General features: G+C 58.6%; 99 protein-coding genes, 4 tRNA genes and 1 pseudogene. 70 read left to right on the top strand and 34 right to left on the bottom strand.

From position 1 onward, the window contains the following. Window positions 1-157 precede the first annotated feature (157 nt). The 49 genes from birA (at window position 158) to bfr (ending at window position 35,581) form a co-directional block, all read left to right on the top strand. Window positions 158-1,117 (top strand): bifunctional biotin--[acetyl-CoA-carboxylase] ligase/biotin operon repressor BirA, encoded by a 960-nt coding sequence (birA, locus tag E4O98_RS24405; protein ID WP_032879211.1) that lies wholly within the window; start codon window positions 158-160, stop codon window positions 1,115-1,117. Further along, window positions 1,107-1,856, top strand: coding sequence for a pantothenate kinase (locus E4O98_RS24410; protein WP_032879212.1), 750 nt, complete (start codon window positions 1,107-1,109; stop codon window positions 1,854-1,856). Before birA ends, E4O98_RS24410 begins: the two co-directional genes overlap by 11 nt. A 7-nt stretch (window positions 1,857-1,863) precedes the next feature. Continuing rightward, window positions 1,864-2,310, top strand: coding sequence for a hypothetical protein (locus E4O98_RS24415; RefSeq protein WP_248136496.1), 447 nt, complete (start codon window positions 1,864-1,866; stop codon window positions 2,308-2,310). 142 nt (window positions 2,311-2,452) lie between these two features. After that, window positions 2,453-2,537: transfer RNA gene (locus E4O98_RS24420), tRNA-Tyr, on the top strand. A gap of 24 nt (window positions 2,538-2,561) precedes the next feature. Then, window positions 2,562-2,635, top strand: a tRNA-Gly gene (locus E4O98_RS24425). A gap of 26 nt (window positions 2,636-2,661) precedes the next feature. Beyond that, a tRNA-Thr gene (locus tag E4O98_RS24430) sits at window positions 2,662-2,737 on the top strand. A gap of 163 nt (window positions 2,738-2,900) precedes the next feature. Further along, window positions 2,901-2,976: transfer RNA gene (locus tag E4O98_RS24435), tRNA-Trp, on the top strand. A gap of 45 nt (window positions 2,977-3,021) precedes the next feature. Then, window positions 3,022-3,390 carry a preprotein translocase subunit SecE gene (secE, locus tag E4O98_RS24440; RefSeq protein ID WP_005791990.1) on the top strand — a complete coding sequence of 123 codons (369 nt, stop codon included), beginning with the start codon at window positions 3,022-3,024 and terminating at the stop codon, window positions 3,388-3,390. Window positions 3,391-3,399: 9 nt separating this feature from the next. Continuing rightward, a complete protein-coding gene (gene nusG / locus E4O98_RS24445; protein ID WP_003176436.1) occupies window positions 3,400-3,933 on the top strand; it encodes a transcription termination/antitermination protein NusG in 534 nt (177 codons plus the stop codon). Window positions 3,934-4,050: 117 nt separating this feature from the next. Continuing rightward, window positions 4,051-4,482, top strand: coding sequence for a 50S ribosomal protein L11 (rplK, locus tag E4O98_RS24450; protein WP_003176435.1), 432 nt, complete (start codon window positions 4,051-4,053; stop codon window positions 4,480-4,482). Further along, the gene (rplA, locus tag E4O98_RS24455) at window positions 4,482-5,177 is read left to right on the top strand and encodes a 50S ribosomal protein L1 (RefSeq protein WP_003176434.1); all 696 of its coding nucleotides are present in this window, start codon (window positions 4,482-4,484) and stop codon (window positions 5,175-5,177) included. Before rplK ends, rplA begins: the two co-directional genes overlap by 1 nt. Window positions 5,178-5,376: 199 nt before the next feature. Continuing rightward, window positions 5,377-5,877, top strand: a complete 501-nt coding sequence (gene rplJ, locus E4O98_RS24460) for a 50S ribosomal protein L10 (RefSeq protein WP_003232405.1) — start codon at window positions 5,377-5,379, stop codon at window positions 5,875-5,877. Window positions 5,878-5,955: 78 nt separating this feature from the next. Continuing rightward, the gene (rplL, locus tag E4O98_RS24465; protein ID WP_005791984.1) at window positions 5,956-6,321 is read left to right on the top strand and encodes a 50S ribosomal protein L7/L12; all 366 of its coding nucleotides are present in this window, start codon (window positions 5,956-5,958) and stop codon (window positions 6,319-6,321) included. 219 nt (window positions 6,322-6,540) lie between these two features. Then, on the top strand, window positions 6,541-10,614 hold the full coding sequence (gene rpoB / locus E4O98_RS24470; protein ID WP_019819139.1) for a DNA-directed RNA polymerase subunit beta: 4,074 nt from the start codon (window positions 6,541-6,543) through the stop codon (window positions 10,612-10,614). Window positions 10,615-10,678: 64 nt separating this feature from the next. Beyond that, window positions 10,679-14,878, top strand: coding sequence for a DNA-directed RNA polymerase subunit beta' (gene rpoC, locus E4O98_RS24475; protein ID WP_005791982.1), 4,200 nt, complete (start codon window positions 10,679-10,681; stop codon window positions 14,876-14,878). Window positions 14,879-15,094: 216 nt separating this feature from the next. Continuing rightward, window positions 15,095-15,466: a 30S ribosomal protein S12 gene (gene rpsL, locus E4O98_RS24480; protein ID WP_002555494.1), complete on the top strand. Its 372-nt coding sequence runs from the start codon at window positions 15,095-15,097 to the stop codon at window positions 15,464-15,466. Between the two features lie 118 nt (window positions 15,467-15,584). Further along, a complete protein-coding gene (gene rpsG / locus E4O98_RS24485; RefSeq protein WP_002555493.1) occupies window positions 15,585-16,055 on the top strand; it encodes a 30S ribosomal protein S7 in 471 nt (156 codons plus the stop codon). 30 nt (window positions 16,056-16,085) lie between these two features. Continuing rightward, a complete protein-coding gene (fusA, locus tag E4O98_RS24490; RefSeq protein ID WP_005791981.1) occupies window positions 16,086-18,191 on the top strand; it encodes an elongation factor G in 2,106 nt (701 codons plus the stop codon). A 30-nt stretch (window positions 18,192-18,221) separates the two neighbouring features. Continuing rightward, window positions 18,222-19,415, top strand: coding sequence for an elongation factor Tu (gene tuf / locus E4O98_RS24495; RefSeq protein ID WP_005791980.1), 1,194 nt, complete (start codon window positions 18,222-18,224; stop codon window positions 19,413-19,415). A gap of 157 nt (window positions 19,416-19,572) precedes the next feature. Then, window positions 19,573-19,884, top strand: a complete 312-nt coding sequence (gene rpsJ / locus E4O98_RS24500; RefSeq protein WP_003186070.1) for a 30S ribosomal protein S10 — start codon at window positions 19,573-19,575, stop codon at window positions 19,882-19,884. Window positions 19,885-19,965: 81 nt separating this feature from the next. After that, complete coding sequence (gene rplC, locus E4O98_RS24505; RefSeq protein ID WP_003194649.1) at window positions 19,966-20,601, top strand: 50S ribosomal protein L3; 636 nt, start codon at window positions 19,966-19,968, stop codon at window positions 20,599-20,601. A 12-nt stretch (window positions 20,602-20,613) separates the two neighbouring features. Next, on the top strand, window positions 20,614-21,216 hold the full coding sequence (gene rplD, locus E4O98_RS24510) for a 50S ribosomal protein L4 (RefSeq protein WP_003176424.1): 603 nt from the start codon (window positions 20,614-20,616) through the stop codon (window positions 21,214-21,216). Then, entirely contained in the window at window positions 21,213-21,512 is a 300-nt protein-coding gene (gene rplW / locus E4O98_RS24515; protein WP_002555488.1) for a 50S ribosomal protein L23, read from the top strand. Before rplD ends, rplW begins: the two co-directional genes overlap by 4 nt. Window positions 21,513-21,526: 14 nt before the next feature. Further along, on the top strand, window positions 21,527-22,351 hold the full coding sequence (gene rplB / locus E4O98_RS24520) for a 50S ribosomal protein L2 (protein WP_003186055.1): 825 nt from the start codon (window positions 21,527-21,529) through the stop codon (window positions 22,349-22,351). 16 nt (window positions 22,352-22,367) lie between these two features. Then, entirely contained in the window at window positions 22,368-22,643 is a 276-nt protein-coding gene (rpsS, locus tag E4O98_RS24525; RefSeq protein WP_002555486.1) for a 30S ribosomal protein S19, read from the top strand. Window positions 22,644-22,654: 11 nt separating this feature from the next. After that, window positions 22,655-22,987, top strand: a complete 333-nt coding sequence (gene rplV, locus E4O98_RS24530) for a 50S ribosomal protein L22 (protein ID WP_003103908.1) — start codon at window positions 22,655-22,657, stop codon at window positions 22,985-22,987. A 13-nt stretch (window positions 22,988-23,000) separates the two neighbouring features. Beyond that, on the top strand, window positions 23,001-23,687 hold the full coding sequence (gene rpsC, locus E4O98_RS24535; protein ID WP_003176422.1) for a 30S ribosomal protein S3: 687 nt from the start codon (window positions 23,001-23,003) through the stop codon (window positions 23,685-23,687). Between the two features lie 12 nt (window positions 23,688-23,699). Next, window positions 23,700-24,113, top strand: coding sequence for a 50S ribosomal protein L16 (gene rplP, locus E4O98_RS24540; protein WP_003176421.1), 414 nt, complete (start codon window positions 23,700-23,702; stop codon window positions 24,111-24,113). Further along, a complete protein-coding gene (gene rpmC, locus E4O98_RS24545; protein ID WP_002555481.1) occupies window positions 24,113-24,304 on the top strand; it encodes a 50S ribosomal protein L29 in 192 nt (63 codons plus the stop codon). Before rplP ends, rpmC begins: the two co-directional genes overlap by 1 nt. Before the next feature lie 2 nt (window positions 24,305-24,306). Further along, window positions 24,307-24,573: a 30S ribosomal protein S17 gene (gene rpsQ, locus E4O98_RS24550; RefSeq protein ID WP_003176419.1), complete on the top strand. Its 267-nt coding sequence runs from the start codon at window positions 24,307-24,309 to the stop codon at window positions 24,571-24,573. A gap of 23 nt (window positions 24,574-24,596) precedes the next feature. Then, entirely contained in the window at window positions 24,597-24,965 is a 369-nt protein-coding gene (rplN, locus tag E4O98_RS24555) for a 50S ribosomal protein L14 (RefSeq protein ID WP_002555479.1), read from the top strand. An 11-nt stretch (window positions 24,966-24,976) separates the two neighbouring features. Further along, the gene (gene rplX, locus E4O98_RS24560) at window positions 24,977-25,291 is read left to right on the top strand and encodes a 50S ribosomal protein L24 (protein ID WP_003176416.1); all 315 of its coding nucleotides are present in this window, start codon (window positions 24,977-24,979) and stop codon (window positions 25,289-25,291) included. A 22-nt stretch (window positions 25,292-25,313) separates the two neighbouring features. Further along, a complete protein-coding gene (gene rplE, locus E4O98_RS24565) occupies window positions 25,314-25,853 on the top strand; it encodes a 50S ribosomal protein L5 (protein WP_003194642.1) in 540 nt (179 codons plus the stop codon). A gap of 13 nt (window positions 25,854-25,866) precedes the next feature. Beyond that, complete coding sequence (gene rpsN / locus E4O98_RS24570) at window positions 25,867-26,172, top strand: 30S ribosomal protein S14 (RefSeq protein WP_003176414.1); 306 nt, start codon at window positions 25,867-25,869, stop codon at window positions 26,170-26,172. A gap of 208 nt (window positions 26,173-26,380) precedes the next feature. After that, complete coding sequence (gene rpsH, locus E4O98_RS24575; protein ID WP_003176413.1) at window positions 26,381-26,773, top strand: 30S ribosomal protein S8; 393 nt, start codon at window positions 26,381-26,383, stop codon at window positions 26,771-26,773. A 12-nt stretch (window positions 26,774-26,785) separates the two neighbouring features. Further along, window positions 26,786-27,319, top strand: a complete 534-nt coding sequence (gene rplF / locus E4O98_RS24580; protein ID WP_003194640.1) for a 50S ribosomal protein L6 — start codon at window positions 26,786-26,788, stop codon at window positions 27,317-27,319. A 10-nt stretch (window positions 27,320-27,329) separates the two neighbouring features. Then, complete coding sequence (gene rplR, locus E4O98_RS24585) at window positions 27,330-27,680, top strand: 50S ribosomal protein L18 (protein WP_003186037.1); 351 nt, start codon at window positions 27,330-27,332, stop codon at window positions 27,678-27,680. 3 nt (window positions 27,681-27,683) lie between these two features. Continuing rightward, on the top strand, window positions 27,684-28,184 hold the full coding sequence (gene rpsE, locus E4O98_RS24590) for a 30S ribosomal protein S5 (RefSeq protein WP_003176409.1): 501 nt from the start codon (window positions 27,684-27,686) through the stop codon (window positions 28,182-28,184). Window positions 28,185-28,186: 2 nt separating this feature from the next. Beyond that, window positions 28,187-28,363, top strand: a complete 177-nt coding sequence (rpmD, locus tag E4O98_RS24595; protein WP_003176408.1) for a 50S ribosomal protein L30 — start codon at window positions 28,187-28,189, stop codon at window positions 28,361-28,363. A 3-nt stretch (window positions 28,364-28,366) separates the two neighbouring features. After that, a complete protein-coding gene (gene rplO, locus E4O98_RS24600; RefSeq protein WP_003176407.1) occupies window positions 28,367-28,804 on the top strand; it encodes a 50S ribosomal protein L15 in 438 nt (145 codons plus the stop codon). Continuing rightward, entirely contained in the window at window positions 28,805-30,133 is a 1,329-nt protein-coding gene (secY, locus tag E4O98_RS24605) for a preprotein translocase subunit SecY (protein ID WP_003194637.1), read from the top strand. A 28-nt stretch (window positions 30,134-30,161) separates the two neighbouring features. Then, a complete protein-coding gene (gene rpmJ, locus E4O98_RS24610) occupies window positions 30,162-30,278 on the top strand; it encodes a 50S ribosomal protein L36 (RefSeq protein ID WP_002555468.1) in 117 nt (38 codons plus the stop codon). 129 nt (window positions 30,279-30,407) lie between these two features. Then, on the top strand, window positions 30,408-30,764 hold the full coding sequence (gene rpsM, locus E4O98_RS24615) for a 30S ribosomal protein S13 (protein ID WP_003194635.1): 357 nt from the start codon (window positions 30,408-30,410) through the stop codon (window positions 30,762-30,764). A gap of 30 nt (window positions 30,765-30,794) precedes the next feature. Then, the gene (gene rpsK / locus E4O98_RS24620) at window positions 30,795-31,184 is read left to right on the top strand and encodes a 30S ribosomal protein S11 (RefSeq protein ID WP_002555466.1); all 390 of its coding nucleotides are present in this window, start codon (window positions 30,795-30,797) and stop codon (window positions 31,182-31,184) included. A gap of 18 nt (window positions 31,185-31,202) precedes the next feature. Continuing rightward, window positions 31,203-31,823 (top strand): 30S ribosomal protein S4, encoded by a 621-nt coding sequence (gene rpsD, locus E4O98_RS24625; protein ID WP_003176404.1) that lies wholly within the window; start codon window positions 31,203-31,205, stop codon window positions 31,821-31,823. 22 nt (window positions 31,824-31,845) lie between these two features. Then, entirely contained in the window at window positions 31,846-32,847 is a 1,002-nt protein-coding gene (gene rpoA / locus E4O98_RS24630; protein WP_003176403.1) for a DNA-directed RNA polymerase subunit alpha, read from the top strand. A 41-nt stretch (window positions 32,848-32,888) separates the two neighbouring features. After that, entirely contained in the window at window positions 32,889-33,275 is a 387-nt protein-coding gene (gene rplQ / locus E4O98_RS24635; RefSeq protein ID WP_003176402.1) for a 50S ribosomal protein L17, read from the top strand. A 237-nt stretch (window positions 33,276-33,512) separates the two neighbouring features. Further along, window positions 33,513-34,961, top strand: coding sequence for a catalase (locus E4O98_RS24640; protein WP_078822462.1), 1,449 nt, complete (start codon window positions 33,513-33,515; stop codon window positions 34,959-34,961). 155 nt (window positions 34,962-35,116) lie between these two features. Next, entirely contained in the window at window positions 35,117-35,581 is a 465-nt protein-coding gene (gene bfr, locus E4O98_RS24645) for a bacterioferritin (protein WP_032879213.1), read from the top strand. Window positions 35,582-35,647: 66 nt separating this feature from the next. Here the strand turns inward: bfr and uvrA are convergent, their stop codons facing one another. Then, complete coding sequence (uvrA, locus tag E4O98_RS24650; RefSeq protein WP_032879214.1) at window positions 35,648-38,482, bottom strand: excinuclease ABC subunit UvrA; 2,835 nt, start codon at window positions 38,480-38,482, stop codon at window positions 35,648-35,650. 178 nt (window positions 38,483-38,660) lie between these two features. Here uvrA and E4O98_RS24655 point away from each other — a divergent pair, with 178 nt between their 5' ends. Further along, window positions 38,661-40,055: an MFS transporter gene (locus E4O98_RS24655; protein ID WP_005791905.1), complete on the top strand. Its 1,395-nt coding sequence runs from the start codon at window positions 38,661-38,663 to the stop codon at window positions 40,053-40,055. A 9-nt stretch (window positions 40,056-40,064) separates the two neighbouring features. Then, on the top strand, window positions 40,065-40,580 hold the full coding sequence (locus tag E4O98_RS24660; RefSeq protein ID WP_005791904.1) for a single-stranded DNA-binding protein: 516 nt from the start codon (window positions 40,065-40,067) through the stop codon (window positions 40,578-40,580). A gap of 105 nt (window positions 40,581-40,685) precedes the next feature. On the opposite strand, the gene E4O98_RS24665 is transcribed toward E4O98_RS24660, so the two are convergent. From E4O98_RS24665 to E4O98_RS24710, 10 genes are all read right to left on the bottom strand, one after another. After that, window positions 40,686-41,297 (bottom strand): LysE family translocator, encoded by a 612-nt coding sequence (locus tag E4O98_RS24665; RefSeq protein ID WP_032879215.1) that lies wholly within the window; start codon window positions 41,295-41,297, stop codon window positions 40,686-40,688. Between the two features lie 86 nt (window positions 41,298-41,383). Then, entirely contained in the window at window positions 41,384-42,013 is a 630-nt protein-coding gene (locus tag E4O98_RS24670) for a LysE family translocator (protein WP_005791901.1), read from the bottom strand. Between the two features lie 77 nt (window positions 42,014-42,090). After that, window positions 42,091-42,699 (bottom strand): formyltransferase family protein, encoded by a 609-nt coding sequence (locus tag E4O98_RS24675; protein WP_177464533.1) that lies wholly within the window; start codon window positions 42,697-42,699, stop codon window positions 42,091-42,093. Between the two features lie 60 nt (window positions 42,700-42,759). Then, window positions 42,760-44,079 (bottom strand): aspartate aminotransferase family protein, encoded by a 1,320-nt coding sequence (locus tag E4O98_RS24680; protein WP_103735409.1) that lies wholly within the window; start codon window positions 44,077-44,079, stop codon window positions 42,760-42,762. Between the two features lie 26 nt (window positions 44,080-44,105). Further along, window positions 44,106-44,249: a hypothetical protein gene (locus E4O98_RS24685; RefSeq protein WP_005791897.1), complete on the bottom strand. Its 144-nt coding sequence runs from the start codon at window positions 44,247-44,249 to the stop codon at window positions 44,106-44,108. Window positions 44,250-44,280: 31 nt separating this feature from the next. Further along, on the bottom strand, window positions 44,281-46,122 hold the full coding sequence (locus tag E4O98_RS24690; protein WP_005791895.1) for a carbamoyltransferase: 1,842 nt from the start codon (window positions 46,120-46,122) through the stop codon (window positions 44,281-44,283). A gap of 89 nt (window positions 46,123-46,211) precedes the next feature. Beyond that, the gene (locus tag E4O98_RS24695; RefSeq protein WP_032881200.1) at window positions 46,212-46,835 is read right to left on the bottom strand and encodes a LysE family translocator; all 624 of its coding nucleotides are present in this window, start codon (window positions 46,833-46,835) and stop codon (window positions 46,212-46,214) included. Window positions 46,836-46,848: 13 nt separating this feature from the next. Beyond that, window positions 46,849-47,892 carry an inosamine-phosphate amidinotransferase 1 gene (locus E4O98_RS24700; protein ID WP_248136499.1) on the bottom strand — a complete coding sequence of 348 codons (1,044 nt, stop codon included), beginning with the start codon at window positions 47,890-47,892 and terminating at the stop codon, window positions 46,849-46,851. A gap of 17 nt (window positions 47,893-47,909) precedes the next feature. After that, window positions 47,910-50,114: an iron-containing redox enzyme family protein gene (locus tag E4O98_RS24705; RefSeq protein ID WP_248136501.1), complete on the bottom strand. Its 2,205-nt coding sequence runs from the start codon at window positions 50,112-50,114 to the stop codon at window positions 47,910-47,912. A gap of 119 nt (window positions 50,115-50,233) precedes the next feature. Then, window positions 50,234-51,241: an SGNH/GDSL hydrolase family protein gene (locus E4O98_RS24710; protein ID WP_032879218.1), complete on the bottom strand. Its 1,008-nt coding sequence runs from the start codon at window positions 51,239-51,241 to the stop codon at window positions 50,234-50,236. A 315-nt stretch (window positions 51,242-51,556) separates the two neighbouring features. On the opposite strand from E4O98_RS24710, the gene E4O98_RS24715 reads away from it, so the two are divergent. Both E4O98_RS24715 and tam read left to right on the top strand, forming a co-directional pair. Continuing rightward, window positions 51,557-53,026 carry a PLP-dependent aminotransferase family protein gene (locus E4O98_RS24715; protein WP_078822458.1) on the top strand — a complete coding sequence of 490 codons (1,470 nt, stop codon included), beginning with the start codon at window positions 51,557-51,559 and terminating at the stop codon, window positions 53,024-53,026. Between the two features lie 86 nt (window positions 53,027-53,112). Beyond that, window positions 53,113-53,874: a trans-aconitate 2-methyltransferase gene (gene tam / locus E4O98_RS24720; protein ID WP_103735408.1), complete on the top strand. Its 762-nt coding sequence runs from the start codon at window positions 53,113-53,115 to the stop codon at window positions 53,872-53,874. A 21-nt stretch (window positions 53,875-53,895) separates the two neighbouring features. Here tam and E4O98_RS24725 read toward each other — a convergent pair whose 3' ends face one another. Beyond that, on the bottom strand, window positions 53,896-54,459 hold the full coding sequence (locus tag E4O98_RS24725) for a cysteine hydrolase family protein (RefSeq protein WP_248136503.1): 564 nt from the start codon (window positions 54,457-54,459) through the stop codon (window positions 53,896-53,898). A gap of 96 nt (window positions 54,460-54,555) precedes the next feature. On the opposite strand from E4O98_RS24725, the gene E4O98_RS24730 reads away from it, so the two are divergent. The 3 genes from E4O98_RS24730 (at window position 54,556) to E4O98_RS24740 (ending at window position 57,553) form a co-directional block, all read left to right on the top strand. Next, window positions 54,556-55,527: a GlxA family transcriptional regulator gene (locus E4O98_RS24730; protein ID WP_078822455.1), complete on the top strand. Its 972-nt coding sequence runs from the start codon at window positions 54,556-54,558 to the stop codon at window positions 55,525-55,527. A 171-nt stretch (window positions 55,528-55,698) separates the two neighbouring features. Further along, on the top strand, window positions 55,699-56,808 hold the full coding sequence (locus tag E4O98_RS24735) for a DUF3182 family protein (RefSeq protein WP_103735406.1): 1,110 nt from the start codon (window positions 55,699-55,701) through the stop codon (window positions 56,806-56,808). Continuing rightward, the gene (locus E4O98_RS24740) at window positions 56,798-57,553 is read left to right on the top strand and encodes an alpha/beta fold hydrolase (RefSeq protein ID WP_032879226.1); all 756 of its coding nucleotides are present in this window, start codon (window positions 56,798-56,800) and stop codon (window positions 57,551-57,553) included. The genes E4O98_RS24735 and E4O98_RS24740 overlap by 11 nt, the downstream gene beginning before the upstream one ends. A gap of 3 nt (window positions 57,554-57,556) precedes the next feature. On the opposite strand, the gene E4O98_RS24745 is transcribed toward E4O98_RS24740, so the two are convergent. Genes E4O98_RS24745 through E4O98_RS24760 form a run of 4 tightly spaced genes read right to left on the bottom strand, consistent with a single transcriptional unit; the run spans window position 57,557 to window position 61,461 of the window. Continuing rightward, complete coding sequence (locus E4O98_RS24745) at window positions 57,557-58,513, bottom strand: lysylphosphatidylglycerol synthase domain-containing protein (protein ID WP_005791882.1); 957 nt, start codon at window positions 58,511-58,513, stop codon at window positions 57,557-57,559. Next, window positions 58,503-59,765, bottom strand: coding sequence for a cardiolipin synthase ClsB (gene clsB, locus E4O98_RS24750; protein WP_248136505.1), 1,263 nt, complete (start codon window positions 59,763-59,765; stop codon window positions 58,503-58,505). Before clsB ends, E4O98_RS24745 begins: the two co-directional genes overlap by 11 nt. Further along, window positions 59,762-60,538 (bottom strand): endonuclease/exonuclease/phosphatase family protein, encoded by a 777-nt coding sequence (locus tag E4O98_RS24755; protein WP_032879229.1) that lies wholly within the window; start codon window positions 60,536-60,538, stop codon window positions 59,762-59,764. The genes clsB and E4O98_RS24755 overlap by 4 nt, the downstream gene beginning before the upstream one ends. Next, window positions 60,535-61,461: a DUF72 domain-containing protein gene (locus tag E4O98_RS24760; RefSeq protein WP_032879230.1), complete on the bottom strand. Its 927-nt coding sequence runs from the start codon at window positions 61,459-61,461 to the stop codon at window positions 60,535-60,537. Before E4O98_RS24760 ends, E4O98_RS24755 begins: the two co-directional genes overlap by 4 nt. Window positions 61,462-61,730: 269 nt before the next feature. On the opposite strand from E4O98_RS24760, the gene E4O98_RS24765 reads away from it, so the two are divergent. After that, window positions 61,731-63,809 (top strand): mechanosensitive ion channel family protein, encoded by a 2,079-nt coding sequence (locus E4O98_RS24765; RefSeq protein WP_032879232.1) that lies wholly within the window; start codon window positions 61,731-61,733, stop codon window positions 63,807-63,809. 107 nt (window positions 63,810-63,916) lie between these two features. Here the strand turns inward: E4O98_RS24765 and E4O98_RS24770 are convergent, their stop codons facing one another. After that, window positions 63,917-68,164 carry a DEAD/DEAH box helicase gene (locus E4O98_RS24770; protein ID WP_248136507.1) on the bottom strand — a complete coding sequence of 1,416 codons (4,248 nt, stop codon included), beginning with the start codon at window positions 68,162-68,164 and terminating at the stop codon, window positions 63,917-63,919. A gap of 167 nt (window positions 68,165-68,331) precedes the next feature. Here E4O98_RS24770 and E4O98_RS24775 point away from each other — a divergent pair, with 167 nt between their 5' ends. Beyond that, on the top strand, window positions 68,332-69,216 hold the full coding sequence (locus E4O98_RS24775; RefSeq protein ID WP_032879234.1) for a sugar nucleotide-binding protein: 885 nt from the start codon (window positions 68,332-68,334) through the stop codon (window positions 69,214-69,216). Between the two features lie 140 nt (window positions 69,217-69,356). Here the strand turns inward: E4O98_RS24775 and E4O98_RS24780 are convergent, their stop codons facing one another. The 5 genes from E4O98_RS24780 to E4O98_RS24800 all read right to left on the bottom strand — a co-directional run bounded on the left by E4O98_RS24780 (window position 69,357) and on the right by E4O98_RS24800 (window position 73,408). Beyond that, the gene (locus E4O98_RS24780; protein WP_005791869.1) at window positions 69,357-70,055 is read right to left on the bottom strand and encodes an OmpW family outer membrane protein; all 699 of its coding nucleotides are present in this window, start codon (window positions 70,053-70,055) and stop codon (window positions 69,357-69,359) included. Between the two features lie 94 nt (window positions 70,056-70,149). Then, entirely contained in the window at window positions 70,150-70,671 is a 522-nt protein-coding gene (locus E4O98_RS24785; RefSeq protein WP_228309030.1) for a DUF3299 domain-containing protein, read from the bottom strand. 11 nt (window positions 70,672-70,682) lie between these two features. Next, on the bottom strand, window positions 70,683-71,948 hold the full coding sequence (locus E4O98_RS24790) for an ABC transporter permease (RefSeq protein ID WP_228309029.1): 1,266 nt from the start codon (window positions 71,946-71,948) through the stop codon (window positions 70,683-70,685). A gap of 1 nt (window position 71,949) precedes the next feature. Continuing rightward, window positions 71,950-72,660, bottom strand: coding sequence for an ABC transporter ATP-binding protein (locus tag E4O98_RS24795; RefSeq protein ID WP_194439352.1), 711 nt, complete (start codon window positions 72,658-72,660; stop codon window positions 71,950-71,952). A 148-nt stretch (window positions 72,661-72,808) separates the two neighbouring features. Then, window positions 72,809-73,408, bottom strand: coding sequence for a DUF2796 domain-containing protein (locus tag E4O98_RS24800; RefSeq protein ID WP_248136510.1), 600 nt, complete (start codon window positions 73,406-73,408; stop codon window positions 72,809-72,811). A gap of 128 nt (window positions 73,409-73,536) precedes the next feature. On the opposite strand from E4O98_RS24800, the gene E4O98_RS24805 reads away from it, so the two are divergent. Continuing rightward, window positions 73,537-73,878, top strand: a complete 342-nt coding sequence (locus E4O98_RS24805) for a hypothetical protein (protein WP_228309027.1) — start codon at window positions 73,537-73,539, stop codon at window positions 73,876-73,878. Here E4O98_RS24805 and trxA read toward each other — a convergent pair. From trxA to E4O98_RS24825, 4 genes are all read right to left on the bottom strand, one after another. Continuing rightward, a complete protein-coding gene (trxA, locus tag E4O98_RS24810; RefSeq protein ID WP_248136512.1) occupies window positions 73,875-74,747 on the bottom strand; it encodes a thioredoxin in 873 nt (290 codons plus the stop codon). The genes E4O98_RS24805 and trxA overlap by 4 nt on opposite strands. Window positions 74,748-74,820: 73 nt before the next feature. After that, window positions 74,821-75,822 carry an Abi family protein gene (locus E4O98_RS24815; RefSeq protein WP_078822447.1) on the bottom strand — a complete coding sequence of 334 codons (1,002 nt, stop codon included), beginning with the start codon at window positions 75,820-75,822 and terminating at the stop codon, window positions 74,821-74,823. Between the two features lie 261 nt (window positions 75,823-76,083). Then, window positions 76,084-76,737: a 50S ribosomal protein L11 methyltransferase gene (locus E4O98_RS24820; protein WP_078822446.1), complete on the bottom strand. Its 654-nt coding sequence runs from the start codon at window positions 76,735-76,737 to the stop codon at window positions 76,084-76,086. Next, entirely contained in the window at window positions 76,734-77,189 is a 456-nt protein-coding gene (locus E4O98_RS24825) for a YbaY family lipoprotein (RefSeq protein ID WP_005791855.1), read from the bottom strand. Before E4O98_RS24825 ends, E4O98_RS24820 begins: the two co-directional genes overlap by 4 nt. A gap of 140 nt (window positions 77,190-77,329) precedes the next feature. Here E4O98_RS24825 and nrdR point away from each other — a divergent pair, with 140 nt between their 5' ends. The 11 genes from nrdR (at window position 77,330) to E4O98_RS24880 (ending at window position 85,507) form a co-directional block, all read left to right on the top strand. After that, on the top strand, window positions 77,330-77,794 hold the full coding sequence (gene nrdR, locus E4O98_RS24830) for a transcriptional regulator NrdR (protein WP_019818855.1): 465 nt from the start codon (window positions 77,330-77,332) through the stop codon (window positions 77,792-77,794). Continuing rightward, a complete protein-coding gene (gene ribD / locus E4O98_RS24835) occupies window positions 77,791-78,918 on the top strand; it encodes a bifunctional diaminohydroxyphosphoribosylaminopyrimidine deaminase/5-amino-6-(5-phosphoribosylamino)uracil reductase RibD (protein ID WP_216090370.1) in 1,128 nt (375 codons plus the stop codon). The genes nrdR and ribD overlap by 4 nt, the downstream gene beginning before the upstream one ends. Before the next feature lie 48 nt (window positions 78,919-78,966). Next, on the top strand, window positions 78,967-79,629 hold the full coding sequence (locus tag E4O98_RS24840; RefSeq protein ID WP_248136514.1) for a riboflavin synthase: 663 nt from the start codon (window positions 78,967-78,969) through the stop codon (window positions 79,627-79,629). Window positions 79,630-79,644: 15 nt separating this feature from the next. Continuing rightward, window positions 79,645-80,736, top strand: coding sequence for a bifunctional 3,4-dihydroxy-2-butanone-4-phosphate synthase/GTP cyclohydrolase II (gene ribBA / locus E4O98_RS24845; protein ID WP_003194579.1), 1,092 nt, complete (start codon window positions 79,645-79,647; stop codon window positions 80,734-80,736). Window positions 80,737-80,824: 88 nt separating this feature from the next. Next, window positions 80,825-81,301 (top strand): 6,7-dimethyl-8-ribityllumazine synthase, encoded by a 477-nt coding sequence (gene ribE / locus E4O98_RS24850; RefSeq protein WP_078822443.1) that lies wholly within the window; start codon window positions 80,825-80,827, stop codon window positions 81,299-81,301. Continuing rightward, the gene (nusB, locus tag E4O98_RS24855) at window positions 81,298-81,798 is read left to right on the top strand and encodes a transcription antitermination factor NusB (protein WP_032879249.1); all 501 of its coding nucleotides are present in this window, start codon (window positions 81,298-81,300) and stop codon (window positions 81,796-81,798) included. The genes ribE and nusB overlap by 4 nt, the downstream gene beginning before the upstream one ends. Window positions 81,799-81,816: 18 nt before the next feature. Next, the gene (gene thiL, locus E4O98_RS24860) at window positions 81,817-82,782 is read left to right on the top strand and encodes a thiamine-phosphate kinase (RefSeq protein ID WP_078822442.1); all 966 of its coding nucleotides are present in this window, start codon (window positions 81,817-81,819) and stop codon (window positions 82,780-82,782) included. A gap of 54 nt (window positions 82,783-82,836) precedes the next feature. Continuing rightward, entirely contained in the window at window positions 82,837-83,571 is a 735-nt protein-coding gene (locus E4O98_RS24865) for a transporter substrate-binding domain-containing protein (RefSeq protein WP_032879252.1), read from the top strand. Between the two features lie 120 nt (window positions 83,572-83,691). Then, on the top strand, window positions 83,692-84,309 hold the full coding sequence (gene ribA / locus E4O98_RS24870; RefSeq protein WP_005791841.1) for a GTP cyclohydrolase II: 618 nt from the start codon (window positions 83,692-83,694) through the stop codon (window positions 84,307-84,309). Continuing rightward, window positions 84,306-84,725, top strand: a complete 420-nt coding sequence (locus E4O98_RS24875; protein WP_032879254.1) for a nuclear FMR1 interacting 1 family protein — start codon at window positions 84,306-84,308, stop codon at window positions 84,723-84,725. Before ribA ends, E4O98_RS24875 begins: the two co-directional genes overlap by 4 nt. Beyond that, entirely contained in the window at window positions 84,722-85,507 is a 786-nt protein-coding gene (locus tag E4O98_RS24880) for a cobalamin-binding protein (protein WP_078822438.1), read from the top strand. The genes E4O98_RS24875 and E4O98_RS24880 overlap by 4 nt, the downstream gene beginning before the upstream one ends. 90 nt (window positions 85,508-85,597) lie before the next feature. Here E4O98_RS24880 and E4O98_RS24885 read toward each other — a convergent pair whose 3' ends face one another. The 8 genes and pseudogenes from E4O98_RS24885 to E4O98_RS24920 form a co-directional block, all read right to left on the bottom strand. Further along, on the bottom strand, window positions 85,598-87,472 hold the full coding sequence (locus E4O98_RS24885) for a TonB-dependent receptor (protein WP_248136516.1): 1,875 nt from the start codon (window positions 87,470-87,472) through the stop codon (window positions 85,598-85,600). 172 nt (window positions 87,473-87,644) lie between these two features. Beyond that, window positions 87,645-89,543: a 1-deoxy-D-xylulose-5-phosphate synthase gene (gene dxs, locus E4O98_RS24890; protein ID WP_005791833.1), complete on the bottom strand. Its 1,899-nt coding sequence runs from the start codon at window positions 89,541-89,543 to the stop codon at window positions 87,645-87,647. Window positions 89,544-89,653: 110 nt separating this feature from the next. After that, entirely contained in the window at window positions 89,654-90,541 is an 888-nt protein-coding gene (ispA, locus tag E4O98_RS24895) for a (2E,6E)-farnesyl diphosphate synthase (RefSeq protein WP_032879258.1), read from the bottom strand. After that, window positions 90,538-90,780, bottom strand: coding sequence for an exodeoxyribonuclease VII small subunit (locus E4O98_RS24900; protein ID WP_005791829.1), 243 nt, complete (start codon window positions 90,778-90,780; stop codon window positions 90,538-90,540). The genes ispA and E4O98_RS24900 overlap by 4 nt, the downstream gene beginning before the upstream one ends. A 75-nt stretch (window positions 90,781-90,855) precedes the next feature. Further along, window positions 90,856-91,306: pseudogene (locus tag E4O98_RS24905) on the bottom strand (DUF4172 domain-containing protein); the annotation flags it as partial. A 105-nt stretch (window positions 91,307-91,411) separates the two neighbouring features. Continuing rightward, a complete protein-coding gene (locus E4O98_RS24910; RefSeq protein WP_248136518.1) occupies window positions 91,412-91,717 on the bottom strand; it encodes a hypothetical protein in 306 nt (101 codons plus the stop codon). A 158-nt stretch (window positions 91,718-91,875) separates the two neighbouring features. After that, entirely contained in the window at window positions 91,876-92,286 is a 411-nt protein-coding gene (locus E4O98_RS24915) for a hypothetical protein (protein WP_032879261.1), read from the bottom strand. Further along, window positions 92,283-92,809, bottom strand: a 527-nt coding sequence (locus tag E4O98_RS24920; RefSeq protein WP_282445172.1) for an RHS repeat-associated core domain-containing protein, incomplete at its 5' end; no start/stop codon positions are given. The genes E4O98_RS24920 and E4O98_RS24915, both read right to left, overlap by 4 nt.

Raw genomic sequence — 92,809 nt, forward strand, 5'->3', positions numbered from 1 at the left:
AGAACCCCTGTTTGCTAACGCAGACAGGGGTTTTGTTTTGGGCGGTCGAAAAAACTAAAAAACCATCGCTCATGTCCTGAGTGCAAACGCCCTGCGTTTCTATGCAATGACCTTACGCATGGCTATTATGCGTGCCTCATTGTGAGGCGATATTTGCATGCTGATGTTGTTGAAACTACTGAAAGACGGTCGATTCCATTCTGGAGAAGCGCTTGGCGCCGCCCTGGGCGTCAGTCGCAGCGCTGTGTGGAAGCAGCTTCAGCATCTTGAGGCAGAGTTAGGGCTGCCCATTCATAAGGTCCGAGGTCGTGGGTATCAATTGGCTGCGCCGTTGGTGTTCTTGAGTGCAGAGCAAATTTCCCTGAATGCGGCCTCTTTAACCTGGCCAGTTCATATTTTCGATTCCATCGACTCCACTAACGCCGAAGCTTTGCGTCTCGTTGACTCAGGGTGCGCAGCCCCCTTTGTCGTACTGTCGGAGCAGCAGACGGCTGGTAGGGGAAGGCGTGGTCGAAAATGGGTCAGTCCGTTTGCGCAAAATGTCTACTACAGCCTCGTGCTGCGCATTGAAGGTGGTCTGCGACAGTTGGAGGGGTTGAGTCTCGTAGTTGGCTTAGCCGTTATGCAGGCGTTGCGTGAGACCGGTGTACAGGGCGCGGCTTTGAAATGGCCAAACGACGTCTTGGTCGGGAGCAAGAAAATTTCTGGCATCTTGCTGGAGCTGGTGGGGGATCCTGCGGATATCTGTCACGTTGTCCTAGGGATAGGCATCAATGTGAATATGCAGAAAGCCGATGATGTGGATCAGCAATGGACTTCAATTCAGCTCGAGACCGGTTCTGCTATTGATCGCAACCAATTGGTGGCGCGTCTGGGGATGCAGTTGCAAGGCTATCTGGATCGACATAAGACTGCCGGTTTTGCCGGGCTGCAAGATGAGTGGGAGCGGCATCACTTGTGGCAGGGCAAGCCTGTGTCTCTCGTTGCTGGTGTTACCCAGATTGATGGGGTGGTGTTGGGCGTGGATCATCAGGGCGCGTTGCGCTTGAATGTCGATGGCGTCGAGAAAATATACAGCGGTGGTGAGTTAAGCCTGAGGTTGCGTGATGATTCTTGAGCTCGACTGTGGGAACAGCTTCATAAAGTGGCGCGTGCTTGAGGCGAGTGATGCAAGTGTCTCCGCCGAAGGCGTGGTGGGTTCGGATGATGCGTTGATTGAGAGCCTGATAGCGCTTCCTGGCCTTCTGCTCACGCGTTGTCGGTTAGTGAGTGTTCGAGCGCTTGAGGAAACCGACAAGCTGGTAGAGGCGTTGGTGAAGGCATTTGGCGTTACCGTTTCCTGTGCGGGTTCCGCGCGACAAATGGCCGGTGTGCACAATGGCTACGAAGAGTTCGAGCGGCTTGGGCTGGATCGTTGGTTGGCGATGCTGGGTGCATATAAGTTAGCGTCCGGCGCATGCGTAGTGCTCGATTTTGGTACGGCGGCGACCGCAGACTTTATTGATGTTGATGGTGAGCACTTGGGTGGGTTTATTTGCCCGGGCTTGCCACTTATGCGCAATCAGTTGCGAACCCATACGCGCAAGATACGTTATGACGATGCCGCGGCTGAGAGAGCTCTTGAGCGTCTCTCTCCTGGGCGGACGACCGTAGAGGCTGTCGAGCGCGGTTGTACGCTTATGCTAAGAGGGTTCGTGTTGACCCAGCTTGAATTGGCGAGAAGCTATTGGGGCGAGGATTTCACTGTCTTCCTGACGGGGGGGGATGCCGACCTGGTCAGGGATGCTGCACCTCAGGCTTGTTTGGTCCCGGACCTTGTGTTTGTTGGTTTGGCAATGGCGTGTCCTTTGTCTTGAGGTGATTATGCGCTGGCTGTTTTTGCTTTTACTTGTCCTCAATGTTTTCTACTACGTCTGGCATCAGCAAGAAGCTCCATTGCGTGCCAAGGACGTCACACCATTGAGTCTCTATCGTGGAACGCAGCAAGATATTCGGCTCCTGAGTGAGTCTGCCGACACGGTGGCGCGGCGTGATCGAGCAAGGGGGGCTGATGAACAAAGCACCTGTCTGTACATTGGTGGTTTCTCGGATCGTCACCAGGCGCTCTCTCTCGAGCAGCGGCTGACAAGCTTGGACATAAGGGTCAGGCTTCAATTGTTGAGCGCGCCTGAAGCCTCGGGTTACTGGTTGCGAGTAGCCCCTGAGAGTAGGCGCTTGGCTGACGATCTGCCCTTTGAAAGCCTTGCTAATGAATTCAATGAGTTAAAACATAAAATAATGCTGTGCGAAGGCATTGCAACTCTCGAATAGTTTGCATAGAATGGCGCCCGCTTCGCAGTGAAGACCTTTAAGGGCTTCAAGGTGAAACGAAGGTCAACGCAGCTAACCTCATATTTTTAATGAGAAAATGCTTGACAGAAGGCCGGCGTGATGTAGAATGCCGGCTCGCTTAGGAGGGGTTCCCGAGCGGCCAAAGGGATCAGACTGTAAATCTGACGTCTACGACTTCGAAGGTTCGAATCCTTCCCCCTCCACCATTTTTAGCGTGAGCTGCAAGCTCCGCGGGTATAGTTTAGTGGTAGAACCTCAGCCTTCCAAGCTGATGATGCGGGTTCGATTCCCGCTACCCGCTCCAAGTTTGCAGGTTGTGCAAGGTGTTTTGCTCTTGTAGCTCAGTTGGTAGAGCGCACCCTTGGTAAGGGTGAGGTCAGCGGTTCAAATCCGCTCAAGAGCTCCATATAACAAGGCAGATATGAAAATATCTGCCTTTGTTTTAACAGCTGCCTCGGCTTGTATCGTGTTATGTCTGGCTGTGATTGTCAGGTGATTTCAAGTCTGTTGGGGTTGGTTGTTGTAAAGTCTTTTTCAGGCCTGCATAATGGTCGGCCTGATTTTGTTTTAGGTCAGTAGCTCAATTGGCAGAGCGACGGTCTCCAAAACCGTAGGTTGGGGGTTCGATTCCCTCCTGACCTGCCAGATTCACGTGGTGTGTCTGGCTTTCTTTTCACAGGATCTTCATAGATGACTCCTAAGGCTGAAGCTCAAAGCTCTCGTTTCGATCTGTTCAAGTGGCTCGCTGTAGTCGCCTTGGTGGTCGTAGGCGTTGTTGGCAATCAGTACTATTCTGCTTCGCCGATCCTGTACCGTGTCCTCGCATTGCTCGCCCTCGCTGCTGTAGCTGCCTTTGTAGGCCTGCAGACTGCTAAAGGCAAGTCTTTCGCGGTCCTGGTAAAGGAAGCTCGCACCGAAATTCGTAAAGTCGTTTGGCCGACTCGCCAAGAAACCACGCAGACCACATTGATTGTTGTGGCTGTTGTTCTGGTTATGGCGTTGCTGTTGTGGGGGCTCGATTCCCTGCTCGGCTGGCTTGTTTCCTTGATTGTTGGCTAAGGGTGTCCCGTGGCTAAGCGTTGGTACGTTGTGCATGCTTACTCGGGTTACGAGAAGCATGTTATGCGCTCTTTGCTGGAGCGCGTAAAGCTGGCAGGCATGGAAGATGGCTTCGGCGAAATTCTGGTTCCCACTGAAGAAGTGGTTGAAATGCGGAATGGCCAGAAGCGCAAGAGTGAGCGCAAGTTCTTCCCTGGCTACGTGCTGGTACAGATGGACATGAATGAAGGTACTTGGCACTTGGTCAAGGATACTCCTCGTGTCATGGGTTTCATTGGCGGTACTGCTGATAAGCCTGCTCCGATCACTGACAAGGAGGCAGAAGCAATTCTGCGTCGTGTTGCTGACGGTAGCGACAAGCCCAAGCCGAAGACATTGTTCGAGCCGGGTGAGGTTGTTCGTGTTACAGATGGTCCTTTCGCTGATTTCAATGGCACCGTCGAAGAAGTTAACTACGAAAAGAGCCGGATCCAAGTGGCAGTGCTCATTTTCGGTCGCTCTACTCCGGTAGAGTTGGAGTTCAGCCAGGTCGAGAAGGTCTAGCTGAAAAAGCATCCCAACCCCGCAGCCTTAGGCTGTGGGGTTTTGTCGTCACTGGGATAAACGCGCAAGTAACCGGGGAGCCTTTCTAGGCGTTTGAACCCGTAATTGGAGTGCCTCATGGCCAAGAAGATTACCGCTTACATCAAGCTGCAAGTGAAGGCCGCTCAGGCCAACCCTAGCCCACCCGTCGGTCCAGCTCTGGGTCAGCACGGCGTGAACATCATGGAATTCTGCAAGGCCTTCAACGCCCGTACTCAGGGTCTTGAGCCAGGTCTGCCGACTCCAGTGATCATCACTGTATACAGCGACCGTAGCTTTACTTTCGAAACCAAGTCGACCCCGGCTTCGGTTTTGTTGAAGAAAGCTGCTGGTCTGACTAGCGGTTCCGCTCGTCCGAACACCGTTAAGGTTGGCACCGTAACTCGTGCTCAGCTGGAAGAAATCGCGAAAACCAAAAACGCGGATCTGACTGCAGCTGATATGGATGCAGCCGTGCGTACCATCGCCGGTTCTGCTCGTAGCATGGGCCTTAACGTGGAGGGTGTGTAATGGCTAAGCTGACCAAGCGCCAAAAGGCTATCGCCGGCAAAATCGAAGCAGGCAAGTCCTACAACTTCGTAGACGCTGCTGCTCTGCTGACCGAGCTGTCGACTGTCAAGTTCAGCGAGTCTGTTGACGTTGCTGTGAACCTGGGTGTTGACCCGCGTAAATCCGACCAGGTCGTTCGTAGCGCTACTGTGCTGCCACACGGTACTGGCAAGACTGTACGTGTTGCTGTCTTCACTCAGGGCCCGGCGGCTGAAGCTGCTCTGGCTGCCGGCGCTGATCGCGTTGGTATGGACGATCTGGCTGCCGAAATGAAAGGCGGCGATCTGAACTATGACGTCGTTATTGCTTCCCCGGATGCAATGCGCGTTGTAGGTCAGTTGGGTCAGATCCTGGGTCCACGTGGCCTGATGCCTAACCCTAAAGTCGGCACCGTAACGCCAGACGTAGCTACCGCGGTTAAAAACGCCAAGGCTGGTCAGGTTCGTTATCGCACCGACAAAAACGGCATCATTCACACCTCCGTTGGCAAGGTCGGCTTCGACGCCGTCAAGCTGAAGGAAAACGTTGAAGCCCTGATCGCTGATCTGAAGCGTATCAAGCCAGCTTCCTCGAAAGGCATCTACGTCAAGCGCGTTACCCTGAGCACCACTATGGGCCCAGGTCTGGTCATCGACCAAGGCTCGCTGGACGTATAAGACACAAATTGGCGCAAGCGATTGCGCCAATTGAAAGATTGGGGTCCCTGCCTGGCGGGGGCTATCCAAGACCGTAGGCGACGCAAGTCTTAAACCAACAAGCCTACGCAGATGGTGCTCCCGGTTCCTTACCGAATCAGACACCAAAACGACATCCGGCCTCGGCCAGATGAAACGGTAACAAGCAGGAGTTAAACCCGTGGCAATTAATCTCGAAGACAAGAAGGCCATCGTCGCTGAAGTCAACGAGGCTGCCAAAGCTGCTCTGTCCGCTGTCGTGGCTGATGCCCGTGGTGTGACAGTAGGCGCTATGACCGGACTCCGTAAAGAGGCTCGTGAAGCTGGCGTATACGTACGTGTTGTACGTAACACCCTGCTCAAGCGCGCTGTTGCTGACACTGAATACAGTGTTCTCAACGACGTGTTCACTGGCCCGACTCTGATCGCGTTCTCCAAGGACCATCCAGGCGCTGCTGCCCGTTTGTTCAAAGAGTTCGCCAAGAGTCAGGATAAGTTCGAGATCAAGGCAGCTGCGTTCGAGGGCAAGTTCCTCGCAGCTAACCAAATCGACGTACTGGCAACACTGCCGACCCGCGACGAAGCCATTTCGCAGCTGATGAGCGTGATTCAAGGCGCTACCAGCAAGCTGGCTCGTACTCTGGCTGCAGTTCGCGAGCAAAAAGAAGCTGCCGCAGCCTAAGGCTGAGCAACTTCTCTCGCGTATTTTTGTTTATTTCGATGGCCGCGTAGGCCGTCCCCCAATTCAGGAAATACAGCAATGTCTATCTCCCAAGACGATATCCTCAACGCCGTAGCTGAAATGTCGGTTCTGCAGGTTGTTGAGCTGATCAAAGCTTTCGAAGAAAAATTCGGCGTTTCCGCTGCCGCTGCTTCCGCTGGCCCAGCTGCTGCTGCTGCCGTTGTTGAAGAGCAAACCGAATTCAACGTCATGCTGACCGAAGCTGGCGAGAAGAAAGTAAACGTGATCAAGGCAGTACGTGAACTGACCGGTCTGGGCCTGAAAGAAGCCAAGGCTGTAGTTGACGGCGCTCCTGCCATGGTTCTGGAAGCTGTTGCCAAAGACGCAGCTGACAAAGCCAAAGCTACTCTGGAAGAAGCAGGCGCTAAAGTCGAGCTGAAGTAAGCATCGACCTTGCGTCTCCAGCCCAAGCGTTAAGCTGAAGGCTGATGGCTGGTGGCTCTTGCCACCGGCCTTTTTCCGTTCTTGGCTGTCGACTCGGTCGCCGCCATTAACGCGCTGTAGCCACCCGAAGCGGTGGTGCAAACCATGGGGTTTGCAAGATTTTCTGGCTGCTCCCGTCGGAGGGGCCAAACAAGCAGGTGACCAAGCTGGGGAACGCTGATGGCTTACTCATATACTGAGAAAAAACGTATCCGCAAGGACTTTAGCAAGTTGCCGGACGTCATGGATGTCCCGTACCTTCTGGCTATCCAGCTGGATTCGTATCGTGAATTCTTGCAGGCGGGAGCGACCAAAGATCAGTTCCGCGACGTGGGCCTGCATGCGGCCTTCAAATCCGTTTTCCCGATCATCAGCTACTCCGGCAATGCTGCGCTGGAGTACGTCGGTTATCGCCTGGGCGAACCGGCATTTGATGTCAAAGAATGCGTGTTGCGTGGCGTTACGTACGCCGTACCTTTGCGGGTAAAAGTCCGTCTGATCATTTTCGACAAAGAATCGTCGAACAAAGCGATCAAGGACATCAAAGAGCAAGAAGTCTACATGGGCGAAATCCCATTGATGACTGAAAACGGTACCTTCGTTATCAACGGTACCGAGCGTGTAATCGTTTCCCAGCTGCACCGTTCCCCGGGCGTGTTCTTCGACCACGACCGCGGCAAGACGCACAGCTCCGGCAAACTCCTGTACTCCGCGCGGATCATTCCGTACCGCGGTTCGTGGTTGGACTTCGAGTTCGACCCGAAAGACTGCGTGTTCGTGCGTATCGACCGTCGTCGCAAGCTGCCGGCCTCGGTACTGCTGCGCGCGCTCGGCTATACCACTGAGCAAGTGCTGGACGCTTTCTATACCACCAACGTATTCAGCCTGAAGGATGAAACCCTCAAGCTGGAGCTGATCGCTTCGCGTCTGCGTGGTGAAATTGCTGTCCTGGACATCCAGGATGAGAAAGGCAAGGTCATCGTTGAGGCTGGCCGTCGTATCACTGCGCGCCACATCAACCAGATCGAAAAGGCTGGTATCAAAGAGCTGGAAGTGCCTCTGGACTACGTTCTGGGTCGCACGACCGCCAAGGTCATCGTTCACCCGGCTACAGGCGAAATCCTGGCTGAGTGCAATACCGAGCTGAACACCGAGATCCTGGCGAAAATCGCCAAGGCCCAGGTTGTTCGCATCGAGACCCTGTACACCAACGACATCGACTGCGGTCCGTTCATCTCCGACACTCTGAAGATCGACTCCACCAGCAACCAATTGGAAGCGCTGGTCGAGATCTATCGCATGATGCGTCCTGGTGAGCCACCAACCAAAGACGCTGCCGAAACCCTGTTCAACAACCTGTTCTTCAGCCCTGAGCGCTATGACCTGTCTGCGGTCGGCCGGATGAAGTTCAACCGTCGTATCGGTCGTACCGAGATCGAAGGTTCGGGCGTGCTGTGCAAGGAAGACATCGTCGCGGTACTGAAGACGCTGGTCGACATCCGTAACGGCAAAGGCATCGTCGATGACATCGACCACCTGGGTAACCGTCGTGTTCGCTGTGTAGGCGAAATGGCCGAGAACCAGTTCCGCGTTGGCCTGGTGCGTGTTGAGCGTGCGGTCAAAGAGCGTCTGTCGATGGCTGAAAGCGAAGGCCTGATGCCGCAAGACCTGATCAACGCCAAGCCAGTGGCTGCGGCGGTGAAAGAGTTCTTCGGTTCCAGCCAGCTTTCCCAGTTCATGGACCAGAACAACCCGCTGTCCGAGATCACCCACAAGCGCCGTGTATCCGCACTGGGCCCGGGCGGTCTGACCCGTGAGCGTGCTGGCTTCGAAGTTCGTGACGTACACCCGACGCACTACGGTCGTGTTTGCCCGATCGAAACGCCGGAAGGTCCGAACATCGGTCTGATCAACTCCCTGGCCGCTTATGCGCGTACCAACCAGTATGGCTTCCTCGAGAGCCCGTACCGTGTGGTGAAAGACGCTCTGGTCACCGACGAGATCGTGTTCCTGTCCGCCATCGAAGAAGCTGATCACGTGATCGCTCAGGCTTCGGCCACGATGAACGACAAGAAAGTCCTGATCGACGAGCTGGTAGCTGTTCGTCACTTGAACGAGTTCACCGTTAAGGCGCCGGAAGACGTCACCTTGATGGACGTTTCTCCGAAGCAGGTAGTTTCGGTTGCAGCGTCGCTGATCCCGTTCCTGGAGCACGATGACGCCAACCGTGCATTGATGGGTTCCAACATGCAGCGTCAAGCTGTACCGACCCTGCGTGCTGACAAGCCGCTGGTAGGTACCGGCATGGAGCGTAACGTAGCCCGTGACTCCGGCGTTTGCGTCGTGGCTCGTCGTGGCGGCGTTATCGACTCTGTTGATGCCAGCCGTATCGTGGTTCGTGTTGCCGATGACGAAGTAGAAACTGGCGAAGCCGGTGTCGACATCTACAACCTGACCAAATACACCCGCTCGAACCAGAACACATGCATCAACCAGCGTCCGCTGGTGAGCAAGGGTGATCGCGTTCAGCGTAGCGACATCATGGCCGATGGCCCGTCCACCGATATGGGTGAACTGGCTCTGGGTCAGAACATGCGCATCGCGTTCATGGCATGGAACGGCTTCAACTTCGAAGACTCCATCTGCCTGTCCGAGCGTGTGGTTCAAGAAGACCGCTTCACCACGATCCACATTCAGGAACTGACCTGTGTGGCACGTGACACCAAGCTTGGGCCTGAGGAAATCACTGCAGACATCCCGAACGTGGGTGAAGCTGCACTGAACAAGCTGGACGAAGCCGGTATCGTTTACGTAGGTGCTGAAGTTGGCGCAGGCGACATCCTGGTGGGTAAGGTCACTCCGAAAGGCGAGACCCAACTTACTCCGGAAGAGAAGCTGCTGCGTGCCATCTTCGGTGAAAAAGCCAGCGACGTTAAAGACACCTCCCTGCGTGTACCTACCGGTACCAAAGGTACTGTCATCGACGTACAAGTCTTCACCCGTGACGGCGTTGAGCGTGATGCTCGTGCACTGTCCATCGAGAAGACCCAGCTCGACGAGATCCGCAAGGATCTGAACGAAGAGTTCCGTATCGTTGAAGGCGCGACCTTCGAACGTCTGCGCTCCGCTCTGGTAGGCCACAAGGCCGAAGGCGGCGCAGGTCTGAAGAAAGGTCAGGACATCACCGACGAAATTCTCGACGGTCTTGAGCACGGCCAGTGGTTCAAACTGCGCATGGCTGAAGACGCTCTGAACGAGCAGCTCGAGAAGGCCCAGGCCTACATCGTTGATCGCCGCCGTCTGCTGGACGACAAGTTCGAAGACAAGAAGCGCAAACTGCAGCAGGGCGATGACCTGGCTCCAGGCGTGCTGAAAATCGTCAAGGTTTACCTGGCAATCCGTCGCCGCATCCAGCCGGGCGACAAGATGGCCGGTCGTCACGGTAACAAAGGTGTGGTCTCCGTGATCATGCCGGTTGAAGACATGCCGCACGATGCCAATGGCACCCCGGTCGACGTCGTCCTCAACCCGTTGGGCGTACCTTCGCGTATGAACGTTGGTCAGATCCTTGAAACCCACCTGGGCCTCGCGGCCAAAGGTTTGGGCGAGAAGATCAACCGTATGATCGAAGAGCAGCGCAAGGTCGCAGACCTGCGCAAGTTCCTGCACGAGATCTACAACGAGATCGGCGGTCGCAACGAAGAGCTGGATACCTTCTCCGACCAGGAAATCCTGGATCTGGCGAAGAACCTGCGCGGCGGCGTTCCAATGGCTACCCCGGTGTTCGACGGTGCCAAGGAAAGCGAAATCAAGGCCATGCTGAAACTGGCAGACCTGCCAGAAAGCGGCCAGATGCAGCTGTTCGACGGTCGTACCGGCAACAAGTTCGAGCGCCCGGTTACTGTTGGCTACATGTACATGCTGAAGCTGAACCACTTGGTAGACGACAAGATGCACGCTCGTTCTACTGGTTCGTACAGCCTGGTTACCCAGCAGCCGCTGGGTGGTAAGGCTCAGTTCGGTGGTCAGCGTTTCGGGGAGATGGAGGTCTGGGCACTGGAAGCATACGGTGCTGCATACACTCTGCAAGAAATGCTCACAGTGAAGTCGGACGATGTGAACGGTCGTACCAAGATGTACAAAAACATCGTGGACGGCGATCACCGTATGGAGCCGGGCATGCCCGAGTCCTTCAACGTGTTGATCAAAGAAATTCGTTCCCTCGGCATCGATATCGATCTGGAAACCGAATAACACGTGACGCGAATCGAGAGCGTGGCCGTTTGGTCCGCTCTCTGCTCCGCCAGGAGGAAAGGCCTTGAAAGACCTACTGAATTTGCTGAAAAACCAGGGTCAAGTCGAAGAGTTCGACGCCATCCGTATTGGATTGGCATCGCCTGAGATGATCCGTTCGTGGTCGTTCGGTGAAGTTAAAAAGCCGGAAACCATCAACTACCGTACGTTCAAACCTGAGCGTGACGGCCTGTTCTGCGCCAAGATCTTTGGCCCGGTAAAGGATTACGAGTGCCTGTGCGGTAAGTACAAGCGCTTGAAGCACCGTGGTGTGATCTGCGAGAAGTGCGGCGTTGAAGTCGCACTGGCCAAGGTTCGTCGTGAGCGTATGGCGCACATCGAACTGGCTTCGCCGGTTGCCCACATCTGGTTCCTGAAATCGCTGCCGTCCCGTATCGGCTTGCTGATGGACATGACTCTGCGTGATATCGAACGCGTTCTCTACTTCGAGAGCTATGTCGTTATCGATCCAGGCATGACCACCCTTGAAAAAGGTCAGCTGCTGAACGACGAGCAGTACTTCGAAGCGCTGGAAGAGTTCGGTGATGATTTCGATGCCCGTATGGGTGCCGAAGCTGTCCGCGAGCTGCTGCACGCTATCGACCTGGAGCACGAGATTGGCCGTCTGCGCGAAGAAATTCCGCAAACCAACTCCGAAACCAAGATCAAGAAGCTGTCCAAGCGTCTGAAGTTGATGGAAGCCTTCCAGGGTTCCGGCAACTTGCCAGAGTGGATGGTGCTGACCGTTCTGCCGGTTCTGCCGCCAGACCTGCGTCCGCTGGTACCGTTGGACGGTGGTCGTTTCGCGACGTCCGACCTCAACGACCTGTATCGCCGCGTGATCAACCGTAACAACCGCTTGAAGCGCCTGCTTGACCTGTCCGCTCCGGACATCATCGTGCGCAACGAAAAGCGTATGTTGCAGGAAGCTGTCGATGCCTTGCTCGACAACGGTCGTCGTGGCCGCGCTATCACCGGTTCTAACAAGCGTCCTCTGAAATCCTTGGCTGACATGATCAAGGGTAAGCAAGGTCGTTTCCGTCAGAACTTGCTCGGTAAGCGTGTTGACTACTCCGGTCGTTCGGTAATTACCGTAGGCCCGACCCTGCGTCTGCACCAGTGCGGTCTGCCCAAGAAGATGGCACTTGAGCTGTTCAAGCCATTCATCTTCGGCAAGCTGGAAATGCGCGGTCTCGCGACCACCATCAAAGCGGCCAAGAAAATGGTCGAGCGCGAACTGCCAGAGGTTTGGGACGTTCTCGCCGAGGTGATCCGCGAACACCCGGTTCTCCTCAACCGTGCACCGACCCTTCACCGTCTGGGTATCCAGGCGTTTGAACCAGTACTGATCGAAGGTAAGGCTATTCAGCTGCACCCTCTGGTCTGTGCCGCGTACAACGCCGACTTCGACGGCGACCAAATGGCCGTGCACGTACCGCTGACACTGGAAGCCCAGTTGGAAGCGCGCGCGTTGATGATGTCGACCAATAACATTCTGTCGCCAGCCAACGGTGAGCCAATCATCGTTCCGTCGCAGGACGTTGTATTGGGTCTGTACTACATGACCCGTGAAGCGATCAATGCCAAGGGCGAAGGTCGTGTGTTCGCTGACCTGCAGGAAGTTGACCGTGTGTTCCGTGCCGGCGAAGCCGCACTGCACGCCAAGGTCAAAGTGCGGATCAACGAAACCGTCAATGACCGTGACGGCGGCAGCGTGAGCAACACCCGTATCGTCGACACCACTGTCGGCCGTGCGCTGTTGTACCAGGTTGTGCCAAAAGGTCTGTCGTACGATGTCGTCAACCTGCCGATGAAGAAGAAGGCGATCTCCAAGCTGATCAACCAGTGCTACCGCGTGGTTGGTTTGAAAGAGACCGTTATCTTCGCTGACCAGTTGATGTACACAGGTTTCGCTTACTCCACTATCTCCGGCGTTTCCATCGGCGTTAACGACTTCGTTATCCCGGATGAAAAAGCTCGCATCATCAGTGCCGCCACTGACGAAGTGAAAGAGATCGAGAGCCAGTACGCCTCCGGCCTGGTAACCCAGGGCGAGAAGTACAACAAGGTGATCGACCTTTGGTCCAAGGCGAACGACGAAGTTTCCAAGGCGATGATGGCCAACCTCTCGAAAGAGAAAGTCATCGACCGTCACGGCGACGAAGTTGACCAGGAATCCTTCAACTCGATGTACATGATGGCCGACTCGGGCGCACGGGGTTCTGCTGCGCAGATCCGTCAGCTCGCCGGTATGCGTGGCCTGATGGCCAAGCCGGATGGCTCCATCATCGAAACGCCGATCACTGCGAACTTCCGTGAAGGTTTGAGCGTACTTCAGTACTTCATCTCCACTCACGGTGCTCGTAAGGGTCTTGCGGATACCGCGTTGAAAACCGCTAACTCCGGTTACCTGACTCGCCGTCTGGTAGACGTTGCACAAGATCTGGTTGTAACCGAGATCGATTGCGGCACCGAGCACGGCCTGCTGATGACTCCGCACATTGAAGGCGGTGACGTTGTAGAGCCGCTGGGTGAGCGCGTATTGGGTCGTGTAATTGCCCGTGACGTGTTCAAGCCAGGTACCGAGGAAGTTATCGTTCCTGCTGGCACCCTGGTTGACGAAAAGTGGGTCGAGTTCATCGAACTCAACAGCATCGACGAAGTGATCGTTCGCTCGCCGATCAGCTGCGAAACCCGCTATGGCATTTGCGCCAAGTGCTACGGCCGTGACTTGGCTCGTGGTCACCAGGTAAACATCGGTGAAGCGGTCGGCGTTATCGCTGCCCAGTCCATCGGTGAGCCGGGTACCCAGCTGACCATGCGTACGTTCCACATCGGTGGTGCGGCAAGCCGGACCTCCGCAGCCGACAGTGTTCAGGTGAAGAATGGCGGTACCGTCCGCCTGCACAACCTCAAGCACGTTGAGCGAGTGGATGGCCACCTGGTTGCTGTGTCCCGTTCCGGTGAGCTGGCAATCGCTGATGATTACGGTCGTGAGCGCGAGCGTTACAAGCTGCCGTACGGTGCTGTGATTTCGGTTAAAGAAGGTGACAAGGTCGACGCTGGCGCAATCGTGGCCAAGTGGGATCCGCACACTCACCCAATCGTTACCGAAATGAAAGGTACCGTGACCTACGTGGGCATGGAAGAAGGCATCACGATCAAGCGTCAGACTGACGAATTGACCGGTATGACCAACATTGAAGTACTCGACGCCAAAGATCGTCCAGCTGCCGGTAAAGACATCCGTCCTGCCGTGAAGATGGTTGATGACAACGGCAAGGATCTGTTGCTGCCAGGCACTGACGTAATCGCTCAGTACTTCCTGCCAGCCAACGCCCTGGTCGGTGTAGCGGATGGTGCGAAGATCGCGATCGGTGATGTTATCGCGCGTATCCCGCAAGAAACTTCGAAGACCCGTGACATCACCGGTGGTCTGCCGCGTGTTGCCGACTTGTTCGAAGCTCGTCGTCCGAAAGAAGCGTCGATTCTGGCTGAAGTCAGCGGCACCATCGCGTTCGGTAAAGAAACCAAAGGCAAGCGCCGTCTGGTCATTACTCCGAACGACGGTAGCGATCCGTATGAAGAGCTGATTCCGAAGTGGCGTCACCTGAACGTGTTCGAAGGCGAACAGGTAAACCGCGGTGAAGTTATCTCCGACGGCCCGAGCGATCCACACGACATCCTGCGTCTGCTGGGTGTGAGTGCTCTGGCCAAGTACATCGTTAACGAGATCCAGGACGTTTACCGTCTGCAAGGCGTGAAGATCAACGACAAGCACATCGAGACCATCCTGCGTCAGATGCTGCGTAAAGTTGAAATCGCTGAATCCGGCGATTCCAGTTTCATCAAGGGCGACCAGATGGAACTGACTCACGTACTGGTAGAAAACGAGCGCCTGGCGAACGAAGAGAAATTCGTTTCCAAGTTCACTCGCGTGCTGCTGGGTATCACCAAGGCGTCGTTGTCCACTGAGTCGTTCATCTCGGCGGCCTCCTTCCAGGAGACCACTCGCGTACTGACCGAAGCAGCGGTAACCGGCAAGCGCGATTACCTGCGCGGCCTGAAAGAAAACGTGGTCGTGGGTCGTCTGATCCCGGCGGGTACCGGTTTGGCTTACCACAGCGAGCGCAAGCGTCGCCGTGATGCTGACAAGCCGCTGCGCGTGAGCGCCAGTGAAGTGGAAGCTGCACTGACCGAAGCACTGAACTCAAGCGGTAACTGAGTTCTGCGATAGATGAGTCTGGGCCCTGACACTCCCGTTCGTCGGATCGAGGCATTTTTGCCCCGGTTCGGCGCGAGGGGAGGTCGGGGCCTTGCCTTGACTGGGGACAAGATCCTCTTTAGACTCTTGTACCCCTAAATTTGGCGGGAATTCGTTCCTGCCATTTTGCTTTTCTTGCAAGACAATAGCGTCGCAAGACAACAGTGGAGCTAGTAGATGGCAACTATCAACCAGCTGGTACGTCAGCCGCGTAAGCGTATCGTCGAGAAATCCGACGTACCTGCGCTGCAGAACTGCCCGCAACGTCGTGGCGTATGCACCCGTGTGTATACCACCACGCCGAAAAAACCTAACTCGGCACTGCGTAAAGTATGCCGTGTGCGTCTGACCAACGGTTTCGAGGTTTCCTCGTACATCGGCGGTGAAGGCCACAACCTGCAAGAGCACAGCGTGGTACTGATCCGCGGCGGTCGTGTAAAAGACTTGCCAGGTGTTCGTTATCACACCGTACGCGGCTCCTTGGATACTTCCGGCGTTAAAGGTCGTAACCAGGGTCGTTCGAAGTACGGTACCAAGAAGCCTAAGTAGTAGCGGCTTTTTGTAAACCTGAATCATCTTATTTTCTGAGTCGATAAGAGTAAGGTCGGAGGCGTCCCGAAAGGGCACCGATTCCGAGCGAACCTGAAGACCGTTTGAGGGCTTATCCATGCCAAGAAGACGCGTAGCAGCCAAGCGCGAAGTGCTTGACGATCCAAAATACGGAAGCCAAATTCTGGCCAAGTTCATGAACCACGTGATGGAAAGCGGCAAAAAAGCCGTTGCCGAGCGTATCGTTTATGGCGCGCTGGAAAAGGTTAAAGAACGCAAGAACAGCGACCCCCTGGAAATCTTCGAGAAAGCTCTCGACGCCATCGCTCCGCTGGTCGAAGTGAAGTCGCGCCGTGTAGGCGGTGCTACTTACCAGGTTCCGGTTGAAGTTCGCCCGTCCCGTCGTAACGCTCTGGCAATGCGCTGGTTGGTAGACTTCGCCCGTAAGCGCGGCGAGAAGTCTATGGCTCTGCGTTTGGCCGGCGAACTGTTGGACGCTGCTGAAGGTAAAGGTGCTGCTGTTAAGAAGCGTGAAGACGTGCACCGTATGGCTGAAGCTAACAAAGCTTTCTCGCACTACCGCTTCTAATTTTAGCTTCACTAATTTTGCGAGGGCTTTATGGCTCGTACTACTCCGATTAGCCGCTACCGTAACATCGGTATCGTCGCTCACGTGGATGCTGGTAAAACCACCACCACCGAGCGCGTACTGTTTTACACCGGCAAAAGTCACAAAATGGGCGAGGTGCATGACGGCGCCGCGACCACAGACTGGATGGTTCAGGAGCAGGAGCGTGGTATTACCATTACTTCTGCTGCTATTACCGCCTTCTGGAAAGGTTCCGAGAAGCAGTACAAAGACGAGCATCGCTTCAACGTAATCGATACACCGGGCCACGTAGACTTCACTATTGAAGTTGAGCGTTCCCTGCGTGTACTCGACGGCGCTGTCGTTGTGTTCTGCGGCACCTCGGGTGTTGAGCCTCAGTCGGAAACCGTATGGCGTCAAGCCAACAAGTACGGTGTTCCACGTCTTGTTTATGTAAACAAGATGGACCGTGCTGGCGCCAACTTCCTGCGCGTGATCGGTCAGATCAAGCAGCGTCTGGGTCACACTCCGGTGCCTATCCAGTTGGCGATCGGTTCTGAAGATAACTTCCAGGGTCAGATTGATCTGATCAATATGGAAGCTGTCTACTGGAACGATTCCGATAAAGGTATGGTTCCTGTTCGCAAGCCTATCCCTGAAGAGCTTCAGGAACTGGCTGACGAGTGGCGCAACAACATGGTTGAGGCTGCGGCTGAAGCCAGCGAAGAGCTGATGAACAAGTACCTCGAAGGTGAAGAACTCACCAACGTGGAAATCAAGGCCGCTCTGCGTCAGCGTACTATCGCTGGTGAGATCGTCTTGGCTGTTTGCGGTTCTTCCTTCAAGAACAAGGGTGTTCCCCTGGTTCTCGACGCCGTTATCGACTACCTGCCTGCTCCAACCGACATTCCTGCTATCAAGGGTACCAACCCTGATAACGAGGAAGAAGAGATGGAGCGTCATGCTGACGACAACGAGCCGTTCTCGGCTCTGGCGTTCAAGATCGCTACAGACCCATTCGTGGGTACTTTGACCTTCGTTCGCGTTTACTCGGGCGTGTTGGCCTCCGGCGACGGCGTGATCAACTCGGTTAAAGGCAAGAAAGAGCGCGTGGGCCGTATGGTGCAAATGCACGCAAACGCTCGCGAAGAGATCAAGGAAGTACGCGCTGGTGACATCGCGGCCCTGATCGGCATGAAGGACGTCACCACTGGTGAGACTTTGTGCGATGCTGCCAAGCCAATCATCCTGGTTCGCATGGACTTCCCGGAGCCGGTTATCTCGGTTGCCGTAGAGCCTAAGACCAAGGATGACCAGGAAAAAATGGGTATCGCTCTGGGCAAGCTTGCTCAGGAAGATCCATCTTTCCGCGTCAAGACTGATGAAGAGACTGGTCAAACGATCATCTCTGGCATGGGCGAGCTGCACCTGGACATCCTGGTTGACCGGATGCGCCGTGAGTTCAACGTCGAAGCCAACATCGGTAAGCCTCAGGTTTCCTATCGTGAGCGCATCACGAAGAACTGTGAAATCGAAGGCAAGTTCGTTCGTCAATCCGGCGGTCGTGGTCAGTTCGGTCACTGCTGGATCCGTTTTGCTCCTGCTGACGAAGGTCAGGAAGGTCTGCAATTCGTGAACGAAGTAGTAGGTGGTGTGGTTCCCAAGGAATACATCCCTGCTATCCAGAAGGGTATCGAAGAGCAGATGAAGAACGGTGTTGTTGCCGGCTATCCGCTGATCGGCCTGAAAGCAACCGTTTTTGACGGTTCTTACCACGACGTCGACTCCAACGAGATGGCGTTTAAGGTGGCTGCTTCCATGGCAACCAAGCAACTGGCCCAGAAGGGCGGTGGTGAGTTGCTTGAGCCAATCATGGCGGTAGAAGTTGTTACACCTGAAGACTATATGGGTGATGTCATGGGCGACCTTAACCGTCGTCGCGGCATGATCTTGGGTATGGAAGACACGGTTTCCGGCAAAGTGATTCGCGCCGAGGTTCCGTTGGGTGAGATGTTCGGTTATGCGACCGACGTTCGCTCCATGTCCCAGGGTCGCGCAAGCTACTCTATGGAATTCAAAAAATACAACACAGCTCCGGCGCACATCGCTGAAACTGTATCCAAAAAACAAGGCTGATTCAGTCCTTTAGGCAAGGAGTTAATTGTCGTGGCTAAAGAAAAATTTGATCGTTCCCTACCGCACGTAAACGTTGGCACCATCGGCCACGTTGACCACGGTAAAACCACTCTGACCGCTGCTCTGACTCGCGTCTGCTCCGAAGTTTTCGGTTCGGCTCGTGTTGACTTCGACAAGATCGACAGCGCACCAGAAGAAAAAGCTCGTGGTATCACCATCAACACCGCGCACGTTGAGTACAACTCGACTATTCGTCACTACGCTCACGTTGACTGCCCAGGTCACGCTGACTATGTGAAGAACATGATCACTGGTGCTGCCCAGATGGACGGCGCGATCCTGGTTTGCTCGGCCGCTGATGGTCCGATGCCACAAACCCGTGAGCACATCCTGCTGTCCCGCCAGGTTGGCGTTCCGTACATCGTGGTTTTCCTGAACAAGGCTGACCTGGTAGACGACGCTGAGCTGCTGGAACTGGTTGAGATGGAAGTGCGCGATCTGCTGAGCACTTACGACTTCCCAGGTGACGACACTCCGATCATCATCGGTTCTGCTCGTATGGCTCTGGAAGGCAACGACGAAAACGAAATGGGCACCACTGCCGTTCGTAAACTGGTTGAAACTCTGGACAGCTACATCCCAGAACCAGTTCGTCTGACCGACAAGCCGTTCCTGATGCCAATCGAAGACGTATTCTCGATCTCCGGTCGCGGTACTGTTGTGACTGGTCGTATCGAGCGCGGTATCGTTCGCGTTCAGGATCCACTGGAAATCGTTGGTCTGCGTGATACTACCGTCACCACCTGCACCGGTGTTGAAATGTTCCGCAAGCTGCTCGACGAAGGTCGTGCTGGCGAGAACTGCGGCGTTCTGCTGCGTGGTACCAAGCGTGACGACGTTGAGCGTGGCCAGGTTCTGGTTAAGCCAGGTTCGGTCAAGCCGCACACCAAGTTCACCGCAGAAGTTTATGTTCTGAGCAAAGAAGAAGGCGGCCGTCATACTCCGTTCTTCAAAGGCTACCGTCCACAGTTCTACTTCCGTACTACTGACGTGACCGGTAACTGCGAATTGCCAGAAGGCGTTGAAATGGTAATGCCAGGTGACAACATTCAAATGACTGTTACCCTGATCAAAACCATCGCAATGGAAGACGGTCTGCGCTTCGCAATCCGTGAAGGCGGCCGTACCGTTGGTGCTGGCGTTGTAGCTAAAATCATCGAGTAATCTCTCTTTTGAGTGAGCTTTGATGTTTTGAGAAAGCCCCCGCTTAGCGGGGGCTTTTTTATTGGGTTGACACCTATCTAGGGCGTCTATAGAATTGCGCCTCCTTTTAACGGGCGTATTGCGCCCGGTGGGAATAGCAGCCGGAGTCTGAAATCCAATGCAAAATCAGCAAATCCGTATCAGGTTGAAGGCTTTTGACCATCGCCTGATCGACCAATCCACCCAGGAAATCGTGGAAACCGCGAAACGTACTGGTGCTCAAGTGCGTGGTCCAATTCCACTGCCTACCCGTAAAGAGCGGTTCACCGTTCTGGTCTCCCCGCACGTCAACAAAGACGCGCGTGACCAGTACGAGATCCGTACTCATAAGCGCGTACTGGACATCGTCCAGCCAACGGATAAAACCGTTGATGCACTTATGAAGCTCGATCTGGCGGCCGGTGTGGAAGTACAGATCAGCCTCGGCTAAGACTTGGGTCTTAGTCGTGTAACGCTCTGAAATGGGCGGCCATAGCGGGTGAAAGCCCCGTACACTCATGAGGTTTACAACATGACTATTGGTGTAGTCGGTCGTAAATGCGGTATGACCCGTATTTTCACCGAAGAAGGTGTCTCCATTCCGGTCACGGTCATTGAGATCGAACCGAATCGCGTCACCCAGTTCAAAACTGAAGAAACCGATGGCTATCGTGCAGTGCAAGTCACTGTCGGCGAGCGTCGTGCTTCGCGCGTGACTGCTGCTCAAGCAGGTCACTTCGCTAAAGCAAACGTTGCAGCTGGTCGTACTGTTATGGAGTTCCGTCTTGAAGACGGCGACTACCAGGCTGGCGATCTGATCAACGCTGAAATCTTCGCCGCTGGTCAACTGGTTGATGTAACCGGTCAGTCCAAAGGTAAAGGCTTCCAGGGTACGATCAAGCGTTGGAATTTCCGTGGTCAAGACAACACTCACGGTAACTCCGTTTCCCACCGCGTCCCGGGCTCTATTGGCCAGTGCCAGACTCCTGGTCGTGTATTCAAGGGCAAAAAAATGTCCGGTCATATGGGCGCTGAGCGCGTGACCGTGCAGTCCCTCGAAGTAGTGCGCGTCGACGCTGAACGCAATCTGTTGTTGGTCAAGGGTGCTGTTCCTGGCGCTACTGGCGGCAACCTGGTTGTACGTCCAGCGGCCAAGGCTCGCGGTTAAGGGGAAGCTGACATGCAATTAAATGTAAATGACGCTCAAGCGATCGAAGTTTCCGAACTGACATTTGGCGGCGAATTCAACGAGACGCTCGTTCACCAAGCAGTCGTGGCCTACATGGCCGGCGGCCGTCAAGGTAGCAAGCAGCAAAAGACCCGTTCCGACGTACGTGGTGGCGGTAAGCGCCCTTGGCGTCAGAAAGGCACTGGCCGTGCTCGTGCCGGTACTATCCGTAGCCCAATCTGGCGTGGCGGCGGTACCACTTTCGCAGCTCGTCCACAGGATCACTCTCAGAAGCTCAACAAGAAGATGTACCGCGCAGCTCTGCGCTCCATCCTTGCTGAGCTCGTGCGTACTGATCGTCTGGTCGTGGTTCAGGACTTCGCTGTCGAAAGTCCAAAAACCAAAGATCTGCTGGGCAAACTGAACAACATGAGCCTGACCGACGTTTTGATCGTGTCCGAAGCTGTTGATCAGAACCTGTACCTGGCTGCTCGCAACCTGCCACACGTTGATGTACGTGACGTGCAAGGTTCCGATCCAGTTAGTCTGATCGCATACGACAAGGTGTTGATCACCGTGTCGGCCGTGAAGAAATTCGAGGAGCTGCTGGGATGAACCAGGAACGCGTATTTAAAGTTCTGCTTGGCCCGCACGTTTCCGAAAAGGCTACGGTTCTGGCTGACAAGAAAGGCCAGTTCGTTTTCAAGGTTGCAACTGACGCAACCAAGCTGGAAATCAAGAAGGCCGTCGAAAGCCTGTTCAGCGTGAAAGTAGAGCGTGTTACTACCCTGAATGTTCTGGGTAAGAGCAAGCGCACTGCTCGCGGTCTGGGCAAGCGTAATGACTGGAAGAAGGCAGTTATCTCCCTTCAGCCAGGCCAAGATCTCGATTTCAGCAGCAGTGCTGAGTAAGGAAGGGGTGCATCATGGCAATCGTTAAATGCAAACCGACTTCCCCTGGCCGCCGTTTTGTGGTCAAGGTGGTCAACCAGGAGCTGCATAAAGGCGCTCCTCACGCACCGCTGCTCGAGAAAAAATCGAAGTCTGGTGGTCGTAACAACAATGGTCGCATTACCACTCGTCACATCGGTGGTGGCCATAAGCAGCATTATCGTCTGGTCGATTTCCGTCGCAACGACAAAGATGGCATCGCTGCCACTGTCGAGCGTATTGAATACGATCCAAACCGTACTGCTCACATCGCTCTGCTGCTGTACGCAGATGGCGAGCGTCGCTACATCATCGCCCCTAAAGGCGTGAGTGCTGGTGACCAGCTGATCGCAGGTGCTCTGGCGCCGATCAAGCCGGGCAACGCTCTGCAACTGCGTAACATTCCAGTTGGTAGCACCGTACACGGCATCGAATTGAAGCCAGGTAAAGGCGCGCAAATCGCTCGTTCCGCTGGTGCTTCGGCTCAGCTGATCGCTCGTGAAGGTGTCTACGTGACCCTGCGTCTGCGTTCTGGTGAGATGCGTAAAGTACTGGCTGAATGCCGTGCGACCCTGGGCGAAGTCTCGAACTCCGAGCACAGCCTGCGTTCGTTGGGTAAAGCTGGTGCCAAACGCTGGCGTGGCGTTCGCCCAACCGTTCGTGGTGTTGCCATGAACCCGGTTGACCACCCACACGGTGGTGGTGAAGGTCGTACCTCTGGTGGTCGTCATCCGGTATCGCCATGGGGCTTCCCGACTAAGGGCGCGAAGACTCGTGGTAATAAGCGTACCGACAAAATGATCGTCCGTCGTCGCAAGTAAATAGAGGGATACGACAGTGCCACGTTCTCTGAAAAAAGGTCCTTTTATTGATCTTCACCTACTGAAGAAGATCGAAGTGGCGGCGGAAAAGAACGATCGCAAACCAGTTAAGACCTGGTCGCGTCGTTCGATGATCCTGCCACAAATGGTCGGTCTGACCATCGCAGTACACAACGGTCGTCAACACGTCCCAGTTCTCGTTAACGAAGACATGGTCGGCCACAAACTGGGCGAGTTTGCCGGTACCCGCACTTATCGTGGGCACGTGGCAGACAAGAAAGCCAAGCGTTAAGGGGTTAGGAAATGGAAGTAGCCGCTAAGTTGTCGGGCGCTCGAATCTCCGCCCAGAAAGCCCGCTTGGTCGCCGACCAGATCCGCGGGAAGAAGGTGGGCGAAGCGCTCAACCTGTTGGCTTTCAGCAGTAAGAAAGCCGCCGAGATCATGAAGAAAGTGCTGGAGTCGGCCGTAGCCAACGCCGAGCATAACGAAGGCGCAGACGTTGATGACCTGAAGGTCAGCACCGTTTTCGTCAACGAAGGGCGTTCGCTGAAGCGCATCATGCCACGTGCCAAAGGCCGTGCTGATCGCATCGTCAAGCGGTCTTGCCATATCACTGTCAAGGTTGCTGACAAGTAACGGAGTCGAAGAGATGGGTCAGAAAGTACATCCCATTGGCATTCGCCTGGGAATCGTCAAGGAGCACACCTCCGTCTGGTACGCAGACGGTCGGACTTATGCGGACTATTTGTTCGCTGATCTGAAGGTGCGTGAGTATCTCCAAGACAAACTAAAAAGCGCGTCCGTAAGCCGTATCGATATCCATCGTCCGGCCCAAACTGCACGTATCACCATCCACACCGCTCGTCCAGGTATCGTTATCGGGAAGAAAGGTGAAGATGTTGAGAAACTGCGTCAGGACCTGACCAAGCAAATGGGTGTGCCTGTGCACATCAATATCGAAGAGATCCGCAAGCCGGAGCTCGACGGTATGCTGGTTGCGCAGAGCGTAGCTCAGCAGCTGGAGCGTCGCGTAATGTTCCGTCGCGCTATGAAGCGCGCCGTACAGAACGCCATGCGCATTGGTGCCAAAGGCATCAAAATCCAAGTGAGCGGTCGTCTCGGCGGTGCTGAAATCGCACGTACTGAATGGTATCGCGAAGGTCGTGTGCCACTGCACACCCTGCGTGCCGACATCGACTATGCCAACTACGAAGCTCACACCACTTACGGTGTGATCGGTGTAAAGGTTTGGATCTTCAAAGGCGAAGTAATTGGTGGTCGCCAAGAAGAACTGAAACCACAAGCACCAGCGCCTCGTAAAAAAGCTGCTAAGTAAGGGGTACGCCAAATGTTGCAACCTAAGCGTACGAAGTTCCGCAAGCAGATGACAGGCCACAACCGTGGTCTGGCTCAGCGCGGTAGCAAAGTCAGCTTCGGCGAGTTCGCGCTGAAGTCTGTAGCTCGTGGTCGTCTCACCGCTCGTCAGATCGAGTCAGCGCGTCGTGCTCTGACCCGTCACGTAAAACGTGGCGGCAAGATCTGGATCCGTGTATTCCCGGACAAGCCGATCTCCAAAAAACCTCTCGAGGTTCGGATGGGTAAAGGTAAGGGTAACGTGGAATACTGGGTTGCCCAGATTCAGCCAGGCAAAGTCCTGTATGAAATCGAGGGTGTTTCTGAAGAGCTGGCGCGTGAGGCTTTCGCCCTGGCTGCTGCAAAGCTGCCGCTCGCCACCTCCTTTGTTAAACGGACGGTGATGTGATGAAAGCGAATGAACTTCGTGAAAAATCCGCACAGCAGCTGAACGAGCAACTGCTCGGCCTGCTGCGCGACCAGTTCAATCTGCGTATGCAGAAAGCAACTGGCCAGTTGGGGCAGTCTCATCTGCTCTCGCAAGTTAAGCGTGACATCGCTCGCGTGAAGACTGTGCTCAACCAGCAGGCAGGTAAGTGATCATGGCTGAAGCCGAAAAGACTGTCCGTACGCTGACTGGCCGTGTTGTCAGCGACAAGATGGACAAAACCATCACCGTTTTGATCGAGCGTCGCGTTAAGCACCCGATCTACGGTAAATATGTTAAGCGTTCGACTAAGCTGCACGCGCACGACGAAACCAATCAGTGCCACATCGGCGACAAAGTCACTATTCGTGAAACTCGTCCGCTGGCCAAGACCAAGTCTTGGGCGCTGGTTGATGTTCTCGAACGCGCTGTGGAAGTCTAAGGACTAGGGGTCGGAGAAATTATATGATTCAGACTCAATCCATGCTCGATGTGGCCGATAACAGCGGCGCTCGCCGTGTTATGTGCATCAAGGTGCTGGGTGGCTCCCATCGTCGTTACGCTGGTATCGGTGACATCATCAAAGTTACCGTCAAGGAAGCAATTCCTCGCGGTAAGGTGAAAAAAGGCCAAGTGATGACTGCTGTTGTAGTCCGCACTCGTCACGGCGTACGTCGTGCTGATGGCTCCATTATCCGCTTTGATGGCAACGCTGCTGTTCTTCTGAACAACAAGCAAGAGCCGATCGGCACCCGTATCTTTGGGCCAGTGACCCGTGAACTTCGTACTGAGAAGTTCATGAAGATCGTCTCGCTCGCCCCAGAAGTGCTGTAAGGAGATCCGACATGCAAAAGATTCGTCGTGACGACGAGATCATCGTGATCGCCGGCAAAGACAAAGGTAAGCGCGGTAAGGTGCTTAAGGTTCTCGCTAATAACCGTCTGGTTATCGGTGGTCTGAACCTGGTCAAGCGTCATACCAAGCCTAACCCGATGTCGGGCGTGCAGGGCGGTATCGTCGAGAAAGAAGCTCCGCTGGACGCTTCTAACGTCGCCATCTTCAATGGCGAAACCAACAAGGCTGACCGCGTTGGTTTCAAAGTAGAAGACGGTAAGAAAATTCGTGTCTTCAAGTCGACCCAAAAAGCGGTTGATGCTTGAACACTGCTAGGTAGATTAGACCATGGCACGACTACAAGAGATTTACCGGAAGGAAATCGCCCCTAAGCTTAAGGAAGAACTTAAGCTCGGGAACGTGATGGAAGTTCCGCGCGTCACCAAAATCACCCTGAACATGGGTCTGGGCGAAGCGATCGGCGACAAAAAAGTCATCGAGCACGCTGTTGCCGACCTGGAAAAGATCACCGGTCAAAAAGTCGTTGTGACTTACGCTCGGAAATCCATCGCTGGCTTTAAAGTCCGTGAAGGTTGGCCGATCGGCGTCAAAGTGACTCTGCGCCGTGAGCGTATGTACGAATTCCTGGATCGTCTGCTGTCGATCTCCCTGCCTCGGGTCCGCGACTTCCGCGGCCTGAATGCCAAGTCCTTCGATGGTCGTGGTAACTACAGCATGGGCGTGAAAGAGCAGATCATCTTCCCGGAAATCGACTACGACAAGATCGATGCTCTCCGCGGTCTGGACATCACCCTGACCACCACTGCCAAGAACGATGATGAAGGTCGCGCCCTGTTGCGTGCTTTCAAATTCCCGTTCCGCAACTGATTGGAGTAGGACCATGGCCAAGATGAGCATGAAAAACCGCGAGCTGAAGCGTCAGCTCACGGTTGCCAAGTACGCCAAGAAGCGTGCAGCACTGAAAGCAATCATCGTTGATCTGAACGCAAGTCCAGAAGCGCGTTGGGAAGCTACAGTTGCTCTGCAGAAGCAGCCACGTGACGCAAGCGCTTCGCGCATGCGTAACCGCTGCCGCCTGACCGGTCGTCCACACGGCGTTTACCGCAAGTTCGGCCTCGGCCGTAACAAACTGCGTGAAGCGGCAATGCGTGGTGACGTACCAGGTCTGGTTAAAGCCAGCTGGTAAGTACTTTCAACGTCCAGGTGGTCGGAATCGTAAGATACTGACCGCCGGTGACCTTGAATCTGGATCAAGCCCCTTTTGGGGCTTGTTTCATTTCTGGAGTGTGTCTAAAATACGCGGCTCGCCTGAGCCCGTGTTTTTTGTGCTCGGAGATTCTCGGCGACATATATAGCCGCAAGGCTAATTTTTTTGTATTAGGAGCGTCTAGCCCATGAGTATGCAGGACCCGTTAGCGGACATGCTAACTCGTATCCGTAATGCCCAGATGGCTGAAAAGTCCGTCGTAAGCATGCCATCTTCCAAGTTGAAGGTAGCTGTTGCCAAAGTCCTGAAAGACGAAGGCTACATTGCGGGTTATCAGATCAGCAGCGAAATCAAACCACTGCTGTCCATCGAGCTGAAGTACTTCGAAGGCCGTTCGGTCATCGAGGAAGTGAAGCGCGTTAGCCGTCCAGGCCTGCGTCAGTACAAGTCCGCTGAAGATCTGCCGAAAGTTCGTGGCGGTCTGGGCGTGTCTATCGTCTCCACCAACAAAGGTGTGATGACGGATCGTGCTGCGCGCGCTGCCGGTGTCGGCGGCGAAGTTCTTTGCACTGTGTTCTAAGGGGGGATAAGCATGTCTCGCGTCGCTAAGAACCCCGTTAAGCTGCCAGCCGGTGTCGAAGTCAAATTCGCAGGCCAACAGCTTTCGGTGAAGGGTGCCAAGGGTACTCTTGAACTGAACATCCATTCGTCCGTTGAGATCGTTGAAGAAGCTGGTGAGCTGCGTTTCGCTGCTCGCAATGGCGATCAACAAACTCGCGCAATGGCCGGTACCACGCGTGCGTTGGTAAACAACATGGTCCAAGGCGTAAGCCAAGGCTTCGAGCGCAAGCTCCAGCTGGTCGGTGTTGGTTACAAAGCGCAAGCAAAAGGCACGGTTTTGAACCTTGCCCTTGGCTTCTCGCACCCAGTGGATTACGAACTGCCAGCGGGCATCACTGCTGAGACTCCTAGCCAGACCGATATCCTGATCAAGGGCATCGACAAGCAGCTGGTAGGTCAAGTGGCCGCTGAGATCCGCGACTTCCGTCCACCAGAGCCGTACAAAGGCAAAGGTGTGCGCTACGCGGACGAAGTCGTCCGTCGTAAAGAAGCCAAGAAGAAGTAGGGCATAGCAAATGACCGACAAAAAAGTTACTCGACTGCGTCGCGCTCGCAAAGCACGCCTGAAAATGCACGAACTCGAAGTCGTGCGTCTCTGCGTGTTCCGCTCGTCGCAGCACATCTACGCCCAGGTCATCTCGGCCGACGGCAACAAAGTCCTGGCAAGCGCCTCGACTTTGGATAAAGAACTGCGTGATGGTGCCACTGGCAACATCGACGCGGCCACAAAGGTTGGCCAGCTGGTCGCTACGCGTGCTAAGGCCGCTGGCGTCTCGCAAGTGGCTTTCGACCGCTCTGGCTTCAAGTACCACGGTCGCGTGAAAGCGCTGGCTGATGCTGCTCGTGAAGCTGGGCTGGAGTTCTAAGTTATGTCAAATAACGACCAAAAGCGCGACGAAGGCTACATTGAGAAGCTGGTTCAAGTTAACCGCGTAGCCAAAACCGTTAAAGGCGGCCGTATCTTCACTTTCACTGCGTTGACCGTGGTGGGTGATGGTAAAGGGCGTGTTGGCTTCGGCCGTGGCAAGTCACGTGAAGTGCCTGCCGCGATCCAGAAGGCAATGGAAGCTGCTCGTCGCAACATGATCCAAGTTGATCTGAACGGCACCACTCTGCAGTACGCAATGAAGTCCGCTCACGGCGCTTCGAAGGTGTACATGCAGCCTGCTTCTGAAGGTACCGGTATCATCGCTGGCGGCGCTATGCGTGCTGTCCTCGAAGTTGCTGGCGTTCAGAACGTTCTGGCCAAGTGCTACGGCTCGACTAACCCGGTAAACGTGGTTCACGCCACTTTCAAGGGTCTGAAAGCTATGCAATCTCCTGAGTCCATCGCTGCCAAGCGTGGTCTGACTGTCAAGGAGATCTTCTGATCATGGCTACCGTTAAAGTAACGCTGATCAAAAGCATGACCGGCCGCATCCCTAACCACAAACTGTGTGTTAAAGGTTTGGGTCTGCGTCGCATCGGTCACACTGTAGAAGTCCAGGATACTCCCGAGAATCGCGGGATGATCAACAAGGCTTACTACATGCTGCGTGTAGAGGGTTAATCGATGAAACTCAATGATCTGAGTCCAGCGCCGGGTTCCCGTCGCGAAAAGCATCGTCCGGGCCGTGGTATCGGTAGCGGTTTGGGTAAGACTGGTGGCCGTGGCCACAAAGGTCAAACCTCCCGCTCCGGTGGCACCATCGCTCCAGGCTTTGAAGGCGGTCAACAGCCGCTGCATCGTCGCCTGCCTAAGTTCGGTTTCGTATCCCTGAAAGCCATGGACCGCGCAGAAGTGCGTCTGTCCGAGCTGGCTAAAGTGGAAGGCGACATCGTTACTGTGCAGACCCTGAAAGATGCCAACGTGATCAACGTCAACGTACAGCGTGTGAAAATCATGCTGTCCGGTGAAGTGACTCGCGCTGTCACTATCGGCAAGGGAATCGGCGCCACCAAAGGTGCGCGTTCGGCTATCGAAGCAGCTGGCGGCAAGTTCGAGGAATAAATGGCTAAGCAAGGTGCTCTCTCAGCGCTCGGCAAAGGCGGTATGTCTGAACTTTGGGCTCGTCTGCGTTTTCTGTTCCTGGCGATTATCGTCTACCGAATAGGCGCACACATCCCGGTTCCAGGTATCAACCCGGACCGACTCGCAGACCTGTTTCGACAGAATGAGGGGACCATTCTTAGCTTGTTCAACATGTTTTCCGGCGGTGCGCTGGAGCGGATGAGCATCTTTGCACTGGGGATCATGCCGTACATTTCGGCGTCGATCATCATGCAACTGATGACAGCCGTCAGCCCGCAGCTGGAGCAGTTGAAGAAGGAAGGTGAAGCTGGCCGTCGCAAGATTAGCCAGTACACCCGCTACGGCACTGTAGTCCTCGCCCTGGTTCAAGCTATCGGCATGTCCGTTGGCCTGGCAGGGCAGGGCGTTGCGTTCACTGGTGACTTTGGCTTCCATTTCGTCGCGGTATCCACGTTTGTGGCTGGTGCGATGTTCATGATGTGGCTGGGTGAGCAGATTACTGAGCGTGGTGTTGGTAACGGTATCTCGATGTTGATTTTCGCAGGTATCGTCGCCGGTCTTCCGAGAGCAATCGGGCAGTCTTTCGAGTCTGCGCGTCAGGGTGATATCAATATCTTCGCCCTGGTTGCTATCGGTTTGCTGGCAGTAGCGATTATCGGTTTTGTGGTGTTCATTGAGCGTGGCCAGCGTCGTATTGCTGTTCACTACGCCAAGCGTCAGCAGGGCCGTAAGGTTTTTGCTGCGCAGACCAGCCACTTGCCGCTGAAAGTGAATATGGCCGGTGTTATTCCGGCAATTTTCGCGAGCAGCATCTTGCTGTTTCCGGCTTCGTTGGGTACCTGGTTTGGTCAGTCTGAAAATATGGGCTGGCTGCAGGACCTCTCTCAGTCGATCGCTCCTGGTCAGCCGTTGAATATTCTGCTGTTTAGTGCAGGGATTATTTTCTTCTGCTTCTTCTATACGGCGTTGATGTTCAATCCGAAAGACGTAGCGGAAAACCTGAAGAAGTCCGGTGCCTTTATTCCGGGTATCCGTCCAGGTGAGCAGTCGGCACGCTACATTGATGGCGTTCTGACTCGTTTGACCCTGTTCGGTGCTCTATATATGACGGCCGTGTGTCTGTTGCCCCAGTTCCTGGTGGTTGCAGCAAACGTTCCGTTCTACCTTGGCGGGACCTCGTTGCTGATCGTGGTCGTGGTTGTGATGGACTTCATGTCCCAAGTACAATCGCACCTCGTTTCGCACCAGTACGAATCCCTGATGAAGAAAGCCAACCTGAAGGGCTACGGCAGCGGCATGTTGCGCTGAGTACCCCATAAGGTTCGAGGAGTTGGTGATGAAAGTTCGTGCATCGGTGAAAAAGCTGTGCCGTAACTGCAAGATTATTCGCCGCGAAGGTGTTGTTCGAGTAATTTGCAGCGCGGAACCGCGTCACAAACAGCGCCAAGGCTGAGTGTGATCCGCTTGAAGCCCGGCAGCTAGTGCGCTGCCGGGTTGATTATTTGTTATTACAGCGATATTATCTCGCGCCCTATTTCTTGGCTTCCGGGGCGTAGGTAGCTGTCAATTGGAGTCCCACTGAATGGCCCGTATTGCAGGCGTTAACATTCCAGATAACAAGCACACTGTTATCTCGCTGACCTACATCTATGGTGTTGGTCGCACTACTGCGCAGAAAATTTGCGCAGTTGCTGGGGTAAACCCAGCCGCTAAGATCAAGGATCTGAGCGACGAGCAGATTGAACAGCTGCGTGGCGAAGTGGCGAAGTTCACCACTGAAGGTGACCTGCGTCGCGAAATCAACATGAAAATCAAGCGTTTGATGGACCTCGGTTGCTATCGCGGTCTGCGTCATCGTCGTGGTCTTCCAGTACGCGGTCAGCGTACCAAGACTAACGCGCGTACCCGTAAAGGTCCGCGTAAGCCGATCCGCAAGTAATCGCCCCAGCGAATCGACAGGAAAATTATCATGGCAAAACCTGCTGCTCGTCCTCGTAAAAAAGTTAAAAAGACAGTGGTTGATGGCATCGCCCACATCCATGCATCTTTTAACAACACAATCGTGACCATCACCGACCGTCAAGGTAACGCGCTTTCTTGGGCTACCTCCGGTGGTTCGGGTTTCCGCGGTTCCCGCAAGTCCACCCCGTTTGCCGCTCAAGTAGCTGCTGAACGTGCTGGTCAAGCTGCGCTGGAATACGGCCTGAAAAACCTCGACGTTAACGTCAAAGGTCCAGGTCCAGGTCGTGAGTCTGCTGTCCGTGCTTTGAACGGCTGTGGCTATAAGATCGCCAGCATCACCGACGTGACGCCAATCCCGCACAACGGGTGCCGTCCGCCGAAGAAGCGCCGCGTGTAATCCAGGAGATTGTAAAGAATGGCTCGTTACATTGGTCCAAAATGCAAACTCGCTCGTCGCGAAGGCACCGATCTCTTCCTGAAGAGCGGCGTGCGCGCGATCGAATCGAAGTGCAACATTGAAGCAGCACCTGGTATCCACGGCCAACGCCGCGGTCGCCAGTCCGATTACGGCACCCAACTGCGTGAAAAGCAGAAGGTCCGTCGTATTTACGGCGTTCTCGAGCGTCAGTTCAGCGGCTACTACAAAGAAGCTGCTGGCAAGAAAGGTGCAACCGGTGAAAACCTGCTGCAACTGCTCGAATGCCGTCTGGACAACGTTGTATACCGTATGGGCTTTGGTTCGACTCGTGCCGAATCCCGTCAGCTGGTATCGCACAAGTCGATCAGCGTTAACGGTCAGACCGTAAACGTTCCGTCTTACCAGGTTCGTGCTGGTGACGTGGTCGCAGTTCGCGAGAAAGCTAAAAACCAACTTCGCATTGTCCAAGCTCTCGATCTGTGTGCCCAACGTGGCCGCGTAGAATGGGTAGAAGTAGACACTGAGAAGAAGTCGGGCGTTTTCAAGAACGTTCCTGCTCGCAGTGATCTGTCCGCCGACATCAACGAAAGCCTGATTGTCGAGCTCTACTCCAAGTAAGGGCTAGAAAATAGGTGCATCCATGCAGATTTCGGTAAATGAGTTCCTGACACCCCGCCACATTGATGTGCAGGTTGTCAGTCCAACCCGCGCCAAAATTACTCTCGAGCCTCTCGAGCGTGGTTTTGGCCACACCCTGGGCAACGCGCTGCGCCGCATCCTGTTGTCCTCAATGCCCGGCTGTGCAGTAGTCGAGGCCGAGATTGACGGTGTGCTCCACGAGTACAGCGCCATCGAAGGTGTACAGGAAGACGTAATTGAAATCCTGTTGAACCTTAAAGGTCTGGCTATCAAGCTGCACGGCCGTGACGAAGTTACGCTGACCTTGTCGAAGAAGGGTTCGGGGGTGGTTACCGCTGCCGATATTCAGCTGGATCATGATGTCGAGATCGTTAACCCCGATCACGTAATCGCTAACCTGGCGTCTAACGGCGCCCTGAACATGAAGCTCACTGTAGCTCGTGGTCGTGGTTATGAACCGGCCGACTCGCGTCAGAGCGATGAAGACGAAAGCCGCAGCATTGGTCGCTTGCAGCTTGACTCTTCGTTCAGCCCGGTTCGCCGTATCGCATACGTGGTGGAAAACGCCCGTGTCGAGCAGCGTACTAACCTGGACAAGCTGGTTATTGATCTGGAAACCAACGGTACCCTGGATCCTGAAGAGGCTATCCGCCGCGCTGCAACCATTCTGCAACAGCAGTTGGCTGCGTTCGTCGACCTCAAAGGTGACAGCGAACCAGTGGTAATCGAGCAGGAAGACGAGATCGATCCGATCCTGCTTCGCCCGGTTGACGATCTGGAACTGACTGTACGTTCGGCTAACTGCCTTAAGGCGGAAAACATTTACTACATCGGCGACCTGATTCAGCGTACCGAAGTAGAACTGTTGAAGACTCCGAACCTGGGCAAGAAATCCTTGACTGAAATCAAGGACGTTCTGGCCTCCCGCGGTCTGTCCCTCGGCATGCGCCTCGACAACTGGCCGCCTGCAAGTCTTAAGAAGGACGACAAGGCGACTGCCTGATCGTCGTAATCACCGAACGTGAGTTTGGTAAGGAATGAACCATGCGTCATCGTAAAAGTGGTCGTCACCTGAGCCGTACCAGCTCGCACCGCAAGGCCATGTTCCAAAACATGGCGGTGTCGCTGTTCGAGCACGAGCTGATCAAAACTACACTGCCGAAAGCTAAAGAACTGCGTCGCGTTGCTGAGCCGCTGATCACTTTGGCCAAGACAGACAGCCTGGCTAACCGCCGTCTGGCTTTCGACCGTACTCGTTCGAAAGCTATCGTTGGTAAGCTCTTCAACGACCTGGGCAAGCGTTACGCTACCCGTGAGGGTGGCTACCTGCGCATCCTCAAGTGCGGTTTCCGCGCTGGCGACAACGCGCCTATGGCGTACGTCGAGTTGGTTGATCGTGCTACTGCCGGCGAAGCTGTAAGCGCCGAGTAAGACGACAAGCTGCAACAAAAAACCGGGCCTCGCGCCCGGTTTTTTGTGCGCGTAACAAAAGCGCAACTTATACAAGCTTCCATAGACAGTGCGCTCCACTATAGCGAGCGGAGTCTTGTTAGTTATTTTCTATCGACGCATACGATTTAATGAATTTGTAGGCGTAGTGTTGATGATCAATACTCCCTCCAAGCCGCTTAGCCGGCAGTTCAAAGTCCGACCTGAGGAAGATTGCGCATGAGCCAGAATAAAGTCCTTACCACCGCCAGCGGGGCTCCTGTTGCGGATAACCAGAACTCCCGTTCCGCAGGCCCTCGTGGCCCGTTGTTGCTCGACGATTTCCATCTGATCGAGAAGCTCGCTCACTTCAACCGTGAAAACATTCCTGAGCGGCGCGTGCATGCCAAAGGATCGGGTGCCTACGGTACGTTCACCGTTACCCAAGACATCACCCAGTACACCAGTGCCAAGCTGTTCGAATCTGTTGGCAAGCAAACGCCTACATTCCTGCGATTCTCCACTGTGGGTGGTGAGCGCGGGTCTGCTGACACTGAGCGTGATCCACGTGGTTTTGCCCTGAAGTTCTATACCGAAGAGGGCAACTGGGACATCGTGGGCAACAACACCCCTGTGTTCTTCATCCGGGATCCGCTGAAATTCCCGGACTTTATCCACACCCAGAAACGCCTGCCGCAGAGCAACCTGAAAAGCGCGCAGATGATGTGGGACTTCTGGTCGCACTCTCCAGAGGCGCTGCATCAGGTCACCATTCTGTTTTCGGACCGTGGCATTCCAGACGGCTATCGCCACATGCACGGCTTCGGCAGTCACACGTACAGTCTGATCAACGCCAAGGGCGAACGCCACTGGGTGAAGTGGCACTACAAGACCAAGCAAGGCATTAAGAACCTGGCCCCGGCCGAGGCTGCACGCCTGGCGGGTACCGACCCTGACTATGCCCAGCGTGATCTGTTTGGTGCTATCGAGCGCGGTGATTTTCCGAAATGGCGCGTCTGCATCCAGATCATGACTGAGGCTCAAGCAAACGCTCATTATGAGAACCCGTTTGACGTGACCAAGACCTGGTCGCAAAAAGAGTTCCCGCTGATCGAAGTGGGCGAGCTTGAGCTCAACCGTAATCCGCAGAACTACTTCGCTGAAGTGGAGCAGGCTGCATTTGGTCCGAGCAACATGGTTCCAGGCGTTGGCCTGTCACCCGATCGTATGTTGCAAGGTCGAGTGTTTGCCTACGCAGATGCCCACCGCTACCGTGTCGGCACTAACCACCAGCAACTGCCCGTAAACGCGCCGCGCAACCCGGTTAACAGTTACCAGCGTGACGGTTCTATGGCCTTCGGCAGTAATGGCGGTGCGGCTCCCAACTACGAGCCAAACAGCTATGCCGATGCGCCCAAGCAAGCCCCGCAGTACGCAGAGCCGGCACTGGCCCTGAGCGGCGCTGCTGATCGTTACGATCACCGCGAAGATACGGACTACTACAGCCATGCGGGCGCGCTGTTCCGCTTGATGAATGATGAGCAGAAAGCCCTGCTGACCAATAACATTGCCGGTGCGATGGCTAGCGTTTCCAGCGATGTGGTCCAGCGTCAATTGCAGCACTTCTACAAGGCCGACCCGGCTTATGGAGAAGCAATCGCAAAGGCACTGGGTGTATCGCTTAACTGACTCTAAACGATAAGCAGAACCGCCCTCATTTGGGCGGTTTTTGCGTTATTTCAGCTACTTTTCTACGGAAATCTTCACTTTTCTGCCGTTGATCCCGTGACCTTCAAGTCATCATGGTTCAAACTACAGTCTTTCAAGCAGGGAGATGTAGGGCGATGCAAGGTCACCCCGACGTAATCGATTACCTCAACACGTTGCTGACGGGCGAACTGGCAGCTCGTGACCAATATTTCATCCATTCGCGCATGTACGAAGACTGGGGCTTTACCGAGCTCTACGAGCGTATCAACCATGAGATGGAAGAAGAGGCACAGCACGCCGACGCACTGATGCGCCGTATCCTGATGCTCGAAGGCACGCCGCGTATGCGTCCTGATGATCTCGATGTGGGGACCACGGTACCGGACATGCTCGCTGCCGACCTTCGCCTCGAGTACAAAGTTCGTGCTGCGCTCTGCAAGGGCATCGAACTTTGCGAGCTGCACAACGACTACGTCACCCGGGAAATTCTGCGCGTGCAGTTGGCCGACACCGAAGAAGATCACACCTACTGGTTGGAAAAACAGTTGGGCCTGATCAAGTTGATTGGCCTGGAGAATTACCTGCAATCGCAGTTCTGATTCCCAGCTGTAAAAAAGCCCCCGTCACCGCAAAGTGACAGGGGCTTTTTATTGGGCTAGAAAAAGTCAGGCCCGGTCGCGCGCCAGCAACGGTTTCAAGTAGTAACCGGTGTGCGACTGTGGCATTTCGCAAACTTGCTCCGGCGTACCCACTGCGATGATCTGGCCACCCTTGGAACCACCTTCCGGCCCAAGGTCCACCAGCCAGTCAGCGGTCTTGATCACATCAAGGTTGTGCTCGATTACCACCACGGTATTGCCGTGGTCTCGCAGGCGGTGCAGCACGTCCAGCAATTGCTGGATATCCGCGAAGTGCAGACCGGTGGTCGGTTCATCGAGGATGTACAAGGTTTTGCCGGTATCGCGCTTGGACAGCTCGCGAGACAGCTTGACCCGTTGTGCCTCGCCACCTGACAGCGTAGTCGCCGATTGCCCCAGCTTGATGTACGACAAGCCCACATCCATCAGCGTTTGCAGCTTGCGCGCCAACGCCGGCACCGCGTCGAAGAACTCGCGAGCTTCCTCGATGGTCATCTCCAGGGTTTCATGGATGCTCTTGCCCTTGTACTTGATCTCAAGGGTTTCGCGGTTGTAGCGCTTGCTTTTGCACACGTCGCACGGCACGTAGATGTCCGGCAGAAAATGCATCTCCACCTTGATCAAGCCATCGCCCTGGCAGGCCTCACAGCGCCCGCCCTTGACGTTGAACGAGAACCGCCCAGGTCCATAGCCGCGCGAGCGGGACTCGGGTACACCCGCGAACAGCTCGCGGATCGGCGTAAACAGCCCGGTGTAGGTGGCCGGGTTGGAGCGTGGGGTACGCCCAATCGGGCTTTGGTCGATATCGACCACCTTGTCCAGGTGCTCCAGGCCCTTGATGCTGTCGTGCGCCGCCGCTTCCAGGGTGGTCGCGCCGTTCAGCGCGGTGGCACTGAGTGGGAACAGCGTGTTGTTGATCAGCGTCGACTTGCCCGAACCGGAAACACCGGTCACACAGGTCAGCAGGCCCAGCGGAATCTCCAGGTCGACATTGCGCAGGTTGTTGCCGCGCGCGCCCTTGAGATGCAGTGCCATCTTTTTGTTACGCGGCGTACGCTTGGCGGGCACTTCGATCTTCACCCGGCCAGACAGGTACTTGCCGGTCAACGAATCAGGATGCGCCATCACTTCGGCAGGCGTGCCCTCGGCAACGATATGTCCGCCATGCACACCTGCACCCGGGCCGATATCGACCACGTAGTCCGCCAGGCGGATGGCATCTTCATCGTGTTCGACCACAATCACGGTATTGCCGATGTCCCGCAGGTGTTTCAACGTGCCGAGCAGGCGATCGTTGTCCCGTTGGTGCAAGCCAATCGACGGTTCGTCGAGGATATACAGCACGCCAACAAGGCCCGCACCGATCTGGCTGGCCAGCCGGATCCGCTGTGCTTCACCGCCCGACAAGGTATCGGCGCTGCGGTCCAGTGACAGGTAGTCCAGGCCAACATTGACCAGGAACTGCAGGCGCTCGCGAATTTCCTTGAGGATCTTGTCGGCAATTTCCCCACGACGCCCGGTGAGCTTGAGGACACCAAAATATTCACACGCATCGCCGATTGGCAGGTTAGTCACTGCCGGCAACGTTTTTTCGCCCACCCACACATGCCGCGCTTCACGGCGCAGGCGTGTGCCACGGCAATCCGGGCAAGGCTGTGTGCTGAGGAACTTTGCCAGTTCTTCACGCACACTTGCCGATTCGGTCTCGCGGTAGCGACGTTCCAGGTTCGGCACGATGCCTTCGAACGGGTGGGAGCGCTTGACGATGTCGCCACGGTCGTTCAGGTACTTGAAGTCGACATTCTGCGAGCCGCTGCCATGCAGAATGACCTTCTGCTGGTCTGCCGGCAGCTGGTTGAACGGCACTTCCAGGCTGAACTTGTAGTGCGAGGCCAATGACCCGAGCATCTGGAAATAGTAGACGTTACGCCGGTCCCAGCCGCGTATCGCCCCCTCGGCCAGGGTCAGGTCGCCATTGACCAGGCGCTTGATATCGAAGAACTGCTTCACGCCCAGGCCATCGCACGTCGGGCAGGCGCCGGCTGGGTTGTTGAAGGAAAACAGCTTGGGCTCCAGTTCGCTGATGGCGTGCCCACAGATTGGGCAGGCGAAGCGCGCGGAGAAGATGATCTCTTCGCCCGGCTCGTCATCCATCGGCGCCACCAGGGCAATGCCGTCGGCCAGCTTCAGCGCGGTCTCGAACGATTCCGCCAAACGCTGCTGCAGGTCGGCGCGTACCTTGAAGCGGTCGACCACCACATCAATGGAATGCTTTTTCTGCTTGTCGAGTTTGGGCGCTTCATCCAGCTCATAGAGCTTGCCGTTGATGCGCGCACGTACAAAACCCTGGGCGCGCAGCTCTTCGAAGACCGAAAGGTGCTCGCCCTTGCGCTCGCGGATGACGGGCGCCAGCAGCATCAGCTTGGCGCCTTCCGGCTGGGCCAGTACCAGGTCGACCATCTGGCTGACGGTCTGGGCTTCCAGGGGAATATCGTGGTCCGGGCAGCGCGGAATACCCACGCGCGCATACAGCAGGCGCAGGTAGTCGTAGATTTCGGTAATGGTGCCCACGGTGGAACGCGGGTTGTGGGAGGTCGACTTCTGCTCGATGGAAATGGCCGGCGACAAGCCTTCGATGGTGTCGACGTCGGGCTTTTCCATCATCGACAGGAATTGCCGGGCATAGGCCGACAGGGATTCCACATAGCGACGCTGACCTTCGGCATATAGCGTGTCGAACGCCAGGGACGACTTGCCGGAGCCGGACAAGCCGGTGATGACGATCAGTTTGTCCCGGGGCAGGGTCAGGTCGATGTTCTTCAGGTTGTGGGTTCTAGCCCCACGAATCAGGATCTTGTCCAAGATGGCCTCGCACGGCGGGCGTAAATAATGCCGGAGTATACGGCTAAAGACTGGATGAATATACACTGTCAAAAGGCCGCTTGCAGCCTTAGATGAAAGCTGCGCGGCAAAGCGCCGCATATACCCTCTCAATCGATGGGACTGGTAGAATCGCCGCCGGTTCACACGAGGTTTTTCCATGCACGATCCCCACAGCGAACGCATGAGTAGCGGCGAGACCCGAGCGGCAAGCGGTCTGGCCCTGGTGTTCGCCTTCCGTATGCTGGGCATGTTTATGGTGTTGCCGGTGCTGGCGACCTATGGAATGGATCTCGCAGGCGCTACCCCCGCGTTGATCGGCCTGGCGATTGGCGCCTATGGCCTGACCCAGGCGATTTTTCAGATCCCGTTCGGGATTATTTCCGACCGCATTGGCCGTCGCCCGGTGATTTATCTTGGCTTGATCGTGTTCGCCCTTGGCAGTGTGCTTGCGGCCCAGTCCGATTCAATCTGGGGCGTGATTGCCGGACGCATCCTGCAAGGCGCCGGGGCGATTTCCGCCGCGGTCATGGCCTTACTGTCGGACCTGACCCGAGAACAGCACCGCACCAAGGCCATGGCCATGATCGGCATGACCATCGGTCTGTCGTTCGCCGTGGCCATGGTGGTCGGCCCGTTGCTGACGAGCGCTTTTGGTCTGCACGGGTTGTTTCTGGCCACTGGCGGCCTGGCCCTGGTCGGGATTGTGATCGTAGCCTTTATGGTGCCGCGCTCTACCGGCACGCTGCAGCACCGAGAATCGGGCGTCGCACGTCAGGCGCTGCTGCCGACGCTCAAGCACCCGGACCTGCTGCGCCTGGATTTAGGTATCTTCGTATTACACGCAATGCTGATGTGCAGCTTCGTCGCCTTGCCCCTGGCCCTGGTGGAAAAAGCCGGCCTGCCCAAGGAGCAGCATTGGTGGGTCTACCTCACCGCGCTGCTGATTTCGTTCTTCGCCATGATCCCGTTCATCATCTATGGCGAGAAGAAACGCAAAATGAAACGAGTTTTACTCGGCGCCGTCGCGACATTGATGCTCACTGAACTATTCTTCTGGCAGTTCGGCGATAGCCTGCGGGCACTGGTCATCGGTACGGTGGTGTTTTTCACCGCGTTCAACCTGCTGGAAGCTTCGCTGCCGTCGCTGATCAGTAAAGTTTCACCGGCTGGCGGCAAGGGCACGGCGATGGGGGTGTACTCCACCAGCCAGTTCCTTGGCTCGGCGTTGGGCGGCATCATGGGTGGCTGGATGTTCCAGCATGGCGGTTTGTCGGTTGTCTTCCTCGGATGCGCCGGGCTGGCTGCACTTTGGCTGGTCTTTGCTGTTACCATGCGCGAACCTCCCTACGTCACAAGTCTGCGTTTGCCGCTATCGCCCGAGGCGATCCGCGAGGCTGGTCTGGTAGAGCGCCTGAAGGCCGTCGTAGGGGTAACGGATGCAGTCGTGGTCGCTGAAGAGGCGGCCATTTACATCAAATTGGACACCGAATTATTGGATCGCGCGACGCTCGAGCAACTGGTCAACCCAGTGCCGACAGCGCGCCCAGCCTAGGAGAACGTTATGGCCCGTGGGGTTAACAAAGTCATATTGGTCGGTACTTGCGGCCAGGATCCCGAAGTTCGCTACTTGCCTAACGGTAATGCCGTGACCAACCTGAGTCTGGCGACCAGCGAACAGTGGACCGACAAGCAGACCGGCCAGAAGGTCGAGAAAACCGAATGGCACCGCGTGTCGATGTTCGGCAAGGTCGCTGAGATTGCCGGCGAATATCTGCGCAAAGGTTCGCAGGTCTACATCGAAGGCAAACTGCAAACCCGCGAGTGGGAAAAAGACGGCATCAAGCGTTACACCACCGAAATCGTGGTCGACATGCAAGGCACCATGCAATTGCTGGGCGGCCGTCCACAGGGCGACCAACAGGGCCAGGGCGGCATGTCCAACTCGGCACCGCGTCCACAGCAGTCGCGTCCACAGCCAACCCAGCAGCCACAGCGTGAGTCGCGTCCAGCGCCACAACAGGCTGCGCCGCAACCGGCTCAGGATTTCGACAGCTTTGATGACGATATTCCGTTCTGATACTCAGCTTTTCAGAACGTAATCCAAAAAAGCGAAGCCATTGATTTGGCTTCGCTTTTTTTATGAGCGCAGATCTTGGTGGTGCAAAAAATACAGAGCCGGAACTCAGCTCGTCTGCTGCAGCAACGGATACAGCGATATCACCAGCAACGCCGCCATGCCGAAGTTGAACACGCGTAACCAGCGCGGGTTGCGCAGCACGTTGCGCAACACACTGCCGAATCCTGCCCAAACCCCCACGCTCGGCGCATTGATCAGGGCGAACACCGTAGCGATGATCACCACGTTCATGGTGTAGCCCTGCAACGGTGTGTAGGTGCTGATTGCACCGATTGCCATCACCCACGCCTTGGGATTGACCCATTGAAACGCCGCCGCGCCCCAGAACCCCAGAGGCTTGCCTTTACCTTCAGTGTCTTCGGATGCCGGGCCCGAACGGGCGATGTTCCACGCCAGGTACAGCAAGTAAGCCGCGCCCGCGTAGCGCAGGATGGTGTAGAGCACCGGATAGGCGGTAAACGCCGCGCCCAGCCCAAGCCCCACCGCCAATACCAGCACCAGGAATCCGGAGCTGATGCCCAGGATATGCGGGATGGTGCGCTGGAAGCCGAAATTAACCCCTGAGGCCAGCAGCATGGCGTTATTGGGGCCCGGGGTGACGGACGTGACAAACGCAAATAAAGCAAACGCCAGCATCAAATCAAACGACAAGGACATGGTTTTTTCCTGGAACGGGCCTTAGCACGTCACCTGCCACTCGGGTTTCGCGGTTACAGGTGTACGGAGGCCACTTAAAGTTGGAGTCAGAGCAACGAACTGAGAAAGCCGATGGCAACCATCGAGTAGAACGCTGCGCAAATCAGCCCGAAGGACTTGCGGGTCCGGGCAAAAAAAGGTTCTGCCGAATGGGCGGAAAACGCCAGGGCGTAGGTGCAGAAAATCAGGAAACCCAACAACGCACAGGCCGCCACCAGCACAAAACTCGCCCATGCCGGTGCGTTGACGCTCAGCCCCACTGTGGTCACGGTGAACCAGGTCAAGGCCGCCTTGGGGTTGGTCAGGTGAATGCCCAACCCTTGTAGATAGAAGCCCAGGTTGCGCGTCTGTTTTGCTCGCGCTTTGGCCACCGTCGTGGCGTTATGCGCCAGCGCACTGCGCACCGACTTCCAGGCCAGGAAGAACAGGTAGCAGGCGCCGAACACCTTCAGCCACAGGATGATCTGGGTGTTGGACATTAACAGCGCCGACACGCCGGCAGCGGTCATCGCGCCCCAGCACAACGACCCGGAAATAACCCCCGCCGCCAGCGCCAGGCCCGGTGTGCGCCCGTAGTTCAAGGAGGTGTTGGCGATGGCCAGGTTGCCTGGGCCCGGGCTGGCGGTGCCGATCACGTAGACCCCCAGTGCCGCTGCAAAACTTGAAAACTCAAACATAGGTGCACTCATACCCGTGGCGCCAGCGCGCAGTGAGCACCCCAAGCCACCGCGGCTTGAAGTGATGGTCAAAAAAGCTACTTGAAGCAACGATGATCCGGCTCTTGGGCGCGAATCTTCTCCATCCAGGGCTTGAGTTCCGATTGCTTGTACAGGCGCTCGCCCCAATTTTCCGGCGAGACCGGCAATGGCCGCCCCTGCAGGATGTAGTCGGTGAGCAGGTGAATGAACTGCTGCAGGCAATAGGCGCCCACGTGCAGGCGCAGCGAGGAAGCCGTCTCGGCGGGCGCGACGTTGAAGCGCGCCACATCGATGATCTGCCCGCTGTCCACCGAAGGGGCCAGGTGATGGCAGGTCGAACCGTAGGTTTCATCGTTGTAGTAGATCGCGTAATGCTGGCTGCCCAGGCCCCGATATTTGGGGGGCGCCGGGTGCAGGTTGATCGCGCCTTTGCGGGCATTCTTGTAGATGCTCTGCGGGAAGATGAAGTCGCCACGGTAGGAGATGATCCAGTCGCCTTCCCAATCATCCAGGTGATAAGGGTAGGGATCGCCCGGGTCCCAGCAAAACACCTCGAGGTTGGAGAACACGGTCTTGGCGAATTCCACGCCGTGATCACACCAGTCCATAGTGCACACCGACAGCAGGACTTTGTCCTTGCATGGTTCGATCGTCTGCATCTTCATTTCTCCCTTTCCAGCTAATGTGGGTGACAACGACCGTCCCCCGGTAAGCCCGCTCGATCGCTAGTAGGCGACAGCCCTGACCACTGCATTGAAGCGCTCGACCATTTGCCCCAGTTCCCCTTCGCTGGTGATAAACGGCGGTGCGAACAGCACATGATTGCCTTGTGTGCCTTGCACTGTGCCGCTGCCGGGATAAATCAGCAGGCCGCGTTGCAGCGCCTCTTGCTTGAGGGCCGCGGCATAGGCGCCGCCGCCTCTGAATGGCGCCTTGGTGGAACGGCTCTCGACAAACTCGACGCCCACGAACAATCCGCGCCCGCGCACATCGCCAACGATATCCAGGTCAGCCAGGCTTTCCCTGAGCCAGGTGCGCAGTTGCTCACCCCGTTGGCGCACTTGCGTCAGCAGGTCTTCTTCGACGATGACTTGCTGTACCTCCAGGGCAATGGCGCAGGCCAGCGGGTGGTTGACATGGGTTTGGCCGTTGCCCAGTACACCCGAGCCACGGGCCATCACCGAATGCACCCGGTCACTGATCAACAGCGCCGAGATCGGCATGTAACCCGCCGCCAGGCCTTTGCCGACCGCGACCATGTCCGGCACGATGCCGTCGTCGGTATAGGCGAACAGCTGCCCGGTACGCCCCATGCCGGCCATCACCTCATCAAGGATCAGCAGCACATCGTGGCGCTCGCACACCGCCTTGATCTTGCGAAAATAACCGGGCACCGCAGGCACCGCGCCGTTGGTGGAGCCCACTACGGTCTCGGCAAAGAACGCCGCGACGTTCTCACTGCCCAGGCTACGAATCTTGGCGTCCAGTTCATCGGCCAGGCGCGTGGCGTACTGCTCCTGGCTTTCGTCGGGCCGTTGATCACGGTAGGCGTAGCAGGGGGAGACGAACTCGGCGGGTGCAAATAGTCGACCGAATACCGACTGGCGCTGCGGGTTGCCGGAGATGCTCAAGGTGCCCAGTGTGCTGCCGTGATAGCTCTGTTGGCGGGAAATGAACACTGATTTGTCGGGCAAGCCGCGCTCGCACTGGTACTGGTAAGCGATTTTCATCGCCAGCTCCATCACCTCCGAGCCGCCGGACAAGAACTGCGCACGCGCCAGGCCGCCACTGGCTGCCACCAGGCGCTCAGCGAGCTCCTCGGCGGCAGCGGTGGTGAAGCTGCCCGCATGGGCCCAGGCCAGTTTCTTCGCTTCGCGCTCGAATGCCGCGGCGATCCGCGGGTGCCCATGGCCCAGGCTCGACACTGCGACACCGCCGCAGGTGTCGAGGTAGCGTTTGCCCGTTGCATCCTCAAGCCAAACCCCACTCCCGCCGACCGCCAGGATCGGTGAGCTGTTGAGGTTCTTGTAGATCACTTTTGACATGGGCGCAGTTCCTCAGGCAATGGGCGTTACCGTTTACTCACAGCGTGATCCCAGGCTGTCGGCGCCTGGTGAAAGCGCCGGCCGAAACGGGAAGAGTGAAACACCGAACGCGTCAGCCCGATGGGCAGCAACACGACGATAAACATCAGAAACGCAAGAAATCTCAGCACGGTAAAAGCTCCATTGAGTTAAAGGTAAGGATCAATCCAGCGGGATCTCGCTGCGCCAGTCCACAGCCTCGACGAAGGCCGGTTGGCCGGGGCGTTCCAGCACGTAACGGCCCAAAACCAGTACGTCCATTTCGGTGCGCATGAAGCAGGCGTACGCTTCCTCGGGTTTGCACACGATGGGCTCACCGCGCACGTTGAACGAGGTATTGACCAGCACCGAGCACCCCGTGCGTTCCTTGAAACTGCGCAGCAGGTAGGTGAACGGTGCGTTGTTTTCCTCGGTCACCGTTTGCACCCGTGCCGACAGGTCGACGTGGGTCACCGCCGGCAATTGCGAGCGAATATTGTTGATACTGCCCAGCCCGCGCTCCGGGCCGCCTTCTTGTCGCGACTGCTGGGATTTGATCGAGTCGGTGACCGGCGCGACCATCAGCATGTAAGGGCTTTTTTCGCAGATATCGAAATAGTTGCCGGCGTCCTCGGCCAGCACGGCCGGGGCAAACGGGCGGAACGACTCGCGGTATTTGATCTTCAGGTTCATGGTGCGCTGCATCTCGGGGTTGCGTGCATCGCCGAGAATCGAACGCGCGCCCAAGGCTCGTGGGCCAAACTCCATGCGCCCCTGGAACCAGCCCACCACCGCGCCCTCGGCCAGGCGACTGGCAACCTGGTCATACAGCCCGGCGTCGTCATAGCGGGTGAAGGGGTAGTGGTTTTCCAGCAGGAAGCGGGCGATTTCTTCGTCGCCAAAGCCCGGCCCCAGCAGGCTGCCGCTCATGGCATCAGACTTGCCACCTTCCAGGTGCGGACGACCGCTGTGCTTGACGGCAAAGTCCAACGCCGCCCCCAGGGCGCAACCGGCATCACCGGCCGCCGGCTGGATCCAGATCGAATCAAAGCGCCCCGAGCGGCTGAGCACGCCGTTGGCCACGCAGTTCAAGGCTACGCCACCGGCCAGGCACAGATTGCGCTCGCCGGTCTGCTTGACCGCGGCAGTGGCCAGGCCCAGCACCACTTCCTCGGTGACTTTTTGAATCGACGCGGCCAGGTCGCACTCACGCTGTGAGATCGGGCTTTCGGGTTGACGGATCGGCCCACCGAACAACTCTTCAAACGCTTCGCCGACCATGCGCTCACCGCGCAGGTACTCGAAGTACTTCATGTTCAGGGTGAACGAGCCGTCCTCGCGGATATTGATCAGCTCGTCGCGAATCTTGTCGGCGTAGATCGGCTGGCCATAGGGCGCCAGGCCCATCAGCTTGTATTCCCCTGAGTCGACCTTGAACCCGCAATAGTAGGTCATGGCCGAATACAGCAAACCCACCGAATGGGGGTAGGAAATAGAGTTTTTCAGTTCAAGATTGGTGCCCTGGCCGTGCCAGATCGTGGTCGAATGCCATTCGCCGATGCCGTCGATGCACAACACCGCCGCGTTCTTGAACGGTGACGGGTAAAACGCCGCCGCCGCGTGGGAGCGGTGATGCTGGGAGGCCTGGGTGCGCGGCGCCTTGCCCCGGCCCAGGATTTCGAGTTGCTCGTCGACGAACTTGAGCACGTTCCACTTCCAGCGAATCCATTCCGGCATCGCATTGATGAACGTACGTGCGCCGCCGATGCCGCCGCTGGCAAACGACGAAATCACCCGGGAGAATTTTTCCTGGGGGTCTTCGTAATAAACCACCGCCTCCAGGTCATCCAGGCTGATGCCCTCGGCGTCCAGGCAATAGGCAATCGCCTGGGCCGGGAACGCCGGGTCATGGCGCACGCGAGTGAAGCGCTCTTCCTGGGCGGCAGCGACGGGCACGCCGTCCTTGACCAGGGCGGCAGCACTGTCGTGGTAGAAGGCAGAAATCCCTAAAACATAATTAGCCATTTAACTGTGCATCCTCATCACATTCCGCCAATCCATGGAGTCGCCTGCGCCAATCGAACTGCTGGCGTGTAGGCAACCTTCTCTGCGTATCAAGACCACCATTGCGCGAATGGCAGGCTTCGTAGAACCGGGATCAAGGACACCACGAGCACCAGGCTCATGGTGATATTGAACGCCTTCAAACGTTGTGGCTGGGTCAGGAAGCGCCGCAGGTACTGCCCGAAAAACACCCAGACCATCGAACACGGTGAACCGAATACAAAAAACAACAGCGCAATCAGAAACACCTGCACCGTGTACGAGCCCAAGGGCGAGGTGTAGGCCAGCACTGCGCCCACCGCCATCACCCAGGCTTTCGGGTTGACCCACTGGAACAGCGCCGCAGCGGTGAACCCCAAAGGCTTGCCTGATTGGTCACCCAGATCGGTGGTGGGGGCACTGGCAATCTGATACGCCAGGAACAACAGGTACAACGCGCCGACCACCTGCAAGCCGTCATGCAACCACGGGTACTGGCGGAACACCGCCCCGGCCCCCAACCCGACCGCTACCAGCATCAGCGGAAAGCCAATGTTGATACCGGCCACATGGCGCAAGGTACGGCCGATGCCGAAATTGGCCCCGGACGACATCAACATCACGTTGTTCGGGCCTGGCGTGACACAGGTGGCAATCACGAACAGCACGATCGAGTAGTAATCCAGTGCCTGCATGGTCATGCCCTGCTCAACGGTAATCTTCCAGCGTGCCCTGTCGACGAATGTCCACGGACACACAATGGAAACCGCCGCTCAGACTGCGCGCGTGGCGCATCTTCAGCGGTGCCACATCGATGCCGTGTTTTTCCAGTGCGCGAATCAGCGGCACTTGCTGGTCATTGATCACCGCCAGCGACGGGTTGACCATGATGAAGTTCATGCCCTGCCAGATAGAGGCACGCGGGTACGACCAGCAGTAACTGGTGTCCACCATGTCGGGGGCCCAGATGATGTCCCAGTGCTTGAACACTTCGGGCACCTGATCCTTGCCGATGCGTTCGGGGTTCAACACCACCAGCCCTGGACGCACCAGGGTGATGGTGGTGTCCAGGTGCGTACCGTCGTAGAACCCGCTTAGGGCGTGCACGCGATATTGGTCGCCGAGCACGCGCTTGAGCCACTCGTAGCCCATGCGGTTACCGCTGCGCGACACCAGGTAAAGAATGTCGCGGCCCATGCGCAGCACGTTGGCGGCATCGAAAATCGGCTCATCGTTGGCGATGATCGAGCCCTCGCGCGGGTTGACCCGGTAGGTACTGTCGGGCAGTTCCGGCTTGGGCGCGGAAATCCAGTTGGCGCCGCTGGCGAAGTACGCCTGCAGGTGTTCGCGGTAGGCAAAAGGTTCGAAGTAACGGCTGCGCAAGGCCATCGGCGCTTCAATGATGGTTTTGCCGATCGGCAGCAGAACGTCCCTTGGGCAGTAGTTGTATTCGCCGTCGGTCTTCCAGTCGCCGGTGCCGAACAGTGCCGCGTGATAAGTCTCTTTGGGCCGGCGCACGGTCACCCCATGGCCGACCAGGAAGGCGGCAAAGGCGTCCAGGTCTTCCTGTGCTTCTTCAACCAGTTGTTCGGGGTAAGGCCCTGACGGAATCTCATTGGGCGAGTCGTGGTGCTCGCTGTAGTCGAGGGCGAACAGGCCCTTGTCCGGCCGCGGCACGCGTGCGCCATGGGCAATACCCACGATCATTTCCTCGAGGGGATCCCATTCGTTATGCACTTCTACCAAAGACATAATTGCTCCTCGTGGCGTTATTGTTCGTGGGTTTGCAGCAATACCTGCCGCGTGATCGGCAAGTGATGCAGATAGCCTTTTGAAGCCGCTGTGCGGGTTGGGCGCGGGAGTACATGGTCGGCCGATGAGAGGCGCAAGCGACGCAACATCGAGGCCCATTTGCCTGGCTTCGGCGCCAGGGACTCATAGCCCACGCGCACGCGCTGCCATTGCGCGGCGACCTGTTCGGCACTGGTCAACGCACGCATGTACGCATCGATCGCATCGGCAGCCCAGGCCGAATGCCCGGTGGACACGTTATCAATGGTGTTGTGCAGGTCGACGAACGCCGTGCTGAACCCGTAGTGCCGTAAAAAGCGCCGCGCCGAACGATAGCTGCCGCCCACGCCGGACAGCTCCATCGCCAGGTTCATGCCGAGCACTTCGGGCATGAACGTCATCGGCAGTTTGCCCAGGCACAGCCAATACACGGGCAGGCGGAAGGAGTCTTCGTCCAGGCGCGGGTCTTCGGTGAATTCACGGCTACCGGTGGGGGCCAGTTCGAAATCCATGTCACGCAGGCCATCGCGATAAATTTTCGGATGATTGAGCGCCTCGATGCCGTTGCCCAATTCATCCCAATAGGTCTGGAACAGGGTGTAGCCCACGTGGGAAGACGCCAGCCCCAGGTCGGTAAAGCCTTGCAGCCACGCACCGTCGATCAGCGTCAGCGGCGCCAGTTGCAGGGTCGACTCGATGATTTCTTCACGGCTGGGCATTTGCGCCGGGTCGCTGTCATCGAACTGTTGGCCGTTCTGGTCATGCTTGTCCAGCAACCAGGCGCGCAGCACATTGGGGCCCCACTGCTCGGGCAATTGGCGCTCGGACGTCTTCAGTGATTGGCGTGAACGCTCAAGCCAACGGCTCACATAGGCATGGGCAAACTGGCGGGTGGCCGGCTGCAGCGCACGCCCCTGCAAGACAAAATAGGCTTCGCGCAGGCTCTTGGGCCAGTGCCCGGTGTCGGCAGGGCTGGCTGAGTTAGTGCGGGGCACCGTGGCGGCGCTGTCGACTGGCTGGCGTGGCAGTTGCGGCGTGGCGCCAGCCTGGGGCAACCAGTCGATCCACTGGCGAATTATGCTCAAGTCTGCCTCGCTGAAGATGCGGAACATGCGCCCGGTCGGCGCCACCAGGCTGGTGACCAGCAGGCTTTTTTTCGAGTTCCCCGGCACGATCAAACGGCTGCGCGACAGCACATCCAGCAGGGGCAACGGGTCGCGCTGCGCTTCTTCGATCCACAGCGCCAGGCTGCGCCCTTCAATCAGGTAATTCTGGTGATACACCGCGCCCACCCGCGCCAGACGCTGCATCAAATGCGCCATGGCCTGTTGGGGCGAAGTGGCGGTCAGCGAGGCGTTATACAGCCGCGCATTCCAGCGTTGCAGCGCGCCGAACAGCCAGTTGGCGCCGCGTAGCAGACGGGCCTGGCGCTCTTCGCCCTGCTCGATGATGCGGTGCGCGACCCATTGGCTGATATGGCGCAACGAAGCCGGTTCCAGGCCGGGGAATGACGCGCTCAGATCCAGCCGGCCGAGTTCCAGCGCCAGCCCTTCAAGCTGGCCCATGGCTGCCCAGCCCGGGCAAAGCCCGACGGCGCGCAAGGCCCAATCGACACCGCAGAGTTCATCACCGTAGGCATCGCTGCGTCGGCTGAGGGCAAGCAACAGCGCGGGCAGTTCGAACGCGTCGTCATGCAGGTCCGGCAGAGTCGCCAATTGCGCCGGCGCCAAGGCGTAGGTGGTCAGCTGTAGCTGGCCCAACAACGCGTTGAAGTGATGGCCGCGGGAGGCGTTCGGGTAGCCGACCCCGATGTCATGGGCAAACAGTTGCATCAGGCGCAGCTGCGCGGGGTCTTCAAATACCCCGGGTGCGCTCAGGCCCTGCAGCCAGCAGCCGAGCACCGAGGCCATCGGTGCCGAATAAACCGCCAATGCCTGGGCAAAAGCGCGAGCGTTGTGCTGTTCGACGGCAGCGGTGGCGGCGCCGGCATACGCCGACGCCTGTTCCGACTGCCACGCATCGATCCGCTGTGACAGCAGCGGCAACTGCACCGGCTCGACGTCTTTGCCCAGCAGGGTGTCGAGGTACTCCGTATCCAGGAAACATTCAGGCTCCAGCGCCAAACGATAGAGTTCGCGCCACCTGTCGTCTGCGGGGATGCGTGTTGGAATCGAGCCATCCATAGCCATTACCTTCCAGTGCCGCGTCAGAACATCGGATAAATGGAGGAGTCAGGTTTCTTCTTCTTTTTTCCAAACAGGCGTTGGAAAAACTTCTTGATGGATTTCATGTGCAAGTCCTTTTAGCGAGTGACATCGAGAATAAGTTTTGAAACCAGGTCGTTGCCGGCATCGGTGAAATGGATGCGGTCGACGAACTGCCAGTCTTGCGGGCCCAGTGCCTCGGCCAGCAATGGCGTGATGTCGACAAACTCCACCCCCATGGCCCGCGCCCCGTCGCGCAAGCGCTGGGCGTAGGCTTCGCGCACCGAGGTTTGCAGGATGTCGCCATACACCTCGGTGAAATTACCGAGTTGGTCGAGTTCGGCAAACAGTTGCTCTTCCTCATGGCTGCCGGTCTCGCGGACCCAGCCGGCGAGCGGTTGCAGGATGAACGTCAGCTTCGCACCCATGTCGGTGGCCAGGGCGCGCCAGATATCCAGGTGCTGCAAGGTCAGGTTGGCGGCGTAGTCGATCTGTTCCTGCATCGACGGCGGCGTGGGTTGCTCGGGCTCCTGAGGCTTGCCGAACAGATTCGACAGGCTCCAGTTGCTGGCGGTCGGCTGCTGTGGCGTCAAGGCATCGAAAAACTGATGGCAGTTGAAAAACGCGCCGTGCTCGCCCCGATAGGCGTGAGGCTGACGTGCCAGGCCAAGGTTGTTGAAACCGGAGAACAGCACGATTTCATCCACCTTGGGCAGGTGGTGCCGGTTGAGGGTGAACAGCACCAGCTCTTGGGTAGAGTTGAAGCTGCGGCCGCCGAAATTGATCCAGCGCTGGCCACGGGGATCGTTCTTCGTGAGGCGCGAAGCAAGGGTCCAGCTGTCGGCGCTGGCGCCAATGCCGAACACGGTGGAGCTGCCCGCCAACAGGCGTACCGGGCCATTACCCTTGATACCGTCGACCACCGAATAGCGGGTACCCAATGACTCGGAGTAGCGAAAGCCGGATGAATCGGTATTGACCACGGGGGAAGCATGGTCAGTGGGGTGGAAGTACATCAAATAGGGCAGCCATCGAACTTCACCGGCATCGGTGAATTTCTGTTCGTACTCGGCCATCTGCGGTGTGAGCGTCGTCCTTGTCGTCATAGCGCTTGATCCATTTGGTATTCGCTGGGCAGATTCAAACACCTGGTTGGTTTGTCAGGTGCTTGCTTTGTAGGGCATTTCTGAAAATTTGGTGCGTACAGTGCTGCTTTACTATTTTGTGACTACTTTGTACCAACCTTGTCAAAGGTCTCGTGCACTGTTATGGGACCTATCATCCCAAGGCGACGACGTGTATTGCAGATACAGCAGAACTCAATCTTTTGAATACAGATTGGGGTTTTATGCTGAAAATTTTTCAAAAAAAGGCCAATCTGTAACTTCTTAAGCGACAGATCAGAAGCTACAGTCGGGCCTATGACTCTTTACCTGAACCTCGCCGAATTCATCAGCAGCCGCATCGAGCAGGGCCTGTACGGGCCCGGTGAGCGGTTGCCATCTGTACGCACCCTCAGCCATGAGCACGGCGTCAGCCTGACGACCGTGCAACAGGCCTACCGTGTATTGGAATGTTCGGGGTTGGCGGTATCGCGTCCCAAGTCGGGCTATTTCGTGCCGTCGGACCGGCGCGTGGCGCCTTTGCCGCAGATGGGCCGACCAATCCTGCGGCCGGTGGACATTTCCCAGTGGGACATGGTCCAGGAACTGATACGCCTCGATCAAGGCGCCGGTATCGTGCAACTGGGGTGCGGTATGCCGGACATCAGCGTGCCGACCCTCAAGCCGCTGCTGACCGCCATGGCCCGTATCAGCCGGCGCAGCGACAACACCAGCCTGCAATACAGCCACATCCAGGGTGTATTGGCCTTGCGCGAACAGATCGCCCGGCTGTCCATCGATGCGGGTGTTCGCCTGACCCCGGCCGACCTGATTGTCACCAGTGGCTGTCAGGAAGCCCTGTCTACCGCAATCCGTGCGATTTGCGCGCCCGGCGATATCGTGGCGATCGCTTCGCCGAGCTATTACGGGATGATGCAGATCCTCAAGGCGGCCGGTCTCAAGGCGCTGGAGATCCCCAGCGACCCCGTGACCGGCATCAACCTGGAAGCCCTTGAGATGGCCCTGGAGCAGTGGCCGATCAAGGTCATCCAATTGACCGCCAACTGTAACAACCCCATGGGCTACATCATGCCCGACGAGCGCAAGCTCAAGCTGATCCGCATGGCCCAACGCTTTGACGTGCCGATCATCGAAGACGATATCTACGGTGATCTGTCGCATCGCTATCCGCGGCCACGCTCGCTCAAGTCCTTCGATGAAGACAACCGCGTGGTGTTGTGCAGTTCGTTTTCCAAGACCGTGGCCCCTGGCCTGCGCGTCGGCTGGATCGCTCCGGGGCGTTACCTGCCCCAGGTGCTGCATATGAAGTTCATCGGCTCTGGCGCCACCGTCACCCAACCGCAATTGGCCGTGGCCGAATTTATCGCCAAGGGTAATTACCAGTTGCACCTGCGGCGTATGCGCAAGCAATACAAGCGCAACGGCGATCTGATGAGTGAGTGGGTCAAGCGCTATTTTCCGGCGGGGACCCGCGTCAGCCAGCCTCAGGGCGGCTTTACGCTGTGGGTCGAATTGCCCGGGGAGTTCGATACCTACGCCCTCAACCGACTGTTGGAAGCGCAGGATGTGCAGGTGGCCAACGGCAATATTTTCTCGGCAGCGGGAAAATACCGTAATTGCATCCGGCTGAACTTCGCCAACCCACCCACCCGCAAGGTCGAGATGGCCGTGCAAAAGGTCGGGCAAACCGTTGGCCAGTTGATACAGATGGAGCTGGACAACCCCCTCACCGCGCAACAATGGCAGCCTCAGCCCTCTGCGTTTTGATCGGTTGCGTGCTCACTTGGCGGCATTTGTTCTCAAGGATCACAAGATTTAGGCTGTAGCCCTCTTTGACAAGAAGGAAAGCAGCGATGACCTGGTCTGCCAAGCAGTACACCCTGTTCGAACAACAGCGCACTCGCCCGGTCCGTGACCTGGTGGCGGCGATTCCCGAAACCGACGTGCGCACTGCCGTCGACTTGGGCTGCGGGCCGGGCAACTCCACAGCGGTACTGGCCGAGCGCTTTCCCCAAGCGCGAGTCACCGGCATGGACAGCTCCGACGACATGCTGGCCGACGCCCGCGAGCGCTTGCCGGCGTTGAGCTTCGAACTGGCAGATATCGGCGCCTGGAATCCAGCACAAAAATTCGATGTGATTCTGGCCAATGCCTCACTGCAATGGCTGCCCGACCACGCCGCGCTATACCCGCACTTGGTCAAACAACTGAACCCTGGCGGTACGCTGGCGGTGCAAACCCCGGACAATCTCGACGAGCCCGCCCACCGGTTGGCCCGCGAAGTGGCGGCCGACGGCCCATGGTCGGCGAAGATCGGCGCGGTCAAACACAATGAGCGGCACACCGCGAGTTACTACTACGAGTTGCTGAGCAAGCACTGCAGTACGGTGGATGTGTGGCGCACCACCTATCAGCACCCGTTGGCAGATCATGCGGCGGTGGTGGAGTGGTTCAAGGCGTCGGCATTGCGGCCCTTTCTTGCGCCGTTGACCGACGATGAAAAGGCCGCCTTCCTGCAGCAATACCAGGCGCGAATTGCCCTGGCTTATCCAGCCCTGGCCGATGGCACTGTGTTGCTGCCCTTTCCGCGCCTGTTCATCATCGCGACACGCTAACGTGATCGGCGTAAGTGGCGGTCACGCGGCCGCCGTTTGCGCCTGCAGGTATTCCTGCGCCGACATGACGCCCGCATAGCCAAATGCCAAGGATGCCATGTACGCCCCATGCACCTGCGCCGCTGGAATCACCTGGCCGTTGAATTCCTGATCGCGAGTAGCACAAGCGTCATGGATCACCGTGACCTTATAGCCCAGGTCCGCCGCCGCCCGCACCACGGCGTCCACACACATATGACTCATGCTGCCGACCACCACCAGATCGGTGATGCTGCGCTGCTCCAGCAACTCGCGCAGGTTGGTTTGGCGAAACGCATTCACAAAATGCTTGAGCACTACCGGTTCATCACCCTCGTTCAACACCTTGTCGTGCAAGCGGGCGCCGTCGGAGCCGGGCGTGAAGAACGGCGCGTCGTCGCCTTCAAACTCATGGCGTACGTGAATCACCGCATCGCCTGCCTGTCGAAATGCCTGTAGCACCTGCGCCGCCTTGTCCGCCGCGGCTTCTACGCCGTCAAGCGGCCACTTGCCCTGAGGGAAGTAGTCGTTCTGGATATCGATTAGGATGAGCGCTTGCTTGGCCATGTATGTTGCCTCCTGATGGGTTGATGGGCCCAGTATCTTAGCTGGCGCCGAGGTTGAGAATTGGCCGCACCGACAATAACAGGGGGAAAACTGACAATGGCCGTGGAACGCGCGACGCTCGAACTGGGTGTGTTGATCTATCAGGGCGCGCAACTGGCCGCCGTGCATGGCCTGACCGACCTGTTCGGGGTCGCCAATCGCATCGCCGCCGAGTACCAATCTGCGCAACTGCCGCTGCTGCGGGTCAGCCACTGGCAGGTAGACGCCCACGGCACGCCGGCGCGCGTGTTCGACAGCCACCCAGCGCCGGCCCAATCGATGATGGCTCTGCTGGTACCGCCGTCGATTGGCGAGTTCACCGAAGACCAGGCGCCGCCCGTACTGCTGGAGTGGATCCGCCAGCAGCATGCTGCCGGCACGGTGCTTGGCGGTGTGTGCATCGGCTCGATCATGTTGGCGCGTAGCGGTCTGTTGGATGGGCGCAGCGCCACCGCTCACTGGTCGTCCTCGGAATCCTTCGCGGCCCGTTACCCGGCAGTGCGCCTGGAAGCGGATAAACCCATCGTCGATGACGGCGACCTGATCACCACCGCCGGGCTGATGGCTTGGTCCGAACTGGGCCTGCGCCTGGTCGACCGGCTGATGGGGCCCAGTGTCGCCGCCGACACTGCGCGTTTTCTGGTGATCGAACACAGCGACAGTGCCCGCCAGTGCGGAAGCAACTTTGCGCCGATCCTCAGGCATGGCGACAGTGCGATCCTGAAGGTCCAGCATTGGCTGCAAGCCAGTGGCGCAGTGGATGTTTCGGTGGCGGCGATGGCGCAGGCGGCAAACCTGGAAGAGCGCACGTTTTTGCGCCGTTTTCGCAGTGCGACGGGGCTTAAACCCACCGAGTACTGCCAGCATCTGCGGGTCGGCAAGGCGCGGCAGATGCTGGAGTTCACCAACGGCACGATCGACCACATCGCCTGGACCGTGGGTTATCAGGACCCCAGCGCTTTTCGTGCACTCTTCAAGAAGATTACTGGCTTGACCCCCAGCGACTACCGCACCCGGTTTGGCGTTTGAATCGTGCAGAACGCAGGGGGGTTGGGGCATCGTCGTGCAGAATAGAGCAGGCTAACTGCCATCGCTTTTAGTGCAACTCATTGATTTGATAAACATCCCTCACAAAGCCGCGTTGGCCTGATCCCTGCAACTTTCCCACCACACACATGGCGGGATAGCCAAGGGGGACGCATGACCCCGACAAATCGCAACAAATTGGTGGTCGCACACTCGACGCGCGAAGGTGCGCCATTGCATGAGGTTGAAACCAACCGCGCATTGGCCCGCTGGCTGGCGCAGATATTGGGGCTCAAGTTTGGTGGCAGTTACGACCCCCAGATGCACGCCGGTCGCGAGCTGTACCTGCTACCCACGCAAACTCTGGTCGGTCCCGCCCTGGCGTTGAAGCTTGACGTCAGAGGGCCGGAAGATTTGTGGGGGGGCTATGTCGATCACGATTTCATTTGTACCAAAGCGATCAGCCACGGCCTGTTGAGCCCTGAGGCAAAGGCCCCTGAAGGTTGGTCGCCGATCTTCTGCGAGCGCGTACGCGACGTTGTGTTGGATGGCTTGAGTGTGTTCGCCCTGGAAGACGCCAAGCCCGCCGCCGCGCGCTTGCTCTATAGTGGCCCGATCCGTATGAAACCGGTGCACGCCTGTGCTGGACGGGGCCAGGAAGTTATCCACAGTCTCGATGAGTTCGACGCGATAGTGGCGCGTCCTGACGCCGCGAAGTTGTTCAGCGCCGGCGTGGTGCTGGAGCAAGACCTGCACGACGTAGTTACCCACAGCGTGGGCCAGAGCTTTATCGGTGAGCACGTATTCAGCTATTGCGGCGAGCAATACCTGACCCGGGACGGGCAGAGCGAGGAGGTCTACGGCGGCTCCAACTTGCTCGTCGTGCCCGGCTACTATGAAGACTTGCTGCAATTGGCCCTGCCTGACGATGTGCGGCAAGCCATCGAGCAAGCCCGGGTTTTCGATAATGCTGCCGACGAAGCCTACCCGGGGTTCTACGCCTCGCGGCGCAATTACGACATCGCCCAGGGCCTGGACAGTAACGGCCAGCGCCGTAGCGGCGTGCTCGAACAGTCCTGGCGCATGGGCGGGGCCAGCAGCGCGGAAGTCGCGGCGCTGCAGAGTTTCATCAACAACCCGAGCCTCAAGGCCATCCGCGTGTCCTCGGTGGAAACCTACGTGGATCAAGCGCTGCCGGCAGATGCCATTGAGGTGTACCGAGGCCCGGCCGAAAACAGCGACTTTCTTCTCAAGTATGTGACGGTTCAATCTTATGACGGCTAGAAGCGAGAGCATCAGTATCGATGTAGATGACGAACAGATGAGTGGGACATTCCTCAGCCCCAAGTCCAAAGTGCCCGGCGTATTGTTTGTGCACGGTTGGGGCGGCAGCCAGGAGCGCGACCTGGAACGCGCCAAAGGTATAGCGGGGCTGGGTTGCGTATGCCTGACCTTCGACCTGCGGGGGCACGCCGGCACCGGCATTCCCTTATCGCGCGTCACCCGCGAAGACAATCTGCGCGACCTGCTGGCCGCCTACGACCGGCTGCTGTCCCACCCGGCCATCGACACCTCGGCAGTGGCTGTGGTGGGCACCAGCTATGGCGGATACCTGGCGGCAATTCTCACTTCGTTGCGCCCCGTGCGTTGGCTGGCGCTGCGGGTGCCCGCGCTGTACCGCGACCAGGAATGGCTCAAGCCCAAGCGTGAGCTGGATAAAGCCGACCTGATGGATTACCGCGGCACGTTGGTACGTGCCGAAACCAACCGTGCCCTGCACGCCTGCGCGCAATTTACCGGTGATGTGCTGATTGTGGAATCGGAAACCGACGACCATGTGCCCCATGCCACCATCATGAGTTATCGCGCGGCGTGCCAGCAGACTCACTCCCTGACCCACCGCATCATCGACGGCGCGGACCATGCCTTGAGCGACCCGGTGTCGCAACAGGCCTATACCTCGATCCTGGTGGACTGGATTACCGAAATGGTAGTGGGTGAGCGGTTGAGCATTATCCAATCCCGATAGACGTTAAGCGGGTGTCTTCTTCACCCGCAACGCCTTGGCCTTGGCCTCCACCCCCAGGTACATCACCAACGCAATCAGCAATGGGCAAATAAAGTAGATTGCCCGATACGCGATCAACCCGGCCAGCAGACTCCCGCGCGACGCCTCATGCTGCAACAACCCGATAAACACTGCCTCCAACACCCCAAGCCCGGCGGGTATATGGGTGACCACACCGGCAATCGCGCTGATCAGCAACACGCCCAATACCAGCGGGTAATCGAGTTTGGCGGGCAGCAAGGTAAAAATAACCGCTGCCATGAGTGACCAGTTCAAGGCGCCCAGGGCCAGTTGGAGGCAGGCCATGCGCAGCGACGGCAAATTGATCTCGATGCCGCGGATCGACCACGCACGTTTTTTCGAAAACCGGCACGCCGCCAGGTAACCCAGGCTCGCGATCACCAGCAACACGCCCACACCTTGCAGAGCGCCGGTGCTGAGCTTCCAACCCGGTGGCAGGGTGACCAGCCCGCTGCTGAACACTACCCCGGCCAAGGCCATATAGCCGAACCAATTGGTGGCCAGGCTCAGGCCGAGGATCTTGGCGATATTGCTGGTGCTTACCCCCAATCGCGAATACAGCCGGTAACGCATGGCGATGCCGCCGACCCAGGCGCTCAGATTGAGGTTGAACGCATAACTGATAATGCCCACCGGCAGGATCTGCTTCCAGCGCAGAGGCTGGCGAATATAGGTCCGTCCGATCAGATCGAAGCAGGCGTACACGATAAAACTGCACAGCGTCAGCGCGCCGGCGATCAGCAATGTGCTGACTTTGAAGTCGCTCAACGTCTGCAGCACTTCGCTCCAGTCGATGCGCCGGGCAAGCAGGGTGAAGAGCACTATCAGTAGCAGGAAGAACGCAATGGTCAGGGGCTTCTTCCAGCGCTGGAACCGTGAGCCGTTTTTCTCAGACGTCATGGGCCGGACTCTCAATGGGTTTCAAACGCGGCTTGTGTGCCGGCAACCAACTCGCCAGCGCGGGAAAGTGGCGCATGACATGGAACACCAGAAACCCCACGGTCAGGCGCCACAACCACAGGCGCGGCTTGCGCTTGGCCGGCATGGTCTGGCAATGGTCTCGTGCCAGGGCTTCCAGGCTCTGGTACAGCTGCTGGTTGAAGGCGCGGTCACGAATCAGCACGTTGGCTTCCAGGTTCAGCGCCAGGCTCAGCGGGTCGAGGTTACTTGAGCCCACGGTGCTCCATTCGTCGTCCACCAGCGCCACTTTGCCGTGCAACGGGCGTTGGCAGTACTCGTGAATCACCACGCCATCCTTGAGCAGATAGTCGTAGAGCATGCGCGCCGCCAGCTTGGCCAGCAGCACGTCGGGCTGGCCTTGCATGATCAACTGCACCTGCACGCCCCGGCGCGCTGCGTTACGAATCTCGCGCAGCAAGCGATAGCCGGGGAAGAAATAGGCATTGGCAATTACCACCCGCTGCCGGGCCTGGCTCAAGGCGTGGATATACGCTTCTTCGATGTCGTCGCGATGCTGGATATTGTCGCGATAAATCAGGCGCACCAGCCCGTCGTCGTGCTCGTCTGCCCATGGCGAAGGCCGTTGCTGGCGTCGGCGCCAACCTCTACGGGTGCGCACCTGGCGGCCACTTTGGGCGAGGGCGAAATGGTGCAAGTCGGCCACTGCGGGGCCGATGATCTGTACCGCGTAATCCTGCTTGGCTTCGGGGCCGAAGTCCCCCAGGTGATCAGCGGAAAAATTGATCCCGCCGATAAACGCCACGCTAGCGTCCACCACCACGATCTTGCGGTGCAGGCGACGAAACCAGTTGGTGCGAATGCCGAGGGTTTTGGATGCCGGGTCAAACATCTGCACGATCACGCCGGCTTCAGCCAGTGCGCGCAGAAAGGCCGGGCTCAGTTCGCCGCAGCCGAAACCGTCAAGGCTGACCACTACCTTGACCCCGCGTTGCGCCGCTTCGATGAGAATGCCTTGCAGCTCATGACCGACCTTGTCTTCAAAGAGGATGAAGGTCTCCAGCAGGATTTCCCGCTGGGCGTCGCGCATGGCCTCGAACACCGCGGGAAAATAGGCCTCGCCATTTTCCAGCAATTGCACACGATTGCCGCTCTGCCAGCCGTAGTCCAGGTCGCGGGCCTTGCTGTCATCCGGCGGCTGGTCGGTGGCGATATGTTCTACCGCAATGCTCATAACTCAATCTCCACCGACAGGGGCACATGGTCTGACAGGTGCGACCACGGCCGCGTGGTGAGCACGCGCGGGTTGTGGATGGTCAGGTTGCGCACATAGATGCGATCCAGCGGCAGTAACGGCAGGCGTGCCGGGAACGTACGCGCAGGCTTGCCGTGGGCGTGGATGAACACCTCCTGCAGGCCGCTTTGACTCAGGTCGGCCTTTTGCCGCCAGTCATTGAAATCGCCGGCGACCACCAGGGGCGCATCCGCCGGGATCTGGCCAATACGCTGCTCAAGCAAGCGCAGTTGCTGTTGGCGATGTACCTCGCGCAAGCCCAGGTGGATGCAGATGGCATGCACCTCGCGTTCGCCGCCCGGCAGGCGCAGTACGCAATGCAGCAGGCCGCGGTTCTCATGGCCGCTTTGGGAGATGTCGAGGTTGTCGTAACGAATGATCTGGAATTTTGACAGCAGCGCGTTGCCATGGTCGCCATGGGGGTAGACCGCATTGCGACCATAGGCAAACTGCGGCCAGATGCTGTCGGCGAGAAATTCGTACTGCGGCATCTTCGGCCAGTCGCTATAGCGCTGGGGATGGCGCTCGTGGGTGCCGTGGATCTCTTGCAGGAACACCATATCGGCACCGACGCTGCGCACCGCTTCGCGCAGTTCGGGCAGGATGAAGCGTCGATTCAGGGCGGTGAAGCCTTTATGGATATTCACCGTCAGCACGGTAAAACGCGTGATGGCGGTGGTGGGGGGCACGGGGATCAGCTCGGGGTGAGTCATGGCAACACTCCCGGTTCCGGCAACTGCCCGGGTGCCGTGAGCAGGTGCTTGTCCAGCCCGAAGCGCTGTAACAAATGGCGCGCGTCGAAAGGCGCGCGCACCTTGATGTCATTGTCGAAAAAGCAGAACACGTCACGCTGTTTACGCACGCGGGGTTTGCGTTGCGGGGCGACAAGGTGCGCATCCGCCGGTTGTTTGCCGTGCGCCCAGCGCTCGATACGGTCACCCCAGCGTTTGAGCGCTTCATCGGTATAGCCACTGGCGTAGAGCTGCTTGTCGCCGTGTAATCGTAGGTACATGAAGTTGGCGGTGACGTCTTCGATATAGGGCCACTTGCCGGCGGTGTCAGCCACTACGAGGGCAACACCGTACTTGTCCAGCAGCTGCACAAACTCCGGTACCGCAAAGCTCATGTGGCGAATTTCCACGGCATGGCGCAAGGGTTTTTTGCCATAGGCTTTCATGCTTGCCTTGCCGTTCAGGCGCGGCTCGTGCTGGCGGGCGAGGGCGGCGGCCTGTTGGGTGTTGGTGGGTAAATCGGCCAGGAAGGCTTCGAACAGTGCGACGTCGAATTTGAAGCTGGGCGGGAACTGCCAAAGGATGGGGCCGAGTTTTTCTTTGAGCTCCAGTACCCCGGAGGCGAAGAAATTGGCCATGGGCTTGTGCACCTCGCGCAAGCGCAGGATATGCGTGACATAGCGTGGCGCCTTGACGCTGAACATGAATCCCTCAGGCGTATCGGCGTACCACTGCGCATAGCGCTTGGGGGTTTGCAGCGCATAGAAAGAACCGTTGATTTCAATGCTGCTCACGGCGCGTGACGCAAACTGCAACTCGCGTTTCTGGGTCAGCCCGTCGGGGTAGAAGTCCCCGCGCCAGGGCGTGTAGCGCCAGCCGGAAATGCCGATATGAATCGCCGCCATGGTTGCTCCTGTGGAGGTGGGGTGCGTTATGGGATGACTGCGATATTTGGCTGAAAGTTTCCACGTTCCTACAGACGGTACGGGGTGCGAAATGTGGGAGGGGACTTGCCCCCGATAGCGGTGCATCAGTCATGAAGTTGTTGACTGACAGCCTGCTATCGGGAGCAAGCCCCCTCCCGCAATTTGAATCACATGCCCGCAAACACAGGGAACGATCAAGGCTCAAACCCGTCAGTTCCTTACAGACCCTTCTGAAGGAGCCCGCTGTTTTGCTGAATTTAAAGACTGCATTACTGCTAGGGGCGCTGCTGTTCTGCGGCAGCGGCGCATTGCAAGCTGCTGCCACCGCGCCTGAGTCCGACGCGGCGGCCAAGCCCGAGTTGCTGGTGGAGGGCGGCCTGCTCGGGGCCATCAGTTCCAGCATTGATGATGTGCAGCAGAAGCTCGATCTGAACCAGAACTTTATCGACGAGTGGCGCCTGCGGGCCGACCGGGCCGCGAATGAAGTCGGGCGGCTGGTCGACCAGACCGCCGCACGCTCGCCGTGGAGTGTGGCCGGGGATTTCCTGCTGTTATCCGCCGTTTGGGTGGGTGCTTTTGCGCTGCTGACGTTACTGGGGCGCTTTATCGTGCGGCGCTTGAGCCTGCGCGCCTTTTTTCGCCGGCGGGCACGCTTGCTGGGCGTGCTGGGGTATGTGGTGCCTTACACCATCCCTGCGGTTATCTGCCTGCCATTGACGCTGTATGTCAGCCATTTTCTCGCCTCTTCCGTAGGACGGGCACTGGCGCTGTGTTTTGCCTACGCCACCAGTAGCGGCATCTTTTCCACCTCCATGCTGCTGTGCGTGATCGTCATGTTCAATGTCGGCCACAAGCGCCCGGCGGTGCAGATCATTCGCGACTATTGCCCCAAACCGCTGTTCCTGATCGGCTTCCTTGCCGCTCTCAGCGACGCGCTCACCAGCCCGCAGATCGCCCGGCAGCTGGGCGGCAACATCACCAGCAGCGTTGCGGTGTTTACCGGGCTGTTCGCGACAGTGATCTTCGGTGTGCTGGTGGTTCGCCTGCGTCGCCCGGTGGCGCATTTGATTCGTAACCGGCCGTTGGCGCAGCGCCTTAAGCATCCGGCGTTGCAGCAATCGCTGCGGGTATTTTCCGGGCTGTGGTATTGGCCGATCCTGTTGATGGTACTGGTCTCGGCGATCAACTTGATCGGTGCCGGCGACGATAATCAAAAGGCCCTGCGCTGCGCCTTGTTGACCACCATCCTGCTGATCGGCACGGTATTTCTCAGCACGGTGCTGCAACACTTGTTCAAGTCGCGCAGCCAAGTGGCGATACAGCGCAGCAGTGCCTACAAGGAGCGCTTTCTCAGCCTGTTGCACGCGATATTGCGCATTGTGATGGCCATCGCTTTTATCGAGATACTGGGGCGTATCTGGGGCGTGTCGCTGTTCGAGTTCGCCCAACGCAACTCAGTGGGCCGGGCGATCAGCGATTCGCTCAGCAGTATCGGCCTGATCCTGCTGATGACGTGGCTGTTCTGGGTGGTGCTCGATACGGCGATTCAGGAAGCGCTCAAGCCCCCGGTGAACAAACGTTCCAGCCGCCAGCCCAGTACGCGGGTCAAAACCATCCTGCCGCTGCTGCGTAATGCGGTGAAAATCATTCTGGTGGTTATCTGTGCGATCACCACCATGGCCAATCTGGGTATCAACGTCGCGCCGTTACTCGCGGGTGCGGGGGTGGTCGGCTTGGCGATTGGTTTTGGCTCCCAGCAGTTGGTGCAGGACGTGATCACCGGCCTGTTTATCATCATCGAAGACACGCTCTCCATCGGCGACTGGGTGGTGCTCGATTCCGGCCACGCCGGTACCGTCGAGGGCTTGACCATCCGCACCCTTCGCCTGCGCGACGGCAAGGGCTTTGTGCATTCGGTACCGTTCGGGCAGATCAAGGCGGTCACCAACCAGTCGCGCCAATTCGCCTATGCGTTCTTCTCGGTGCAGTTCACCTACGACACCGACGTGGACAAGGCCGTGGAGCTGATCCGTGAAGCAGGCCAGTCGATTCGTGACGACGTGTTCCTCAAGTACAACCTGCAAGGGCCACTGGAAGTGTTCGGCGTGGACAAGATGGACCTCAATGGCGTGGTGCTCACGGCGCAATTCCGCACGGTATCGGGTGGGCAATATGCGGTGAGTCGAGCGTTCAATCAGCGCTTGAAAAAGCTTGTGGATAACTGTGACGAGGTGCATTTTGCGCAGACTTATCCACAGCAGGTGTTGTTGCCCAAGCGTGTGGCGCAGGAGGATGAGCCAGAGGCCGAGCAAGCCAGGCCGCAATGATGAGAGTGGCTGTTCCGGCCCCATCGGGAGCAAGCCCCCTCCCACATTTGAATGTGTTCACACATCAAAATGTGGGAGGGGGCTTGCTCCCGATGAGGGCCTAAAGGTCAGCGCCTGATCAACTTCTCCTGCACTGCCTGCTGATCCATCTCCAGCAACACCTGCTGCTTGCCGGCGACCATCACCGCCGCCGGCAGCCCATCGCGATATACAATCCGATTACCGCTCACCGCCGGCACTTTGGCCCCCGGTAGCAGCGTGCCCACAAGGTTCAATGGATCCGCCCCGCACACCGCGATCAAGCTCCCGTCATGTGCCCGCCGCCGCACCTCGCGCAGCAAGGGTATCGCCTCCGGCAACGCAAACTGTTCGCCCGCCAGCCCACTGACAAACCGCCCGCCACGAATCTCCCCGCGTGCCTCCAGCCGATGGAAGGTGCGCAGCAATTCACGCCAACTCGGTAACCAATCCGCCTCGCGCTCCAGCAAGCGCCAGAACACCACGCCGTAACGGCGCAGCAGGGTCATCGCCACATGCTCCAGGGTCTCGGTCGAATGTGGGCCAGCAGCGCTGGCTGAACGGCGGACCAAGGCCCAGCGACCGGCATCATCCATGCCGCCGACAAACGCCCCGCGCCCACGTCGACTGCTGCGAGCCTGGCGTTTGCTGGCAGGCGTGGTCAGGGCGCGCAGCCCGGCGAAGCTGTCGGCATTCACCAGGCCGGCGCCTACCAGTTCCTGCAAGGCTGTCTCCAGCTCGCTGCGCAGCAGGTGGGCCTCGTGCACCAGTTCATCAAAAAACAAGGCGCCGTGTTTGCGCAGGGCCGAGTGGACTTTCTGCGCCTTGGGCGACAGCGTGGTGCTGTCGGTGGGCTCGGTCAGCCCGCTCCACAACGCTACCTGGCTACGGGGGAGCAAAACCACCGGGGTGCTGCGCAACGCCATGGCGCCGGCCTTGTTGCTTAAGCGCGTCCATACCAGCTTGCCGCTGCGGCACAGGTCATCGAGCCAGGTCGATGAATAATCCTTGATGCGCGCGCTGAGCAGGTCAGTGTCCCAGGCCGACGTGGCGGCGGCGTAGCCCTCGAGTTGGCTGACTATCTGCGGCAATACGGCGCTGCCCTGGCCACGGGTGCTGTCGGACAGGTGCTGCCAATCGAACAGAAAACGCATGAAATCCTGCAACGCCACCGGCTCGATTTCCCGGCGCAGGCGCTTGACCGTGTAGCGATGAATGCGCGCCAGCAAGTGACGTTCGCACCATTGTTCCTGCGTGGCACCGGGGCTGAAGTGCCCGCGCAGCACGTAGCCTTCCTGCTCCAGGCGCGACAGGGCCTGAGTGATTGCCGCCACGGGCAGCGCCAGGGGGGCAGCGATTTCGACCAGGTTCAACGGGCCAAAACCACTGAGGCGCGCACGCAGTACTTCTAACAGTGCTTCGTCAAATTCCCAGGGCTCGTCGAACCCGGGCAGCAGTGGCAAATCGTTAGGGTAGAGCGCTTGCAAGCAACTCAAGCGCTCCACGGCGACCCACATGCCGTTGTGCAACTGACAGGCTCGCCCGGCCTTGGCCAAGGCGTGCAGCCATGCGGCCCATTGCGGCGCAACTTCAGGGGCTGCGATGCACGCCAGGCTCATCAGCGCTTCATGCATTTCATCCACGCCGTTGGGCGCGGGCCAGGCTTCTTCGCGAACGCCGGCGATGGCCTCGGCATCCAGTGCGCCCAGGTCGTCGGTGCTCTGCGGGTCGCTCCAGCGTCGGTTGAGCACGGCCTGGGTGCGGCGCTCTTCCAGCGGGGCGTCGTCGAGAAAGGTGTAGGGCTTGGCGCTGAGAATTTCCGCAGCCATGGGCGAAGGGGCGGGCAGGTCGCGGCTGATCAATCGGACTTCACCGCGCTCCATGCGCCGCAGCAGTGCCAGCCAGGCTTCACTGTCCATGGCTTCATGCAAGCAATCGTCGAGGGTTTGTTCCACCAGTGGGTGATGGGGGATTTCGCGCTCGCCGGCGAGGTTTTCCAGGCAGGCGATCTGGTCTGGAAAGACGCTGGCGATCAGGTCTTCGCTCTTCATGCGCTGGATCTGCGGCGCCACCTTGCGCCCACCGGTGTAGCGCGGCAACGCCAGGGCCACGCCGGCATTCCAGCGCCAGCGCACGCCGAACAGCGGCGCATCCAGCACGGCCTGGATCAGGAGGTGTTCAGCACTGTTGCTGTTGAGGTAACGCCACACCTCATCCAAGGCAAAACTGTGGCTGGTAGACAGCGACAGCACGATGGCGTTTTCGCTGGCCGCCGCTTGCAGCTCGAAGTTGAAGGTGCGGCAGAAGCGCTTGCGCAACGCCAGGCCCCAGGCGCGGTTGATGCGGCTGCCAAACGGCGTGTGGATGATCAACTGGGTGCCGCCGGACGCGTCGAAAAACCGCTCCATGATCAACGTGTCCCGGGAGGGCAGGGCGCTCAGGGCCTGGCGCGACCGGGCCAGGTAATCCAGCAGTTGTTCGGCGCTGGCGCGATGCAGGCCCAGGGTGCCGGTTAGCCAGTCGAGGGCCGGTTGCAGGTCGCCGGGCGTGGCACCCAGCAAGCTGTCGATTTGCCCTTGCAAGCGCGCCACGGCCACCGACAACTCGTTGCTGCGCCCGGGTGCTTCGCCCAGCCAGAACGGGATGGTCGGCGGTTGGCCATGGGCATCCTCGACACGCACCTTGCCCGCTTCGACCCGCAGGATGCGGTAAGAGGTATTGCCGAGTTGGAAGATGTCGCCGGCGATGCTTTCCACCGCGAAGTCTTCGTTGACGCTGCCGATGTTCAGGCTCTGAGGCTCCAGCAACACGCTGTAGTCGGCGTTGTCCGGGATGGTGCCACCGCTGGTGACGGCGGTGAGCCTGGCACCGCGGCGGCCGCGCAGGGTGTGGGTCACGGCGTCACGGTGCAGGTAGGCGCTGCGGATACCCTGGCGGCCGTTGTAGCCCTCGCTGAGCATCTGCAACAGGGCCTGGTAGTGGCGCTCATCCAGCTCGGCGTAGGGCGCAGCGCGGCGGACAAGCGCCAGCAGCGCCTGTTCCGGCCATTCACGGGCGCTGACTTCGGCAATGATCTGCTGGGCCAGCACGTCCAGCGGCGCCACTGGAATATGCAAGGTATCCAGCTCGCCACGGCGTACGCAGTCGAGCAACGCGGCGCATTCGATCAAGTCGTCACGGGTGGTGGCAAACAGGCGCCCTTTGGGCGTACCGCCGACCTGGTGCCCGGAGCGGCCGACGCGTTGCAAAAAGCCATTGATCGAGCCGGGTGAGCCGATCTGGCAGACCAGATCCACCTCGCCAATATCGATGCCCAGCTCCAGGGACGCGGTGGCGATCAGCACTTGCAGTTCGCCGGCCTTGAGCCGTTGCTCGGCGTCCAGGCGCAGTTCCTTGGCCAGGCTGCCATGGTGGGCGGCCACGGCGGTCTTGCCCAGCCGCTCGCTCAGATGCCGGGCCAGGCGTTCGGCCAGGCGCCGGGTGTTGACGAAAATCAGCGTGGTGCGGTGTTCGCGGGCCAATTGCGCGAGGCGGTCGTAGACCAGGGCCCACACATCGTTGGCCATCACCGCCGAGAGCGGCACTGGCGGCACTTCGATATCCAGGTCCCGTGGGCGCGCATGGCCGATGTCGACGATGGCACACTCACGGTCGGTGCCGACTAAAAACCGCGAGACCGCGTCGATGGGTTTTTGCGTGGCTGACAGGCCGATACGGGTCAATGGCTCGGCGCACAGCGCTTGCAGGCGCTCCAGGCTCAAGGCCAGGTGGCTGCCGCGCTTGCCGGCGGCGATGGCATGGATCTCATCGACGATCACCGTACGCGTGCTGGCGAGCATGTGTCGGCCGGAATCCGAACCCAGCAGCACATACAGAGATTCGGGCGTGGTCACCAGGATATGCGGCGCGCGCTTGCGCATCTGTGCGCGGTCTTTTTGCGGGGTGTCGCCGGTGCGCACGGCGGTGCGGATCACCAGCGGCGGCAGACCCAGGCTTTGAAGCTGCTCGGTAATGCCGGCCAGCGGGTTTTGCAGGTTGATCTGGATGTCGTTGGACAGCGCCTTGAGCGGTGACACATACACCACCAGGGTCTCGTCCGGCAGTTGCCCGCCGTTGGCCAGGCCTTGGTGGACCAAATCGTCGAGTACCGCCAAAAAGGCCGTCAAGGTCTTGCCCGAGCCGGTGGGCGCGGCGATCAGCGTTGACCGCCGCTGGCGGATCAGCGGCCACGCCTGGGCCTGGGCGCCGGTCACCGAGGGGAAGGTGCTGCAAAACCAGGCACTGACGGCGGGGTGAAAACCATCCAGTGCGCTGGCCGTTGATTCGGGAAGGTTCATGAAGTGATTGATGCCACCTGCTCCAACAAGTTGCAAACACGTACTTTATCCGTGACGGTTGCGCTACAAACCCGCAAAATGCAACGATTCTGGCAACTACCTACGGCAAGGCGCACACGCCTGTCGATAATAACCATCGTTCCAAACAGACCGGGCCTGCTCAATCTATGCGAATGCGCCTTATGTTACTGGGCGGCGGGAATGCCCTCGGGCAGGCGCTGATTCGCCTCGGTGCAGAGGAAGACATCGGTTTCCTCGCCCCCAAACCGCCCCAAGACGGCTGGGATGCCGCGAGCCTTACCCAATTGCTCGACGACACCCGTCCCGATGCATTGATCAACCTCGCCTACTATTTCGACTGGTTCCAGGCCGAAACCGTGAGCGAAACCCGTCTGGCCGCCCAGGAGTTCGCCATCGAACGCCTGGCTGAATTGTGCCAGCACCACAGCATCACGCTGCTGCAACCGTCCAGCTACCGGGTGTTCGATGGCTCCCGCGCCACCGCCTACAGCGAAAAAGACGAGCCGGTGCCCCTGGGCCTGCGCGGCCAGGCGTTGTGGCGTATCGAGCAGAGCGTGCGCGCCACTTGCCCGCAACATGTGCTGCTGCGATTTGGCTGGTTGCTCGATGACAGTGTCGACGGCACGCTCGGGCGGTTCCTGGCCCGGGCCGAAAAACCTGATGAACTACTGATGGCCGACGACCGTCGTGGCAACCCGACGCCGGTAGACGACGCCGCACGGGTGATTATCTCGGTGCTCAAGCAGCTTGATTGCGCGGCTCCGCTGTGGGGCACCTATCATTACGCCGGGCATGAGGCGACCACACCGTTGGCGCTGGGCCAGGCGATTCTGACCGAAGCGCGCAACTTCCACGCGTTGGCCATTGAATCCCCCACTGCCCAGGCCCACGCGGCTCGGCCGGATGCGGCGGATGAACCGCAGCACGCGGTGCTGGCGTGCAAGAAAATCCTGCATACCTTCGGCATCAAGCCCAGGGCATGGCGGGCGGGACTTCCGGCGTTGCTGGACCGGTTCTACCGCCACAGCTGACACGCTACAAAACCAAATGTGGGAGGGGCGGTGCGACGATTCGACTTGCTCCCGATAGCGATGGGTCAGTCCATGAATCTGTTGACTGACACTCTGCTATCGGGAGCAAGCCCCCTCCCACATGGGTTATGCAGTGTTGCTTAGAACTTGTAGCCAATACCCACCATGTAAACCATCGGATCCACGTCCACATTGACCTTGGCCCGAGTGCCCTGGCCCAGCGCATTGTTATCCACAGTCGCCTTGGTGCTGATGTCGATGTAGCGCGCCTGGGCGTTGATCATCCAGTTGTCGTTGATCATGTAGTCGGCGCCGATCTGTGCGGCCCAGCCCCAGGAGTTTTCGGCCTTGAAGTTGCTGAAGCCGGCTTGTTGAGCGCGACCGCCGACGTGTTCGTCGTAGATCCAGGTGTAGTTGATACCGGCGCCCACGTACGGCTGGAATGCCGACTTGTTGTCCAGCGGGTAGTACACGACGCTCAGGGTCGGCGGCAGGTGCTTGAGCGAGCCGAGCTTGCCGTTGGCGGCGCCCAGTGCGGTGTTCTTGAGTTTCACGTCATGCTCGAACGGTGTAGCGGCCAGCAATTCGATACCGACGTGGTCGGTGATCATGTAGGCGAAGTTCAAGCCCAGTTGGGTATCGCTGCTCATGGTCGCCTTGCCGCCCAGGTTGGTGCCGGCCAGCGGGCCCTGGTCAACCTTGACTTTGCCGCTGTCGGCCTCCGGGTTGACGGTGATTGCACCGGCACGCACCAGAATATCGCCCGCCTGGTGAGCGTGTGCGACCGGGGCGACGAGGGCGAGCGCGAAGAGGGACGCGCCGAGCAGAGACTTGTTCATGGGAGCTCCAAAGGACGTTTAAAAGTTGTACGTCCAATGGTAAAGATCGTTCCGTTCGGTCTTTTGACTCAGCTCAATGAAAGGGTGATCAGCGCTACTCCTGCAGCTCGTACATGTAAATCTTCTGGGCATCCATCTGGTAACCGGCGTCGGCCAGTTCACTCGACGACGGCTTGACCTGCATCGCGCCTTCGATCCAGTACGGCTGATACAACTCATCGAGTTTCACCCCGACTTCACTTTTCACATGCACGATCTGGTTCGACGGCGGTGGCGGCACGTGGATGCACGCGCCGAAATACGGCACCAGCAGAAACTCGGTGGTGCGGCCTTCTTCGCTGACTTCCAGCGGCACGATATACCCCGGCAGGCGGATGTGCTGGCCGTCGAGGCTCTGCACCACCGGCGCGTTGGGCAAATCCTGCTTGGCCGCCGGCGCCGCCTCGACGGACAAGGCATCGGCCATGTTCGACAGATCGTGCAGCGGCTTCATATTAGGCACTTCCGGTGGCGCATCCGGCGGGATCATTTCCTGCCAGGACAGGTCCTTGGGCTGTTCATCCGCCCACACGGGCAAGGCCGTCAGCAGCAACAGGGCAAACAGGGCACGACGCATCGAAGCCTTCCTCATAAACGGATGGACAGGCCATCGGCCAAAGATTGTCGATAGGCGCGCCACGCGGGCACGCTGCCCATCAACAGCGCTGCGGCGAGGATACCCGCCAGCAGAGTCCATTCATATTCGCTCGGCCAGGACATCGGCAGGTCCAGCCCGTAGTTGGCCTGCAAGTAACCCCGGGAGGCGGCGATGCAGACATACAGCAGGCCCACACCTGCTACCACACCGGACAAGGCCAGGGCGAAGGCTTCGAAGATCAGCAGGCTCGCGATATGCCAGGGGCGTGCGCCCACCGAACGCAGGATCGCCATCTCGCGGCGGCGCTCGTTGAGGCTGGTGAGGATCGCCGTGAGCATACCGATCAACCCGGTCAGCACCACGAACAGCGAAATCACGAACAAGGCTTTCTCGGCGGTGCCCATCATGCTCCACAGTTCTTGCAACGCCACGCCCGGCAGGATCGCCAGCATCGGCTCGCCACGGAATTCATTGATATCTCGTTGCAGGGCGAAGGTGGAAATCTTGTTGTTCAGGCCGAGCATGAACGCGGTGATGGCTTGCGGCGTCAGGTCCATATTGCGCGCCTGGTCGGCGCTGACGCGGCCTTTGCCCTGGGCCGGCACACCGTTGTGCCAATCGACATGGATTGCCTCCATGCCGCCGAGACTGATGTGCAATGTGCGATCTACCGGCGTACCGGTACGCTTGAGGATGCCAACCACGGTGAAGGGTTTGTCGTCGTGCTTGACCAGGCTGACCACCGCTACACCGTGGGCCAGCACCAGCTTGTCGCCGAGTTTGTAATGCAGGGCGTCGGCGACTTCGGCGCCGAGCACCACTTCAAACGGGTCGGTAGCGAAGGCGCGGCCGCTGGCCAGTTCGAGGTTTTGCTTGCGCCCGTACTGGTAATGCTCGAAGTAGGATTCGTTGGTGCCCATCACGCGGTAACCGCGATGGGAGTCGCCGAGGGAAATCGGAATGGCCCATTTCACCTGGGGGCTGGCGGCGAAATGCTCAAAGCTGTCCCAGCGGATGTTGTTGGTGGCGTTGCCGATGCGAAACACCGAATACAGCAGCAGGTTGACCGAGCCCGAACGTGCCCCGACGATCAGGTCGGTGCCGCTGATGGTGCTGGCAAAACTGTTGCGCGCCTCGACACGCACGCGCTCCACCGCCAGCAACAAGCACACGGAAAGCGCGATGGCGAAGGCAGTGAGGATCGCAGTAAAGCGGCGGTTAGCCAGGCTGGCCATGGCTAGACGAAACAGATACATCTCAAACCTCTGCGGGCGTGGCGGCGCGATTGAGTTCGGCCAGTGACAGGTTACGGTCGAACAGTGACGCCAGGCTCTGGTCATGGCTGACAAACAACAGGCTGGCGCCAGCTTCACGGCATTCAGCGAACAGCAACTGGATGAACGCTTCGCGGGCGTCATAGTCCAGGGCCGAGGTGGGCTCGTCGGCGATCACCAGTTCCGGTTGGCCAATCAACGCACGGGCAGCGGCCACCCGTTGTTGCTGGCCGATAGACAGCGAGTCGGCGCGGCGCTCCAGCAAGTCCTTATCCTTTAAGCCCAGGTGCGCGAGCAGGGTCGCGGCTGCCTGGTCGACACTGCCATGGCGCTGCTTGGCCCGCTGCGCGCGCAGCCTGGAAAAGTGGCAAGGCAACTCGACGTTTTCGCGCACCGATAGAAACGGCAGCAGGTTGAACTGCTGGAAGATGTAGCCGGTGTGGTCTACACGGAAACGATCACGGGCGCCGGCCGAGAGTTCGGTCAACTCCTGCCCCAGCAGGCGGATGCTGCCCTGGCTGGGTTTCTGCACGCCCCCCAGCAGCCCCAGCAGTGTGGTCTTGCCACTGCCGCTCGGGCCCTTGAGGAACAGGGTTTCCCCGGGTTCCAGGCGGAACGCGGGGATGTCCAGCAACTGCGGGTGACCGGGCCAGTTGAAGCCCAGGTCGGACAGTTCGATTAACGCTTGAGTCATGGGAAGTCAGTGTCGCCTGGTAGTCGAAAATGGCGCCGATCCACTGTGGGAGCTGGCTTGCCTGCGATGGCATCGCTACGGTGTGCCTGCTGCACCGCGTCGCCAGTATCGCAGGCAAGCCAGCTCCCACATGGACTGTGCTTTCAAGTCAGAACTTCAGGGTGGCGGCGGTGGCCGTCGCGTCAACACCTTGCTGACCGCTCGGGCCGATCAGTTGTACCTGAATTTTCTTGGTGGCGGGGAAGGTCTTGAACACTTGGCTCAAGTCCAGGTTGCCCAAGGCCGTCGGCGTGGCACAGGTGAATTGGTAGTGGGCGTGGATTTCGCTGTGGTCGTGATGGTGCTCGTGGGCGGCGGCGCCTTTGCCGTCGGTGGCGTGGTCATCGTCGTCATGGTCGGCTTCTGGTTTGTCACCGAACAGCGGGCTATTGAGTTCCTGGCTGCTGACCACACACCCTGCAGCCTTGGGCAGGTTGAACAGGGCCAATGGGTTCTCCAGCTGTTTGCGTACATCGGCGACCTTGGCTTTATCGGCGGCGCTGGTCGCTACATGCTCGAAACCCACCAGGTTCATCGCCGGGCTGTCCAGTTCAAGCTCAAGGGCCTTGCCATCCAGCACGGCATTGAGACGGCCGACCCCGTGTTCATGGGCGCCGAGGCTGCCGTGCTCGTGGTCATGCTCTTCGTGAGCGTGGGCAACAGCCAGTGGCAGCAGGGCGAACGGCAAAGCAAGCAGCAAACGGCGCATGGGAGGGCTCCAGGATGAAAGTTTTGTTATGTGATCTTATAACAATAGAGCCGAGAGTTTGACCGCCTGCTTGGTGTTGCGCAAGCTGCATGGGAGCATGACGGTCAGAAAAATGCAGGAGTACAGCGATGTTGCGAATTCGTGGAACCATCGGCGACCTGCCGGTGGACTTGACCCTGGAACTGGACGACGGCGATTGGGCGCGCTTGGGCGCACAGCTTCAGGCCGCCCCAACGCCCAGTGCGCCAGCCGCGGCGCCGGTCAAACAGAACGACGACCTATGGCAGAGCGCCCAGGATGTGCTGCGCAAGGCCGGGCAGCTCAATGGTCTGGAATTGCTCGATCAACTGGAAGGGTTGGCAGGCGATGCAGGCGCGGGCAAGCGCCTGTTGGTGCGCCTGCGCCATAGCGCTAAAGTCAAGGTGAGCAGCGGCGGGGATACGCCGCTGTACCGTTGGATCGGTGATTAGTACAACGCGGCAAACAATTTGCGGCGGTACACCGTGACCAGCGGGTGCTCATTGCCCAGCAATTCGAACACCTGCAGCAACGTCTTGTGCGGCAAGCCTTCGCTGTAGCTGCGGTTGCGGGTAAACAACTTGAGCAAACCTTCCAGTGCCGCATCGTACTGCTGGCGCGCCAGTTGCTGGATCGCCAACTGATAGGCCGCCTCGTCGTCCTGCGGGTTCTGTGCCAGACGGCTCTTCAGATCGGCGGTGTCCGGCAAGTCTGCGGCCTGGCGCAGGAAGGTGATCTGCGCCTTGGCCCCGGCCAGGGCGGCCTTGTGCTCGTCGCTTTTGACTGCGTCAAGCACGGCCTGGGCTTCGCCCAATTCGCCGCGTTCGGCCAGGCAGCGTGCGTACAGGATCAACGCGGGGGCGTTAGTGTTGTCTTCGCCCAACAGCGCCACCAGCAGCCCTTCAGCTTCACTGATGCGTCCTTCGCTGAACAGCGCCTGGGCCTGTTCCAGCGGATCCGCCGCAGCCGGTGGTGGCATCTGCACATGTGGCTCCAGCATCGCCCGTACTGCCGACTCCGGCTGCGCACCGGCAAAGCCGTCCACCGGCTGACCATCCTTGAACAACACCACCGTCGGCAGGCTTTGAATGCCGAAACGCGCGACGATGTCCTGTTCGGCCTCGCAATCGACCTTGGCCAACAGCAACTCGCCGCGATAGGTCTCGGCAATCTGCGCCAGCATCGGCATCAGCGCCTTGCATGGCGCACACCATTCGGCCCAGAAGTCCACCAGCACAGGTTTTTCAAAAGAATTCTGAATCACCGCCTGGTCGAAGTTGGCGGTGGTGACGTCGAAGATGTACGGCGTGGGCTCACTCATGGGGCGTCTCGAATAAAGCGGGAATGGGGGCAACTATAAGGGCTGGCGCTAGCTATCGGAAGCCGCCTGGCATTCAGTAATCATGCGCGTGCCAAAACGGGTCCAGATACCAGTCCTGAGGAAAACCCATTGCTTCGATACGGACGTCGGGAAACTCGTCGATCAGCAGATGCAGGCTGTGACCCCAGCGAGTATGTGGGCTCACCTGGCCCATCAGGTGATTGAGTATGCATAGCGTGGAGAACATGCGGCTATGTGTCCCCGGTTGAAGCAAATACTGCGGCCATGGAAAGCTGGCTTTTTTGGGCAATTCAGGACGGATACCCAATTCTCGGTTCCACATGCGTGAATGGTGAGCGCAGATATTTCGGACAGTGGTCAGCGTGTGCAGCCAGGACTGCATGAGTGGTGCCGGGAGTAGAAGGCGCCTGGAGATCGCTTTCTTGTCGGCGTCCTTGGCCAAGCCTTTGTACAGATGGGATAAGTCTCCCAGTGTCAATTCTTCCAACATGGCCCAACCCGGCATCAACGCGGGCTGGACGTAGGTCACGGAGTAATGACGGGCATAACTTTCTTTTGCCCTTTGGCGTTTAAGAAGATCTTTTCGTGCATCGCTGGCATGTGATCTATCGATGCGTTCGCATTCGCGCTGGTAGTCACGGGTTGCGCTGGCTTGCTTCATGGACAGTGTTGCAAGCAGGCGTTGATGATCAAATTTGAGGTGGAACAACCCTGGATTGAGATACCAATGACTGCCATGGGCGGGTCCCATGTGATTACTGATAACCGAACGTGAGGCTATTTCGACGCGCTCAATGGCATCCATGGTCAGTAAGCGAAGCCTTCTATCAAAATCGTATAGGCGGGTTAATTGGCGGAACTGGCTACCTTCACGAAAAAGATGGTCAATAGCGTCAGGCTGTTGAAAGGGCCGCATATAAGGGCTGAGTCGAAAGAAACTGACGGATTGCAAGAAGTGCTCGGCACGAGCTTCATTGTGAATTATCAGTCCGCGCCGCTTGAGGAGTCCCAGCTGGGCAGGAACGTCGATGGCAGGTTTGCTGAATGACCTCATGCCCAAAAAGTACCGGGCATAAAAAACCCGCACAATTTGTGCTTAGTTACTGATGCAACCAGAGGCATGGCGGGTGTATTGCCGCAAAGATTAAGCAGGTGCCTGACGTTTGGCAAGGCCGTTGAGTCGTAAGTTATTAGCGAAACTGTCTGCCAGGACATGTCAGGAAATTTTCCATCCGTGAGCGAAGGATGGCATTTTCCATGCCTCGCCTTTTCCTGTCTTAGCCAATCTGTTGCCGGGAATTTGTAACGCGAAGGCTCAGCGCCGCGAGTGGTACAGACTCACCTTGCGAAACTCCCAAGGCTCGGCCAGGTCCGGCAGGGTCAACGCGTCCAGAACCTCCAGCCGTTGATAACGCGGGTGTTGGAAGTCCCGCACCCGCGAATCGGCCACCAGCGCTTCGCGGCCACGGGTGAGGAATTGATCCAGCAGCGGCAGGTTGGCGCGGTCGTAAAGCACGTCGGCCACCAGGATCAAGTCAAAACGGTCGGCTTCGGCGAAGAAGTCGGCGCAATAGCCCAGCTCCACCGCATTGAGTTCGGCGTTGGCGCGGCAAGACGCCAGGGCCAGCGGGTCCAGGTCACAAGCCACTACTTCCAGGGCCCCCGCCTTTACGGCGGCGATCCCGGCTACGCCGGAACCGGCGCCGAAATCCAGCACGCGTTTGCCGGCGACCCACTCGGGATGCGCCGCCAGGTAGCGCGCCAACGCCAGGCCGCTGGCCCAGCAAAAGCTCCAGTAGGGCGGCTCATGCAGGATGCGCCGGGTTTCTTCCTGGCTGAAGGCGCGGTCCATATTGTCGGCATCGAGCAGCCATAGCGATAATTCGGTGCCCGGTAGCGGGCAGGGCACCAATTGCGCGTCGCCGATCAACTCGCTCAAGGCGCGCTGCAGGTGCAGCGGTGGCGTCATGGCGCCTTGACGAGTTGCAGGGGGCCGGTGCTCTGGGTGATCGCCTGGGTGACGCGCACGGCGGGCAAGTGCAGGATCAACTGGCCGGACTGGCTGGCGCGGCCACGCAATTCAACGCGTGCACCGGCCGGGAAGGCTTCAGGGTTGAAGCGCAGGCGGAAGGCCAGGGGCTTGCCATTGCCGCTCAGCACGCTGCTGGCGAGCAGTTGCTGCGGGCGCGAACGGTCGTCGATCACCAGCAGCGCCATCTCGACTTCGGCGCCGGCGGGCACATTGGTCAGGCTGCCGCTGATTTCCCGTTGATAGGCGGGCAGGGGGCCGAGGTCTTCAATACCCGGGACTTTTTTCTCTTGTGCCGGTGTCGGTTGAGGCGCGGCTGGTTTGGGGGCCTCGCTGCTGCAGGCGACCAGAAAACTGAACAGCGTGAGTAGAACGAGTGGTCGTAACTGCATGTACGGCTCCAGAAAGGACAAAATCCGTGGCTTAAAAAATATCAAACATATAAGCCTGCCTATATACCGTAAAGGCTATGGCTTGTCTTGCGACGGGGATGCGCTACCATGGCCCTCCCATTTTTTGTTGCCTGCCAACCATGCACTGTCCCTTCTGCGGTGCCAACGACACCAAGGTCATTGACTCGCGTCTGGTCGCCGAGGGCGATCAAGTGCGTCGCCGGCGCGAATGCCTGGCCTGTGGTGAACGTTTCACCACCTTCGAAACCGCCGAACTGGTATTGCCCCGTCTGATCAAGTCCGACGGCAGCCGCCAGCCTTTCGACGAAGAAAAACTGCGTGCCGGTATGCAGCGCGCCCTGGAAAAACGCCCGGTGAGTGTCGAGCGCCTGGAAGCGGCGCTGGTGCATATCAAGCACAAGCTGCGGGCGACCGGCGAGCGCGAGGTCAAGAGCCTCGTGGTCGGCGAGCTGGTGATGGGCGAACTGCAAAAGCTCGACGAAGTCGCCTATATCCGTTTTGCCTCGGTGTATCGACGCTTCCAGGACCTCAATGAGTTCCGCGAAGAAATCGACCGCCTGGCCCGTGAGCCTTCCAAACAATGACGTCTGAACAGGCAGTCCTCGACGCCCATTACATGGCGCGTGCCCTCGAATTGGCGCGCAAGGGCCTGTACACCACCCACCCCAATCCACGGGTGGGCTGCGTGATCGTGCGTGACGGGCAGATTGTCGGCGAAGGCTGGCATGAGCGCACCGGCGAGCCCCATGCCGAGCCGAATGCCCTGCGCGCCGCCGGTGAAAAGGCCCGTGGCGCGACGGTGTACGTGACGCTGGAGCCGTGCAGCCACCATGGCCGTACGCCGCCGTGCGCCGATGCACTGGTGAGCGCCGGTGTGGCGCGGGTGGTGGCAGGTATGCAGGACCCGAACCCGGAAGTGGCCGGGCGTGGCATGCAGCGTCTGGCCCAGGCGGGTATCGAGGTGCGCAGTGGTGTCCTGGAAGCTGAGGCGCGGGCGCTTAACCCGGGGTTCCTCAAGCGCATGGAGCACGGTTTGCCGTTCGTGCGGGTCAAGCTGGCCATGAGCCTGGACGGCCGCACGGCGATGGCCAGCGGCGAAAGCCAATGGATCACCGGCCCCGCCGCCCGCGCCGCCGTCCAACGTCTGCGTGCCGAGGCGAGTGTGGTGTTGACCGGTGCCGATACGGTGCTGGCCGACGGCGCCCGCTTGACTGTGCGCGCCGCTGAGTTGGGCCTGGATGAACAAACCACCGCCCTGGCCATGTCGCGCCCGCCGCTGCGCGTGTTGATCGACGGCCGCTTGCGCGTGCCGCTCAATGCACCCTTCTTCAAGGCAGGCCCGGCACTGGTCATCACCTGCGTGGCCCCGGAGAACCAGTTTCCCCGTGGCCCAGAGTGCCTGGTGGTACCGGGTGTGGAGGGCCAGGTCGACCTGCGCTCGGCGCTGGTGGCATTGGCCGCCCGTGGCGTCAACGACGTGCTGGTGGAAGCGGGCCCGAGCCTGGCGGGCGCGTTTGCCCAACAGGGCCTGGTGGATGAGTACGTCATATTCATCGCCGGCAAGTTCCTCGGCTCCGCTGCCCGGCCGTTGCTGGACTGGCCGCTTGAGAAGCTGGTCGACGCGCCCCAACTCAAGATCACTGACATGCGCGCTGTAGGCGACGACTGGCGAGTCACTGCCATTCCCGTCCCGACAGCGAGCGTATAATTCCCGGCCTGCGCTTAAGCGTCAGCCCCTCGTTTTCAGGAGAGCGAAATGTTCACCGGCATTATCGAATCCATCGGCAGCATCCGTGCAATGACCCCCAAAGGCGGCGATGTGCGCCTGCTGGTTGAAACCGGCAAGCTGGACCTCGGCGACGTCAAGCTGGGTGACAGTATCGCCGTCAGCGGCGTGTGCCTGACCGTTATTGAGCTGCCGGGCAACGGCTTTGCCGCCGACGTCAGCCGGGAAACCCTGGACTGCACCGCGATGAACGACCTCAAGGCCGGCAGCCTGGTCAACCTGGAAAAAGCCCTGACGCCGACCACGCGCCTGGGCGGTCACCTGGTCAGCGGCCATGTCGACGGTGTCGGCGAAGTGGTGGCCCGCAGTGAGAACGCACGCGCCGTGGAATTCCGCATCCGTGCGCCCAAAGAGCTGGCCAAGTACATTGCCCACAAGGGTTCGATCACCGTTGATGGCACCAGCCTGACCGTGAACGCCGTCAATGGCGCCGAATTTGAACTGACCATCATTCCCCACACCCTCAGCGAAACCATCATGGCCTCCTACCAGCCGGGGCGCCGGGTGAACCTGGAAGTGGACTTGCTTGCCCGTTACCTGGAGCGCCTGTTGCTGGGCGAAAAGGCCGCAGAGCCTGCATCAGGCAACATCACCGAAAGCTTTCTGGCCGCTAACGGCTACCTGAAATCCTGACCAAGGGGGTGCCGCGTGGCGCTCAATAGCATCGAAGAACTGGTTGAAGACATCCGCCAAGGCAAGATGGTCATCCTTATGGATGACGAAGATCGCGAGAACGAAGGCGACATCATCATGGCCGCCGAGGCGTGCAAGCCTGAGCACATCAACTTCATGGCCAAGCACGCCCGTGGTCTGATCTGCATGCCCATGAGCCGCGAACGCTGCGAGTTGCTCAAGCTGCCGTTGATGGCGCCGCGCAATGGGTCGGGTTTTGGCACCAAGTTCACGGTATCGATTGAAGCCACCACTGGCGTCACCACCGGTATCTCCGCCGCTGACCGCGCCCGTACCGTGCAAGCCGCCGCCGCCAAAGATGCCAAGGCCGAAGACATCGTCAGCCCCGGTCACATTTTCCCGCTGATGGCTCAACCGGGTGGCACCCTGGCTCGCGCCGGTCACACCGAAGCCGCCTGCGATCTGGCGCGCATGGCCGGTTTCGAGCCGAGCGGGGTGATCTGCGAAGTGATGAACGACGACGGCACCATGGCCCGTCGCACCGAACTGGAAGCCTTTGCCGCCGAACACAACCTCAAGATCGGCACCATTGCCGACCTGATCCACTACCGCATGATCCACGAACGTACCGTTCAGCGGATTGCCGAGCAGCCGCTGGACAGCGAACTGGGCCAATTCAATTTGGTGACCTACCGTGATTCAGTGGAAGGCGACGTGCATATGGCCCTGACCCTGGGCAACATTTGCGCCGAAGAGCCGACCCTGGTGCGGGTGCACAACATGGACCCTCTGCGCGACCTGTTGATGGTCAAGCAACCCGGCCGCTGGAGCCTGCGCGCCGCCATGGCCGCGGTTTCCGAGGCTGGCAGCGGTGTGGTGCTGTTGCTCGGTCACCCGCTGGACGGCGACGTATTGCTGGCGCACATCCGCGAAACCGCCGACGCCGTGCCGGTGAAAAAACCGACCACCTACAGCATCGTCGGTGCCGGTTCGCAGATCCTGCGCGACCTGGGCGTGCGCAAAATGCGCCTGATGAGCGCACCGATGAAATTTAATGCGATATCCGGATTCGACCTGGAAGTTGTAGAATACGTGCCCTCCGAATAAAGGCCGGCGATTTTTGCCCCTTGTTCGCGGTTAAATCATCACTGAGGGACGCACTTTTCGCGTCCCGGCTCTTTAAGAGATTTGTCGAATGACCCTGAAGACCATCGAAGGTACCTTCATCGCCCCCAAAGGCCGCTATGCCCTGGTGGTTGGCCGCTTCAACAGCTTCGTGGTTGAAAGCCTGGTAAGCGGTGCGGTTGACGCCCTGGTTCGCCACGGTGTGAGCGAGAGCGATATCACCCTTATCCGCGCCCCTGGCGCCTTCGAAATTCCACTGGTTGCGCAAAAAGTTGCTCAGCAGGGTGAATACGCGGCGATCATCGCCCTGGGCGCGGTCATTCGTGGCGGCACCCCGCACTTCGAATACGTAGCCGGCGAATGCACCAAGGGCCTGTCCCAGGTGTCCATGGAGTTCGGCGTGCCAGTCGCTTTCGGCGTACTGACCGTTGATTCCATCGAGCAAGCCATCGAGCGTTCCGGCACCAAAGCCGGTAACAAGGGCGCTGAAGCTGCCTTGTCCGCGCTGGAAATGGTCAGCCTGCTGTCGCAGTTGGAGGCCAAGTGATTTCCGACGAAAGCGATCGTTTCAACCCGCGTGACGAGCGTCCAGCCGATGCCGGCAAGCCTTCGAAAAGCGAAAAGCGCCGTGCGGCCCGTCAGCTCGCCACCCAGGCGCTGTACCAGCGTCATATGGCTGGCACTTCGCTGAACGAGATCGAAGCGCAATTTCGCGTCGATAACGACTTCACCTTTGCTGACCAGAGCTACTTCCACGACATCCTGCACGGTGTTCCGGCCAACATGACCGAGATCGATGCTGCGCTGACGCCATGCCTGGACCTGACCCTCGAAGAGCTGGACCCGGTTGAGCTGGCGGTACTGCGCCTGTCCACCTGGGAGCTGCTCAAGCGCGTTGACGTACCGTACCGCGTGGTGATCAACGAAGGCATCGAACTGGCGAAGGTCTACGGTTCGACCGACGGTCACAAGTTCGTCAACGGCGTGCTCGACAAGCTGGCCCCGCGCCTGCGTGAAGCCGAAGTAAAGGAACACAAGCGCTAATCTGCGCTTGAGTCCCGCATGGGCGAGTTCGAGCTGATCCGCAAGTACTTCGCCGCCGCGCCTTGTGCGCAAGGCGGCGATGGCATTGCCCTGGGGATCGGCGACGACTGTGCCTTGCTGGCGCTGCCCGCCGGAGAGCAACTGGCGGTCTCTACCGATACGCTGGTGGCCGGCGTGCATTTTGCCGACCCCTGTGACCCGTACCTGCTCGGCCAGCGCTCGCTGGCCGTGGCGGTGAGCGACCTGGCCGCCATGGGCGCCGACCCCCTCGCGTTTACCCTTGCCCTGACCACGCCGACCGTGGATGCCGATTGGCTGCAACGCTATGCCCAAGGCCTGAACGCCATGGCGCAACGTTGCGGCGTGGGCTTGGTGGGCGGCGATACCACCCGAGGGCCACTGAGCCTGACCCTGACCGTATTTGGCCGCGTACCGGCCGGGCAGGCGTTGACGCGCAGTGGTGCGCAGCCGGGTGACCTGCTGTGTGTGGGCGGCGAACTGGGCGATGCCGCTGGTGCTTTGCCATTGGTCTTGGGCCAACGCACGGCGGATGCGGCAGTTGCCGAGCCGCTGCTGGCACATTACTGGTCGCCGCAACCGCAGTTGGCCCTGGGGCTGACGTTGCGGGGCAAGGCGAGCGCGGCCATGGATATCTCCGACGGGCTGCTGGCCGATTGTGGGCATATCGCCAAGGCTTCGGCGGTCAGCCTGGTGATCGAACGTCACAGGTTGCCGTTATCTACCGCCTTGCTGACATTTGTCGGCGAGGATCAGGCCCGCGTCGCGGCGTTGAGCGGGGGCGATGACTACGTGCTGGCATTTACCTTGCCGATATCCGCGTTGGCACCTTTGCGAGCGGGCGGCTGGCCGATTCACGTGATCGGTCGGGTCGAAGCGGGGCAGGGCGTGACCCTGCTCGATGCCCATGGTCAGGACATTACACCGGCCGTGCGCGGCTATCAGCATTTTCGCGAGACGCCGTAGCCAGCGTCCTGCGCTACCCTTTATCTGATGATTACCACGTAGGAAGCCGTCACTATGGTCGTGCGCTGCTGGCTGCTGATCGCTCTGTGTGCCTTTACCTCTGTACTTCAGGCGGATGAGGCGTCGGTGCCCGGCAAGGTCATGCTGGCCGGCGAAGAGTGGAACGACTACACCAATAAAGATGGCAGCGGCCTGGCCTGGGACGTGGTGCGCCAGATCTTCGAGCCGGTAGGCATCACCCTGCAGACCCGCAGCGAGCCCTACACCCGCTCGGTCGGCCTGGCCCAGCGTGGCGAGGTGGATGGATGCGTCGGCACCTATCGCAATGAAGTCAGCGGGGTGTTGTACCCCCGCTGGAACTTCGACGCCGACCACGTATACGCCCTTGGGCTCGCCACTGCGCCTACGCCGACACAGGCGACGCTGGGCGACTACCGCCTGGCCTGGGTGCGTGGCTACAAGTACGAGCAATACCTGCCCAATGTGCGCCGCTTCAACCAGATCGAACGGCGCGACGGTATCCTGCCAATGCTGCAATACGGTCGCGCCGATTTCTATATCGATGCCCTCACTGAAGCCAAGTATGTACTCAGCCAGGCGCAAGACCCGGCGCTGTTCAAACTTACGCATATCGCCGAGTTGCCGCTCTACATAGCCTTTGCCGATACCGAGCGCGGCAGGGCGTTGATGGCGGTGTATGACCAGCGTTTGGCCGCCCTGGTCAAGACCGGCGAGCTCAAAGCGACTTTTGCGCGCTGGAAACAGCCGTATCCGTTCCCGGGCCCATAGAACTGACGCGAAGGCCAATCGAACCTATTGATCTTTATCAGCGATAATTCAGCTTAAGCGTCTGTAGGAACCTGCTGTTACAATGGCCGCCTCTGTGAAATCTGAAATCAGGAGCACACGGTGCCCGTCGTTTTCGTCGCCGCTTCCAAGCTGCCTACCCCTTTTGCCACGTTCACCATGAACGGCTTTCTCGAAGAAGCCACCGGGCGCGAGCACGTTGTGCTCAGCCTCGGCGACATCACGGATGGCGCGCCGGTGCTGGGGCGCGTGCATTCCGAGTGCCTGACCGGCGATGCGCTGTTCAGCCAGCGCTGTGACTGCGGCTCGCAACTGGAAGCCGCTTTGCAAGCTATCGCCCGTGAAGGCCGTGGCGTGCTGCTGTACTTGCGTCAGGAAGGCCGTGGCATTGGCTTGTTGAACAAGATCCGCGCCTACGAACTGCAAGATGGCGGCGCCGACACCGTGGAAGCCAACGAGCGCCTGGGCTTTGCCGCCGACCAGCGCGACTACGCGATCTGCCTGCCGATGCTTGAGCACCTGGGGGTCAAATCCCTGCGCCTGATGACCAACAACCCGCGCAAGGTCAAAGCCTTGACCGAGATGGGCATCACCGTGGCCGAGCGCGTGCCGCTGCACACCGGGCACAATCCGCACAACAAGCTCTACCTGGCGACCAAAGCCAGCAAGCTCGACCATATGATGGGCAACGAGCACCAGGGCGAGGTCGACCGCGCGTGACTCGCGGCCAGGTGAAACGGCGGTTATCCTTCAACTGGTGGCAGTACCTGGCTTTGGCATTGCTGCCCCTGTTTGTGATCAATCTGCTGTTTGGTCGCGCTGAACCCCTGCTGCCCGTGCTGGCCATGCCGTTCTTCATTGCCGGCGTGGCCTCGATGTTTCTCAGCCTGCGTTATTTTCACGGCTATAAACATGCGCTGATCGCCACTTCCAAAGCCCTCGATACCCCTGAAGAACCTGCTGCCTGGATCACCCTGGCGGCGCGTCGGCGCACGGCTTTGCTGGTAGCCGCGCTACCGGCCTGGATCGGTGCGCTGGCGGTGTTCGTGGGGCTGGAAGCGGTGCCACTGTTCCTGCTGGCAATGTCGACCATGGTGCTGTTTTACCTCTACCGCATTCCGCGTCAACTGGGATGAGCCGCTACTGGCTGGCACTGCTGCTCGTATTGAGTGTTCAGGCGATGGCAGCCGAACGAGTGGTCAGCCTGGCGCCGTCGCTGTCTGAAATCGTCGTTGAGCTGGGCGCAGCCGACCTGTTGGTGGGTGTGCTTGATGGTGGTGAGCGGCCAACAGCACTGGCAACGGTTGCGTCGGTCGGGCATTACGGCCAACTGGATATGGAGCGTCTGCTCAGCCTGAAGCCCGACCTGATCCTGCTGTGGCCCGGCAGCGTCGGCCCGGCCCAGCGTGAGCAGCTTCAGCGGTTGAATATCCCGGTGTATATCGCCGAGCCCCATAGCCTTGCGCAACTGACTACTCAGGTCCAGGCCATTGCCGAGCAATTGGGCCGAGCTGAGGCAGGGCGCCAGCTCGCTGCACAACTACGCCAGCGCTTGGCCGAGTTGCGCCAGCGCTATCAGCGGGCCGAGCCGTTGCGGGTGTTCTACCAAGTGTGGAACCAACCGCTGTACACCGTGGGTGGTGGGCAGATCATCAGCGATGCGCTCAGTGTGTGCGGGGCGCGTAATGTGTTTGATGATCTGAAGTTGCCGGCGCCGCAGGTCAATATCGAGTCGGTGCTGGCGCGTGATCCCGAGGTGATCCTGGTGGGTGATCAAGCTCAGAGACAAGGGTGGAAGGCATGGCCGATGATGTCTTCGCGGGTGCGATTAGTGCCGGACAAGGGCCTGGAGCGGCCCAGCGGGCAGATGTTGGAGGCGGTGGGGCGGTTGTGTCAGGTTTTATCGCCTAACCTGTGAAACCGCTATCGCAGGCAAGCCAGCTCCCACAGGGGAATGCATTTCAATTGTGGGAGCTGGCTTGCCTGTGATGACGTCGGTGCAGGTCCCTCAGAACTCAGGCGTCCATGTCAGCCCAACCATCCACACCCGACCTTCTTCACGATAATTCTGAGCCTCGCCGAGGTAGCTGTACTTCGCCCGGGCATAGGACCTGTCCAGCACGTTATCCACCTTCAGCGACAACGACACCTCTCGGTTCAACGCCCAACTGCTGCGTAGCCCCAACAAGGCATACCCGCCCAAACGGTTGCGGTTGGCTTCATCATCGTAGCTGCTGCTGATCGCCTGCCAGCTCGCGCCAACGCCCAGCTTGTCGAACTGCCGATCCAGATCCAGGTTCAATGTACGCCGAGCGCGACGTGCCAGGGTGTGGCCGCTGTCACGGTCACGCGGGTCGATAAGCGACAGGCCCAGGTTGCCCTGCCAGCCAAACACTTCCTGCTTGAGCGCCGCTTCAAAGCCGTTGATCCGCGCCGATGCCACGTTTTGCGGCTTGCCGGCGTCAAGGATGATCGCGTCGCTCAGGTCGGTACGATACAGCGAGGCTTCCACCCGTGTGCTGTCGGTCAGTTGGCTGCGCCATTGCAGCTCGTAGCTCTTTGATGTCTCGGGCTGCAGATTGGGGCTGCTGTACTGCATGTCGGGGTAATAGAGGTCGTTGAAGGTCGGCGCGCGGAAGCCTTCGCTGTAGCTCAAGAGTAGGTCGTTGTCAGGGTTGACCGGTACGGTCAGGGTGCCGCTCCAGCTATTTTGACCGCCGAACTGCTGGTTCTGGTCGCGACGCAGCCCAAGCTCGGTGGAAAACCACTCGCTGTGGAAGCGGTGCTGCACAAAGGCGGCGCGGTTCCAGCGGCTGTTTTCGGTAAAGGTGGTGGAGCCGTGGAAGCGGTCTTCATACCAGTCGCCACCGACGATCAGGTTGTTCTGCTCATTCAGCGTCAGGTCGTTCTGCCAGTTGACCGAGTCGCGGTAGGTATTGAACACGCTGAAATCATCACTGAGCGTATCGCGCTTGGTGTCACGGTTTTCGCTGTGGCCCAACTCCAGGCGCGACTGCCAGGTCTCATTGAGCTTGGCATCGACATAACCGCTGGCGCTGCTGACGGTGTAATCGGTGTAGGGTTTCTGGCCGACGCTCTGCCCGGTGGCGCCGTTGTAGCGGCCATAACTGTTGTCGTACTCCGACTTGCCACGGTTATCCAGCAGATTGAAACCTACCTCCAGCTCATCGCTGAACGAATGGCGGAGGTTCAGGCTGATGGACTGGTTTCGGTAGGCATCATGGTCGCCGTCACTGGGGAACGACGCGTGGCTCGCGTTGATACCTGCGGTTTCATCCAGGCTTGCGCCCAGGTTGAAGCGCGTATGTTCATCGCCGCCCGACAAGCCCAGGCTACGTTCCCACGTCTGGTTACTGCCAAACCCGAGCTTCAAGCGCGGCTGCAAGCCTTGCTCGGCATTGCGCCGGGTAAACACCTGGATCACTCCGCCAATCGCGTCGCTGCCGTAAATGACCGAGCGGGAACCGCGCAGCACTTCTACACGCTCAATCTGATCGACGTTCAGATATTGCAGGCCACTAACACCGGTGGTGGTAATGGCAATGCGCTGGCCGTCCACCAGTACCAGGCTTTGTGCGGCCTTTGTGCCTCGAATGAAGATCCCCGGCAAACTGCCACGCCCACCGGTCGGCGCAACCTGCACACCGGGCACGCGGCTGAGCAGGTCGGTGACGCTGGTGGGTTGCAGGCGGTCGATGTCGGCGCGGGTGAAGACGGTGTTGGCAGCGCTGCTGTCGTTACGCGCCTGCACTTGGCGGTTGGCGCTGATGACCACATCGGAGAGCTTCAAGGCCTGGTCGCGGGTGTCGGCGAGCAGATCGGCGGCGGGTAAAAGCAGCAGGGCGAGGCACAGGCGTTTCATGGGCTGTCCATAGCGGTTTTGAAGGTGATACAAGTTAAATGTGGGAGGGGCGGTGCGACGATTCGACTTGCTCCCGATTACAGTGTGTCAGTCAGAACATCTGGTACTGATACACCGCTATCGGGAGCAAGTCGAATCGTCGCACCGCCCCTCCCACATTTAGTCCCGGTTTCTACAGGGCCAGAAGCGCCAAACGCTCGCGCACCGAAGCCTCGATGCCGGCCTCGTCCAAGCCACACTCAGCCAGCATCTGCGCCGGCTTGGCGTGCTCGACGTACACATCCGGCAAGCCCAGGTGCAGCACCGATTTGAGGATGTTCTCCCGCGCCAGGAACTCGCTGACTGCCGCGCCGGCGCCGCCCATGATGGCGTTCTCTTCGACGGTCACCAACAACTCATGGCTGGCGGCGATTTCGCGTACCAGCGCCTCATCCAACGGTTTGACGAAACGCATGTCCACCACTGTGGCATCAAGCTTTTCAGCCACTTTCAGCGCTTCGGCCAGTTGTACGCCAAACACCAGGAATGCAGTTTTGCTGCCTTGGCGACGCACGACGCCTTTGCCGATTTCAATCGGCTCCAGGTCTTTCTCGATCACGGCATTCGGGCCATTGCCCCGGGGATACCGCACAGCGGCCGGGCCGTTGTACAGGTGGCCGGTGCTGAGCATCTTGCGCAGTTCGTTTTCGTCGCTGGGCGTCATCACCAGTATGCCGGGGATGCAGCGCAGGTAGGACAGGTCGAAGCTGCCAGCATGGGTCGGGCCGTCTTCGCCCACCAGGCCGGCGCGGTCGATGGCGAACAGCACGTCGAGGTTCTGCACCGCCACATCGTGAACCAACTGGTCATAACCGCGTTGCAGGAAGGTGGAGTAGATCGCCACCACCGGCTTGGCGCCTTCGCAGGCCATGCCGGCGGCGAAGGTGACAGCGTGCTGCTCGGCAATCGCCACGTCGAAGTAACGCAACGGGAAACGCTCGCTGAACGCCACCAGGTCGGAGCCTTCCTTCATCGCCGGAGTAATGCCCACCAGGCGTGGGTCGGCAGCCGCCATGTCGCACAGCCATTCGCCAAACACACCGGAATACTTCGGCCCGCTGGCCTTTTTCGGCGCAGCGGCGGGCGCGTCCAGGGGTTCGAGCTTGGTGATCGCGTGGTAACCAATCGGGTCGACTTCAGCCGGGGCGAAGCCTTTGCCCTTCTTGGTGACGATATGCAGGAACTGCGGGCCCTTGAGGTCGCGCATGTTGCGCAAGGTGGCGATCAGGGTCGGCAGGTCGTGGCCATCGATAGGGCCGATGTAGTTCCAGCCCAGCTCTTCGAACAGGGTGCCGGGCACCAGCATGCCCTTGGCATATTCTTCGGTGCGACGGGCGATTTCCCACGCTCCAGGCAGACGTGACAGTACTTTCTTGCTGCCTTCGCGCATGCTGGCGTAGGTGCGGCTGGAGAGGATTTTCGCCAGGTAATTGGACAGGCCACCGACATTGCGCGAGATCGACATGTCGTTGTCGTTGAGGATCACCAACATGTTGGCATCCACTTCTGGCGCATGGTTGAGCGCTTCGAAGGCCATGCCAGCAGTCAGCGCGCCATCCCCGATCACGGCAATCGCCTTGCGATCGCTGTTTTGCAGACGGGCGGCAATCGCCATGCCCAACGCTGCACTGATGGACGTGCTGGAGTGGCCGACGCCAAAGGTGTCGTACTCGCTCTCGGAACGGCGCGGGAAGGCGGCCAGGCCGTCCTTCTGACGCAGGCTGCCCATGCGCTCGCGACGGCCGGTGAGGATTTTATGCGGATATGCCTGATGGCCCACGTCCCACACCAGCCGGTCGTCCGGGGTGTCGAACACGTAATGCAGGGCGATGGTCAGCTCGATCACGCCCAGCCCGGCGCCGAAATGCCCACCGGTCTGGCCGACCGTGTAGAGCAATTCCAGGCGCAACTCATCGGCCAGGGTTTCCAGCTCGGCTTCACCCAGTCGACGCAGGCCGTCCGGCGTGGCAGCGCGGTCGAGCAGGGGCGTGGACGGGCGTTTGCGGGGAATCTCTTGAAACGTCGTGGGCATCAGGCGAATCGTTATAGGTATAGAAGAGGCGGCAGTTTACCTCAAGCGGTGCAAACTGCCCACGCAGGGCGCCGAACTTGGCCGATATGCGGCGCAAATGGCCGGGGTTGTCAGTGGCGGCGCTCGACGATATACCGCGCCAGGTCACGCAGCGGCTCGGCCGCCGCGTCGAAAGGTCGCAGGGCATCCAGGGCCTGGTCACGCAGCTCAATGGCGTATGCCTTGGCGGCTTCCAGCCCCAGCAGAGCCGGATACGTCGGCTTGTCCCGTGCAATATCGGCGCCTTGGCGTTTGCCGAGGGTGGCGGTATCGCTTTCCACGTCGAGAATATCGTCCTGCACCTGGAAGGCCAGGCCGATCGCGCGGGAATAAGTCTGCAGGGCCGCCAGTTGCTCGGCGTCGGCGCGGCCGCTGGCCAGGGCGCCCAGGTGCACGGCGGCTTCGATCAACGCGCCGGTCTTGTGGCGATGCATGTATTCAAGGGCTTCTTGATCCAGCTTGAGGCTGACCGAACCCATGTCGATGGCTTGGCCGCCGACCATTCCGGCCGGGCCAGCAGCGTGGGCCAGAGCAGTAACCATGCGCAGGCGGATCTCGGCGTTGACGCTGCTTAGCGCCGGGTCCAGCAACGCGCTGAACGCCAGGCTCTGCAAGCCATCCCCGGCCAGGATCGCGTAAGCCTCATCGAAGGCTTTGTGGGTCGTGGGCTGGCCGCGACGCAGATCGTCGTCATCCATCGCCGGCAGGTCGTCGTGTACCAGGGAGTAAGCGTGGATCAACTCCACCGCACACGCTGCGCCATTGGCCTCGGCCGCCGGCGCGCCCAGGGCTTCGCAGGCCGCATAGGCCAGCAACGGGCGCACCCGCTTGCCGCCATTCATCACGCTGTAGCGCATGGCTTCATAGAGGCGCGTCAATTCCGGGCTTGGCGCAGCAAACAAGGGCTCCAGCGCCGCATTCACCCGGGCTTGGCTACTGGCCTGATACGCGCTGATCATTCCGGCTGTTCCGCATCGAAAGGCTCTTGCGCCAACTCCCCGTCGCGCTCCAGCAGCACCTGGACCTTCTGCTCCGCCTGCGCCAACGCGCTCTGACAGTCGCGGGTCAGGCCAATGCCTTGCTCAAATGCCGTCAACGAGTCTTCCAGCGACAACTCGCCGTTCTCCAGACGCTCGACCAGGGTTTGCAGGTCGGCGAGGGATTGTTCGAAATCCAGTGCAACTTTTTTGCGGGCCATGGCGGCAATTCCGGTAGACGGTAAACCGGCGCGACACTAGCAGACATGGGGGATTGGGGCAAATGAGTGGGGCTGTTACTGCTGGGCGGGATTGATCTGATAACGCGTGCTGCGGCCGCCTCCGGGGAGGCGTGTCAGGTAGTTTTTTCCAGTAGGTCGGCCAGGTGGCGTGTTGCTGTTGCCTTGGACACTTTCGCCACGGCTTGGTACTGCTCGGCACTGATTCCGTGTTCGAAGCCCCTCTCACCCCATCGAGCAGGCGATTGAGTACCTTGACCTGTTCGGCGGACAAAGCGACGCCACGGTGTTGTTGCCAGAACCGGCTCTTGCCTAACACCCGGTCAATCCGCGCCATCGCCTGCTGCAGGTTGCGCAGCAGGGTTTTCAGGAACCATTCCAGCCAGTTGGTGATATCCAGGGTGGCTTTTTGACTGGACTCCAGCGCGTTGTAGTAACCGGCACGATCCTCAAGGATGCTGGCCGACATGGCGTAAAACCGGATGGCTTGGTGTTCGCCCTGGGCCAGGCCAAATCAGTGTGTTGCCAGATCCAGTGCGGGTGATTCATGGAAGAGCGCCTAGGGACTGACTCTCTTATCAAGGAGTATGCGGCGCAGTGGTTGAAGTCGTGCTCAGACGTTTGTTGGGTATAGATGAATGGTATTTACTCTCAACTCTACTAAATCGAGTTTCTGTCTTATTGGCTCATCGAGCTCAATAAGGATTATTGAGTCGCCAAGCTTTAATGCGGCACAACTATCGTCTCCATCTTGAATGAATTTGCCAGTTATGGAGTGTGTGTCATTGGTAAAAGTAATCTGTGGTGTCTTTTCAATCGACGGCATGATGTTTTTTTGCCAAGAAAATACTTCGTCCAGCTCGAACTCTACGTCTAGATCTTCACCAATTTCTGGTGCGGGATCGCTCCATAAAGCCACACCATCTCCGAAGGGTGAGTTGAATCTCACACGTAGGATGTTCTGGTCAGAAACTACGTCGGTTACTCTTATCTTCATTTGGCTTTGGGTGCTGTATTTTATAATTGATTTTAATATGCCTAAGTTTTCAAACAACAAGAGCTAGCGGTTTGGATGTTCTAAAATTTTGCAAAGTCAACATCACCCTCAAATGAAATGCAAGCAATCCAGTCTAACGGTTTTTGAAGTATGTACGTATGTTGGGGGGTTGTCGAAAAAAATTGTAGTGCATGCATAAGTCCGCAGGTCGTAATTGAATATGCATTGTCGGTTGCATCGCCAATGAAAATTACATTCTGCTCGGTAGTGGATTTTATTTTTTTCTCTAATTTCTCTAGCGTGACTTGCGAAGAGGATGGACCGATATAAGTTTTCTCCTTAAAAAAACTCCAAGCTATTTGGCTTCCTGAAAAAGGGATGGTCTCATTTGTTAACTCAACAATTAAATCGTGTTCGGCTTCTGACAGAATGCTGAATTTGACGCTCATTTTCTTGAGGTCGTTGATTATTTCGTCGTCAAGGTAGCTCATTTCTTTGCGAACCTCTTGGTGAGCTGAAACACAGTTTTTGACGTGCCTTCAAAAGTGTAATGAGGACCGTTCTTTCTGTGGGTCCATACATTAATATGAGCACCATGCCTTTCGTCGTATTCAATACGATAACCAGTTCTCGCATCAGCTGTTTGCATCCCGATGGGCTGACCTTTACGTTCACCGAATTTTCCTAGTTTTGGTTTTTCCGCCCGAAAGTCGTTTTCCAGTAACCATTCAAGGGCTTTGTTCAGCGCTTGCTCATAGGTTGCGGAATGAGTTGAACTCCCTACCTTTGGAGTTTCTTCTTCATGTTTATGAGAGGCTTGGCCTTTTTGTCCTTGGCAATTGCCACGAGTGCACGCTAATCCTAGCGGATCCACCCACCCCGTAGGATTGGGCACGTACTGATACCCATTGATCCCACCCGCCAACTTCACCGGATCCGGCGTCAGGTAACGACCAATATCTGGATTGTAGTAGCGATGGCGGTTGTAGTGCAGGCCGCTTTCCTGGTCGAAAT

This window comes from Pseudomonas sp. W2Jun17, from assembly GCF_023127795.1.
GTDB lineage: Bacteria > Pseudomonadota > Gammaproteobacteria > Pseudomonadales > Pseudomonadaceae > Aquipseudomonas > Aquipseudomonas synxantha_A.

What these genes read in the sequence shown, in the direction of transcription:
- birA (WP_032879211.1), top strand. Translation starts at nt 158, where the DNA reads ATGCTGATGTTGTTGAAACTACTGAAAGACGGTCGATTCCATTCTGGA.
- E4O98_RS24410 (WP_032879212.1), top strand. Translation starts at nt 1,107, where the DNA reads ATGATTCTTGAGCTCGACTGTGGGAACAGCTTCATAAAGTGGCGCGTG.
- E4O98_RS24415 (WP_248136496.1), top strand. Translation starts at nt 1,864, where the DNA reads ATGCGCTGGCTGTTTTTGCTTTTACTTGTCCTCAATGTTTTCTACTAC.
- secE (WP_005791990.1), top strand. Translation starts at nt 3,022, where the DNA reads ATGACTCCTAAGGCTGAAGCTCAAAGCTCTCGTTTCGATCTGTTCAAG.
- rplK (WP_003176435.1), top strand. Translation starts at nt 4,051, where the DNA reads ATGGCCAAGAAGATTACCGCTTACATCAAGCTGCAAGTGAAGGCCGCT.
- rplA (WP_003176434.1), top strand. Translation starts at nt 4,482, where the DNA reads ATGGCTAAGCTGACCAAGCGCCAAAAGGCTATCGCCGGCAAAATCGAA.
- rplL (WP_005791984.1), top strand. Translation starts at nt 5,956, where the DNA reads ATGTCTATCTCCCAAGACGATATCCTCAACGCCGTAGCTGAAATGTCG.
- rpoB (WP_019819139.1), top strand. Translation starts at nt 6,541, where the DNA reads ATGGCTTACTCATATACTGAGAAAAAACGTATCCGCAAGGACTTTAGC.
- rpsL (WP_002555494.1), top strand. Translation starts at nt 15,095, where the DNA reads ATGGCAACTATCAACCAGCTGGTACGTCAGCCGCGTAAGCGTATCGTC.
- rpsG (WP_002555493.1), top strand. Translation starts at nt 15,585, where the DNA reads ATGCCAAGAAGACGCGTAGCAGCCAAGCGCGAAGTGCTTGACGATCCA.
- fusA (WP_005791981.1), top strand. Translation starts at nt 16,086, where the DNA reads ATGGCTCGTACTACTCCGATTAGCCGCTACCGTAACATCGGTATCGTC.
- rpsJ (WP_003186070.1), top strand. Translation starts at nt 19,573, where the DNA reads ATGCAAAATCAGCAAATCCGTATCAGGTTGAAGGCTTTTGACCATCGC.
- rplC (WP_003194649.1), top strand. Translation starts at nt 19,966, where the DNA reads ATGACTATTGGTGTAGTCGGTCGTAAATGCGGTATGACCCGTATTTTC.
- rplD (WP_003176424.1), top strand. Translation starts at nt 20,614, where the DNA reads ATGCAATTAAATGTAAATGACGCTCAAGCGATCGAAGTTTCCGAACTG.
- rplW (WP_002555488.1), top strand. Translation starts at nt 21,213, where the DNA reads ATGAACCAGGAACGCGTATTTAAAGTTCTGCTTGGCCCGCACGTTTCC.
- rplB (WP_003186055.1), top strand. Translation starts at nt 21,527, where the DNA reads ATGGCAATCGTTAAATGCAAACCGACTTCCCCTGGCCGCCGTTTTGTG.
- rplV (WP_003103908.1), top strand. Translation starts at nt 22,655, where the DNA reads ATGGAAGTAGCCGCTAAGTTGTCGGGCGCTCGAATCTCCGCCCAGAAA.
- rpsC (WP_003176422.1), top strand. Translation starts at nt 23,001, where the DNA reads ATGGGTCAGAAAGTACATCCCATTGGCATTCGCCTGGGAATCGTCAAG.
- rplP (WP_003176421.1), top strand. Translation starts at nt 23,700, where the DNA reads ATGTTGCAACCTAAGCGTACGAAGTTCCGCAAGCAGATGACAGGCCAC.
- rpmC (WP_002555481.1), top strand. Translation starts at nt 24,113, where the DNA reads ATGAAAGCGAATGAACTTCGTGAAAAATCCGCACAGCAGCTGAACGAG.
- rpsQ (WP_003176419.1), top strand. Translation starts at nt 24,307, where the DNA reads ATGGCTGAAGCCGAAAAGACTGTCCGTACGCTGACTGGCCGTGTTGTC.
- rplN (WP_002555479.1), top strand. Translation starts at nt 24,597, where the DNA reads ATGATTCAGACTCAATCCATGCTCGATGTGGCCGATAACAGCGGCGCT.
- rplX (WP_003176416.1), top strand. Translation starts at nt 24,977, where the DNA reads ATGCAAAAGATTCGTCGTGACGACGAGATCATCGTGATCGCCGGCAAA.
- rplE (WP_003194642.1), top strand. Translation starts at nt 25,314, where the DNA reads ATGGCACGACTACAAGAGATTTACCGGAAGGAAATCGCCCCTAAGCTT.
- rpsN (WP_003176414.1), top strand. Translation starts at nt 25,867, where the DNA reads ATGGCCAAGATGAGCATGAAAAACCGCGAGCTGAAGCGTCAGCTCACG.
- rpsH (WP_003176413.1), top strand. Translation starts at nt 26,381, where the DNA reads ATGAGTATGCAGGACCCGTTAGCGGACATGCTAACTCGTATCCGTAAT.
- rplF (WP_003194640.1), top strand. Translation starts at nt 26,786, where the DNA reads ATGTCTCGCGTCGCTAAGAACCCCGTTAAGCTGCCAGCCGGTGTCGAA.
- rplR (WP_003186037.1), top strand. Translation starts at nt 27,330, where the DNA reads ATGACCGACAAAAAAGTTACTCGACTGCGTCGCGCTCGCAAAGCACGC.
- rpsE (WP_003176409.1), top strand. Translation starts at nt 27,684, where the DNA reads ATGTCAAATAACGACCAAAAGCGCGACGAAGGCTACATTGAGAAGCTG.
- rpmD (WP_003176408.1), top strand. Translation starts at nt 28,187, where the DNA reads ATGGCTACCGTTAAAGTAACGCTGATCAAAAGCATGACCGGCCGCATC.
- rplO (WP_003176407.1), top strand. Translation starts at nt 28,367, where the DNA reads ATGAAACTCAATGATCTGAGTCCAGCGCCGGGTTCCCGTCGCGAAAAG.
- secY (WP_003194637.1), top strand. Translation starts at nt 28,805, where the DNA reads ATGGCTAAGCAAGGTGCTCTCTCAGCGCTCGGCAAAGGCGGTATGTCT.
- rpmJ (WP_002555468.1), top strand. Translation starts at nt 30,162, where the DNA reads ATGAAAGTTCGTGCATCGGTGAAAAAGCTGTGCCGTAACTGCAAGATT.
- rpsM (WP_003194635.1), top strand. Translation starts at nt 30,408, where the DNA reads ATGGCCCGTATTGCAGGCGTTAACATTCCAGATAACAAGCACACTGTT.
- rpsK (WP_002555466.1), top strand. Translation starts at nt 30,795, where the DNA reads ATGGCAAAACCTGCTGCTCGTCCTCGTAAAAAAGTTAAAAAGACAGTG.
- rpsD (WP_003176404.1), top strand. Translation starts at nt 31,203, where the DNA reads ATGGCTCGTTACATTGGTCCAAAATGCAAACTCGCTCGTCGCGAAGGC.
- rpoA (WP_003176403.1), top strand. Translation starts at nt 31,846, where the DNA reads ATGCAGATTTCGGTAAATGAGTTCCTGACACCCCGCCACATTGATGTG.
- rplQ (WP_003176402.1), top strand. Translation starts at nt 32,889, where the DNA reads ATGCGTCATCGTAAAAGTGGTCGTCACCTGAGCCGTACCAGCTCGCAC.
- E4O98_RS24640 (WP_078822462.1), top strand. Translation starts at nt 33,513, where the DNA reads ATGAGCCAGAATAAAGTCCTTACCACCGCCAGCGGGGCTCCTGTTGCG.
- bfr (WP_032879213.1), top strand. Translation starts at nt 35,117, where the DNA reads ATGCAAGGTCACCCCGACGTAATCGATTACCTCAACACGTTGCTGACG.
- E4O98_RS24655 (WP_005791905.1), top strand. Translation starts at nt 38,661, where the DNA reads ATGCACGATCCCCACAGCGAACGCATGAGTAGCGGCGAGACCCGAGCG.
- E4O98_RS24660 (WP_005791904.1), top strand. Translation starts at nt 40,065, where the DNA reads ATGGCCCGTGGGGTTAACAAAGTCATATTGGTCGGTACTTGCGGCCAG.
- E4O98_RS24665 (WP_032879215.1), bottom strand. Translation starts at nt 41,297, where the DNA reads ATGTCCTTGTCGTTTGATTTGATGCTGGCGTTTGCTTTATTTGCGTTT.
- E4O98_RS24670 (WP_005791901.1), bottom strand. Translation starts at nt 42,013, where the DNA reads ATGTTTGAGTTTTCAAGTTTTGCAGCGGCACTGGGGGTCTACGTGATC.
- E4O98_RS24675 (WP_177464533.1), bottom strand. Translation starts at nt 42,699, where the DNA reads ATGAAGATGCAGACGATCGAACCATGCAAGGACAAAGTCCTGCTGTCG.
- E4O98_RS24680 (WP_103735409.1), bottom strand. Translation starts at nt 44,079, where the DNA reads ATGTCAAAAGTGATCTACAAGAACCTCAACAGCTCACCGATCCTGGCG.
- E4O98_RS24690 (WP_005791895.1), bottom strand. Translation starts at nt 46,122, where the DNA reads ATGGCTAATTATGTTTTAGGGATTTCTGCCTTCTACCACGACAGTGCT.
- E4O98_RS24695 (WP_032881200.1), bottom strand. Translation starts at nt 46,835, where the DNA reads ATGCAGGCACTGGATTACTACTCGATCGTGCTGTTCGTGATTGCCACC.
- E4O98_RS24700 (WP_248136499.1), bottom strand. Translation starts at nt 47,892, where the DNA reads ATGTCTTTGGTAGAAGTGCATAACGAATGGGATCCCCTCGAGGAAATG.
- E4O98_RS24705 (WP_248136501.1), bottom strand. Translation starts at nt 50,114, where the DNA reads ATGGATGGCTCGATTCCAACACGCATCCCCGCAGACGACAGGTGGCGC.
- E4O98_RS24710 (WP_032879218.1), bottom strand. Translation starts at nt 51,241, where the DNA reads ATGACGACAAGGACGACGCTCACACCGCAGATGGCCGAGTACGAACAG.
- E4O98_RS24715 (WP_078822458.1), top strand. Translation starts at nt 51,557, where the DNA reads ATGACTCTTTACCTGAACCTCGCCGAATTCATCAGCAGCCGCATCGAG.
- tam (WP_103735408.1), top strand. Translation starts at nt 53,113, where the DNA reads ATGACCTGGTCTGCCAAGCAGTACACCCTGTTCGAACAACAGCGCACT.
- E4O98_RS24725 (WP_248136503.1), bottom strand. Translation starts at nt 54,459, where the DNA reads ATGGCCAAGCAAGCGCTCATCCTAATCGATATCCAGAACGACTACTTC.
- E4O98_RS24730 (WP_078822455.1), top strand. Translation starts at nt 54,556, where the DNA reads ATGGCCGTGGAACGCGCGACGCTCGAACTGGGTGTGTTGATCTATCAG.
- E4O98_RS24735 (WP_103735406.1), top strand. Translation starts at nt 55,699, where the DNA reads ATGACCCCGACAAATCGCAACAAATTGGTGGTCGCACACTCGACGCGC.
- E4O98_RS24740 (WP_032879226.1), top strand. Translation starts at nt 56,798, where the DNA reads ATGACGGCTAGAAGCGAGAGCATCAGTATCGATGTAGATGACGAACAG.
- E4O98_RS24745 (WP_005791882.1), bottom strand. Translation starts at nt 58,513, where the DNA reads ATGACGTCTGAGAAAAACGGCTCACGGTTCCAGCGCTGGAAGAAGCCC.
- clsB (WP_248136505.1), bottom strand. Translation starts at nt 59,765, where the DNA reads ATGAGCATTGCGGTAGAACATATCGCCACCGACCAGCCGCCGGATGAC.
- E4O98_RS24755 (WP_032879229.1), bottom strand. Translation starts at nt 60,538, where the DNA reads ATGACTCACCCCGAGCTGATCCCCGTGCCCCCCACCACCGCCATCACG.
- E4O98_RS24760 (WP_032879230.1), bottom strand. Translation starts at nt 61,461, where the DNA reads ATGGCGGCGATTCATATCGGCATTTCCGGCTGGCGCTACACGCCCTGG.
- E4O98_RS24770 (WP_248136507.1), bottom strand. Translation starts at nt 68,164, where the DNA reads ATGAACCTTCCCGAATCAACGGCCAGCGCACTGGATGGTTTTCACCCC.
- E4O98_RS24775 (WP_032879234.1), top strand. Translation starts at nt 68,332, where the DNA reads ATGCGAATGCGCCTTATGTTACTGGGCGGCGGGAATGCCCTCGGGCAG.
- E4O98_RS24780 (WP_005791869.1), bottom strand. Translation starts at nt 70,055, where the DNA reads ATGAACAAGTCTCTGCTCGGCGCGTCCCTCTTCGCGCTCGCCCTCGTC.
- E4O98_RS24785 (WP_228309030.1), bottom strand. Translation starts at nt 70,671, where the DNA reads ATGCGTCGTGCCCTGTTTGCCCTGTTGCTGCTGACGGCCTTGCCCGTG.
- E4O98_RS24790 (WP_228309029.1), bottom strand. Translation starts at nt 71,948, where the DNA reads ATGTATCTGTTTCGTCTAGCCATGGCCAGCCTGGCTAACCGCCGCTTT.
- E4O98_RS24795 (WP_194439352.1), bottom strand. Translation starts at nt 72,660, where the DNA reads ATGACTCAAGCGTTAATCGAACTGTCCGACCTGGGCTTCAACTGGCCC.
- E4O98_RS24800 (WP_248136510.1), bottom strand. Translation starts at nt 73,408, where the DNA reads ATGCGCCGTTTGCTGCTTGCTTTGCCGTTCGCCCTGCTGCCACTGGCT.
- E4O98_RS24805 (WP_228309027.1), top strand. Translation starts at nt 73,537, where the DNA reads ATGTTGCGAATTCGTGGAACCATCGGCGACCTGCCGGTGGACTTGACC.
- trxA (WP_248136512.1), bottom strand. Translation starts at nt 74,747, where the DNA reads ATGAGTGAGCCCACGCCGTACATCTTCGACGTCACCACCGCCAACTTC.
- E4O98_RS24815 (WP_078822447.1), bottom strand. Translation starts at nt 75,822, where the DNA reads ATGAGGTCATTCAGCAAACCTGCCATCGACGTTCCTGCCCAGCTGGGA.
- E4O98_RS24820 (WP_078822446.1), bottom strand. Translation starts at nt 76,737, where the DNA reads ATGACGCCACCGCTGCACCTGCAGCGCGCCTTGAGCGAGTTGATCGGC.
- E4O98_RS24825 (WP_005791855.1), bottom strand. Translation starts at nt 77,189, where the DNA reads ATGCAGTTACGACCACTCGTTCTACTCACGCTGTTCAGTTTTCTGGTC.
- nrdR (WP_019818855.1), top strand. Translation starts at nt 77,330, where the DNA reads ATGCACTGTCCCTTCTGCGGTGCCAACGACACCAAGGTCATTGACTCG.
- ribD (WP_216090370.1), top strand. Translation starts at nt 77,791, where the DNA reads ATGACGTCTGAACAGGCAGTCCTCGACGCCCATTACATGGCGCGTGCC.
- E4O98_RS24840 (WP_248136514.1), top strand. Translation starts at nt 78,967, where the DNA reads ATGTTCACCGGCATTATCGAATCCATCGGCAGCATCCGTGCAATGACC.
- ribE (WP_078822443.1), top strand. Translation starts at nt 80,825, where the DNA reads ATGACCCTGAAGACCATCGAAGGTACCTTCATCGCCCCCAAAGGCCGC.
- thiL (WP_078822442.1), top strand. Translation starts at nt 81,817, where the DNA reads ATGGGCGAGTTCGAGCTGATCCGCAAGTACTTCGCCGCCGCGCCTTGT.
- E4O98_RS24865 (WP_032879252.1), top strand. Translation starts at nt 82,837, where the DNA reads ATGGTCGTGCGCTGCTGGCTGCTGATCGCTCTGTGTGCCTTTACCTCT.
- E4O98_RS24880 (WP_078822438.1), top strand. Translation starts at nt 84,722, where the DNA reads ATGAGCCGCTACTGGCTGGCACTGCTGCTCGTATTGAGTGTTCAGGCG.
- E4O98_RS24885 (WP_248136516.1), bottom strand. Translation starts at nt 87,472, where the DNA reads ATGAAACGCCTGTGCCTCGCCCTGCTGCTTTTACCCGCCGCCGATCTG.
- dxs (WP_005791833.1), bottom strand. Translation starts at nt 89,543, where the DNA reads ATGCCCACGACGTTTCAAGAGATTCCCCGCAAACGCCCGTCCACGCCC.
- ispA (WP_032879258.1), bottom strand. Translation starts at nt 90,541, where the DNA reads ATGATCAGCGCGTATCAGGCCAGTAGCCAAGCCCGGGTGAATGCGGCG.
- E4O98_RS24900 (WP_005791829.1), bottom strand. Translation starts at nt 90,780, where the DNA reads ATGGCCCGCAAAAAAGTTGCACTGGATTTCGAACAATCCCTCGCCGAC.
- E4O98_RS24915 (WP_032879261.1), bottom strand. Translation starts at nt 92,286, where the DNA reads ATGAGCTACCTTGACGACGAAATAATCAACGACCTCAAGAAAATGAGC.